Annotated in this window: 88 protein-coding genes, 1 tRNA gene, 1 pseudogene, 1 riboswitch and 1 other annotated feature (1 of these 92 only partly in view); of the genes and pseudogenes, 73 read left to right on the top strand and 17 right to left on the bottom strand. The window is 42.6% G+C overall.

Translation table 11 applies throughout. The features are described 5' to 3' along the window. The 24 genes from HMPREF0556_RS05660 to rlmD (HMPREF0556_RS05545) form a co-directional block, all read left to right on the top strand. On the top strand, window positions 1–240 hold the 3' portion of the coding sequence (locus HMPREF0556_RS05660; protein ID WP_003756360.1) for a DUF2179 domain-containing protein. The gene continues 291 nt to the left of window position 1, outside the view; the window shows 240 of its 531 coding nt (coding positions 292–531); its start codon lies off the left edge, out of view; the stop codon is at window positions 238–240. 167 nt (window positions 241–407) lie between these two features. After that, window positions 408–896 (top strand): 5-(carboxyamino)imidazole ribonucleotide mutase, encoded by a 489-nt coding sequence (gene purE / locus HMPREF0556_RS05655; protein ID WP_003756359.1) that lies wholly within the window; start codon window positions 408–410, stop codon window positions 894–896. Then, complete coding sequence (gene purK / locus HMPREF0556_RS05650) at window positions 889–2,013, top strand: 5-(carboxyamino)imidazole ribonucleotide synthase (protein WP_040486506.1); 1,125 nt, start codon at window positions 889–891, stop codon at window positions 2,011–2,013. The genes purE and purK overlap by 8 nt, the downstream gene beginning before the upstream one ends. Before the next feature lie 18 nt (window positions 2,014–2,031). Next, window positions 2,032–3,324 (top strand): adenylosuccinate lyase, encoded by a 1,293-nt coding sequence (gene purB / locus HMPREF0556_RS05645; protein ID WP_036107452.1) that lies wholly within the window; start codon window positions 2,032–2,034, stop codon window positions 3,322–3,324. 75 nt (window positions 3,325–3,399) lie between these two features. Next, entirely contained in the window at window positions 3,400–4,113 is a 714-nt protein-coding gene (gene purC, locus HMPREF0556_RS05640; protein WP_003756351.1) for a phosphoribosylaminoimidazolesuccinocarboxamide synthase, read from the top strand. A 20-nt stretch (window positions 4,114–4,133) separates the two neighbouring features. Continuing rightward, window positions 4,134–4,382, top strand: a complete 249-nt coding sequence (purS, locus tag HMPREF0556_RS05635; protein ID WP_003756350.1) for a phosphoribosylformylglycinamidine synthase subunit PurS — start codon at window positions 4,134–4,136, stop codon at window positions 4,380–4,382. After that, window positions 4,382–5,065 carry a phosphoribosylformylglycinamidine synthase subunit PurQ gene (purQ, locus tag HMPREF0556_RS05630; protein WP_003756348.1) on the top strand — a complete coding sequence of 228 codons (684 nt, stop codon included), beginning with the start codon at window positions 4,382–4,384 and terminating at the stop codon, window positions 5,063–5,065. The genes purS and purQ overlap by 1 nt, the downstream gene beginning before the upstream one ends. Then, the gene (gene purL, locus HMPREF0556_RS05625) at window positions 5,058–7,277 is read left to right on the top strand and encodes a phosphoribosylformylglycinamidine synthase subunit PurL (protein WP_003756347.1); all 2,220 of its coding nucleotides are present in this window, start codon (window positions 5,058–5,060) and stop codon (window positions 7,275–7,277) included. The genes purQ and purL overlap by 8 nt, the downstream gene beginning before the upstream one ends. Continuing rightward, on the top strand, window positions 7,262–8,698 hold the full coding sequence (purF, locus tag HMPREF0556_RS05620) for an amidophosphoribosyltransferase (protein ID WP_003756344.1): 1,437 nt from the start codon (window positions 7,262–7,264) through the stop codon (window positions 8,696–8,698). The genes purL and purF overlap by 16 nt, the downstream gene beginning before the upstream one ends. Before the next feature lie 14 nt (window positions 8,699–8,712). Next, a complete protein-coding gene (gene purM, locus HMPREF0556_RS05615; protein WP_003756341.1) occupies window positions 8,713–9,762 on the top strand; it encodes a phosphoribosylformylglycinamidine cyclo-ligase in 1,050 nt (349 codons plus the stop codon). After that, the gene (gene purN / locus HMPREF0556_RS05610) at window positions 9,759–10,334 is read left to right on the top strand and encodes a phosphoribosylglycinamide formyltransferase (RefSeq protein ID WP_003756339.1); all 576 of its coding nucleotides are present in this window, start codon (window positions 9,759–9,761) and stop codon (window positions 10,332–10,334) included. Before purM ends, purN begins: the two co-directional genes overlap by 4 nt. After that, window positions 10,331–11,860: a bifunctional phosphoribosylaminoimidazolecarboxamide formyltransferase/IMP cyclohydrolase gene (gene purH, locus HMPREF0556_RS05605; protein ID WP_003756338.1), complete on the top strand. Its 1,530-nt coding sequence runs from the start codon at window positions 10,331–10,333 to the stop codon at window positions 11,858–11,860. Before purN ends, purH begins: the two co-directional genes overlap by 4 nt. A gap of 23 nt (window positions 11,861–11,883) precedes the next feature. Then, window positions 11,884–13,149: a phosphoribosylamine--glycine ligase gene (purD, locus tag HMPREF0556_RS05600; RefSeq protein WP_003756337.1), complete on the top strand. Its 1,266-nt coding sequence runs from the start codon at window positions 11,884–11,886 to the stop codon at window positions 13,147–13,149. Window positions 13,150–13,294: 145 nt separating this feature from the next. After that, window positions 13,295–13,597 (top strand): YerC/YecD family TrpR-related protein, encoded by a 303-nt coding sequence (locus tag HMPREF0556_RS05595; RefSeq protein ID WP_036107437.1) that lies wholly within the window; start codon window positions 13,295–13,297, stop codon window positions 13,595–13,597. Beyond that, window positions 13,587–13,832, top strand: a complete 246-nt coding sequence (locus HMPREF0556_RS05590; RefSeq protein WP_003756332.1) for a hypothetical protein — start codon at window positions 13,587–13,589, stop codon at window positions 13,830–13,832. Before HMPREF0556_RS05595 ends, HMPREF0556_RS05590 begins: the two co-directional genes overlap by 11 nt. A gap of 188 nt (window positions 13,833–14,020) precedes the next feature. Further along, window positions 14,021–14,716: a geranylgeranylglyceryl/heptaprenylglyceryl phosphate synthase gene (locus tag HMPREF0556_RS05585; protein ID WP_003756330.1), complete on the top strand. Its 696-nt coding sequence runs from the start codon at window positions 14,021–14,023 to the stop codon at window positions 14,714–14,716. A gap of 38 nt (window positions 14,717–14,754) precedes the next feature. Further along, the gene (gene pcrA, locus HMPREF0556_RS05580) at window positions 14,755–16,947 is read left to right on the top strand and encodes a DNA helicase PcrA (protein ID WP_003756329.1); all 2,193 of its coding nucleotides are present in this window, start codon (window positions 14,755–14,757) and stop codon (window positions 16,945–16,947) included. An 18-nt stretch (window positions 16,948–16,965) separates the two neighbouring features. After that, entirely contained in the window at window positions 16,966–18,987 is a 2,022-nt protein-coding gene (gene ligA, locus HMPREF0556_RS05575) for an NAD-dependent DNA ligase LigA (RefSeq protein ID WP_040486505.1), read from the top strand. After that, window positions 18,984–20,102, top strand: a complete 1,119-nt coding sequence (locus tag HMPREF0556_RS05570; RefSeq protein ID WP_003756326.1) for a CamS family sex pheromone protein — start codon at window positions 18,984–18,986, stop codon at window positions 20,100–20,102. Before ligA ends, HMPREF0556_RS05570 begins: the two co-directional genes overlap by 4 nt. 12 nt (window positions 20,103–20,114) lie before the next feature. After that, the gene (gene gatC, locus HMPREF0556_RS05565) at window positions 20,115–20,408 is read left to right on the top strand and encodes an Asp-tRNA(Asn)/Glu-tRNA(Gln) amidotransferase subunit GatC (RefSeq protein WP_003756324.1); all 294 of its coding nucleotides are present in this window, start codon (window positions 20,115–20,117) and stop codon (window positions 20,406–20,408) included. A 26-nt stretch (window positions 20,409–20,434) separates the two neighbouring features. Next, window positions 20,435–21,886 carry an Asp-tRNA(Asn)/Glu-tRNA(Gln) amidotransferase subunit GatA gene (gene gatA, locus HMPREF0556_RS05560; RefSeq protein WP_003756320.1) on the top strand — a complete coding sequence of 484 codons (1,452 nt, stop codon included), beginning with the start codon at window positions 20,435–20,437 and terminating at the stop codon, window positions 21,884–21,886. Window positions 21,887–21,900: 14 nt separating this feature from the next. Next, window positions 21,901–23,331, top strand: coding sequence for an Asp-tRNA(Asn)/Glu-tRNA(Gln) amidotransferase subunit GatB (gene gatB / locus HMPREF0556_RS05555; RefSeq protein ID WP_003756318.1), 1,431 nt, complete (start codon window positions 21,901–21,903; stop codon window positions 23,329–23,331). Between the two features lie 160 nt (window positions 23,332–23,491). Continuing rightward, a complete protein-coding gene (locus HMPREF0556_RS05550; protein ID WP_040486504.1) occupies window positions 23,492–24,418 on the top strand; it encodes a diacylglycerol kinase in 927 nt (308 codons plus the stop codon). Between the two features lie 124 nt (window positions 24,419–24,542). Further along, window positions 24,543–25,907 carry a 23S rRNA (uracil(1939)-C(5))-methyltransferase RlmD gene (gene rlmD, locus HMPREF0556_RS05545; RefSeq protein WP_040486503.1) on the top strand — a complete coding sequence of 455 codons (1,365 nt, stop codon included), beginning with the start codon at window positions 24,543–24,545 and terminating at the stop codon, window positions 25,905–25,907. Between the two features lie 32 nt (window positions 25,908–25,939). Here rlmD (HMPREF0556_RS05545) and HMPREF0556_RS05540 read toward each other — a convergent pair whose 3' ends face one another. Then, window positions 25,940–26,440 carry a shikimate kinase gene (locus HMPREF0556_RS05540; RefSeq protein ID WP_003756312.1) on the bottom strand — a complete coding sequence of 167 codons (501 nt, stop codon included), beginning with the start codon at window positions 26,438–26,440 and terminating at the stop codon, window positions 25,940–25,942. 144 nt (window positions 26,441–26,584) lie between these two features. On the opposite strand from HMPREF0556_RS05540, the gene HMPREF0556_RS05535 reads away from it, so the two are divergent. From HMPREF0556_RS05535 to thiE, 15 genes are all read left to right on the top strand, one after another. Further along, on the top strand, window positions 26,585–27,040 hold the full coding sequence (locus HMPREF0556_RS05535) for a hypothetical protein (RefSeq protein ID WP_003756309.1): 456 nt from the start codon (window positions 26,585–26,587) through the stop codon (window positions 27,038–27,040). Window positions 27,041–27,100: 60 nt separating this feature from the next. Beyond that, on the top strand, window positions 27,101–27,979 hold the full coding sequence (locus HMPREF0556_RS05530) for an NAD-dependent epimerase/dehydratase family protein (RefSeq protein WP_003756308.1): 879 nt from the start codon (window positions 27,101–27,103) through the stop codon (window positions 27,977–27,979). Between the two features lie 15 nt (window positions 27,980–27,994). Further along, a complete protein-coding gene (locus HMPREF0556_RS05525) occupies window positions 27,995–28,447 on the top strand; it encodes an ATP12 family chaperone protein (RefSeq protein WP_003756305.1) in 453 nt (150 codons plus the stop codon). Between the two features lie 23 nt (window positions 28,448–28,470). Then, window positions 28,471–30,207 carry an adenine deaminase gene (gene ade / locus HMPREF0556_RS05520; RefSeq protein WP_003756302.1) on the top strand — a complete coding sequence of 579 codons (1,737 nt, stop codon included), beginning with the start codon at window positions 28,471–28,473 and terminating at the stop codon, window positions 30,205–30,207. Between the two features lie 167 nt (window positions 30,208–30,374). Continuing rightward, the gene (locus tag HMPREF0556_RS13420) at window positions 30,375–30,545 is read left to right on the top strand and encodes a hypothetical protein (protein ID WP_169308994.1); all 171 of its coding nucleotides are present in this window, start codon (window positions 30,375–30,377) and stop codon (window positions 30,543–30,545) included. A gap of 12 nt (window positions 30,546–30,557) precedes the next feature. After that, the gene (locus HMPREF0556_RS13415) at window positions 30,558–30,719 is read left to right on the top strand and encodes a hypothetical protein (RefSeq protein ID WP_003756300.1); all 162 of its coding nucleotides are present in this window, start codon (window positions 30,558–30,560) and stop codon (window positions 30,717–30,719) included. A 12-nt stretch (window positions 30,720–30,731) separates the two neighbouring features. After that, window positions 30,732–31,127, top strand: coding sequence for a DUF805 domain-containing protein (locus tag HMPREF0556_RS13005; RefSeq protein ID WP_003756298.1), 396 nt, complete (start codon window positions 30,732–30,734; stop codon window positions 31,125–31,127). Between the two features lie 27 nt (window positions 31,128–31,154). Next, window positions 31,155–31,712, top strand: a complete 558-nt coding sequence (locus HMPREF0556_RS05510) for a hypothetical protein (RefSeq protein WP_003756296.1) — start codon at window positions 31,155–31,157, stop codon at window positions 31,710–31,712. A gap of 93 nt (window positions 31,713–31,805) precedes the next feature. Beyond that, window positions 31,806–32,050, top strand: a binding site (T-box leader). Between the two features lie 59 nt (window positions 32,051–32,109). Further along, complete coding sequence (locus HMPREF0556_RS05505; protein ID WP_003756294.1) at window positions 32,110–32,751, top strand: amino acid ABC transporter permease; 642 nt, start codon at window positions 32,110–32,112, stop codon at window positions 32,749–32,751. A 12-nt stretch (window positions 32,752–32,763) separates the two neighbouring features. Beyond that, window positions 32,764–33,399 carry an amino acid ABC transporter ATP-binding protein gene (locus tag HMPREF0556_RS05500; protein ID WP_003756292.1) on the top strand — a complete coding sequence of 212 codons (636 nt, stop codon included), beginning with the start codon at window positions 32,764–32,766 and terminating at the stop codon, window positions 33,397–33,399. 16 nt (window positions 33,400–33,415) lie between these two features. Then, on the top strand, window positions 33,416–34,237 hold the full coding sequence (locus HMPREF0556_RS05495; RefSeq protein WP_003756290.1) for an amino acid ABC transporter substrate-binding protein: 822 nt from the start codon (window positions 33,416–33,418) through the stop codon (window positions 34,235–34,237). 66 nt (window positions 34,238–34,303) lie between these two features. Then, complete coding sequence (locus tag HMPREF0556_RS05490; protein ID WP_003756287.1) at window positions 34,304–35,407, top strand: iron-containing alcohol dehydrogenase family protein; 1,104 nt, start codon at window positions 34,304–34,306, stop codon at window positions 35,405–35,407. A gap of 108 nt (window positions 35,408–35,515) precedes the next feature. Further along, window positions 35,516–35,616, top strand: a riboswitch (TPP riboswitch). 69 nt (window positions 35,617–35,685) lie between these two features. Next, complete coding sequence (gene thiM, locus HMPREF0556_RS05485; protein WP_003756285.1) at window positions 35,686–36,486, top strand: hydroxyethylthiazole kinase; 801 nt, start codon at window positions 35,686–35,688, stop codon at window positions 36,484–36,486. Beyond that, window positions 36,479–37,288, top strand: a complete 810-nt coding sequence (gene thiD, locus HMPREF0556_RS05480) for a bifunctional hydroxymethylpyrimidine kinase/phosphomethylpyrimidine kinase (protein WP_003756283.1) — start codon at window positions 36,479–36,481, stop codon at window positions 37,286–37,288. The genes thiM and thiD overlap by 8 nt, the downstream gene beginning before the upstream one ends. 2 nt (window positions 37,289–37,290) lie before the next feature. After that, window positions 37,291–37,956 carry a thiamine phosphate synthase gene (thiE, locus tag HMPREF0556_RS05475; RefSeq protein WP_003756280.1) on the top strand — a complete coding sequence of 222 codons (666 nt, stop codon included), beginning with the start codon at window positions 37,291–37,293 and terminating at the stop codon, window positions 37,954–37,956. On the opposite strand, the gene HMPREF0556_RS05470 is transcribed toward thiE, so the two are convergent. Continuing rightward, entirely contained in the window at window positions 37,928–38,821 is an 894-nt protein-coding gene (locus HMPREF0556_RS05470; protein WP_003756278.1) for a LysR family transcriptional regulator, read from the bottom strand. The genes thiE and HMPREF0556_RS05470 overlap by 29 nt on opposite strands. Window positions 38,822–39,001: 180 nt before the next feature. Between HMPREF0556_RS05470 and gltB the strand changes: the two genes are divergently transcribed. Then, entirely contained in the window at window positions 39,002–43,597 is a 4,596-nt protein-coding gene (gene gltB, locus HMPREF0556_RS05465) for a glutamate synthase large subunit (protein WP_040486502.1), read from the top strand. Window positions 43,598–43,612: 15 nt separating this feature from the next. Next, window positions 43,613–45,088 (top strand): glutamate synthase subunit beta, encoded by a 1,476-nt coding sequence (locus tag HMPREF0556_RS05460; protein WP_003756272.1) that lies wholly within the window; start codon window positions 43,613–43,615, stop codon window positions 45,086–45,088. A 590-nt stretch (window positions 45,089–45,678) separates the two neighbouring features. Here the strand turns inward: HMPREF0556_RS05460 and HMPREF0556_RS05450 are convergent. Next, entirely contained in the window at window positions 45,679–46,509 is an 831-nt protein-coding gene (locus HMPREF0556_RS05450) for a carbohydrate ABC transporter permease (RefSeq protein ID WP_003756268.1), read from the bottom strand. 18 nt (window positions 46,510–46,527) lie between these two features. Next, window positions 46,528–47,418 (bottom strand): carbohydrate ABC transporter permease, encoded by an 891-nt coding sequence (locus HMPREF0556_RS05445; RefSeq protein WP_040486501.1) that lies wholly within the window; start codon window positions 47,416–47,418, stop codon window positions 46,528–46,530. Between the two features lie 319 nt (window positions 47,419–47,737). Between HMPREF0556_RS05445 and HMPREF0556_RS05440 the strand changes: the two genes are divergently transcribed. The 3 genes from HMPREF0556_RS05440 to HMPREF0556_RS05430 all read left to right on the top strand — a co-directional run bounded on the left by HMPREF0556_RS05440 (window position 47,738) and on the right by HMPREF0556_RS05430 (window position 54,190). After that, window positions 47,738–49,918, top strand: a complete 2,181-nt coding sequence (locus tag HMPREF0556_RS05440) for a glycoside hydrolase family 3 N-terminal domain-containing protein (protein WP_040486500.1) — start codon at window positions 47,738–47,740, stop codon at window positions 49,916–49,918. Continuing rightward, window positions 49,911–53,162 (top strand): GH36-type glycosyl hydrolase domain-containing protein, encoded by a 3,252-nt coding sequence (locus HMPREF0556_RS05435; RefSeq protein ID WP_003756261.1) that lies wholly within the window; start codon window positions 49,911–49,913, stop codon window positions 53,160–53,162. The genes HMPREF0556_RS05440 and HMPREF0556_RS05435 overlap by 8 nt, the downstream gene beginning before the upstream one ends. 65 nt (window positions 53,163–53,227) lie before the next feature. Beyond that, complete coding sequence (locus HMPREF0556_RS05430; protein ID WP_036107380.1) at window positions 53,228–54,190, top strand: LacI family DNA-binding transcriptional regulator; 963 nt, start codon at window positions 53,228–53,230, stop codon at window positions 54,188–54,190. Between the two features lie 137 nt (window positions 54,191–54,327). On the opposite strand, the gene HMPREF0556_RS05425 is transcribed toward HMPREF0556_RS05430, so the two are convergent. After that, window positions 54,328–55,479, bottom strand: coding sequence for a hydroxymethylglutaryl-CoA synthase (locus tag HMPREF0556_RS05425; protein ID WP_040486499.1), 1,152 nt, complete (start codon window positions 55,477–55,479; stop codon window positions 54,328–54,330). A gap of 159 nt (window positions 55,480–55,638) precedes the next feature. Between HMPREF0556_RS05425 and HMPREF0556_RS13565 the strand changes: the two are divergent. From HMPREF0556_RS13565 to HMPREF0556_RS05395, 7 genes and pseudogenes are all read left to right on the top strand, one after another. Continuing rightward, window positions 55,639–56,790: pseudogene (locus HMPREF0556_RS13565) on the top strand (thiolase family protein); the annotation flags it as partial. Further along, window positions 56,767–58,074: a hydroxymethylglutaryl-CoA reductase, degradative gene (locus HMPREF0556_RS13560; RefSeq protein ID WP_241762097.1), complete on the top strand. Its 1,308-nt coding sequence runs from the start codon at window positions 56,767–56,769 to the stop codon at window positions 58,072–58,074. The pseudogene HMPREF0556_RS13565 and the gene HMPREF0556_RS13560, both read left to right, overlap by 24 nt. A gap of 127 nt (window positions 58,075–58,201) precedes the next feature. Further along, window positions 58,202–59,368 (top strand): DEAD/DEAH box helicase, encoded by a 1,167-nt coding sequence (locus HMPREF0556_RS05415; RefSeq protein WP_003756253.1) that lies wholly within the window; start codon window positions 58,202–58,204, stop codon window positions 59,366–59,368. A gap of 95 nt (window positions 59,369–59,463) precedes the next feature. Beyond that, a complete protein-coding gene (locus HMPREF0556_RS05410) occupies window positions 59,464–62,139 on the top strand; it encodes a sigma-54-dependent transcriptional regulator (protein ID WP_003756252.1) in 2,676 nt (891 codons plus the stop codon). A 132-nt stretch (window positions 62,140–62,271) separates the two neighbouring features. After that, window positions 62,272–62,586, top strand: a complete 315-nt coding sequence (locus tag HMPREF0556_RS05405; RefSeq protein WP_040486498.1) for a PTS sugar transporter subunit IIB — start codon at window positions 62,272–62,274, stop codon at window positions 62,584–62,586. A 15-nt stretch (window positions 62,587–62,601) separates the two neighbouring features. Continuing rightward, window positions 62,602–62,907, top strand: a complete 306-nt coding sequence (locus HMPREF0556_RS05400) for a PTS sugar transporter subunit IIA (protein WP_126320406.1) — start codon at window positions 62,602–62,604, stop codon at window positions 62,905–62,907. Between the two features lie 17 nt (window positions 62,908–62,924). Beyond that, window positions 62,925–64,007, top strand: a complete 1,083-nt coding sequence (locus HMPREF0556_RS05395) for a DUF871 domain-containing protein (RefSeq protein ID WP_003756247.1) — start codon at window positions 62,925–62,927, stop codon at window positions 64,005–64,007. Window positions 64,008–64,047: 40 nt separating this feature from the next. On the opposite strand, the gene HMPREF0556_RS13410 is transcribed toward HMPREF0556_RS05395, so the two are convergent. Beyond that, window positions 64,048–64,209, bottom strand: a complete 162-nt coding sequence (locus HMPREF0556_RS13410) for a hypothetical protein (protein WP_159099862.1) — start codon at window positions 64,207–64,209, stop codon at window positions 64,048–64,050. 134 nt (window positions 64,210–64,343) lie between these two features. Between HMPREF0556_RS13410 and HMPREF0556_RS05390 the strand changes: the two genes are divergently transcribed. Together HMPREF0556_RS05390 and HMPREF0556_RS05385 are read left to right on the top strand one after the other, a co-directional pair. Continuing rightward, window positions 64,344–64,796, top strand: coding sequence for a hypothetical protein (locus HMPREF0556_RS05390; RefSeq protein WP_036107362.1), 453 nt, complete (start codon window positions 64,344–64,346; stop codon window positions 64,794–64,796). A gap of 49 nt (window positions 64,797–64,845) precedes the next feature. Then, window positions 64,846–64,917: transfer RNA gene (locus tag HMPREF0556_RS05385), tRNA-Arg, on the top strand. Window positions 64,918–65,169: 252 nt separating this feature from the next. On the opposite strand, the gene mreBH is transcribed toward HMPREF0556_RS05385, so the two are convergent. From mreBH to HMPREF0556_RS05365, 4 genes are all read right to left on the bottom strand, one after another. After that, window positions 65,170–66,177 carry a rod-share determining protein MreBH gene (gene mreBH / locus HMPREF0556_RS05380; protein ID WP_036107337.1) on the bottom strand — a complete coding sequence of 336 codons (1,008 nt, stop codon included), beginning with the start codon at window positions 66,175–66,177 and terminating at the stop codon, window positions 65,170–65,172. 251 nt (window positions 66,178–66,428) lie between these two features. Further along, window positions 66,429–67,670, bottom strand: a complete 1,242-nt coding sequence (locus HMPREF0556_RS05375; protein ID WP_040486497.1) for an MDR family MFS transporter — start codon at window positions 67,668–67,670, stop codon at window positions 66,429–66,431. A gap of 94 nt (window positions 67,671–67,764) precedes the next feature. Beyond that, window positions 67,765–68,997, bottom strand: coding sequence for an aminopeptidase (locus HMPREF0556_RS05370; RefSeq protein WP_003756236.1), 1,233 nt, complete (start codon window positions 68,995–68,997; stop codon window positions 67,765–67,767). 147 nt (window positions 68,998–69,144) lie between these two features. Then, entirely contained in the window at window positions 69,145–69,597 is a 453-nt protein-coding gene (locus tag HMPREF0556_RS05365; protein WP_040486621.1) for a flavodoxin, read from the bottom strand. Window positions 69,598–69,843: 246 nt separating this feature from the next. On the opposite strand from HMPREF0556_RS05365, the gene map reads away from it, so the two are divergent. Together map and HMPREF0556_RS05355 are read left to right on the top strand one after the other, a co-directional pair. Further along, the gene (map, locus tag HMPREF0556_RS05360; protein WP_003756233.1) at window positions 69,844–70,602 is read left to right on the top strand and encodes a type I methionyl aminopeptidase; all 759 of its coding nucleotides are present in this window, start codon (window positions 69,844–69,846) and stop codon (window positions 70,600–70,602) included. A gap of 30 nt (window positions 70,603–70,632) precedes the next feature. Continuing rightward, on the top strand, window positions 70,633–71,454 hold the full coding sequence (locus HMPREF0556_RS05355) for an AAC(3) family N-acetyltransferase (protein ID WP_003756231.1): 822 nt from the start codon (window positions 70,633–70,635) through the stop codon (window positions 71,452–71,454). A 12-nt stretch (window positions 71,455–71,466) separates the two neighbouring features. On the opposite strand, the gene HMPREF0556_RS05350 is transcribed toward HMPREF0556_RS05355, so the two are convergent. Beyond that, window positions 71,467–71,688 (bottom strand): DUF1128 domain-containing protein, encoded by a 222-nt coding sequence (locus tag HMPREF0556_RS05350; RefSeq protein WP_003756230.1) that lies wholly within the window; start codon window positions 71,686–71,688, stop codon window positions 71,467–71,469. Between the two features lie 120 nt (window positions 71,689–71,808). On the opposite strand from HMPREF0556_RS05350, the gene HMPREF0556_RS05345 reads away from it, so the two are divergent. After that, window positions 71,809–72,666 (top strand): YihY/virulence factor BrkB family protein, encoded by an 858-nt coding sequence (locus HMPREF0556_RS05345; protein ID WP_003756229.1) that lies wholly within the window; start codon window positions 71,809–71,811, stop codon window positions 72,664–72,666. Between the two features lie 49 nt (window positions 72,667–72,715). On the opposite strand, the gene HMPREF0556_RS05340 is transcribed toward HMPREF0556_RS05345, so the two are convergent. Beyond that, entirely contained in the window at window positions 72,716–73,339 is a 624-nt protein-coding gene (locus HMPREF0556_RS05340; protein WP_003756228.1) for a deoxynucleoside kinase, read from the bottom strand. 409 nt (window positions 73,340–73,748) lie between these two features. On the opposite strand from HMPREF0556_RS05340, the gene HMPREF0556_RS05335 reads away from it, so the two are divergent. The 7 genes from HMPREF0556_RS05335 to HMPREF0556_RS05305 all read left to right on the top strand — a co-directional run bounded on the left by HMPREF0556_RS05335 (window position 73,749) and on the right by HMPREF0556_RS05305 (window position 79,295). After that, window positions 73,749–74,330: a hypothetical protein gene (locus tag HMPREF0556_RS05335; RefSeq protein ID WP_003756227.1), complete on the top strand. Its 582-nt coding sequence runs from the start codon at window positions 73,749–73,751 to the stop codon at window positions 74,328–74,330. 20 nt (window positions 74,331–74,350) lie between these two features. Then, a complete protein-coding gene (locus HMPREF0556_RS05330) occupies window positions 74,351–74,599 on the top strand; it encodes a hypothetical protein (RefSeq protein WP_036107313.1) in 249 nt (82 codons plus the stop codon). Between the two features lie 292 nt (window positions 74,600–74,891). After that, on the top strand, window positions 74,892–75,287 hold the full coding sequence (locus HMPREF0556_RS05325; protein ID WP_003756225.1) for an OsmC family protein: 396 nt from the start codon (window positions 74,892–74,894) through the stop codon (window positions 75,285–75,287). 15 nt (window positions 75,288–75,302) lie between these two features. Beyond that, the gene (gene rlmD, locus HMPREF0556_RS05320) at window positions 75,303–76,676 is read left to right on the top strand and encodes a 23S rRNA (uracil(1939)-C(5))-methyltransferase RlmD (protein WP_003756224.1); all 1,374 of its coding nucleotides are present in this window, start codon (window positions 75,303–75,305) and stop codon (window positions 76,674–76,676) included. 132 nt (window positions 76,677–76,808) lie between these two features. Beyond that, a complete protein-coding gene (locus HMPREF0556_RS05315) occupies window positions 76,809–77,516 on the top strand; it encodes a metal ABC transporter ATP-binding protein (protein WP_003756223.1) in 708 nt (235 codons plus the stop codon). A 1-nt stretch (window position 77,517) separates the two neighbouring features. Further along, window positions 77,518–78,366: a metal ABC transporter permease gene (locus HMPREF0556_RS05310; protein ID WP_003756222.1), complete on the top strand. Its 849-nt coding sequence runs from the start codon at window positions 77,518–77,520 to the stop codon at window positions 78,364–78,366. Then, on the top strand, window positions 78,363–79,295 hold the full coding sequence (locus HMPREF0556_RS05305) for a metal ABC transporter substrate-binding protein (protein ID WP_040486495.1): 933 nt from the start codon (window positions 78,363–78,365) through the stop codon (window positions 79,293–79,295). The genes HMPREF0556_RS05310 and HMPREF0556_RS05305 overlap by 4 nt, the downstream gene beginning before the upstream one ends. A gap of 28 nt (window positions 79,296–79,323) precedes the next feature. On the opposite strand, the gene HMPREF0556_RS05300 is transcribed toward HMPREF0556_RS05305, so the two are convergent. Then, window positions 79,324–80,289, bottom strand: a complete 966-nt coding sequence (locus tag HMPREF0556_RS05300) for a cation diffusion facilitator family transporter (protein ID WP_003756220.1) — start codon at window positions 80,287–80,289, stop codon at window positions 79,324–79,326. Between the two features lie 168 nt (window positions 80,290–80,457). Between HMPREF0556_RS05300 and HMPREF0556_RS05295 the strand changes: the two genes are divergently transcribed. Continuing rightward, window positions 80,458–81,129: a VanZ family protein gene (locus tag HMPREF0556_RS05295; protein WP_040486620.1), complete on the top strand. Its 672-nt coding sequence runs from the start codon at window positions 80,458–80,460 to the stop codon at window positions 81,127–81,129. Window positions 81,130–81,165: 36 nt separating this feature from the next. Further along, window positions 81,166–83,760: a bifunctional lysylphosphatidylglycerol flippase/synthetase MprF gene (mprF, locus tag HMPREF0556_RS05290; RefSeq protein WP_040486494.1), complete on the top strand. Its 2,595-nt coding sequence runs from the start codon at window positions 81,166–81,168 to the stop codon at window positions 83,758–83,760. 28 nt (window positions 83,761–83,788) lie between these two features. Here mprF and HMPREF0556_RS05285 read toward each other — a convergent pair whose 3' ends face one another. After that, window positions 83,789–84,700 carry a TIGR01777 family oxidoreductase gene (locus HMPREF0556_RS05285; protein WP_003756217.1) on the bottom strand — a complete coding sequence of 304 codons (912 nt, stop codon included), beginning with the start codon at window positions 84,698–84,700 and terminating at the stop codon, window positions 83,789–83,791. Between the two features lie 111 nt (window positions 84,701–84,811). On the opposite strand from HMPREF0556_RS05285, the gene recX reads away from it, so the two are divergent. Genes recX through HMPREF0556_RS05270 form a run of 3 tightly spaced genes read left to right on the top strand, consistent with a single transcriptional unit; the run spans window position 84,812 to window position 86,310 of the window. Beyond that, window positions 84,812–85,615 (top strand): recombination regulator RecX, encoded by an 804-nt coding sequence (recX, locus tag HMPREF0556_RS05280; RefSeq protein WP_003756216.1) that lies wholly within the window; start codon window positions 84,812–84,814, stop codon window positions 85,613–85,615. 3 nt (window positions 85,616–85,618) lie between these two features. Continuing rightward, window positions 85,619–85,849, top strand: a complete 231-nt coding sequence (locus tag HMPREF0556_RS05275; protein ID WP_003756215.1) for a YfhJ family protein — start codon at window positions 85,619–85,621, stop codon at window positions 85,847–85,849. Then, window positions 85,849–86,310 (top strand): dCTP deaminase/dUTPase family protein, encoded by a 462-nt coding sequence (locus tag HMPREF0556_RS05270; RefSeq protein ID WP_003756214.1) that lies wholly within the window; start codon window positions 85,849–85,851, stop codon window positions 86,308–86,310. Before HMPREF0556_RS05275 ends, HMPREF0556_RS05270 begins: the two co-directional genes overlap by 1 nt. A 43-nt stretch (window positions 86,311–86,353) precedes the next feature. Here HMPREF0556_RS05270 and HMPREF0556_RS05265 read toward each other — a convergent pair whose 3' ends face one another. After that, on the bottom strand, window positions 86,354–87,328 hold the full coding sequence (locus HMPREF0556_RS05265) for a metal-dependent hydrolase (RefSeq protein ID WP_003756213.1): 975 nt from the start codon (window positions 87,326–87,328) through the stop codon (window positions 86,354–86,356). Window positions 87,329–87,555: 227 nt separating this feature from the next. On the opposite strand from HMPREF0556_RS05265, the gene mutY reads away from it, so the two are divergent. The 3 genes from mutY to ntdP all read left to right on the top strand — a co-directional run bounded on the left by mutY (window position 87,556) and on the right by ntdP (window position 90,053). Next, window positions 87,556–88,650, top strand: coding sequence for an A/G-specific adenine glycosylase (gene mutY, locus HMPREF0556_RS05260; protein ID WP_003756212.1), 1,095 nt, complete (start codon window positions 87,556–87,558; stop codon window positions 88,648–88,650). Next, entirely contained in the window at window positions 88,643–89,389 is a 747-nt protein-coding gene (gene fabL / locus HMPREF0556_RS05255; RefSeq protein WP_003756211.1) for an enoyl-[acyl-carrier-protein] reductase FabL, read from the top strand. The genes mutY and fabL overlap by 8 nt, the downstream gene beginning before the upstream one ends. Before the next feature lie 136 nt (window positions 89,390–89,525). Continuing rightward, window positions 89,526–90,053 (top strand): nucleoside tri-diphosphate phosphatase, encoded by a 528-nt coding sequence (gene ntdP / locus HMPREF0556_RS05250; RefSeq protein WP_003756210.1) that lies wholly within the window; start codon window positions 89,526–89,528, stop codon window positions 90,051–90,053. 35 nt (window positions 90,054–90,088) lie between these two features. Here the strand turns inward: ntdP and HMPREF0556_RS05245 are convergent, their stop codons facing one another. Continuing rightward, on the bottom strand, window positions 90,089–91,177 hold the full coding sequence (locus HMPREF0556_RS05245; RefSeq protein WP_003756209.1) for an aromatic acid exporter family protein: 1,089 nt from the start codon (window positions 91,175–91,177) through the stop codon (window positions 90,089–90,091). An 82-nt stretch (window positions 91,178–91,259) separates the two neighbouring features. Further along, window positions 91,260–92,555 carry a glutamate-1-semialdehyde 2,1-aminomutase gene (locus tag HMPREF0556_RS05240; protein ID WP_040486493.1) on the bottom strand — a complete coding sequence of 432 codons (1,296 nt, stop codon included), beginning with the start codon at window positions 92,553–92,555 and terminating at the stop codon, window positions 91,260–91,262. A gap of 141 nt (window positions 92,556–92,696) precedes the next feature. Here HMPREF0556_RS05240 and HMPREF0556_RS05235 point away from each other — a divergent pair, with 141 nt between their 5' ends. Beyond that, window positions 92,697–93,641, top strand: coding sequence for an NAD(P)-dependent oxidoreductase (locus HMPREF0556_RS05235; RefSeq protein WP_003756204.1), 945 nt, complete (start codon window positions 92,697–92,699; stop codon window positions 93,639–93,641). A 79-nt stretch (window positions 93,642–93,720) separates the two neighbouring features. Next, entirely contained in the window at window positions 93,721–94,161 is a 441-nt protein-coding gene (gene perR, locus HMPREF0556_RS05230; protein WP_036107274.1) for a peroxide-responsive transcriptional repressor PerR, read from the top strand. The last annotated feature ends 839 nt before the right edge of the window (window positions 94,162–95,000 follow it).

Raw genomic sequence — 95,000 nt, 5'->3', positions numbered from 1 at the left:
GATGGGTATAATCTTGATCTTCCGAATCATATTCGTGATTTAGGCTATGGCGTGACGAGTTGGTTTGCCAGTGGGCGTGATGGTGAGCGGATGGTGTTGGAAATCCTGACGCAGCGAAAAAACGAACGAAAGCTGTATAAAGAGATCATTTCCTTGGATGAAAAAGCGTTTATTGTTTCTACAGAGCCGAAGCAGATATATGGTGGGTTCTGGGTCAAACAAATGCGTAAACATAAATAAGAGAGAATATATCAGGGAATTTCCTGATATATTTTTTTGCGAAGGTAAAACACGAACATTAATTATATAAGTATAAAAATAGTTCGATTTTTAATTGACAAGCGTAACACTGATTGTTAGAATGAAATAGTCAAGGAAATAACTATTTAAAAGGAGCTGAATCAGCGATGTCTGCAGTAGTAGGGGTCATAATGGGTAGTGCTTCTGATTGGGAAACGATGAAAAAAACATGTGAAGTACTAGATGAATTTGGCGTTTCGTATGAGAAAAAAGTAGTTTCCGCTCATCGAACACCAGATTTAATGTTTCGTTATGCAGAAAGTGCGAGAGATCGTGGGATTCAAATCATTATTGCCGGGGCAGGAGGAGCAGCACATCTGCCGGGCATGGTCGCAGCAAAAACAACGTTGCCGGTAATTGGAGTGCCAGTTCAGTCGAAAGCTTTGAATGGCATTGACTCCTTATTATCTATTGCGCAGATGCCTGCCGGGGTTCCTGTAGCCACTGTGGCGATCGGAAGCAGTGGAGCAACCAATGCTGGTTTACTTGCGGTACAAATATTGTCGATCCATGAAGAGGCTATTGCTAACAGTTTACAAAAAAGACGTGATAAACTAGAAGAAAATGTACTAGAAAGTAGTGATTTTCTTGAGTAGTAATTATTTGCGTCCTAATCAGACGATTGGTATCGTCGGAGGTGGACAACTAGGCAGAATGATGGCACTTGCAGCCAAAGCAATGGGATATCGGATCGCTGTGCTAGATCCGGCAGAAGATTGCCCTGCTGGACAAGTGAGCGATCAGCACTTGATCGCGCGTTATGATGATAAAGCAGCTCTTCAGAAGCTTGCAGAGCTTTCTGATGTTGTCACATATGAATTTGAAAATGTTGATTATGAAGCATTGAAAGAAATAGAAGGAAGCGTACGGCTTCCGCAAGGGACAGATCTATTATCGATCACCCAAGATCGAATCTTAGAAAAAGCCTATTTGGAATCAGCAAACATTAACATTGCACCATATGCTGTAATTGTCAGCAGAGATGAGATCGAAGCGGAAATCAATAGTATCGGTTATCCGGCAGTTTTAAAAACAGCTCAAGGCGGATATGATGGTAAAGGACAAGTCTTGCTCTCTGATGCAAATGATATCGAAGAAGCAGAAAAGCTTTTGAAATACGGTTCTTGCGTTTTAGAAGCGTGGATACCATTTGAAAAAGAGATTTCTGTCGTGGTTGCGCGAAATGCACGTGGTCAAATTGAAACTTTCCCTGCAAGCGAGAATGTACATAAACGAAATATTTTGCATACCTCTCGGGTGCCTGCGTTTATCAATCAGGAGACGCACGGAGAGGCAGAGGGGATCGCGCATAAATTGGCCGAAGTTCTAAATTTGCAAGGAGTATTGGCTGTCGAAATGTTTGTAACGAAATCTGGTGCGATCTATGTCAATGAATTAGCACCGAGACCTCATAATTCTGGGCACTATACGATTGAAGCTTGTACGATCTCACAGTTTACGCAACATATCCGTGCGATTGTCGGTTTACCGCTATTGAAACCCGAGCTATTAAAACCAGCAGTTATGGTCAATATCCTCGGTCAACATGTCGCTCCGCTAGAAGAAGAAATCCCTAATTACCCTCGCTGGTATGTACATTATTATGGGAAAAAAGAAGCGCGCGAGAATCGTAAAATGGGACATATCACGATTTTGACAGATAAACCGGATGAGACACTTCAGGATCTGGAAGAATTGCAAATTTGGAAATAATTGGAGGAACGAAAAAGAATGATTGATCGTTATACAAGAGAAGAAATGGGCAAGATCTGGACAGAAGAAAATCGCTTTAATGCTTGGCTGGAAGTAGAGATCTTAGCATGCGAGGCGTGGGCAGAACTTGGGGACATCCCGAAAGAAGATGTACGCAAGATTCGTGAAAATGCGAAATTCGATGTCGATCGCATCAAAGAGATCGAAGCAGAAACGAGACATGATGTCGTTGCTTTCACGCGTGCTGTGTCAGAATCACTTGGTGAAGAACGTAAGTGGGTGCATTATGGGTTAACGTCTACCGATGTTGTCGATACTGCCAATTCTTACCTATTAAAACAAGCAAACGTGATTTTGCGTGAGGATCTAAAACGATTTGTAACGATCCTAGGTGAGAAAGCAAAAGAACATAAGTATACCGTTACAATGGGACGGACGCACGGTGTCCATGCGGAACCGACCACATTTGGTTTGAAGTTAGCATTGTGGTATGAGGAGATGAAACGGAACCTCGCGCGTTTTGAAGAAGCAGCTGCAGGAGTCGAATTTGGTAAGATATCCGGCGCTGTAGGTACGTATGCGAATATTGATCCGTTTGTGGAAGCTTATGTATGTGAAAAATTAGGAACTACGCCGGCACCGATCTCTACACAAACATTGCAAAGAGATCGTCATGCAGCTTATGTAGCTACGCTCGCTTTGATCGCGACATCGGTAGAAAAATTTGCCGTAGAAGTTCGTGCCTTGCAAAAAAGTGAAGTACGCGAGGTAGAAGAATTTTTTGCAAAAGGACAAAAAGGCTCATCCGCAATGCCGCATAAACGCAATCCGATCGGTTCGGAAAACGTAACCGGATTGGCACGGGTGATCCGCGGTCATATGATGACCGCTTATGAGAATGTACCGCTTTGGCATGAACGCGATATTTCACATAGTTCTGCAGAACGTATTATTTTACCAGATTCAACGATTTTATTAGATTATATTTTAAATCGGTTTGGTAATATCGTTAAAAATCTAACGGTCTTTCCTGATAATATGAAAAACAACATGGATCGGACATTAGGTCTTATCTATTCGCAGCGTGTATTATTAGCGCTGATCGACAAGGGAATGGCAAGAGAAGCAGCATATGATGTGGTGCAACCAAAAGCGATGGAGGCATGGGAAACAAAGCAGCCTTTCCGGCAGTTAGTAGAAGGCGAACCGAAGATCACGGCTCTTTTATCCCCAGAAGAAATAGCAGACTGCTTCGATTATAATTATCATCTTAAGAATGTGGACCTTATATTTGAACGTTTAGGACTATAAATATAAATTCCAGCCTAGTTGCATATGCTGGGCTGGAATTTTGCATTTTAATCATAAGTCAAAGGAGTTTTTCAAGTGAAAGAAACTTTGTTGTATGAAGGAAAGGCAAAACGATTGTTCCAAACAGATGACCCCACTATCCTGCGCGTTGTTTATAAAGATGACGCTACAGCACTCAATGGCAAGCGCAAAGAAGTTTTTTCAGGAAAAGGGCGGCTCAATAATCAGATCACGAGCTTGTTGTTTGATTATCTCCGCGAAGAAGGAATCCCGAGTCATTTCATAAAAGCAATCTCGGAGATCGAACAATTAGTGAAGGCAGTAACGGTCATTCCATTGGAAGTCGTGGTTCGCAATAAAACGGCGGGTAGCCTTTCTAAACGTTTAGGAAGAGCAGACGGAGAGACGATCGATCCGGCAATCATTGAATTTTACTATAAAGATGATGAATTAGATGATCCATTTATCAATCAAGATCACATCCGATATTTGAAAATTGCGACAACAGCACAAGTCGAGACGATCAAGGAGCAAGCACTTACTGTCAACCAAGCATTAAAAAAGTTGTTTTTAAGAATGGGAATCGAATTGATCGATTTCAAGTTAGAATTTGGCATAGATACCGCAGGCAATGTTTTGCTGGCGGATGAGATTTCCCCCGATACCTGTCGTTTATGGGATCTGGAAACGAATCAAAAGCTGGATAAGGATGTTTTTCGCCAGAATATTGGGAATTTAACAACTGTTTATGAAGAAGTGTTGACGCGATTACAAAACGTGAATCATTAATTTTGGGAGGGACTTGTTCCGTGTATAAAGTAAAAGTTTACGTAACATTGAAAAAAAGTGTGTTAGATCCTCAAGGTGTGGCAGTTAAAGATGCAGCAGTAGGAATGGGGTATCCCGAGATCGACAGCGTTCGTATTGGGAAATTCATGGAGCTGATGGTGGAAAAATCAGAACGTGACATTCATGATGTATTGAATGAAATGTGTGATAAATTACTTACTAATCCTGTGATGGAAGATTATCGTTATGAGATTGAGGAGGAAGCGTAATGAGATTCGCTGTTATCCAGTTTCCCGGTTCCAATTGCGACCTTGATATGCTTCATGCGATTCAAGATGCGTTAGGTGAAGAAGCAGAATATGTCTGGCATGGAGAAGACTCACTGGAAGGATTTGACGCTTGTCTGCTTCCTGGGGGCTTTTCTTATGGAGACTATCTCCGTACAGGTGCGATTGCTAAGTTTGCGGCGATCATGCCGGAAGTAATGCGCTTTGCTGCTGAGGGAAAACCTGTACTTGGTGTTTGCAATGGTTTTCAGATTTTAACAGAAACAGGGCTTCTTCCCGGCGCATTGATCCGTAATCGCAATTTACACTTTGTTTGCAAAACGATCGATCTTGAAGTAACAAACAAGCAAACGATGTTTACAAATCAATACATGGAAAAAGCGCTCATTAAAATTCCCATCGCACATGGCGAGGGAAATTATTACTGCGATGATGAAACGCTAGAAAAATTAGTGAAGCAGAATCAAATTGTATTTCGCTATGCCAACGAAAATCCGAATGGCAGCAAGCATAATATTGCAGGGATCATAAACGAACGTGGCAATGTTCTTGGAATGATGCCGCATCCAGAGCGTGCGGTCGAAAGTATCGTTGGCGGCGAAGATGGACTCAAATTATTCCAATCGATCGTGAAAGCTTGGAAGGAGGATATGATTCATGCTTAATGTAGAGCCCACTGCGGAACAAATCGAAGCGAAACAATTATATCAGGAAATGGGATTGACAACGGAAGAATATCAGTTGATCTGCTCCATTATCAAACGGAAACCCAACTACACGGAAACGGGACTTTTTTCCGTCATGTGGTCAGAACACTGCAGCTATAAAAATTCCAAACCAGTATTGCGCAAATTCCCGACCACGGGCAAGCAAGTTTTACAAGGGCCTGGTGAAGGTGCAGGGATCGTGGATATCGGTGATGGTTTGGGAGTTGCTTTTAAAGTAGAAAGTCATAACCATCCTTCTTATGTAGAACCATATCAAGGCGCTGCAACAGGCGTTGGCGGGATCATCCGCGATGTTTTCTCCATGGGTGCGAGACCAATCGCGATGCTCAACTCGCTGCGGTTTGGCGAAGTAGACAATGCCTATACGAAATACTTGTTGAATGAAGTCGTTGCCGGGATCGCTGGTTACGGAAACTCGATCGGGATCCCCACTGTTGGCGGCGAAGTCCAGTTCGATCCTTGCTATGCAAAAAATCCATTGGTCAATGCCATGTGTGTGGGGCTAATCGAAAAGAAAGATATCCAAAAAGGGCAAGCAGTCGGCGTCGGGAATCCAATCATTTACGTTGGCGCAAAAACTGGACGCGATGGTATCCATGGCGCAACTTTCGCCTCTGCAGAATTTAGCGAGGAAGGTGAACAGCAGCGCTCGGCAGTGCAAGTTGGCGACCCTTTCATGGAGAAGCTGTTATTAGAAGCTTGTCTAGATGTGATCCATAATCATGCGGATATTTTAGTGGGCATTCAAGATATGGGAGCAGCGGGATTGGTGAGTTCGAGTTCGGAAATGGCATCCAAAGCTGGTTCTGGTTTGGAACTTGTCATGGATGATGTGCCAGTTCGAGAATCCGGAATGAGCGCTTATGAAATGCTTCTTTCCGAGTCGCAAGAACGAATGCTACTATGTGTAAAAAAAGGACATGAACAAGAAATCTATGATTTGTTCCAACATTATGGTCTCGAAGCAGTTGTGATCGGTCACGTTACTGCAGATAAATTATACACGATCAAGCAACATGGCAAAGTAGTAGCAAGCGTTCCTGTCGATAGTTTGGCAGAAGATGCGCCTGTTTACCATAAACCTTCTACAGAACCCGCACGTTTTCAAGCCTTTCAGAGAGAAACAGCCTACCTACCGGAGATCACTTCACTTACCGAAACATGGAAACAATTATTGACACAACCAACGATTGCCAGCAAAAAGGCGATCTATGAACAATATGATTATCAAGTGCGTACGGATACAGTAGTAACACCCGGCTCTGATGCAGCGGTTATTCGTGTACGCGGTACAAACAAAGGTATCGCGATGACGACCGATTGTAATTCGCGCTATCTTTATTTAGATCCGAAAACTGGCGGTGCGATCGCAGTTGCAGAAGCAGCTCGTAATATCGTTGCTTCCGGCGGGAAACCACTTGCGATCACAGATGGATTGAATTTCGGTAATCCGGAAAAACCAGAGATTTTTTGGGAGCTCGAGCAAGCAGCAGATGGTATCAGCGCCGCATGCTTGAAGCTAGATACACCTGTTATTTCTGGAAATGTCTCGCTCTATAATGAAACGGACGGTACGGGGATCTACCCGACACCGGTCATTGGAATGGTCGGATTGGTCGAAGATTTAAAACATGTGACGACACAAGCTTTCAAAACAGCAGGAGATTCGATTTATCTAATTGGTGATACGAAAGCAGAGTTTAGCGGCTCCGAATTACAAAAACTATTTACCGGTAAAATCAGCGGTAAAGCACCGGCATTGGATCTAGATACGGAAGCAAAACATCAAACTGCTGTGTTAGAAGCGATTCAAGCAGGCCTCATAAAATCAGCGCATGACTTGGCAGAAGGCGGTTTAGCTGTGGCACTTACAGAAGCAGCATTTGTTAATGGATTGGGTGCTGATGTTCATGTAGATTTTGATCTAGCATGGCTTTTCAGTGAATCACAATCACGCTTTTTAGTAACAGTCGCACCAGAAAAAGAAGCAGCATTTGAACAATTGATCAAAGCGGCAAAATTTAAAAAAATCGGAGTTGTCACAGAAGCAGCGATAATCAAAGTGGCTAATCCGCAAAATAAGATCGAATTGGCAGTAGAAGAATTACAAGCACTCTGGGAAGGGGCTATTCCATGCTTACTGAAGTAAAAAGTTTGAATGAAGAATGCGGAATTTTTGGCATTTGGGATCATCAAGCAGCTGCAGAAATCACTTACTTTGGCTTACACAGCCTTCAACACCGCGGTCAAGAAGGGGCGGGCATCGTTTCCACTGATGGCAATGTATTGCAAGGACACCGAAACCTAGGACTTCTTGCAGATGTTTTCAAACACGGGGAATTAGATCGTTTGAAAGGAAAAGGCGCGATCGGTCATGTTCGTTATGCGACTGCTGGTGGGAAAAGCCTCAGCAATGTACAGCCATTTCTCTATCATTTTCAGGAAAACTCATTTGCACTGGCACACAATGGTAACTTGGTAAATGCGAAATCGCTTCGCAAACAGTTAGAACAAGAGGGGGCGATCTTTCAAACCAGTTCTGATACCGAAGTGCTTGCCCATTTGATCAAACGAAGTCGCACAGGCGATTTTATTGAAGATCTGAAAGTAGCACTTAATCAAGTGAAGGGCGGCTTCGCTTATATGCTATTGACGGAAAATACATTGATCGCAGCGCTTGATCCAAATGGTTTTCGTCCACTTTCGATCGGCCGGATCGGGGATTCCTATGTCGTTGCTTCCGAAACCTGTGCTTTTGAGACGGTCGGCGCAGCATTTGTCAGAGATGTCGAACCAGGCGAATTAGTTATTATTAATGAAGATGGCCTACAGATTGAGCGTTACACAGAGGATGTCAAACACTCGATCTGCAGTATGGAATATATTTATTTTGCTAGGCCAGATTCCAATATTGCCGGGATCAATGTTCATTCAGCTCGGAAACGTTCTGGCAAAAGATTGGCGGAAGAAGCATTTATTGATGCAGATGTCGTGACCGGTGTACCGGATTCCAGTATTTCCGCGGCGATCGGCTATGCAGAAGCTGCGGGACTGCCTTATGAACTAGGATTGATAAAAAACCGGTATGTCGCCCGGACCTTTATCCAACCTTCACAAGAATTACGGGAACAAGGCGTACGGATGAAATTATCAGCTGTTCGCGGTGTCGTAGAAGGTAAACGGGTCGTGATGATCGATGATTCGATCGTCCGCGGCACGACTAGCAAACGCATCGTGCAGCTGCTTAGAGAAGCAGGAGCAGCAGAAGTACATGTACGGATCGCTTCACCGCCACTTGCTTTTCCATGCTTTTATGGGATCGATATTCAAACGCGGCACGAGTTGATCGCAGCAAATCATACTAAAGCAGAGATTTGCGAGCTTATCGGGGCAGATTCCCTAGAATATTTAAGCGAAGACGGTCTGGTGGAATCTATTGGCAAACCTTATCCAAACGAACCTTATGGCGGTCTTTGTATGGCGTATTTCAATGGTGATTATCCAACTGCGCTGTATGACTATGAACAAGAATATCTTGCAAGTATCGAATCGGAAAAGAATAACGGGTAAAAGGAGCGGGACAAATGGCAGAGAATGCGTATAGTAAAGCTGGCGTGGATGTGGAGGCTGGCTATGAAGTGGTGAGCCGTATCCAAAAACATGTCGCAAGTACGGAACGCCTTGGTACAATGGGCACACTTGGAGCTTTTGGTGGAATGTTTGATTTGAGCACGTTACAACTGGAAAAACCGATCCTTGTTTCCGGTACGGACGGGGTCGGAACGAAGCTACGGATCGCGATTGAAGCAGATAAGCATGATACCATTGGGATCGACTGCGTTGCAATGTGTGTGAATGATATTTTAGCGCAAGGTGCCGAACCTCTGTATTTCCTTGATTATATCGCTACTGGCAAAACGATTCCCGAAAAAATGGAGAGGATCGTTGCTGGCGTTGCAAAAGGTTGTAAAGAAGCTGGCGCAGCTCTGATCGGTGGAGAAACAGCCGAAATGCCGGATATGTACGCGGAAGATGATTACGACCTTGCTGGCTTTACGGTTGGTGCCGTAGAAAAGGATAAACTGATCGAAAGCGGGAAAGTGAAAGAAAACGATGTGCTGATCGGCTTAGCTTCAAGCGGTATCCACAGCAATGGTTATTCCTTGGTCCGCAAGATCTTCTTTAAAGAAAAGCAGTATCCCCTAACACAAACCTTTTCGGAATTAGCCAAACCATTAGGCGAAACGTTGCTCGAGCCGACTCGCATTTATGTTAAACCAGTATTAGAAGTATTGAAGCAAATCGATATTCACGGTATTTCCCATATCACTGGTGGCGGCTTTGTCGAAAATATCCCGCGGATCTTGTCCGATGAGCTAGCTGCTGTAATTAAACTTGGCAGCTGGCCGGTACTACCGATCTTTGATGTCTTGAGAGCAGAAGGACAGCTGGAAGAAGCGGAGATGTACGAGATTTTCAATATGGGGATCGGAATGGTACTTGCCGTTTCAGAAAACGATGTTGCGGAAGTGTTACGCATATTGGAAGAACAAAATGAAACAGGTTATATCATCGGTCAGACTACGAAGCGGACAGATGCAGCGGTCGTTTTCGATCAAGGCGGTGCCAAATGAAGCTTGCAGTTTTCGCTTCTGGAAATGGCAGTAACTTTCAAGCGCTGATCGATGAAGCAACGATCCGACCACATATTGAGTTGGTAGTTTGCGATCGTCCAGAAGCCTATGTGGTCAAGCGTGCGGAGCAACATGCAATTCCAGTATTCACTTTTTCAGCAAAAGCATTTGCGAACAAAGCGGCCTATGAAAACGCGATTTTACATGAGCTGGAAAAATATGCTGTTGATTTTGTTGTATTGGCGGGCTATATGCGATTGATCGGGCCAACGCTACTTACAAAATTTTTAAACCGGATCATTAATCTGCATCCCTCGCTCTTGCCGAAATTTCCAGGCAAAGATGCGATTCAGCAAGCACTTGATGCTGGGGAGAGGGAAACTGGAGTGACAGCGCATTTTGTCGATGAAGGAATGGATACTGGACCAGTCATTGACCAGGCGCGGGTCCTTATCAAGAAAGAAGACGGTTTAGAAGAACTTACGGCAAAGATCCATCAAATCGAACATCATTTTTATCCGAACGTTGTGAAACAATTGATCTTAAAACAAGGAGAGGGTTTTGAAAAATGAAAAGAGCATTGATAAGTGTTTCAGATAAAACAGGCGTGACCGAGTTTGCGAAGGAATTAGTTGCGCTGGATTATGAGATCATTTCCACTGGCGGAACTAAGACCGCATTGGAAGAAGCCGGCGTCCCGGTTATCGGTGTAGAAGAAGTGACCGATTTTCCAGAGATGTTGGACGGACGAGTGAAGACGCTTCATCCAGCAATCCACGGCGCACTCCTTGCCAGACGCGATCACGAATCTCACATGGAAGCACTTCATGCCCATCATATCGAAACGATCGATGTTGTTTGTGTTAATCTATATCCATTTCAGGAGACGATTACCAGAAAAGATGTTACGCTAGAAGAAGCAATTGAAAACATCGATATCGGAGGCCCCTCGATGTTGCGCTCGGCTTCTAAAAATTATGCAGCGGTGACAGTAGTTGTCGACAAAAATGACTATGCAGCCGTTTTAGAGGAACTTCGGACGCATGGGGCGACAACCTTTGCGACAAGAGAGCGGTTAGCGGCGAAAGTATTTCGCCATACAGCCGCTTACGATGCTCTTATTGCTGAATACTTGACCGAGCAAGCGGGAGAAACATTCCCAGAGAAAATAACATTGACGTATGATTTGAAACAACCGCTTCGCTATGGCGAAAATCCGCATCAAAAGGCGGCATTTTATGCAGAACCGATTGCTAAATATGATGCGATCAGCACAGCAGAACAACTGCACGGAAAAGAACTTTCCTATAATAATATCAAAGATGCCGATGCAGCACTCAAGATCGCAGCAGAATTTGAAGAGCCAGTCGCAGTAGCAGTCAAACATATGAATCCTTGCGGTGTAGGCGTTGGTGATACGATCGAAACAGCCTTCTTGCGTGCTTATGAGGCGGATCGCACGTCTATCTTTGGCGGGATCATTGCGTTAAACCGCGAAGTAGATCAGCAAACAGCCGAACATTTGAGCGAGATTTTCCTCGAAATCGTCTTAGCACCTAGTTTTAGCGCCGAAGCACTCGATATATTGACGAAAAAGAAAAATATCCGCTTATTAGTACTTCCGTTTACAAAGACCAAACCGAATTTAGAAAAGACTTCCGTCATCGGTGGATTGTTGGTACAAGACGGCGACACGCAGGTGGAGGACATTGCTACGTATGAAGTGGTAACAAAAGCACAACCAACGGAAGAAGAATGGAAAGCACTTCTCACGCAGTGGAAGATCGTGAAACATGTCAAATCCAATGCGATCGTAGTTGGAAATGACAAGCAGACGCTTGGGATCGGTGCCGGCCAGATGAATCGGATTGGCTCTGCGGTGATCGCCTTAGAACAAGCTGGTGAAAAAAGTCATGGAGCGGTACTTGCTTCGGACGCCTTTTTCCCAATGAATGACACAGTAGAAGCAGCTGCCAAAGCAGGGATCAAAGCCATCATTCAGCCCGGTGGTTCCATTAAAGATAAAGAATCGATTGAAATGGCCGACCAATACGGAGTGGCAATGGTCGTAACGCATGTACGTCATTTTAAACATTAAGAAGCTAAAAGGACGTGGAAAAAATGAAGTTTTTAGTAGTTGGAAGTGGTGGGAGAGAACACGCTATCGCCCTTCAGCTTGCCAAATCAGAACGCGTAGAAGAAGTTATCGTTGCTCCTGGTAACGGTGGGATAACGGGAACAAAAATCACAACGATCGCTATTAGCGAACAAGAACATCAAAACTTAGCAGACCTTGCACGAGAAAAGCATGTCGATTATGCGATCGTTGGCCCAGAAGTACCACTTCTAGCAGGACTTGCAGATGTGTTAGAAGAAGCCGGAGTCCCTACACTTGGTCCCTCACAGAAGGCAGCTTTGATCGAGGGGAGCAAAGATTTCGCTAAACAATTTATGAAAAAATATGCGATCCCAACAGCAGAATTCCAAACCTTTACCGACTATGAGACCGCAAAGGCTTATCTAGATAAGCAAGGCGCGCCGATCGTTATCAAGGCGGACGGTCTAGCAGCCGGCAAAGGCGTCGTGGTGGCAGAAACGATGGAAATCGCTACAATCGCACTCAAAGATATGCTGCTTGAAGATAAGTTCAGCAAGGCTGGGGAACATAAAGTAGTCATCGAAGAATTTTTGAGCGGCGAAGAATTTTCATTGATGGCATTTGTAAATGGGGAAGCAGTTTATCCTATGGAGATCGCACAAGATCATAAACGCGCTTACGAAGGCGACAAAGGTCCGAATACGGGCGGAATGGGCGCATATTCCCCAGTCAGACATATCGATAGCAGTTTGGTGGATACGGCAGTGCGAACAGTTTTAGAAAAAACAGCACTTGGCTTAGTACAGGAAGGACGTCCTTTCAAGGGTATCTTGTATGCAGGATTGATCGCTACAGAAGAAGGTCCGAAAGTGATTGAGTTCAACGCTCGCTTTGGTGATCCGGAAACACAAGTCGTACTGCCACGATTGGAAAGCGACTTTGCCAGCTTGGTAGCGGATCTACTGGATGGAAAAGTACCAGATGTTCGTTTTAAAACAGAGGGCACCACGCTTGGAGTGGTTTTGGCCAGCAGCGGATACCCAGGTGATTATGAGACCGGAAAACCGCTGAAGCGATTGGCGGACTTAACGGACGAAGTGCATGTTTTTCACGCTGGAACGAAAGCAGAAAAAGATGGTGCCTTTGTATCAAACGGCGGCCGCGTGCTATTGCTTCAAACGGAAGCGGAGTCGATGAATGCAGCCAGAGCGAAGTTATATAAAGAAATGGAAAAACTAGATGATCCGAATTTCTTTTATCGAATGGATATCGGAACAAGAGAAGAATAAAAGGAGGAGGCATTTTGAGTGTATCAAAATGTCTTTTTTGTGTGTTAAACTAGATAGGGACAGTCACCGAAGTGAAAACGCTTGTGTTCCATGCGTTGATACATTAAAATATAAAAGTATAAGAGTAAATCGCGGAGGTATCACTATGCAAATAGAAAAGTTACGTGGACAAGGGTTAGACCACTTTTTTGAAGGTATCTTGTCTTTAAATAATTTAGAAGAATGTTATGCATTTTTTGATGATGTTTGTACGGTAAATGAGATCCAATCTATGGCACAGCGTTTTCAAGTTGCGAAAATGCTGCATGAAGGCAAGACCTATAGTGTGATCGAAACGGAGACAGGTGCCAGCACGGCAACGATCTCAAGAGTCAAACGGTCGCTCAATTACGGAAATGATATGTATGAAGTCGTGTTTGCAAGGATGGAGCAGGATAATGAAAAGTAAAATTATTTGGCGAATAGCTGCTGTTATCATTGTGATCATTGCTATAATCGTCGCTGTCAACATGATGATAACGAAAACACCACTCGAATACTCGTTGCCATGGCATTGGGTTTTCATCGGCTGTTTTGTCGTTACATTGTTAGTCAACATTCGCGGACGTCATTTAGTCGGCCTTTCGATCGGGCTTGGAGGATTGTTCTTACTTGTGACAAGCCTAGTGATCCGCGCGCTATAAATTAATTTTTTCGTTCGCAGTATTTTAAGCAGGCGTTAGCAAACCAGTGGTTTTTGTTTCTTGCAGAAATCACTGGTTTTATTTTAGTGAAAAAACGGTAAATAGACAGATGCGACTGAGAAAAACTAATGGTATAATAGTAAGGTTAATAAAACAAATGCGATGCCTGATTGGGATAGGAGAAGAAAATGAGACATTTATTCAAATTGGACCCGGCAAAAGCAAATACAGAAGCACTTATCCAGCGATTGGCGGAGGCAGGAACAGATGGTTTTATTATTGGTGGAACAGATGATATCGAGGCAGAGCAAGTACATACGCTCTATCAATGGGCGGATAAAACAGCGCTGCCGATTTTTATGGAAATAAGTGAAGAAGCTTTTATTATTGGAGCGGCAGATCATTTTCTCGTTCCGCTTGTCTTAAATACGACGAATATCGCTTGGTTTGGCGGGAAGCATCAAGAAGTCATCAAAACCTATCATCCCTACATGCCGTGGTCGAAAATTTGGACAGAGGGTTATGTGATTTTGAATCCGGAGGCAAAAGCGGCGAAACATGCCGATGCGAATACGGATCTGACATATGATGATGTTGCAGCTTATGCACTGATGGCAGAAAAGCTTTTCGCATTGAACATTTTGTATATCGAATATAGCGGGACATATGGTGATGCGGCTTTAGTCCAACATGCCAAGCATTTTTTGAAGCAAACTAAGTTATGGTATGGCGGTGGGATCAGGAATAGAGAACAGGCGCTCGAAATGGCGGCTGTCGCTGATACGATCATTGTCGGCAATGTGATTTACGAAGATGTGGATGAAGCGATTCAGACGGCAAAACTTTTCGCGGATAAATCCGTGACGAATCCAGAGACAATATGATAAAATAAGAACAAATGTTTGTATGGTGGTGTAGATAAATGCAAGGAAATGCAGAACAATTAGTCCACGGATTAAATCCGGAACAACGCAAGGCAGTAGAAACGACAGAAGGACCATTACTTATCATGGCGGGAGCCGGTAGTGGAAAGACAAGGGTGCTGACACATCGCATCGCTTATTTAGTACGTGAAAAAGGAGTAAGCCCGTATAATATCTTGGCAATTACTTTTACGAACAAAGCAGCTCGCGAAATGAAAGCGCGGGTCGGCAGTCTTATGGGAGGAGAAGGCGAATCCATTTGGATCTCGACATTTCACTCGATGTGTGTTCGGATCTTGCGCCGTGATATTGATCGGATCGGTTATGAACGAAACTTTACAATTCTCGACAGTGGTGACCAGTTATCTGTTATCAAAGGTATCTTGAAAGATAAGAATGTCGATAGCAAAAAATTTGAACCGCGCGGGATTTTAGCATCGATCAGCAACGCAAAAAATGAACTGATCACAGCCGGGGAATATAAAAAAGAAGCAGTCGGTTTTTATGACAAAATGGTTGGCGATGTATATGAAGCTTATGAAAAGAAATTAAAACGCAACCAAGCACTTGATTTTGACGACTTGATCATGGTAACGATCCAGCTTTTTGAACGTGTGCCGGAAGTGCTGGAATACTACCAGCGCAAGTTTCAATATATCCATGTGGATGAGTATCAAGATACGAACCACGCGCAGTATCTATTGGTCAAACTGCTTGCTGCTAGATTTAAAAATCTATGCGTCGTAGGGGACTCTGATCAATCGATTTATGGTTGGCGCGGAGCTGATATCAGTAATATCTTATCGTTTGAAAAAGATTATCCGAAAGCAGCGGTTATTTTGCTGGAAGAAAACTATCGTTCAACGAAGCGCATTTTAGAAGCGGCGAACAGCGTGATCGAAAACAATAGCAATCGTAAACCGAAAAAACTGTGGACTAGCAACAGTGAAGGGAAAAAGATTTTTTATCATAAAGCACTGACAGAAAAAGAAGAAGCGGCTTACGTCGTTTCCAAGATCCAAGAGTTGAAGCGCCCTTACAGCGACATCGCGATTTTATATCGTACCAATGCACAGTCGCGGGTACTGGAAGAATATTTCATGAAATCGAATATCGCTTATACGATGGTCGGCGGTACAAAGTTCTATGACCGCAAAGAGATCAAAGATATTTTGGCTTATTTACGCTTAGTAAGCAATAATGACGATGATATCAGTCTGACACGAATCGTAAATGTACCGAAGCGTGGAGTTGGTGCGGGTACGCTTGATAAATTGAATAACGTCGCAACAAGCTACGATCTACCATTGTTTGAAGTGCTTAATCGTATTGAAATGGCAGGGATCTCTGCTAAAGTAAGCAAACAGCTGGTCGAATTTTACGAACTTGTCCATGGCTTTACCCAAATGCAGGACTATTTATCTGTAACAGAACTGGTGGAAGAGATCCTCAAGAAAACCGGTTATCGTGAAATGCTAGAAAACGAGCGGACGATCGAAGCACAGACACGGTTGGAAAATATCGACGAGTTCCTTTCTGTTACTCAAAACTTTGAAAAGGAAAGCGAAGACAAATCATTGCTTGCTTTCTTAACAGATCTGGCACTTGTTGCCGATGTCGATCGTTTGGAAGATGAAACAGAAAATAATGGGTCCGTCACCTTGATGACGCTCCACTCTGCCAAAGGATTGGAATTCCCAGTCGTTTTCCTTGTCGGCATGGAAGAAGGGATTTTCCCGCATTCCCGTGCGATCTATGAAGAATCGGAAATGGAAGAGGAACGCCGGCTTGCTTATGTGGGGATCACACGTGCGGAAGAAGAATTATTTATCACCAGTGCTTATTCCCGGATGCTTTATGGCCGTCCGTCTTCCAATTTGGAATCTCGCTTTATTGGTGAGATCCCCGCTGATCTTGTCGAAACAGGCAATGAAAGCAAAGTCAATAAAGAAATGCCGTTTGCGAAACGGAAAAAAATCGCCGCTCAGAAAAATGTACCCGCTTATCAGGCTTCAGGCGCTGCTAAACTCGGCTGGGCAGTCGGGGATAAGGCCAATCATAAAAAATGGGGCGTAGGAACGGTTGTCAGCGTCAAAGGTGAAGGAACAGGTATGGAACTAGATATCGCTTTTCCTGACCCGGTTGGCATCAAGCGTTTACTGGCAGAATTTGCGCCTGTAGAAAAAATATGAGTGAAGTAGGTGTAGATGATGGGGGACAAAAAACGTTACGAAGCATTGATCGAAGAACTTAATCAATACAGCTACGATTACTATGTGCAAGATAATCCGAGCGTGGAGGACGTCGTTTACGATAAAGCCATGCAGGAACTTTTGAAAATCGAAGAAGCACATCCGGATTGGATCACAGTAGATTCACCTTCCCAGCGTGTTGGCGGAGAAATTTTGGAAGGTTTCCAAAAAGTAACGCATAAAACACCGATGCTTAGTTTAGGAAATGCCTTTGGAGAAGACGATTTGCGCGACTTTGACCGCCGCATCCAGGACCGCATCGGCGATGGAACAGAATACGAATATATGTGTGAACTTAAAATCGATGGATTGGCAGTATCGTTGATCTATGAAAACGGTGAGTATCGCCAGGGAGCGACCCGCGGCGATGGAACAACCGGAGAAGATATCACGGCCAATTTACGGACAGTGCGTTCGATCCCAATCAAATTAAAAGAAACTTTGTCGATCGAAGTACGTGGCGAGACCTATATGCCCAAAAAATCATTCCAAAAGTTGAATGGAGCGCGGGAAGAAGAGGGACTACCATTGTTCGCAAATCCACGCAATGCAGCAGCGGGATCGTTACGTCAATTAGACACGAAGATCGCTGCAAAACGGAATCTGGATATCTTTCTTTATTCCGTTGCCGATTTCGGCGATATGGGTGTGACAAAGCATAGCGAAGGCCTTGATTATTTAGAAAAATTGGGATTAAAAGTCAATAAGGAGCGCCGCGTCTGCAAAAATATCGAGGAAGTACTTGCTTACGTCGAAGAATGGACCGCCAAACGTTCCGATCTAGCCTACGAGATCGATGGGATCGTTGTTAAACTGAACGACCTTAGGCAGCAGGAAGAAGTTGGCTACACCGTCAAATCGCCGCGCTGGGCGATCGCGTACAAGTTTCCAGCAGAAGAAGTGCCGACGGTCTTGCGCGATATCGAACTCCGCGTTGGCAGGACGGGTGTCATTACCCCAACGGCGATCCTTGATCCCGTTCATGTGGCGGGAACGACTGTCAGCCGAGCATCCCTTCACAATGAAGACCTGATCAAACAAAAAGATATTCGTATCAAGGACACTGTCATGATCAAAAAGGCAGGCGACATCATTCCTGAAGTGATCCGCAGTCTCCCTGAGAAACGTACAGGCAGTGAGGAAGAATTTCATATGCCAGTGCATTGTCCGGAATGCGGCAGTGAATTAGTACGGCTGGAAGGCGAAGTTGCCTTGCGTTGTATTAATCCGAAGTGTCCGGCACAGCTTAAAGAAGGCCTTATCCACTTTGTTTCCCGGTCCGCGATGAACATTGACGGCTTGGGAGAGAAAGTAGTTCGGCAACTGTTTACACATGAATTGATCCACGACGTCGCAGATCTCTATTTCCTTTCTAAAGAGGAATTGTTACAATTAGAAAGAATGGGTGAAAAGTCAGTCACCAATTTGCTGGCAGCCATTGAAAAAAGTAAGCAAAACTCATTAGAACGGCTGCTGTTCGGGCTTGGCATCAGACATGTCGGAGCGAAGGCAGCACGATCACTTGCGATTCATTTTGAAACCATGGATAATGTGAAAGAAGCATCTTTAGAAGACCTCATAGCTATCAATGATATAGGGGAAATCATGGCGGATTCGATCGTGACTTATTTTGAAAATGAAGAAGTCCACAGTCTGCTTCAGGAATTAGAACGTGCAGGTGTCAATATGACGTATACTGGTCCGCGTTTAGAAGAAGTTCCGGAAGAAGACCTCGTGTTTGCTGGTAAAAAAGTTGTTTTGACTGGGAAATTGGAACAACTGAAAAGAGACGAAGCAAAGGCGCTGATTGAATCGCTGGGCGGCAGTGTTTCTGGGAGTGTAAGTAAAAATACAGATATTGTTGTAGCTGGCAGTGATGCAGGTTCCAAACTGGAGAAAGCAGAAGAACTGAGCATCCCTATCTGGTCCGAAAACGACCTTTTAGAATATTTACCAGACGAAGGCGGATTGATAAAATGAAGAAAATACTGATCGCAGCTTTGGGACTATTATTGATTCTCTCAGGTTGTGCACCGAAACTCGATGCAAATGACAAAGTCGTACAAAAGAATAAAACGAAAAAAGCAGAAACAGGTATCATGACAAAAAATCAGATCTCCTCTGATTTTTATAAGACTGTCTTGCCTTACAAAGCGAGTAAATCGCGAGGATTAGTCGTTTCCAACATTAATTCCAGATACGATATCAATGAGCTTGAAACGGGATTGATGCGGATCTCACAAAATGACTACTCTCCAGACAATTATCTTTTCCAAGAAGGGCAGTACTTAGACAAAGAGACGTTGACGAAATGGCTGGATCGTAAAAGCAAGAAAAACAGTGCTGGCTTGAATCCAACTGATAACGGCTTCGGGGAAAATCGGAATCCGATTTATCTTGCCCATATTTTGGAACAGGATTATTTGAAGAAAGTAGATAAAGACACAGTCGCACTCGGCGGGATCTCGATCGCGCTGGCAATGAACTCCGTCGATTACTACCAAAAAGAAGAGTACGGCGATACCTTTGAACAAGCGATTTCCGATAGCGAATTGTTAAGTAAAGGGAAAAGCATGGCAAACACGATATTGAATCGTATCCGCCAAACAAAAGGACTAGGCAATGTTCCTGTTACCATTGCGATCTACAAACAAGGACAGCGTAATGCCGTTGTTCCGGGGAATTTCTTGGCATATTCGACCACGGATAATGACAATGTCGGTAACTGGAAAAATCTCAATGAAAAATACTATGTGCTTGGATCAAGCGAAGCAGCCAAAAAATACAAAACAGATAACGATAGTTTTTTGAATTTCAAAGCTGATATTGAAGACTATTATCCGAATTATACCGGTGTAGTCGGTCGTGCAAGATATGAAAACAATCAGCTGTCAGAACTAGATATCGATATTCCGCTTCAGTTCTACGGGGAAGCAGAGATTATCGGATTTAGCCAATATATCACCGATTTAGTCGGGAAATATTTACCGAAAGATGCGGATATCCAAATCAATATTTCCACTTCGGAAGGTCCGGCAGCATTGATCACCCGTTCCAAAGAGGACGATAAAGCAGTGGCTCATATCTATAATTAGGAGGGATTTTGGTTGTCAAATATATCAAAAGAAACAGTAGAAAAAGTGGCTCATTTAGCAAAACTAGAAGTAAGTGAGCGCGAGGCAGAAGTATTCGCGGAGCAACTTGGGAATATCATTACAATGGTCGAAAAACTAAACACTTTGGATACGGCAAATGTCGAGCCGACTTCTCATGCGATCGATGTCTCCAATGTATTGCGTGAAGATGTCGCGCATCCTGGTTTAGACCGCAAATTGGTACTCAAAAATGCACCGGAAACACAAGACGGCATGTTCAAAGTGCCAACGATTTTAGAAGACTAAGCGAACATTCAAGGAGGGAAAGTACTTTGGGATTATTGGATTATTCAATAAAAGAATTACATGATAAGTTAGTAAATAAAGAGATCACGGCTTATGATTTAGTAAAAGCATCGTATGATCGAATTGAAGAAGTAGAGGACAAGGTAGGTGCTTTTCTGGAACTAAATAAAGAACAAGCCCTAAGCGTTGCAGAAGAACTAGATGATGCCGGTTTTGACGCCAAACATATCTTGAGCGGTTTGCCGATCGGGATCAAAGATAATATCGTAACCAAAAATCTGCGTACGACAGCAGCCAGTAAAATGCTGGAAAACTTTGATCCGATCTACGACGCAACTGTTGTAAGCAAATTAAAACAAGCGGAAACGATCAATATCGGTAAACTCAACATGGATGAATTTGCGATGGGTTCTTCTACGGAAACTTCTCATTTCCATAAAACACGTAATCCATGGAACTTGGATAAAGTTCCCGGCGGTTCCTCTGGTGGTAGCGCAGCAGCTGTTGCAGCAGGCGAAGTACTATTTTCACTAGGAAGCGATACTGGTGGCTCGATCCGTCAACCAGCAGCTTTCTGCGGAGTTGTCGGAATGAAGCCTACATATGGCCGTGTTTCCCGTTTTGGATTGATCGCGTTTGCTTCTTCACTTGACCAAATCGGTCCAATCACACGTACAGTAGAAGACAATGCTTATTTATTAGAAGCAATTGCTGGCGTGGATGAAAATGACTCGACTTCGATCAATGAACCGATCACTAAATATACGGATCATTTAACAGGCGACATCAAAGGTCTGAAAATCGGTGTACCGAAAGAATACTTCGGCGATGGTATCGAACCCGGTGTGAAAAAGGCCGTCATGGAAGCACTGAAAAAATTAGAAGAACTTGGAGCAGTATGGGAAGAAGTTTCCCTGCCGCATTCTGAATATGGCGTGGCAAGCTATTATATTTTAGCTTCCAGTGAAGCATCCTCCAACCTTGCACGTTTCGACGGTGTCCGCTATGGATACCGCACACCAAACGCTGCAAACTTAGAAGAATTATATACGAAAACACGTTCAGAAGGTTTTGGCGATGAAGTCAAACGCCGGATCATGCTTGGTACCTATGCTCTTAGCTCCGGTTATTACGATGCTTACTACAAAAAAGCCCAACAAGCACGTACACTTATCAAAAAAGATTTCACAGATGTGTTTGCGGATTACGATGTGATCATTGGACCAACTGCACCGACAACGGCTTTCGATATTGACGGTATGATCCATGATCCAATCACCATGTATTTAAATGACTTACTTACGATCCCGATCAATCTGTCCGGCGTACCGGCGATTTCTGTTCCATGTGGCTTTTCTGATGGATTGCCTGTCGGTTTGCAGATCATCGGTAATTATTTCGATGAAGCAACGATCTATAAAGTTGCCCACGCATTTGAACAATCAACTTCATTCCATAAAGAAAGACCAAATTTATAGGAGGCGCTGTAGAAATGAACTTTGAAACAGTAATCGGACTTGAAGTCCATGTAGAATTAAAAACAGAATCAAAAATCTTTTCCTCTGCGCCGGCCCATTTTGGTGCAGAACCGAATACCAATACGACGGTCGTAGATTTAGGGATGCCGGGTGTCCTTCCAGTCTTGAATAAACGCGCCGTAGAATACGGAATGAAAGCTGCCATGGCGATCAATTGCGAAATCGCTACGCACACAAAATTCGACCGTAAAAACTATTTTTATCCCGATAATCCCAAAGCCTACCAAATCTCGCAATTCGATAAACCAATCGGCGAGCATGGCTTTTTGGAAGTAGAAGTAGACGGCGTGAAGAAAAAAATCGGTATCACGCGTTTGCATTTAGAAGAAGATGCTGGTAAAAACACCCATACGTCTCATGGTTATTCGCTGGTCGACATCAATCGTCAGGGAACACCACTTATCGAGATCGTTTCTGAACCAGATATGCGTACAGCTGATGAAGCTTATGCCTATTTAGAAAAATTGAAATCGATCATTCAATACACGGGCGTTTCCGATGTGAAAATGGAAGAAGGATCGATGCGCTGTGATGCGAATATTTCTGTGCGTCCAGTAGGACAAGAAGCATTTGGTGTAAAAACGGAACTTAAAAACCTTAACTCGTTTAATAACGTACGCAAAGGAATCGAATATGAAGTAGAACGCCAAATCGCCGTACTTAAAGCCGGTGGTGAGATCTTGCAAGAAACACGCCGCTATGAAGAAGCAACTGGGAAAACGACATTGATGCGTGTCAAGGAAGGTTCCGATGATTATCGGTATTTCCCGGAACCAGATCTGGTGGATCTATTCATCGACGAAGCTTGGAAGGAAAAAATCAAGCGTACCATTCCAGAACTGCCGGACGAAAGAAAGGCACGCTACGTTTCCGAACTAGGATTACCAGCCTATGATGCTATGGTATTAACACTCACAAAAGAAATGTCTGATTTCTTTGAGGGTACGGTACAGGCAGGTGCAGACGTAAAACAAGCATCGAACTGGCTGATGGGCGAAGTGTCTGCTTATCTGAACGCGGAACAAAAAGAATTGCATGATACAGGTTTGACACCGGAAAACTTAGCAGCGATGATCAAACTTATCCAAGCAGGAACGATCTCTTCCAAAATCGCCAAAAAGGTTTTCCGTGAGCTTGCTGAAAATGGCGGCGATCCAGAAGTCATCGTGAAAGAAAAAGGTCTTGTACAAATTTCTGACGAAGGTGAATTGCGAAAAATCATTTCCGATATTTTAGACAACAACGAACAATCGATCGTTGATTTCAAAAATGGGAAAGATCGCGCAGTCGGCTTCTTAGTCGGTCAAGTAATGAAAGCAACGAAAGGCCAAGCAAACCCGCCAATGGTCAATAAATTATTAGTAGAAGAAATGAACAAGCGCTAAACATAAGAAAAGGAATAAAGCTCATGTCTTTATTCCTTTTTTGTTTGCAAAAAAAGTATCAGAATAGTTTTTGCCAGTTAAATTTGCTATAATAGAAATACTGAGGAAAAAATGAGATTGGCCGTTAGGCTTGTTTGTTTAGTAAGAGAGGATGACCATCATGCAAAAAAGTGCCCGAGTGATTTATAATCCGACATCTGGCCGTGAAATTATCAAAAAAAACTTAGCAGACGTGCTATCGATATTAGAGCAGGCAGGGTATGTTGCTTCCGCTCACGCAACAACGGCTGAACCAGGCGATGCCAAGCGAGCTGCCGAAGAAGCAGTCGAAGCACATTATGATCTTGTGATCGCTGCTGGAGGCGACGGGACGATCAATGAAGTGATCAACGGGATCGCTGAAAAACCTTATCGTCCGAAAGTCGGTATTATCCCAACTGGAACGACTAACGATTTTGCCAGAGCATTACATATTCCACGCGACGTTATCAAAGCGACGAAGATCATTGCGGAAGGTGACAGCATTGCGATGGATATCGGAAAAGCAAATGATACCTACTTTATCAATATCGGCGGAGGCGGACGTTTGACTGAGCTTACGTATGACGTTCCCAGCAAGTTGAAGACGATGCTTGGCCAATTGGCATACTATTTAAAAGGAATCGAAATGATCCCTTCTTTGAAACCAACAAAAGTACGAATTGAATATGATGACGGCGTTTTTGAAGGCAAAACCTTACTTTTTTTGCTCGCACTAACAAATTCGATCGGCGGTTTTGAGAAAATCGCTCCAGATGCGAAACTCGATGACGGAAAATTTTCCTTGATCATCGTGAAAAAGACGAATTTACCAGAACTTATTCGGCTGATTACATTGGCACTACGCGGCGATCACATCAAAGAACCGAATATCATCTATACAAAATCGAGCAAAGTTGTCGTAACCTCGAAAGACAAAATGTTGATTAACTTAGACGGCGAACTTGGCGGCGAGACACCAATGACATTTTTGAATTTAAAACAACACATTGAATTTTTCGCTGATAGCGTGGCACTACTTGATACAGATCTATTTATCGAAAAATAAAGGCGGAAAATGATCCGCAGCACGATGAAATGTTCAGATTCTAGGAAAAGGAAAGCAGAACCTTTGACCCGGAGTCGGGACATTTTTATCATGTGGTACTTTCCGAATGAAAGGGGCGAAGTCAATGAGCACAGAATTAGTAAAGAAAAATGACATCATTGATGTAGAAATAGAAGATTTAACACACGATGGAAACGGCGTTGCAAAAATCGACGGATATCCGCTTTTCATTCCCAATACATTGCCAGGTGAAAAGGCAAGTGTCCGAGTAGTGAAGGCGAATAAAAAGTACGGTTTTGGCCGTTTAGAAAACCTGACCCAAACAAGTCCAGAGCGTGTGGAACCCCCTTGCGAAGTTTATGCTAAATGCGGTGGCTGCAGCTTGCAGCATTTAAGTTATGACGGGCAGCTAGCGTTCAAACAGAACCAAGGCGCGCAAAACATGAAACGGATCGGAAAACTGGATGTGGAAGTGAAGCCAACACTGGGAATGGAGATGCCATTTCGCTATCGGAACAAATCACAAGTCCCTGTTGGTTACGTGAATGGCAAGATCCAAGCAGGTTTTTATCAAAAACGAAGCCATGACATTATTGATATGGATACCTGCCTGATCCATAATCGAACCGGAGACGATGCTGTTCAGATCGTACGCCGCTTACTCGAAAAATATGCGATTATGCCTTATCAAGAAGAAACAGGCCGCGGCGATATCCGCCATATCATGACACGTTATGGCAAAACAAGCGGCGAACTGATGATCGTGCTCGTAACAACGCGCAAAAAATTTCCAAACCTGACTGAATTAGTGGCTGATATCCAAAAAGAAGTACCAAACATTGCTTCCATCGTGCAAAACATCAATGCCGCAAAAACGAATGTGATCATGGGCGAGACGACCCGTACATTATGGGGAAAAGAAATGATCACCGATACGATCCACGGCATCCATTTTGCTATTTCGGCGAAGTCGTTTTACCAAGTCAACCCAGAGCAAACGGAAGTATTATATCAAGAAGCACTAGACGCAGCAGGACTGACAGGGGATGAAATCGTAATCGATGCTTACTGCGGAATCGGCTCGATCTCCCTTTGCCTAGCCAAAAATGCCAAACATGTTTATGGCGTGGAAATTGTACCACAAGCCATTATTGACGCAAAAGCAAATGCCCAGTTGAATCAGCTGGACAATGTCACCTTTGAAACCGGAAAAGCAGAAGAAGTGATCCCAAATTGGTATCGATCTGGCATCAAAGCAGATGTTTTAGTTGTCGATCCACCTCGCAAGGGCTGCGATGAAAAGCTTTTAGAAACGATTATTGATATGAAACCGAAAAAAGTGGTTTATGTGTCCTGTAATCCGGCTACACTTGCCCGAGATATGCAGATTTTGACTGCAGGTGGTTATACTGCGAAGACGGTTCAGCCGGTGGATATGTTTCCGATGACGAATCATATTGAGGCAGTGACGGTACTAGAACTACAATAAAAAAACGACTTGCAAGTAAGACACTCGTCTCGCTAGCAAGTCGTTTTTGCTATGATCTCCTCCACAATAACCTCCGGCGATTTTTCATCCGTCGTAATAATATGGCTCGCGACTCCTTCATACAACGGAACTCGTGGCTCAAAAATCGCTTCTACTTCTGCCATCGTTTTTTGCTGGATCAATGGCCGTGAGGTATCTTCTTTCAAACGTTCTAAAAATGTCGTAGGCGATGTTTGTAAGTAAAATACAGCTGGATGCGAGGTGAGTAATTCGCGGTTATCGGCATTCAGAACAATCCCACCACCAGTTGAGATGACACCATTTTTCCCTAGCAATTCCTGTAATTTCGCTGTTTCTAATTTCCGAAAAGCTTCTTCTCCGCTTTCCGCAAAAATCGCCGCAATCGTTTGCTTCTGATCCTGTACGATTTCTTCATCGATATCATAATAAGGCATGCCCTTACGTTTCGCCAGTAACTTTCCGATCGTCGTTTTGCCGGCACCCATGAACCCGACAAGGATGACTTGCTTCATGTTGCGTCCCTCCTTATTTTATACATAAAAGCGCTAAAGAAAGTATAGCACAAAACACGATTTTCCGAAAATAGGAATCAATGGTTTTAAATCATACGGTTTCATTGTACAATAGAGATAATAACTTTAGCTAAAGGAGCGTCTATGAGCGAAGAAAAAATATATACCAATAAGCGTCTCATTGTTTCGGAGATTTTGATTTGGCTAGCGGCTTGTCTCTTTATCTACATCGGCTTTGTCCATATCAAAGGTGTTACTGGTTTGGAAAAAACGATTTTATTCCTGTTTTTACTACTCGTGATGATTTGGCGGGGAAGTAAACTACTACAAGTTTTCCCTGTGATCATCCTCTCGGAAGCCGGGCTGACGTATCGCACGGATTTCAAAACATGGGAGGAGATCGAAAAGATAGAATTGATCCCGGGGAAACTCGGTTTGGCGTTTACCCAAAAACTGCATTTGACAACGTCGATCAAAGGACGTGAGGAAGTCATTTGGAATATCACCGCTGCGGATAGTCAGTTGGACTTAGAACAACTATTAGTGCGGATCAATACTTACCGGCAGTTCACAAGTACAGAAACGGTAGAATTCAATTAAAAGAAATAGCAGTGAATCTCGGAAAAGGAGGTTCCTGTTTTTGCTAAGGGGGCAATAAAAGTGAAGATTTTGGTTTTTGGTGGGACACGATTTTTTGGGAAACAGCTTGTAGAGGCATTGATAGATGCGGAACACGATGTAACGATCGCAACGCGTGGGAAACAGGAGCATCCATTCGGAGATAAAGTGAGGACCGTCGTGCTCAACCGTACTTTACGTGATGATGTGTTTCGAATCGCGAATGAAAAGTGGGATGTTGTTTATGACAATATCTGTTATTCACCACAAGAAGCCAGCTATGCAGTGAGTGCCTTTAAAGACAAAGTGAAACGCTATATCTTCACATCTTCTAAAGCTGTCTACCGCAACAAAGACCGCGAACTTACGGAAAGCGACTTTGAACCAAGCACCTATGAGATCATTCATGGCTCAAAAGATGATTTCGATTATGGTGAAGGCAAGCGTCTTGCCGAGGCAGTTTTTTTCCAAAAAGCAACATTCCCAGTAGTGGCTGTTCGCTTTCCGATCGTGCTTGGTGAGGCAGATTATACCGAGCGGTTGGAATTTCATATTGAACATATCCGTCGTGGAAAAGAAATCGCGATCACGCATGAACATGCGGCGACTGATTTCATCTTAGATCAGGAAGCAGCACGCTTTTTGAAATGGGTAGGAACAGAAACAGATGTAACAGGACCGATCAACGCTAGTTCGGACGGTAGCTATACCCTTCAAAAAATTATCGAGATCATTGAAAGCAAAGTAGCAAGAAAATGCAAATTAGAATTTATCGCCGACCAAGAGGACAATTCGCCATTTGACATTCCAGGAACGAACACGCTGAATACAGCTAAAGCAAAAGAAGCCGGATTTGAATTTGAGAATTTAGAAGATTGGTTTCCAAAATTAGTCGATACCTTGATTCAATCTGGTAAATAGAAAGGGAAGAAAAATATGCTCTCATTTGAAGAAAAACAAGCAATTATTGAAAAAATGGATGGCTTAGAAGCAAATCCGGTCTCGCTTGGACGCATCAATTACCATTATCCCGAAAGCAAGCGCGATAAGCAGATCGTAGTTAAATTTTTACACCCGAACGGCAATGGCTTTGTTTATTTGCCAGATTCTCCCGAAGCCGGCAAAGATGGCTTTGTAAACATCCGCGATTATAATGCCACGGAATTGGAAGCCGTTTTAAAAGGGGCGATGGGCTATCTACAGACCGATGGCGAACCCTATCAAAATGGGGATACGATTCTTTTCCGCAATGACCGCGGCGAAGAATTACGTACCAGTTATGAAAATGAAATGTGGATCATCTATACAGGTGATAATGTGGAAGCCGTTTTTCCTAGTTTGGAAGCTGCGCAAGGCTACTTGCTAGATGAAGGTTTTTACGAAGCTTGACCGATAGATAGGAGGAAGAGGATTTGGAAACAGTGAAACAGCTGCAGGAACGTATCGCGGTGAGCAATCATCGAGAAGCTGCAGATATCGTTATTAAGAATGGAAAAATTGTGAATGTGTTTTCCAAAGAGATCATGACAGGTGATATTGCGATCAAGAACGGCTATATCGCTGGAATCGGCGAGTTTCAAAAGGCAAAGACCGTTATCGATGCAAAAGGAAAATACTTGGTCCCAGGTTTTATCGATAGTCATGTGCATGTCGAAAGCGCAATGGTGACACCGGCAGAATTTGCTCGGGTCCTACTTCCAAATGGCGTGACAACGATCGTTACTGATCCACATGAGATCGCAAATGTTGCTGGAGAAGCAGGTATTACGTTTATGCTTGAGAATGCGGAGGGGATTCCGCTGGATATGTTTGTCATGCTGCCTTCCTCCGTACCAGCCACCCAAACAGAAAATAATGGTGCAGAATTAAAAGCAAAACAGCTAAAGCCACTTTATGCACATCCAAAGGTGATCGGTCTAGCGGAAGTGATGGATTTTCCTTCTGTAGCTAGCGGAAGCGAGGATATCTTGCAAAAGATTCTTGATGCCAAAGCGGAAGGCGGCCGAATCGATGGACATGGCGCCGGCCTGCACAGTCAAGATCTTAATAATTACTTAGCAGCAGGGATTCGCACCGACCACGAAAGCACATCCGCTGAAGAAGCGCTCGATCGGTTACGTGCAGGGATGTATGTGATGCTTCGTGAGGGAACAGTCGGCAGGGATCTGAAGCATACATTAGCTGCTGTAAATGAAACGAATAGTCATCGTTTTTGTTTCTGTACCGATGATAAATTGATTTCCGATATTATGACAGAAGGTTCGATCAATTACCATGTGAAGATGGCGATCGCCAGTGGAATGGATCCGATCACAGCAATCCAGCTTGCATCGATCAATGCGGCTACTTGCCATCAACTTCCCTATTTAGGTGCGATCGCAGCAGGTTATCAAGCAGACATCCTCTTCATGGATGACTTAACAGAAGTCTCTATCACAGATGTGATGAAAAAAGGAGAACTTGTCGTAGCCGACCATGTTCGTAAGGAAAGTTATTTCCATTCGACTGGAAAAACGGAGTTCCAATCGCCAACCGTTAGACATCAGTTGAAGCCAGAAGATCTGGAACTGCACCTTCATTCTTCATTATGTAATGTTATCGGCATTCGTCCGAACCAATTATTTACTGATCCACTTCAAGAGACCGTTTCCCTTGAAAGTGGTCAATTTATGCCTTCGATTCATGCCGATCAACAAAAAATGGTCGTGGTCGAACGACACAAAAATACCGGAAACGTAGGTCTTGGCATCGTCAAAGGATTTGGACTACAAAAAGGCGCGATCGCTACGACAGTGGCACATGATTCGCATAATATCGTGGCCGTTGGTGCCGATGACGATTCGATCATGCTTGCTATTGAAACGATCACGGAGAAAAATGGCGGTATCGTTGTGGTTGCAGACGGGAAAGTATTATCTTGCCTGCCGCTGCCAATTGCCGGTCTTCTAAGCGATGACACTTTTGAAAACGTCCAGAGCGGGCTACTGGAATTAGAAACAGCATTCCACAGCATTAGTACAGCTCGCGGGTTTGATCCATTTTTAACACTATCATTCTTAACATTGCCAGTTATCCCGACATTAAAATTAACGGATAACGGATTGTTTGATTTTGAAAAATTCCAGGTGATTCCGGTGGAAGTAGAATAGTAAGAAAATAAATGAAATAAAAATAGTTTTGCGTAAGTATTTGACCAAATGCTTACGCTTTTTTTGAGGAGAAAAGCAGTAGTTACCTCAAAGCGTTTGACAAAAAAATGAAACCAATGTAATGTTTATGTAATAAATACATAGTTTGCAAAAAGGGAGAAATGGTTGTGACGAAACAAAAATATCGGCGTTACTTAGAAGATGAATATGCGGAAATGATTGGCGATGAGGGAGAATTGGGCTGGTTTGGCTGGTCGATAATTGGGCTATTCCTTTTTATTATTGTTATTTGTGCAATTCCGTTTGTTGCTTCAGTTATCCATTTTTACGTTAACTAAAGGAGAGAAGAAATGTTTTTAGTGATCACTGCTTTTTTAATTGTGTCACTTATTATTAGTGCAGTAACAAGTCATCGAGAAACGAAAAAAAGAAAAATCACTTATTACATCAATATGCCGATTTTAATTTTTTGGGGGATTGAATGGATAGACAAATTAATCGAATTATTTTAAAAAGGAGAAATCATGACATTCAAAGAAGCATTCGTATCATTTTGGAAAAATTATTTTAATTTTACAACAAGAACAAGCAGAAGCGAATTTTGGTTTAATTTTTTATGGCTAGTAGTAGCAGAATTTATATTAGCGTTTTTCTCGCAAGATAATTCGCTTGGCGTAAGTTTTCTTTTTAACGTCATTACTTTTATTCCTTCTTTAGCGTTATTTTCTAGGCGCTGTTATGATATTGGGATGAATAGTAATCTTATCCCATGGTTAGTAGCATTCATCGTTATAGCCGACTTTTTTTCTTTGTTTGGCGGAGCATGGGAAGAAGTAGGTTTAGGTTGGTTGGCAGACATTATTACGTTAGGTAGTTTGATTGCGCTTTTGCTAGTCGGTCTGAAAAAATCAGCAAGATAAAAATATAGAAAAAGGGAGTTCGAAGAGATGAGTAAATTTATCGTAGACAAATTAATTGGCTTTCAAGAGAGGAAAGAGCTAGTAGCTATTTATGCCAATCCGGATGCTGATTTTCATTACGCGGGATATATTGAAGCAGTGACCAATTTGGAATGCTTGTTCCGAGTAATCAGCGAAAATGGCGAAGCGAATGGGTATCGGGCCATTCCAATCGAATCCATCTATCAATTAGAGACGAATACGTTAGCTATGCAGGATGTACTGGTATTGGCAAAACACAGAGGAACAGAGCATACAGCTCCGTTTCTAGAAGTCCAGTTGAAAAAGAAATATTCACTAATGGAATATATCACAGATTTGTCGAAAATAGAGCAGCTCGTGCTTGGTGTAGAGCTTTTTGATGACAGTGAAAGCTTTTATGGCTATGTGCTGGAAAATGTAGAAGATGCCATCGAATTTCAAAGTTTTGATGTGGACGGACGTGCGGATGGCGTAATTATTATTCGAAAAGAAATCATTTCTTCTTATACATTTAAAGGAGAAATTGAAGTGGGGATCGAAAATAAACGAAAAAAAACAATTTAGTTCGCATTGGAGACCGGAAAAGAGATTTTTTGGTCTCTTTTTTTGAATAGTTGACTTCTTTGCTTTATCATGGTACAGTATTAGCAAATAGAAGTAAATGTGAAGAACAGAATAGTAATTTAAGGTTTAGCCGTTTATAGAGAGCTCTTGATTGCTGGGAAAGAGTAACGGCACTTAGGTGAACACATCTGGGAGCAGGTTTATTGAAGGAAGAAGTAGGTAAATTCGGGACGGCCCGTTAAAGCCGGACAGTCAATTTTATGACTGGTTGAGGTTGATATTGTGAGATATCAATAAAACTGAGGTGGAACCACGTGAATGATATTCCCGTCCTCTGAGCAGCACTGCTGCCCGGAGAACGGGATTTTTTATTTTTACAAAAAAGGAGCGAAAACAAATGACTTATGTACTACAAATCATGCCAGCGTTACTTGAAGGTTTGAAGACGACGCTACAAGTATTTTTCTACACACTACTATTATCCATTCCGCTCGGAGCGATCATAGCCCTGGGGAATGTCAGCAAAATCAGACCGCTTCGCTGGATCATCGATACCTATGTGTGGATCATGCGAGGGACTCCGCTATTATTACAATTGATTTTTATTTATTATGGCGCACCTTATTTCCATTTGATCCTAGAACGATATGAAGCGGTATTATTCGCATTTGTTCTCAATTATGCAGCCTATTTTGCGGAAATCTTCCGCGGCGGCATTTTATCGATTGAAAAAGGGCAATATGAAAGTGCGAAAGTTTTAGGTCTGAGTTATGGACAAACGGTTAGAAAAATCGTGCTGCCACAAGTTATCAAACGTGTTTTACCGGCAATCGGGAATGAAGTCATCAACCTAGTGAAAGATTCCTCGCTAGTTTATGTCTTAGGATTAGGTGACCTGCTACGAGCTGGGAAAATTGCTTCCAACCGCGATGTGACGTTGATACCACTCGTATTAGTCGGTCTTATCTATTTGCTGCTCACAGCCGTTTTGACACTGCTTTTCAAACGGATCGAAAAACACTACAATTACTATAAATAAGGGGTGGATCATATGTTAAAAATCAAAAATGTAACGAAAAAATTTGATGATCGATTGATTTTAGATAACGTATCGCTGACACTGGCGGATAATGAGATACTATCGATCGTTGGTCCGTCAGGCGGCGGGAAAACGACATTACTGCGCTGTATCAGCGGTCTTGAAACGATGGATAGTGGAGAGATCTGGATCGATGAGGAAAAAATCGATTTTGAAAACAAGAAAAAGCCAGTTGAACCGATTGGTGTCGTTTTTCAAGAGTTCCACCTCTTCCCACATTTGACAGTGTTGGATAATATTATTTTAGCGCCGCAGCTGGTCGGCAAACAATCGAAGCAAGAAGCCAAACAAGAAGCAGAACGCATCTTGGCGTTGCTTGGGCTGGCAGATAAAAAAGAACATTTGCCATTCCAATTATCCGGGGGACAAAAGCAGCGGGCTGCGATTGCCAGAGCTTTGGCGATGAAACCGAAAGTGCTTTGCTACGATGAACCGACTTCTGCGCTTGACCCGGATCTGAAGGGGCACGTGGAAAAATTGATTTTAGATTTGAAAAAAGAAGGCATCACGCAGATCGTCGTTACCCATGACCATGACTTTGCGAAAAATATCGCGGATCAATTGATGGAAGTGGAACCAAAAGGATGATAAAGGAGCAAATCATATGAAACGCAAATATTACCTGCTGCTCATTCTGACACTACTTGCAGTCTTACTTTCTGCCTGCAGGATCGCCGGTAGTGATAGATGGACAGCGATAAAAAAAGAGAAAGAGATCGTTGTTGGCTTAGATGATACTTTTGTGCCAATGGGGTTTCGTGATAAAAAAGATAAGATCATCGGCTTTGACGTCGATCTCGCAAAGGCGGTTTTCAAAGAATATGGCATTAAAGTAAAATTCCAGCCGATCGACTGGACGCTCAAAGAAACCGAATTGAAAAACGAATCGATCGATTTGATCTGGAATGGCTATACAGTGAATAAAGAACGTGCGGAAAAAGTGGCTTTTTCGCAGCCGTATATGAAAAATGAACAAGTGCTAGTGACACTCAAAAAGAATAACATTCGCTCCTTTGCAGGAATGAAAGGCAAACTATTAGGTGCCCAAAATGGTGCCAGTGCCCTTGATGATATGGCGAAGCAGCCGGAAGTGCTGACAAATATCATCAAAAATAAGCAGCCAGAACTCTATGACAGTTTTAATGATGCCTTTATCGATCTGAATAACAATCGGATCGACGGACTGATCATTGACAATGTCTACGCGCGGTATATTATCGCCAAACAAAAGAACCGGGCGGATTACCGAATCACCACCGGCGGCTTTAAACCAGCAGATTTTGCAGTAGGTATGCGCAAAACAGATAAAACGCTGAAGAAAAAAGTCAACCAGGCGTTTGACAAGTTATATAAAGAAGGAAAAATGCAGCAGATCAGCAAAAAATGGTTTGGAAAAGATGAAATATCCAAACAGCCTGAAAATTGACAATTATCATTGTTTGTTTTACAATATTCCCTATTATCGATTGCGTCTAAGTTGGAGGAATGAAAAATGGAAAAAGAACTGATCGTACGCGGAGCACCGCAAGAATTTGTATGCGAAACGGGGGCATGGCAAACGTTGCCGCGTCACTTAGAACGTCGTGGATTGCAGCGCATCCTTGTCTTAAAGGGAACGAAATCATGGGAAGTTGCCGAACGCTTTTTCCCGGAACTGCCAAATTACACGGTAGCTTTTCACACATATCAAGGTGAAAGCACGTATGAAGAACGTGACTTTTTAGTAGAAAAAATAGTTGAGGAAAACTGGGAAGCAGTTGTTGCAGTTGGCGGTGGGAAGATAACTGATCTGGCAAAAGCGGCCGCTATCGTCTCGAATAAGCCTGTTATTATTTTTCCCACATTAGCCTCTACTTGTGCAGCTTATACCCCACTTAGTGTTATGTACTCGCCAGAGGGAAGTATGATTCGTTATGATGTTTTCCCCCGCAGCAATGGTCTTGTTCTACTTGATCCAGAAGTGATCCTCCATTCGCCGAAAGAACTACTGATCGCCGGTATTGGCGACACGCTTGCAAAATGGTACGAAGCCGATGTTATCATTCGTCAGCTGGAGCAAAAACCAGTCGAAGTCGAGATTGCTCACTTTACTGCGAAATTATGCCGCGATAATCTTTTGCAATATAGCGAAGCAGCTCTGACAGCAATGGAAGCAGGCGAATTGAATGAAGCATTTGTGAAAATCGTAGAGACAAACATTATGGTTGGTGGAATGGTCGGCGGATTTGGTGACGATTACGGTCGCTGTGCTGGTGCGCATTCGATCCATGACGCGTTGACGATCTTACCGGAAACGCATCATCTCCTCCATGGAAACAAAGTAGCCTATGGTATTTTTGTGCAATTAGTTTTAGAAGGCAATTGGCAAGAGATCGATACGCTACTGCCGTTCTATCAATCCTTGCAACTTCCAGCAAGCCTTGTAGATCTTGGCTTAGCAGAGCTTCCAGAAGAGAGATTAGCAGAAGTGGCAGATCGTGCAGCTTCGGAACACGAAACGATCCACTTGATGCCTGGTAAGATGACTGCGGATAAAGTGTTGCAAGCGATCGATCAATTAGAGATCTTTATGGAGAAAAAAAGGATCCAAGTGTGAAAAAAGCTTCCTTATGCGAAACGACATAGGGAAGCTTTTTTATTATTTACGAAGCATTGCATTTTCATCAAAAAAGCGTTATCCTAAAACAGAAGATAACTAAAAACAATAAATCGCTAGGGGCGCTATTTAGCTGAGATAATCGAGAGATTGGTCCCTTTGAACCTGATTTGGTTAGCACCAACGTAGGGAAGTGAGTGGATATAGTTGCTAAATAGCTGTCTAACCGCTTTCCTTTGTCTGGGAAGTGGTTTTTTGTTGCCTAAGGAGGAAGGAAAATGATTCAACCAGCACTTTTAACAGCATTACGAAAGCAGAATCCACTTGTGGTTTGTTTGACAAATACAGTCACGATCAATGACGTGGCAAATGGATTACTTGCCATTGGCGCTTCGCCAGTTATGGGAGATGAAGTAGAAGATGTCGTGCAAATGGTGGCGCATGCCAGTGGACTTTTGATCAATACGGGCACACTTTCCGGTGGTAATTTTGAGATGATGAAGGCAGCAGCTGAAAAAGCAAATGCTAGGCAAATCCCAGTGGTGGTTGACCCGGTCGGGATCGGAGCAACTGCTTATCGTAAAAATTTCAACTTACAATTACTGCAAGCGATCCGGGTAGATGCGATCCGCGGAAATGCCGGAGAAATCGCGGCGCTCGCGGAAATAGAGTGGCAAAGTAAAGGTGTAGATGCGGGAGAGGGAGATCATGAATCAGTAGTGGCAGCAGCGAAAAAAGTCGCGCAGCAGTATCAAACGCTTGTAGCGGTTAGCGGTGTGTCTGATTTTATAACGGATGGCAAACAAGTCGTTCGGATCGATAATGGGACGGCGCTATTTCCGAAGATGACCGGTTCGGGCTGTTTATTTGGCGGAATCGCAGCAGCTTTTTTAGCAATGGAAAATTCACTGACAGCGCTTGAAACCGCAGCAGCAACATATGCGATCGCTGGAGAGAAAGCAAGTGAGATCGCCGAAGGGCCAGGAAGTTTTCGCTTGCAGCTGATGGATGCACTTTATCAGCTTAATGAGGCAGATGTGAAGACCCAAGTGAAAATGGAGGTCGTTATAAATGGTTGAAACGTATCCACAAGCATTAACGATCGCCGGATCTGATAGTGGTGGCGGTGCTGGAATCCAAGCAGATTTGAAAACTTTTCAAGAACGATTGGTATTCGGTACCAGTGCGATCACTGCGGTCACTTCTCAAAACACACAGGGCGTGCAGGCTAGCTATACATTGCCAAAAGATGTCCTTATTAGTCAGCTGACCTCGATCTTTGTTGATTTCGATATTCGAGCAGTGAAAACGGGTATGCTGGCAGATACAGAAACGATGCGGGCAGTCGTGCAATTCGCCCAGCAGCAGTCACTTCCGCAACTTGTGATCGACCCAGTGATGATTGCTAAGGGAGGCGCTTCCCTATTAGCGGCAGATTCCATTCAAACTTTAAAAGAACAGCTAGTGCCGCTTGCTACTGTGCTAACGCCTAATCTTCCCGAAGCAGAAGTCTTGGTAGATGAAAAGCTTCCTACGCAGTCCGCCATCCAGAAAGCGGCCCAAAAGTTACAAGCGCTTGGAGCGAAAAACGTTGTTATCAAAGGTGGACATCGTTTAGATACCGAAGCAGCAGAAGATTTTGTTTTGCTGGAAAATGGCAAATCATTCTGGCTTTCGAGTGTTAAAACCGAAACCGTTCGGACGCATGGAACAGGCTGTACATTCTCTGCATGTATTGCAGCCGAATTAGCTAAACAGGCGGATGTCGAAGCCGCGATTCGAACAGCAAAAGCATTTATCACAGCAAGCATTGAGCAATCGATCGAAGTAGGACACGGCCATGGTCCAGTCAATCACTGGGCTTATCGAAAGGAGGAATAGCCATGCGAGTGACAGCCTCAGATCTTAGGTTGTATTGGATCGCTGGTACGCAAGATCTGGCAACAGGGCAATCCTTGCCAGACATGCTAGAAGAAGGGATCAGAGCAGGCATAACGGCATTTCAGTTCCGGGAAAAAGGTGCCGGAAGTTTGGAGTCAAACGAAGCAATCATCGAATTAGGAAAAACACTGCGGGAAATCTGCCGTTTGCATGCCATTCCATTTATCGTAAATGATGATGTCGACTTAGCGATCCAGCTGGAAGCAGATGGAATCCATTTGGGTCAATCGGATTACGCGGTGGAAAAAGCATTGCACGAACACTCGGATCGTTTTTCTATTGGTTTATCTTGTCACTCACTGGCTGAGGTGGAAAAAGCTAACCAACTGCGGCAACTTGCCTATTTAGGTATCGGACCAGTTTTTCAAACGATTTCAAAGGCAGATGCAGAAGCTGAATTAGGGCTAAATGGTCTACAGCAATTGGTAGCAGCAAGTGATTATCCTGTCGTTGCGATCGGAGGCATCTATCCAGAAAATGCGCGGGCGATCTTGGCGCAGGGAGTTGCCGGATTATCATTTATTTCGGCACTAGTTCGCTCGACAGATAAAAAACAAACCTTACATCAGTTAGCTGGAACTACTGATGATTCAGGAAAAATTTCTTGATAAACTGGTAAAATAATTTTTCAGTCGGCGATAATTGGCGTTTTTTCGTCACGACTAAGCCGACAGAACGACGCAGTTCTTTATTTCGGAGCGGAAGCGCTTTGGTGTCTTTGAAAATGGTACCATCCAAGATCATTTCTGGTAAAATACTGATGCCAAGCCCCGCTCCAACAAGCCCTTGAATCGTATAAAAATCTTGACTTTGGAAAGCAATATCAAGCGATATTGCTTTTTTTTCGGCTGCTGTGGTCACGATTTTGAATAAATCAAAATTGGGTGGATACAAAATGAATTTTTCAGCTGCTAACTCTTCCAGCGAGACATTATAGCGATCTGCCAACGGATGAGTTGCGGGGAAAATCACTTTCAACTTTTCATCGAAAAATTTCACTGCTTCTACGGAATCATCTGTTACCGGGACGGGAGATAAGAAAGTAATATCGATTTCACCATCCAATAATAACTGTTTCAATTCGGCATTAGATCCCTCGACAAAATGATAGGTCACATCTGGATACTCTGCTCGGAAAGCAGAAATAACAGCGGGCAATACTTTTGAAGCAAGTGAATTGGGCAGACCGATCCGGACGGAACCCTTCGTTGGATCAGAGTATTCGGTTACGATCGCTTCTGCTTTGAGCAGTTCATTGTATGCGACTTTGACTTGATTCAGAAAATCCTCACCAACGGTTGTCAGCTGCATATTTCGGCCAACTCGGTCAAAAAGCTTGATCCCAAGTTCTTCTTCTAATTTTGTTATCTGCCTGCTGACGGCAGATTGCGCAACGTGTAAATTCTCCGAAGCCTGAGTCATATGTTCAAAACTTGCGACCTCCATAAAATACTTCAATTGTCTAAGTTCCATACCTACACCTCGATTGTTCTCAATTTGATATTGTTTTATTCTATTATATATATTGTTTAGATAAATGAAAAGGACTAAAATGGAAACTACAAATAATGTCAGCTAATTAATGAGAGTCGAATAGTCAGTTTATTCAATCAATTATTTCGATAAATGGCTTTGAAAGAGGAGGAACCCCTAATGAAAGTAACGAATTTGCCTGAAAAACACGGTTTGTATGATCCGAGCAGAGAACATGATGCGTGCGGCATCGGTTTTGTTGCTAATATTAAACACCGTGATTCGCATAAAATCGTTGAGCAAGGCATCCACATGCTTTGTCAGTTAAAGCACCGTGGCGGTGAGCTTGGCGGCGATACTGGGGACGGAGCAGGCATCCTCCTAGAGATCTCGGATTCTTTCTTTCGTCATGTTTGCCTTGAAATGGGTATCGAATTACCTGCCAAATACACGTATGCAGTCGGTATGTTTAACTTCCCCCAAGATTCAGCACAGCGGGAATTATTGATGGCAGAGGCGGAGAAATTGATCCAGCAAGAACGGCAGCATTTCTTAGGGTGGCGTAAAGTACCAACGGATGCTAGCAAAGTTGGAGCAGGAGCGCGGGAAACGGAACCAGCGATCTACCAATTATTTGTGGAACAGGAACGCGGACTCACGGAGCGAGAATTTGAGAAACAGCTTTATCTCATCCGCCGTCAGATCGAAAATTTTGCGGCGAATAGCAAAGCAGTGACAGAAGTATTTTATATTCCTAGTCTTTCGACACGTACGGTTATTTTCAAAGGGATGCTTACACCAGAACAAATCGACCGCTATTACTTGGATCTTGCGGATCCAGCGTATACCTCTTCCTTTGCGTTTGTGCATTCCAGATTCTCTACAAATACGTTTCCAAGCTGGGAACGCGCACATCCTTACCGCTATCTTGTCCATAATGGCGAGATCAATACCCAACGTGGCAATGTCAACTGGATGAAAGCAAGAGAAAAACGTGCCGCATCCAGTCTGTTTGGCGATGACTTGGCAAAAGTTATTCCAGTTATCGATGAGAACGGAAGTGATTCCGCGGCCTTAGACAACGCCTTGGAATTTCTCGTGCAGACCGGCCGTTCATTGCCACACGCAGCAATGATGCTTATCCCGGAACCATGGGATAAAAATCCAAACATGCTAGATCCCAAACGAGCTTTTTACGAATATCACAGTATGCTGATGGAGCCGTGGGATGGACCAACTTCGATCTCATTTACAGATGGCCGGGTTATCGGTACGATTTTAGATAGAAACGGGCTTCGTCCAGCGCGTTATTACGAAACCAAAGATCACACGATCATCTATTCTTCCGAAACAGGCGTTGTACCTGTAGAGGCAGAAGAAGTGATCCGCAAAGAAACTGTCGGCGCTGGAGAAATGCTTTTCATCGATTTAGAGCAGGGGAAATTGATCACAGATAAAGAAGTAAAGATGCATTTGACGGCTGCTAAACCTTACCGAGAATGGCTAAAGGCGGAATTAACAGAGCTAGCAGATCTTGCGAAAGCAGAGCCAAGCGAACAAGCAGAGCTTTCCAAATCGGAACGTTTCAAAGAGCAGCGGGCGTTTGGTTATACGCAAGATGAGCTCAATAAGATCTTGATTCCAATGGTCACAGAGAAAAAAGATCCAATGGGAGCAATGGGCTATGACGCACCACTCGCTGTACTATCCCAGCGGCCTCAGCTATTGTTCAATTACTTCAAGCAGCTGTTTGCGCAAGTAACCAATCCACCAATTGATGGTATTCGGGAAGAAGTCGTGACTTCTTCGATGACGCTCTTGGGAGACGAAGGGAACATTTTAGAACCCTCTGCAAAAAATGCACATCGAATCAGATTGGCAACGCCTGTTTTAAAGCGCGCTGAATTTCAAGCACTGATGGAGCAGAATGTTTTTACCAAAAAAACTCGTAAAATCGCGATCCATTTTTCTGAAAAAGAACGTGATCAATTAGAAGCGAGGCTGCAGGAAGTATTTGAGGAAGCGGCGGAAGCAATCCGAGATGGCGCCGAGTTGCTCGTACTTTCCGACCGCGGCGTGAATGATGACCGGATCGGGATTCCTTCGCTGTTAGTAACCAGCGGTCTGCATCATTATCTCGTTCAGCAGGGATTACGTACCAAAGCAAGTCTTGTTTTGGAAACAGCAGAGGCCAGAGATGTTCATCATCTTTCCTTATTAGTTGGTTATGGTGCCGATGCGGTTTATCCATATTTGGCTATCGATACGATCGCAGGTTTGATCGACGAACAGCGGATCAAAGGTTTTACCCTTCAAGAAGCGGAACAACGCTATGCTGAAGCACTTACGGACGGCATGCTGAAAGTAATGTCAAAAATGGGTATTTCGACAGTACAAAGCTATCGTGGGGCGCAGATCTTTGAAGCGATCGGGATCAGTGATGCTGTGATCAATACCTATTTTCCAGGAACAGCTACACAAATCGGCGGAATCCCGCTCAAAATCATTGCCCAAGAGGCATGGCTCAGACATCGCGAAGCTTTCCATGATATCGGCTATCAGTCGTTCACACTGGATACTGGCGGTGAATATCAATGGCGGTCTAACGGCGAATATCATGTCTATAATCCATTAGCCATCCATTCTCTTCAACAAGCAACGCGGGAAAATAACCGCGAGACATATGATCTTTATGCGGACTTGATGCAAAATCAAAACAGTGCCTTTCTAAGAGGCTTATTGACGTTCAAAAGCGACCGCAAGCCGATCCCAATCGAGGAAGTCGAACCAGCTGAAGCCATCTTCAAACGCTTTAAAACTGGTGCGATGTCATATGGATCGATCAGTCAGGAAGCACATGAAGCATTAGCGATCGCAATGAACCGGATCGGCGGGAAAAGTAACAGCGGTGAGGGCGGCGAAAATCCAGAGCGTTTTGTCAAAGACGAAAATGGAGATTGGCGTAGAAGTGCTATCAAGCAGATTGCTTCAGGACGTTTTGGTGTTACCAGTCATTATTTGGTAAATGCCGAAGAATTGCAGATCAAAATGGCACAAGGAGCTAAACCAGGTGAAGGCGGACATCTCCCTGGACAGAAGGTCTATCCGTGGATCTCAAAAACACGTGGCTCTACGACAGGCGTGGGACTTATTTCGCCACCGCCGCATCACGATATTTATTCGATCGAAGACTTATCGCAACTTATTTTCGACTTGAAAAATGCTAACCACGAAGCTCGGATCAATGTCAAATTGGTATCGAAAACGGGGATCGGTACTATCGCAGCCGGGGTAGCAAAAGGCCTTGCTGATGTCATCTTAGTAAGTGGATATGAAGGTGGAACAGGAGCAGCGGCGCGGACAAGTATCCGTCACGCTGGTCTGCCGTGGGAGATCGGCCTTGCCGAAGCCCATCAGACATTGCTATTGAACGGTCTGCGTAATCAAGTCGTTGTGGAAACCGACGGCAAACTGATGACCGGGAAAGATGTTTTAGTTGCTGCCATGTTAGGAGCTGAAGAATTCGGTTTCGCAACCGCTCCGCTCGTAACACTTGGCTGCGTCATGATGCGTGTCTGCCACATGGATACCTGTCCAGTCGGCGTCGCGACCCAAAACCCGGAGCTACGGAAAAAATTCGGTGGTTCTCCAGATTATGTCGTGAATTTCTTCCAGTTTGTAGTACAGGAAATGCGGGAAATGATGGCAGAAATGGGAGTTCGCTCACTAGAAGAGTTGATTGGACATAAAGAATATTTGACCACACATGAACGGAAGGACAGTCATTGGAAAGCTAAATATATTGATTTCAGCAAGATGTTGTATCAAGACGATTTCTATAAAAATCAAATCCAGTATTGTACAAAACCACAAAATCATAAAATCGACCAAACATTGGATATGCGAGAACTTGTTCCATTGATCCAACCAGCTTTAGAAACACAAGCAAAAGTGACGGGGACATTTGCTGTTCGCAATATTGATCGAGCAATCGGCACCATTGCTGGTTCTTATGTAAGTAAAAAATTCGGAGCAGTCGGTTTACCGGAAGATACGATCGAACTTGATTTTATTGGTTCTGCTGGTCAAAGTTTCGGAGCTTATGCCCCGCGCGGTATGACACTGAGAGTTCATGGCGATGCCAATGACTACCTTGGAAAAGGACTCTCTGGGGGTAAACTGATCGTCAGTCCCCAAAAAGAAACACCGATCGATCCACATGAATCTGCAATTGCAGGAAATGTTACTTTTTATGGGGCGACTGGTGGAGAGGCTTACCTCCATGGCAAAGCGGGTGCTAGATTTGCTGTTCGTAACAGTGGTGCAAAAGTCGTGGTAGAAGGAATCGGCGATAATGGCTGTGAATATATGACAGGCGGCGTGGCAGTCATTCTTGGCGAGATCGGAAATAACTTTGCCGCTGGGATGTCCGGAGGGGAAGCATTCATCTATGCACCGGAACGTGAACGCTTTGTGATCAAAACGAATCATGAAATGGTCCGTATCCGCAGTGTAGAAAAAAATCGTGAGATCAGATTGCTGAAAGAATTGATCGAAAATCATTATCGCTATACGAAAAGCAACTTTGCAAAACAACTGCTCGCAAACTGGGAAGCAGAACTTAAAAACTTCGCTTACGTGATCCCGAATGAATTTGAACTGATGCGTGACCGAATCGAGACGTTAGAAGCAGAAGGAAATGAACACGACGCTGCGGAACTACAAGCATTTTATGAGCACAAAGACGGCAAACTACTAACAGGTGCAGGAAAATAGAAAGGAGTGATAACCATGGGAAAAGCGACAGGATTTATGGAATATGAGCGTATTCCATCGCCCACAAGGAAACCGCGGGAACGTGTGCGTGACTGGCTCGAATATAGTTTACCGATGCCAGAAGCAGACTTGACTGTCCAAGCAGCTCGCTGTATGGACTGCGGTGTTCCATTCTGTAGTGTCGGAATGGAAATCAAAAATGGCGTTTCTGGTTGTCCGCTCCATAACCTTATCCCTGAGTGGAATGACGCGGTTTATCGAGGCGACTGGTATGAAGCGCTACAAGCTCTTCTTAAAACGAATAATTTCCCGGAATTCACGGGACGGGTTTGTCCTGCCCCATGTGAAGGCGGTTGTACCGTAGCAATCTCCGAACCGGCTGTTGGCATCAAGTCAATTGAAAAAGCTATTATCGATAAAGGCTTTGAAATGGGTTGGATCAAACCAGAGATTCCGAAACATCGGACCGGAAAACGCATTGCTGTCATTGGCTCAGGCCCGGCAGGCTTAGCATGTGCTGACCAATTAAATAAAGCAGGTCATCTGGTAACCGTTTTTGAAAAAAGCGACCGGATCGGTGGGTTGCTGATGTACGGCATCCCAACAATGAAATTAGAAAAAGAGCAAGTGACAAGACGTGTGCAATTGATGGAAGCAGAAGGCGTACAATTCCAAACAAGTGTCAATGTCGGCGAAACGATCAGTTATGATGAATTAAAAGCTACCTATGATTCGATCGTTCTGGCAACTGGCGCAAGTAAGCCACGTGATATTTCTTTACCAGGCAGAGATGCGGACGGCATCCATATGGCGGTACCGTATCTTACGCAAAGTATTCGTGATAATTTAGAAAATGACGGTAAGCAGACTCTTTCTGCAGAAGGCAAACGCGTGATCGTTATCGGCGGCGGAGATACAGGTGCTGACTGCGTGGCTACAGCATTGCGGCAAGGGGCAAAAAGCATCCACCAATTTGGTCTAGCAGGAAGACTTCCAGAAGACCGAACAGGAAAAAATCCATGGCCGCAATATCCAAAAGTCTTCAAGATGGATTATGCCCACGAAGAGGCAGCTAATGTGTACGGTAAAGATCCGCGTGAGTATTTAGTCAGCACGACATCATTTGTGAAAGATGACAATGGCACACTGATCGGACTTTATACGGTGGACGTGACCATGAATGAAGAAGGAAGCAATAGACGTTATACGCCGGTAGAAGGAACAGAACGTTTCTGGGAAGCAGATATGGTACTGATCGCTATTGGTTTTGCAGGTGCGACTGACGATATTTTCAGCAACTTTGGCGTCGATAAGACAAAACGGCACACCATTGATGCAAGAAAAGGATTTTACCGAACAAGCGAAGAAGGCGTATTTGCTTGCGGCGATGCCCGTTATGGTCAAAGCCTTGTCGTAACCGCAATTGCAGAAGGCAGAGAAGCAGCTCGGGAAGTAGATTTTTATTTGATGGAAGAAACATTTTTACCATGAAGTAGCGCATAAAAAAAGTACTAAAAAAGATCAAAATCTAGGATTTTGATCTTTTTTGATTCTTTGTGCAAGCTAAGCTAATAATGGGAGATAATTATATCCTAAAATCCAGAATCATCGCTCAAATTAAAGAACGTGATAATCTTCGGAAAATGGTTAATATTCTTCAGCAGTAAAGTGAAAAAGATGGTGGCTAATCCTGAACAAAGGGGTGATGCCAATGGTTTTTGATGGTCTGACTCCTGGAAAGGGTTAATCATGTCTGTGTATGAAGCAATGACTTTTACAGTAGCTTTTGCTGCCTTAGTCGTTCTAATACTGGACTTCCATAAGCCAAAAAAATAATCATCTTTACGCTTTAGCAGAGTAGGAAAGATGATTATCATTTATTCTATTAAGCTACCGTCTTTTTAACGGTGCTGCTGAGAGGGGGCTATGTTAGCGCATAGCTCTCTCTTTTCATATTCATAGTAGCACTTCTACTCTCAAGAAGCAACAGCGAGAATCATTTTTCGATGAATTGTCTATAAAAAATGGATTTGAAGCTTCTATTTGAAAAGAAGCAACAAATCCATTGGTCGAAGGATAAATCATTTCATTCCTGAAACATTGAATCCTTTCAGAATATATTTTTGGAAAATCATAAAGATAATAATGATCGGAATGACCATAAACGTGGAACCAGCCATTTGTAGCGCGTAGTTGCTGCCGTATTGGCCCTTGAGAAGTTGCAATCCAACGGAAAGCGTGTAGAATTTTTCGTCGTTGGCAATAATAAGTGGCCAGATAAAGGAGTTCCATGCCCCAATAAATGTCAAGATACCTTGAACTGCCAGTACTGGACGTGAGATCGGCAAGATGATCCGCCAGAAAATATAAAATTCACTAGCGCCGTCAAGTCGGGCAGCTTCGATCAAGTCGTTGGAGATCGTGGACATGAACTGACGGAATAAGAAGATCCCAAACGCTCCAACAAGGCCGGGCAGTACGATACCTGTCATCGTATTGGTAAGACCTACTGCATTCAATAGCAGGTAAACAGGAATCATGGTCACTTGTCCGGGAATCATCATAGTTGCTAATACTAAATAAAACAACTTGTTTTTTCCTTTAAATTTAAATTTCGCAAAACCATAACCAGCCATCGCATTTAAGAAAAGTCCCAAGAAAGAGAACACGACGATGATCAAGGTGTTTTTAAGATAAACAGCAAAATTCATTTCCGTAAATAGTTTGACAAAGCTATCCCAAGTAAAACCTCGAGGCCAGATGGTCGGCGGGATCTGAAGAATCTCTGCATCTGTTTTGACAGAAGAGAGGATCATCCAGATAAAAGGCAAGATCATGAAGAAGCCGCCAAAAGTTAAAATAAGGATTATCAGCCATTTGGAAAGCCGAGATTTGTGTGTTGATTGGTCCATTAAAAAGACTCCTCTCCTTTAATATTCTTCATTATCTCTACGCTGGATCCGGAATTGGATCAAGGTAATGATAATGATGACAATAAACAGAATAAATGATCCAGCTGCCGCATAACCGAATTTACTCAACTGGAACCCGTTTTGGTAAATAAAGAGGGCAACAGAAGTAGTACTGTCGAGCGGCCCGCCCTGAGTCATGACAAATGGCTCTTCAAAGAATTGCAGCCAAGCGATCATAGTTGTAACCGTCACAAAGAAAATCGCAAAACGAAGTAGTGGCACTGTGATACGGAATAACTGTTGCCAGCTGTTTGCGCCGTCCAATTGTGCTGCTTCGTAATAAGCCTTTGGAATACCTTGCAAAGCGGCCAAAAAGATGATCATATTTACACCGATCGCCCGCCATACAGCAAGGATGATCAGCGATATCTTTGCCATCACAGGATCTTGCAACCACGGAATCGGACCGATATGCAAGAAGGAAAGCAGATAATTCAATAATCCAAAGCGCGGATTATATAAGTAGCTCCATACGACCGCAACAGCGACAACGTTTGTGATCGAGGGTGTGTAGAAAATCAATCGGAAAAATTGAAAGATCTTTGCTTGCGAGAAATTGATCATCAGCGCAATACCAAGCGAGCAAACGATAACAAGCGGAACACCGATAATAACATAAAAAAGTGTATTTCCTATTGCTTTTAAAAAAGTCGGATCTTTCATTACATTGATGTAATTTTCTAATCCGATAAAGTGGATCTGCGAATAATCCGCAAGTCCGACCAAATCAATATCTGTAAAACTGATGACAAAAGCAATAACAATCGGAAGTAATGAAAATAGAATTAAAAGTAAAAGCGCAGGTGAGATGAAAAAATAAGGGGTGTGACGGTTAAAAAACTGTTTCATAGACGCTCCTTCCATTTCCTTAAAAGAAACCAACGATTTCTTTTATTGATATGACAGCCTAAAACTGCCATTTATAAGCATATTTGATTTATAGAAACGTTTCGACAAAATTATTATAATACACATTGAAATCGGTTTCAAGTTTTAATCGAAGAAAATAAAAACTTGTACTGATGCGGATGCTAGCAGTAACAATAAGAAGAAACCCAAAAAATCGAACAAAATAATTATTTGATTTGACGTTATAAAAGAAAGCGCTTATAATGACTTTATATCTAAATAGAAACGTTTCGACAAAATCGTTTTTATGGAGGTTGCTATGGCATCTGAAACTATGAAAAATCTATTAGCACAAATGACGATCGAAGAAAAGGTCGCACAATGTATGCAGTTATCCCCGTTTTTCTTCCCGGGAACAAAAGTAGAAGGAGAAGTAACAGGACCGCTTGCAGAACTAGAACTGACAGAAAAGGATGTGCAATTAGTCGGATCTACGCTTGGCTCAAGCTCAGCAGAAGAAATGATCGCGATCCAAGAAAAACACTTAGAAACAAGTCGCCTGAATATCCCACTATTATTTATGGCAGACGTGATTCATGGTTACAAGACCGTATTCCCGATCCCGCTCGCATTAGGCGCAAGCTTTGATCGCGAAGCAGCAGAAGAAATGGCAGCAGTTTCTGCAAAAGAAGCCACTGCAGATGGGCTCCATGTCAACTTCTCACCAATGCTCGACCTGGTCAGAGATCCTCGCTGGGGTAGGGTGATGGAATCTACAGGAGAAGATCCATATTTGAACAGCGAACTAGGCGTAGCGATGGTACGCGGTTACCAAGGGAAAACAGCTGATTTAGAAAAGGACTATACAAAAATGGCAGCAACAGTAAAACATTTCGCTGCTTACGGACAGCCAGAAGGTGGCCGTGAATATAATACAGTAGATATGTCAAATCGTGAATTATATCAAAATTATTTACCAGCTTATCGTGCTGCATTAGACGCTGGCGCCAAATTGGTCATGACTTCTTTCAATGTTGTCGATGGTGTTCCAGCAACGATGAACCGTTGGCTAAATCGTGATATTCTCCGCGGAGAATTTGGCTTTGACGGTGTGCTGATCTCCGATTGGGGAGCTATCCAAGAAGTCATCAATCATGGTACCGCTGCTGACAAACGAGAGGCAGCAAAGCTTGCGATAACAGCAGGTGTCGATATTGAAATGATGACATCCTGTTATATGCAAAATCTGCAGGCATTGATCGAAGACGGTGAGCTAGAAGCGACTATTTTAGATGAGGCTGTTTTGCGGATTTTAACGTTGAAAGAAGAACTAGGCTTATTCCAAGATCCATATCGCGGCTTAAAAGCGAATGACCGTCAAAAGGAAATTTTTTCCGAGGAACATCGTAATATCGCACGAATCATAGCAGCCGAATCTGCCGTTTTATTAGAAAATAAAGCACATACACTTCCGTTTGCAGCAAATCAACAAGTAGCCTTAGTAGGACCACTTGCTGATTCCAATGATGTATTAGGCGGCTGGACAGTGTATGGAGAAAAAGAGCAGGCGGTAACGCTAGAAGCAGCTTTCCAAGAAACCTTTACAAACTCTGCAATTATTCCAACTCCTTATACCACTTTGACAGAAACCCACAAAGCAGCCATCAAACAAGCAGTCGAAGGAAGCGATATCGTTATCGCAGCGGTCGGAGAAAAAACGGAGTGGGAAGGCGAAGCGGGGAGTCTCGCAACAGTTCGGCTCCCCGAATCGCAATATCAATTAGTGGCCTACTTACACACCCTTGGAAAACCAGTGGTGACTGTATTATTCAGTGGCCGCCCGATCGAGATCAAAGAACTTGCCGAAAATAGCGAAGCAATGATCGAGATGTGGTTCCCGGGAACGGAAGCTGGCCACGCGGTCACAGATCTTTTGACTGGAAAAGCAAATCCTTCTGGGAAATTACCAATGTCCTTCCCGCAAACGACAGGACAGATCCCGATCTATTATAATCACTTGAATACCGGGAGACCGAAAACAAGACAAAACGCAGAAGAACGCTACGTTTCTAAATATCTCGATATCCCGAACCGACCTTTTTACCCATTCGGTTATGGGAAAAGCTATACAGAGTTTGAGATTTCAGACGTAAAGTTATCTAAAACAGAAATTGCTCTTGGCGAAGAAGTAACGATTCGATTGCGTATTAAAAATAGCGGTTCGCGTGCCGGAAAAGAAGTTGTTCAAATTTATCTTCAAGATGAAACCGCATCTGTTTCCCGGCCTGTAAGAGAATTGAAAGGATTTGAAAAAGTAAATTTAGCTGCCGGTGAAGAACGTCAAATGCAATTCACATTGACTGCCGATGATTTTTCTTTCTACCTTCCTAATCTGGAAAAAATCCAAGAACCTGGCAGACATCGGATTTTCGTGGGGACTAGCAGTTTAGCACCAGAAGTAGCACTAATTCAAATCAGAAAGGAAGAAAGTAATGCTTAAACCAGCAATTTCAGTCGAAACAGGACAATTAAAAGCAAAATTTCATGAAACCGGTCAGCTTGCAGTACTAACTGGCAATGATAAGATGATCAATCAAGTGATCCAAAATCCGCTGGAAAATCGTTTGACTCAGCTTTATGTACGGAAGCATCAAGGCGAAAAAATCTTGATCGCCCCATTGTTAACTGACACGGCGCGTTTTTCTTACAGCGCTAGTGGTGTTAAATATGAAGGGAAGGCATTTGATGCTACTTACACCGTGTTATTTACGCTGATGGAAAACTATTGGTTTTATGAAGTAGCGATAGAAGGAAGCGGGACATTTGATTTTGTGTATATCCAAGATCTGAGTTTGGCAGACAGCGGCGCAGTTCGTTCCAATGAAGCATACATTTCGCAATATATTGATATGAAAGTGACTGATACTACCGATAGTGGTTACGTTATCCAAGCGCGACAAAATCAGCCGCAAAACGGAGAATTTCCTGCCGTTCAGATCGGTTCTTTCCAAAAAACTATCGGCTTTGCTACGGATGGTTTTGATATTTACGGGACTACTTATAAAACGACCGAAGAGCCAACAGGTCTCTATCAAAAACAATTGCCCAATCGTGTGTATCAATATGAATTTACAGAAGCGGTCCTGCAGACAGAAAGTTTCCGAGATAAGGCGGAATTTGTTTTCTATGGGAAATTCAGCTCGAATCAGCCAGAGGCGTCGGGAGAACCAGTCGCATTGGCAACCATTCGCCAAGCATATGTGAAGCAACGGGAAATCGCTTGGCAAGCTGGTACAGAAGTTCAGTGGAAGCGTCCACTTGGCCCTACAATCAGTGGGAAAGCAGTCGAGATGCAAATCATCGACGAACGATACCCGGATCGTATCCAAGAAGAATGGCAGGGAGAAGAATTATTGTCCTTCTTTACGCCTGATTATAAGCATGTGGTTCTTCCCGTAAAAGAAACACAGTTGCTCCGGCCGCACGGGACGATTTTACTGGATCAAGTCGATCCGCTCCATCCTGAAAATACACTGTCTGCTTCTTCGTATATGTATGGATTGTTCCTATCGCAAGCCGTGCTGGGGAACACAAATATGAATAAGTGGAACAGCAATGCCCGCAACCCATTAAATCTGCTTAAAACAAGCGGTGTCCGTGTTTATTTAGAAACAGAAGCTGGTCTGCAAAATCTGGGGATGCCTTCGCTTTGGGAGATTACAACGAACGAAGCAGTTTGGCATTACTGGTTGGCAGATGATGTCATTACTGTTCGCGCTTTTATCACAGCAACTTCTAAAACGATCGAACTTGCCATTTCTTCTGCTCGACAACGTGCCTACTCTTTTGTGATCACCAATCAAGTGACAATGGGAGCAAATGAATATGAACAAACACCGCGTAAACACATCAGCGGTAAAACGGTGACTTATCAGCTGCCTGCTAATAGCTTAGGAGAACAGATCTATCCAGAACTGGCTTATCAAGTGACAGGCGATTACGACCAAATCACAGATGAACGCTATTTTGCGGACGTTTATCAAGGGACTGCGGAACTGGATGTATTTGTTTATCCCACTACATCGGAAGCGCATTTTTATGTACAAGCAAGTTTCGATGGAGAATTTTCTCAGCTAGAAATCGACCATGCAGAAGATCGCCGTAAGTTCCGATCGCATTATGATGAACTGACAGCGGAACTTTATTTAGAACATCCAAGTCGCTTTACCGAAAAAATAAACATCACTGTTTTCTGGTATACGCATCAAATGCTCGTTCATTATGCAGCGCCACATGGCTTGGAACAGTACAGCGGAGCCGCATGGGGAACGCGGGATGTCAGTCAGGGACCATTTGAATTTTTCTATGCAACGGGAAATCAACCAGTGATGAAAGCCATTATCGAAACGGTCTTTTCTCATCAATATGAACAGACGGGCGACTGGCCACAGTGGTTTATGTTTGATAAATATACAGCGATCCAGCAAGAAGAAAGTCATGGGGATGTGATTGTTTGGCCGCTGAAAATGCTGGGCGATTATTTAGAAGCAACCGGAGATACAGACATCCTGAGCGCAGAATTACCTTATGTCGATAGTGAAGCCAAAGCATTTACAGCGGAGAAAGCAACGTTATTGGAGCATGTCCAAAAAGCAGTCGCAACGATCGAAGCACGCTTTATGCCAGGAACGTATCTATCTAATTACGGCGATGGGGATTGGGATGATACCTTGCAGCCTGCTAATAGTCAGCTGAAAGCCTCAATGGTATCGAGCTGGACCGTTGCCTTGACCTATCAAGTTCTAGGGAAGCTAGCAGACTGGCTACCTGAGAGCGAACGTTATCAAACGATTGCAGAAGGTATCTATAAGGATTTCCACCAATATATGCTTGGAGAAACGGATATTATCCCTGGCTTTTTAAATTTAGAAGACCCACAAGAAGTTCGTTACATGATCCATCCAAATGACAAGGAAACAAACAGCCATTATCGTTTGATCCCGATGACGCAAAGTGTGATCTCCGAATTGGTCGATGCCAAACAAGCGGCAGCGAATTTCGATATTATTCGAGAGCATTTATTCTATCCAGATGGCGTTCGATTGATGGATCGACCGGCAAATTATACGGGCGGAGTGAGCAGACATTTCAAACGTGCCGAACAAGCAGCGAATTTCGGCAGAGAGATCGGTTTACAATATGTCCATGCACACATTCGTTATGTAGAAGCATTGGCAAAAGTGGGGAATACCGAAGCATGGGAAATGCTGGAAAAAATCAATCCGATCAATATCAGCGAAGCCGTTCCCAATGCGGCCGCACGCCAAGCAAATACCTATTTCAGCAGTTCAGATGCCGCCTTTATAAACCGTTATGAAGCACAAGAAAAATATGATTTGGTGAAAAAAGGCGGGATACCGGTACAAGGAGGCTGGCGAATTTATTCCAGTGGACCAGGCATTTATTTGAATCAATTGATCAGCTCCGTTCTTGGGATACGGCAAACACAAACGCAATTGTTATTCGACCCAGTACTGCCGAATGAACTAGATGGTTTGGAAGCCCATATCCAGTTGGCTGGCAAACGCTTCGATATCCAATTTATAGCAGCAGAAAAGCGGTCGATCGAAATAAATGGTGAAACAGCCGTCTTTGAACAAGAAGCAAATCCTTACCGTGAGGGAGCGCTTTCAATCGATAAAAATCAACTGCCGAACAATGCACAGCTGACGATTTATTTTTAAGGAAACAAGTCGTTAAATAGCCGTAATTCATGTATAATGAAATAAAACACAAAGGAGCGATTAATGTGGTAGGGATCAAAGATATTGCAAAGAAGGCTGGCGTTTCTATTTCTACGGTCTCCTATGCACTTAACAATAGTTCGAAAGTTACGGAAAAGACCAGAGCGAAAATCATGGCGATCGCAAACGATTTAAATTATATCCCGAATATGGCGGCAAGAACGCTGAAAACGAGAGAAACGAAAATCATCGGCGTTTACCTGACTTCGTATGGCGGCGTCTTTTACAGTGAATTATTAGATGGACTTACAAATTCGCTTTATAAGCATGGTTATGAACTGATTGCCTGTAGCGGTAAAAAGAGTCATCGCTTTCTACCCGAAAAGATGATCGATGGTGCGATTATCCTAGATGCCACTTTCCCGACCGAAGAAATCTTGAATTATGCCGATCGCGGACATAAATTAGTAGTCTTGGACCGTGAGATCACTCATGAGAATATCGGTCAGGTATTATTGGATAACCGAGCTGGATCAACACTGGCGATCGATTATCTATCAACCAATTTTTCCGGCGATTTTTATATCGTGACAGGTCCAGATGATTCGTACGATGCAATGATCCGATTGCAGACGGCAAAAGATGAGTTAGCCCGTTTCGGTGATAAAGAAGTGCATATCATTGAAGGGGATTTCAGCGAGGCAAGTGGTGAGCTTGCTGCTAAAAAAATCGAAAAAGAATGGGAAAAACCCGTTTCCGTATTTGCACTCAACGACAATATGGCGATCGGCATGTACCGCCACTTCCAACAAACCAATCTAAAAATCGGTGAAGATATCCGCATCGTGGGATTCGATAATACGCCAATCAGCGAATACTTAAACCCTCGACTTTCGACGATCGAATATTCGAAGTATAAGTGGGGAGCCTTGGCAGCAGAACAGCTGGTAAAATTGCTGGAAGGAAAAGAAGCAACGAATGAGATTATTTATACGACACTGATCACAAGTCCTTCGGTATCGAAGTGACCTAAAGCAAAGACCAACCAGTCATGTTAGCTGGTTGGTCTTTGCTTTAACGCTGATAGTTTTCGATTATATCCTGCATTTGGCGACTAATGCAAAAAAAATAGAGACGGAGCTCCGTCTCTATTTTAAATCAATTCCTAGCTTCGATACTCCCGAACCGTATTTCGAACTGACGAAATACTATAAGCGAGCGTATCCTCGTATTCCGCGTCTTTATCTACATCCAGACGGTCAGAAAACATGGTTTCGTATTCTTCGATCGTCAATTGTTTGCGATGCGCAAGCTGCTCGGCATGCTTTGTTTTTAACAGTTGCTCCTGATAATCTTCTACCAAGCGACCGCTGAAAAACTCTGCCACTGCTCCGGAGCCATAGCTAAACAGACCAATCAAATCGCCAGCTTTAAGATCTTCTGCATTCTCAAGTAACGAAATCAAGCCAAGATACAGAGAGCCAGTATAAAGATTACCGGCTTTGCGGCTATAAGCAATACTTTTTTCGTATTTGGCTAAAATCCGGTTTTGTGCTTCTTCACTTTCACCTTCTAAAATAGCAAGTAAGGCTTTCTTGCCCATTTTTGTATAAGGAATATGAAAGCTGAGTGCCGCGAAATCAGCAAGCGCATGCTGAGAACGCTTGGTATATTCTTGCCAAACAGTTTGGAAAGACTGGATATAAGTTTCTGTAGATAACGGACCGTCGACCATTGGATAGTCATGTCCGACTGGACGCCAAAAATCATAAATATCTTGCGTCAGTGCCAGGCTGTCATCATTAAAAGCAATGATTTTAGGATCAGTAGAGACCAACATCGCGACGGCACCAGCCCCTTGCGTCGGTTCTCCTCCAGAGGCAAGTCCATATTTTGCGATATCGGAAGCAACCACTAGAACTTTGCTTTCTGGATGATTACGAATATGGTTGACCGCAAATTGCAGGGCAGCAGTACCACCATAACATGCTTCCTTGATCTCAAAGGAGCGGGCGAATTTTTGAATGCCTAATAAGCGGTGTAGCACAACAGCGGAGGCCTTGGATTCGTCGATGCCTGACTCAGTTCCGACAATGACCATATCGATCTTGTCTAGGTCTTCCGCTGACAAAATGTTCTTGGCAGCATTCGTGGCAAATGTCACGATATCTTGTGTTTTCGGATTCACTGCCATTTGATCTTGGCCGATCCCGATAAGGAATTTATTTGGGTCAACATCTCTTGCTACTGCTAAGTCAGTCATATCCACAAAGTAAGGTGGGACAAAAAAGCTCATTTTATCTATACCAACGTTCATTGTCATTCTCCTTTATATATAGTATACTTTTATAACTTTACCATAGAATACAAGATTTTAAAAAAGTAAGCTCGCAAAGTTCCACAAAATAACTTTTATTGGGCTTCGCGAGGTGTTTTTATAGAAGAGATGTGATATATTTTAAATGGAGGTGGCGTGGTGAAAGATATCGTGATTATCGATGCCTTGAGAACACCGATAGGTAAGTACCGAGGCCAATTAAGCAAAATGACAGCGGTTGAATTAGGAACTGCCGTTACAAAAGCATTATTCGAAAAAAATGACCAAGTGAAAGACCATGTAGAGCAAGTGATCTTTGGAAATGTCTTGCAAGCAGGTAATGGTCAAAATCCCGCAAGGCAAATCGCCTTGAATAGCGGATTAAGTGCGGAAATACCAGCATCAACTATCAATCAAGTATGTGGATCGGGGCTCAAAGCAATCAGTATGGCTCGCCAGCAGATATTGCTAGGAGAAGCAGAGGTTATTGTTGCAGGTGGCATTGAAAGTATGACAAATGCGCCTTCGATCACTTATTATAATAAAGAAGAAGATACGCTTAGCAAACCGGTGCCAACGATGACGTTCGACGGCTTGACGGATGCTTTTAGCGGGAAAATAATGGGGCTGACTGCTGAAAATGTAGCTGAGCAATATGGCGTCAGTCGCGAAGCTCAAGATGCGTTTGCATATGGCTCACAAATGAAAGCAGCCAAGGCGCAGGAACAAGGTATATTTGCAGCAGAGATCCTGCCCCTTGAAATCGGCGACGAGGTCATTACACAAGATGAAGGTGTCCGCCAAGAAACGACGCTGGAAAAATTAAGCCTATTGCGTACGATCTTTAAAGAAGACGGAACTGTAACAGCCGGCAATGCTTCAACAATCAATGACGGTGCTTCTGCCGTGATTATCGCTTCTAAGGAATTTGCTGAAACAAATCAAATCCCATATTTAGCTATCGTGCATGATATTACCGAGATCGGAATCGATCCAAGTATCATGGGTATCGCACCAGTTTCTGCAATCAACAAACTGATCGATCGTAACCAAATTTCGATGGAAGAGATCGATTTATTTGAGATCAATGAAGCTTTTGCAGCTTCTTCAGTCGTAGTTCAAAAAGAATTAAGTATTCCTGATGAAAAAATCAATATCGGCGGCAGCGGCATTGCACTCGGTCATCCACTTGGAGCCACAGGTGCAAGGATCGTAACGACATTGGCACATCAGCTGAAACGAACACACGGTAGATATGGGATCGCCTCCCTTTGTATTGGTGGCGGATTGGGCTTAGCGATATTAATAGAAGTCCCACAGGAGGACCAACCTGTAAAAAAGTTCTACCAATTAGCTAGAGAAGACCGTCTAGCTAGGCTGCAGGAACAAGCAGTCATTTCTCCGGCAACGAAACACGTATTAGCAGAAATGACATTGCCGGAGGATATTGCCGACAATTTGATCGAAAATCAAATCAGTGAGATGGAAATCCCGCTTGGGGTCGCGTTGAATCTGCGTGTCAACGATAAAAGTTATACTATTCCGCTAGCAACAGAGGAGCCATCCGTCATTGCCGCATGTAATAACGGAGCAAAAATGGCAAACCATTTAGGCGGTTTTCAAAGCGAACTGAAAGACGGATTCTTACGCGGTCAAATCGTGTTGATGAATGTAAAAGAGCCTGCCACAATCGAGCATACGATCACTGCCGAAAAAGCAGCAATCTTTCGTGCTGCAGCGCAAAGTCATCCGTCGATCGTCAAGCGCGGCGGTGGTTTAAAAGAAATAGTAGTCCGTACTTTTGATGATGATCCAACCTTTCTATCCATCGATTTGATTGTGGATACGAAAGATGCCATGGGTGCGAATATCATCAATACGATTTTAGAAGGCGTAGCAGGCTTTCTGCGGGAAATACTCACAGAAGAGATCCTTTTCAGTATCCTCAGCAATTATGCGACAGAATCGATCGTTACTGCAAGCTGCCGCATCCCTTATGAAGCGTTAAGCAAAAAGGGGGATGGAAAACGTATTGCTGAAAAAGTGGCAGCAGCCTCTAAATTTGCTCAGCTAGATCCTTACCGAGCGGCGACCCATAATAAAGGAATCATGAACGGCATCGAAGCAGTGGTGTTAGCAAGCGGTAATGATACCAGAGCGGTCGCAGCTGCGGCACACGCCTATGCCTCGAGAGACCAGCACTACCGAGGCCTAAGCCAGTGGCAAGTGGCGGAAGGTGCGTTACATGGCGAAATCAGTCTGCCACTGGCGCTTGGAAGTGTCGGCGGCGCGATCGAGGTCTTACCGAAAGCAAAAGCTGCTTTTGAGATCATGGGCATCACGGAAGCGAAGGAACTTGCAGAAGTGACAGCCGCAGTTGGTCTGGCGCAGAATCTAGCCGCTTTGAGGGCGCTTGTTTCAGAAGGTATCCAGCAAGGTCATATGTCCCTTCAAGCTCGCTCTTTAGCGCTTTCTGTTGGAGCTACGGGGAAAGAAGTGGAGATCCTGGCGGAAAAACTTCAAGGTAGTCGAATGAATCAAGCAAACGCACAAACCATTTTGGCTGAGATCCGCTCACAAAAAGTAGAACTTTGATCGGAAAGCATGTTTCCTATTTTCTTAGGAAACATGCTTATTTTAATAAACTCCGCCTTTCATGGCGATGCTTTTTTTTAGTAGACATGATATGATGAAATAAGAATGAAATAAAGGAGATAAAAGCATGCTGAATCAAAGATGGAATAAACAGTGGGAAGCGCATGGTTACGAAGCACCTACCGATGTCCAAAAAGCGTTATATCAACCGATAAAAAATGGAGAAGCCATTATTGCTGCTTCCGCTACAGGAACAGGTAAAACTGTCGCTTATCTACTCCCAATGTTAGAAAAAATAACACCAGAGCCGAAGACACAATGGCTGGTTCTGGCACCTGCCCATGAATTAGTCATGCAAATCAGTGATGTGATCCGAAGCTGGATAGAACCAGAAGAAAAAATCGATGTGATGTCAATAATTGGAGGCGCCAACGTAAAACGCCAAATCGAGAAATTGAAAAAGAAACCACAGATCGTGGTCGCTACACCCGGAAGAGCGCTTGAACTGATCAAACAAAAGAAACTGAAAATGCACGAGATCGAAGCAATCACATTGGATGAATCCGATCAGCTGTTGCGTCAAGAAAACTTCGCTTCTACCTTGGAGATCGTAAACAGTGCTAAAAGAGATCGACAATTGATTTTAGTATCCGCGACAAAGTTGGAAGAACCCGAACGTTTCTTTGCACAGGTCGAGAATGAGATCACTTATATCGATATCCAGACTAGTAAACAAAGCACGGATAATATCGCACATCAATACATGGAAGTCGAGCGCCGCGAAAAAGGTAATTTGCTGAAACGATTGTCGTTTGTAAAAGGGATGCAAGCACTTGTATTTGTGAAAGACAAGCCACGAATGGATATTCTGCTTGAAAAATTACAATTTGATGGCGTCAAAGCAGCAGGTATCCATGGCGATATCAATCGTGAAATTCGGAAAAAAGTACTGAGACAATTTAAAAACAAGGAAATCACATTTCTTGTGGTTACAGATGTAGCGGCAAGAGGATTGGATATTCCAGATCTACCATATGTTATCCAATATGATATGCCGCTTGGTGCCCGCGAATATACCCATCGCAGCGGACGTACCGGTCGAATGGGAAAAGCAGGGAATGTGATCACATTTGCCTCTCCACGTGAAATCCGGATATTAAAACAGTATTACCGAGATATGGATGTCAAAGGTCAATTTGTGCAATTTTACCACGGCGAGATTCAAGCCAAGACGACCAAACCGGTTAGAACAAACGTAAATGTCAGAAAACCTCACAAGAAAAAGAAGAAATAAGCTGTTTTATTTAAAATAGTGAACAAAATCTATTGATTGTTTCTAGGCAACCGTTATAATGAAGGTACAGAGATTTGTCTAAAGGAGACGAGTAGATGTCGAGTAGAAAAGAAGAGATACTTGCACTTTTAAACGAATGGAATAAAAATGTTTCAGCAGCCGAAATTGCTGAATACCTCCACATGGACCGCGCAAACAGCAGTCGATATTTAAATGAATTATATAAAGAAAACAAGATCGAAAAAATAAACGGTAAGCCAGTTTTATATAAGTGTCTAGCGCAAGAATTAGAAACGAAAGCTGCAGAAGAATCCGCGGCTTTTGATCGATTGATCGGTTCTGAGGAGAGCCTTAAAGTGAGCATCCAGCAAGCAAAAGCTGCGATGCTTTATCCTCCCCGCGGTCTTCATTCGCTTGTACTCGGTAAAACCGGGACAGGGAAATCACTCTTTGCTGAATGTATGTATTATTTTTCAAAAGAAGTAGGGATGATCAAAACAGATGCTCCATTTATTGCCTTTAATTGCGCGGACTATGCACAAAATCCGCAGCTTTTGTTCGGACATATTTTTGGCGTGAAAAAAGGGGCTTACACCGGAGCAGAAGTTTCTCAAGATGGCTTGCTCAGCAGTGCAGACGGTGGGATCTTATTTCTAGATGAGATTCATCGACTGCCTCCAGAAGGGCAGGAAATGCTTTTCACTTTTATTGACAAAGGAGAGTATCGCCCGCTTGGCGAAAGCGCTGAAGTGCATCATGCAGATGTGCAGATCATCGGGGCCACAACGGAATCGCCAGACAACTTCTTGTTAGAAACATTTACACGGCGCATTCCCATGACGATCACGCTACCTTCCCTAGCAGAACGGAGTTTGAATGAACGCTATGAGCTGATCGAATTTTTCCTGAAACAAGAAGCTTCTCGTTTAAAACAAACGATTCACATTGATCGCAAGACGTTGCTCGCATTTTTACTTTATAAAGCAAGTGCAAATGTCGGCCAATTGCAACGCGATTTGAAACTCGCTTGTGCCAAAGCATTTTTACATTATAAAACCAAAGCGAGCACATATATCCTGATCGAACAAAATGATTTGCCGATCCATGTTCAAAAAGGACTGCTTCATGTCAAAGACGAACCGGATAAAATCAATCGTTTGATCGATATGAACCAAACGATTTTCAAGTTCACCGATACAAGCGCAAAATCTGATCCCGACGAAGATTTTGATGATGTTTACCAAGTCATCCAAGAAAAAGCAGAACGCCTGGAAAAAGAGGGTAAAGATCAGACAGAAATGGAAAAAATGCTTTACATCGATGTCGATAAATATTTTCATGAGTATATGATTCAGCTACCTTCCGAACAAACAGCCAAAGAAATCATTGCGCCGCCGATCTGGGAGTTGGCTGGAGCAATCTATCAGCAAGCAGGCGAAAGTTTGGGCAGGACCTATAACGAAAAAATGCGTTTTGCATTTGCGCTGCACTTGCAAAGTACGATCGAGCGTATCAAAGAACAGAAACATATCATTCATCCCGATCTTAACAACATTCGCAAACGCTATCCCAAAGAATTCCAAGTCGCGATCGATCTTTCCGCAACGATCGAGCAATCGCTGGATATTGAGATTCCATTTGATGAAATCGGTTTCCTGACAATGTTCTTAACAGAAGAAACAGTGGACACCGATAATTCCCCAGAATCACAAGTCGAAGTGATTGTCATGATGCATGGTCGCTCGACAGCAAGCAGCATGGTCGAAACGGTCCAAGAACTACTTAGCATTGAAACCGGTACGGCAATGGACATGCCACTTTCGATGGATGTGCAGACCATGTATGAAAAATTAAAAAATACCGTTAGACAGTTGAATCCACAAAAAGGCGTGCTACTACTCAGTGACATGGGTTCCTTGACATCTTTTGGAAATATGCTGACCGAAGAGCTAGGTATTCGAACCAAAAGCGTTTCTATGGTCAGTACTCCTGTCGTTTTGGAAGCGATTCGCAAAGCATCGATGGGGAGAGGACTGGAAGATATTTACCAAAGTTGCCAGCAGCTTTTCGAAAATAAATACAAAGCACGGGTCTTGCGTGCCAAACCGACAAAAAATGCGGTCGTATTGACTTGTTTTACTGGCGAGGGAGTGGCAGAACAGCTGCGAAGCGTCGTTGCCCCATTTATTGGCAATACCAATGTCGAACTGATCCTGCTGCAGTTCTTGCATAAAGAAGCATTTCGCGAGCGGATCGACCAGCTGATGGAAAACTATAATATCTTGGCCATTATGGGTTCTGTCGAATTTGAATATCGCGATATTCCTTTTTTCAGTGCTTTAGAAGTGCTGTCAGAAGGCGGCATCAATATTATCAAGCGGATCATTAATGATGAAGTCCCTTATGAAAAACTTATCGCTTCCTTAGAAGGCAATCTAAAGGTCGTGGATTCTCCAGAACAGCTTGTTTACTTCTTAAGAAAAGTCATTTCCGAATTGCAAGTCCAGCTTAATATCGTGCTAGACTCCGATGTCGATATCGGACTGATCCTTCATATGGCCTTCTTGATCGAGCGAATTCGACTAGGTGCTGTCGACCGAGAATTTCCTAACCTTAACGAGTTTGAAAAAACACATCTGGTCGAAATGCAAATCACCCAGCAAATGATGGAAAATATTGAAAAAGAATACAGCGTTACGATCCCGCAATCCGAGATCGCTTATTTGACTCAGATGATGATCGCTAATAAAATCAACAGTCCTAGTAGATAAAAAAAACAAGTGTGTAGGTTTACACACTTGCTTTTTGAGATGTGTAACGAAAAAGCACGCTATTGCAATGTAAAAGTTGGCACGCTTTTTGCATTTTTATTTAGTGACAGTTTGAATGGAGGAGGGCATATTATGATTAGAATCATGCTTATTTGTTCAGCTGGCATGTCTACTAGTTTGCTTGTCAAAAAATTAAATGAAGCCATCAAAAAAAAACAAGTCGCTGCGAATGTCATGGCAGTGGCGGAAGTCGATTATGATAAATATCGCGATCAGGTTGACGTCGTTTTTCTTGCCCCGCAAGTCCGTTTTTTAGAAAAAAATGTCAAGCGGAAAATGGGCGAATCTGTCCCAGTGGAAGTAATGGGTGGCATCGATTATGGAACGATGAATGGCGCGAAAGTACTGGAACGGGCAATCGAGCTGGTAGGTGAGAGAAAGAGATAGAAAGGAATGTTGGAAATGGAAGAATTAGAACAAACCATCATGCAATTGATTATTTATGGGGGAAATGCGAAAAGCGATGCCATGCTAGCTATTGAAGCAGCTAAAAAAGGCGATCTGAAAACTGCAGATGAACAAATTAAATTGGCAGATGATGCCTTGCTTGAAGCACATCATTCGCAAACAGCACTAATCCAAGGCGAGGCTCGTGGCGACCGGACAGAAGTTTCTTTACTTTTAGTTCATGCCCAAGACCATTTGATGAATGCGATTACATTCAAAGATCTAGCTAAAGAAATCGTGGAATTATACCGCGCTAAATAAGAAAAGAGGTAGCTAAGATGAGAAAATTAGGAATTTCCGTTTTTCCGCAGCATGTGGAATTACAAGCATCTTTAGATTATATTGAGCTTGCAGCTAAACACGGTTTCAGCAGAATTTTCACTTGCTTGATCTCGGCAAATGACAAAGAAGAATTCAGCAAATTAGAAGTGATCTGCAAACGTGCGAAAGAATTAGGCTTTGAAGTGATTGCCGATGTCGATCCTGGCGTATTTGAGTCCCTTGGTATTACGTATCGGGAATTAGAAAAATTTAAGGAGATCGGTCTAGCGGGGCTGCGTCTCGATATGGGATTCTCCGGTGCGGAAGAAGCGATGATGTCTTTCGATGATACGGATCTGAAAATCGAATTAAATATCAGTAATGGGACAAGATATGTAGAAAATATTCTCTCTTATCGTCCCAATTTAGCGAATATAGTTGGCTGTCATAATTTCTATCCACGTAAATATACAGCGCTTAGCCGAGAGCACTTCCTAAAAACGAGCAAGCAGTTCAAAGACTTGAATATCCGCACAGCGGCTTTCGTTTCATCAACTAGCGGAGAGTTTGGTCCTTGGTTTGTAGTAGACGGAGGACTGCCGACATTAGAAGAACATCGCGGCTTGCCGATCGCCGTACAGGCAAAAGATCTATGGAATACCGGTTTGATCGATGACGTGATCGTTGGCAATATGTTTGCATCCGAAGAAGAACTGCAATCTCTAGCGGCACTGAACCGCAATGAATTGGAATTGACAGTCGAATTTTTACCAGAAACTACGGCGACAGAAAAAGAATTGGTACTGACGCAAAAACATTTTAATCGTGGCGATGTTTCTGACTATGTTATTCGTTCCACAATGACACGTGTCAATTATAAACAGTTCGATTTCCCAACTCACGATACAGACACGATCGAACGCGGCGACATCACCGTTGATAATAATGGGTATGAACGCTATAAAGGCGAGATGCAAGTAGCACTTCGGCAAATGAATAATTCCGGCAACACAAATATTGTAGCCAGAGTCATCCCTGAAGAAAAATATCTGCTAGATAGCATCCTGCCGTGGCAGCATTTCCGCGTTATCGAAAAATAAAGCGAAAAGACCAAGCATTTGTAACGAATGCTTGGTCTTTTTAATCATCATAAAATTTGATTTGGCCTTTGATATCTTTTTCTGTGATATGGTATTTTTGAACAAACCGCTCACGCTTGCGATATTCGATATGATATCCGGCAGCGATACCAATAATAATAATGACCAGTACTCCTGCTGTGATAAGAGGACCCCACATCATCGGCATCATTCCTTTCGTCTTCGATACGTAATTTAGTATAACCTAAGAAGGTGCTCAGAACAACGGATGAGAACTGACAAAACAGCATATTTATGCTATATTACAGAAGTAAACTGTTTAAAGGAGGGCTGATAATGAAAAAAATAGTAGATGTCGTCATTGTAAGCTTTTTACTTATTATTCTTGTTGGCTTCACTCTCCTAATTCCGTTTGCACTTTATCTGCTTGCCTTTGGTGGCTTAAATTTCTTACCATTTATCGACATCACGATCGTCAACCCGCTAGACTTTGTAGGAAACGGCGTCATCCTAGGAATCTCAAGCGTTGTTTATTTATTCTGTCTTGATATCAGCTATGAATTCACCTTGCAACCATACATGCCCGAAACTGGATTTGCCAAACACGTGGTGAAAAACATTGTCGGTCTTTTTTCCATGATCGCCTTCGCTTTTATTTACTGCTACTTTGCACCAAGTATCCAGGCAACGGATGTTGGAGCACTCATTGTCGGCGTGTATTTCTTTGCTTTATTCACCATCTGCAATATTATTTTCGACTTATTTATTGAAAAACGAATACATCCGTAAGAAATTGCGCTGTAAACGGAATTTTGATACAATAGAATAGTTGTGTATTACCCCCTTAGTTAAGTGGATATAACAAATCCCTCCTAAGGATTAGTCGCTGGTTCGACTCCGGCAGGGGGTGTAATTTAGATTGCTGTGCTCTATATGATCACAGCTTTTTTGAGTAAGAAATGGAGAGGAGCCAACAGGTTGAATCTAATAATCGCTAGCGAATTCTCGAAATTTGATATGGTATATACAATAGGCTTTTTCGCCGTAAATGTTTTTGTTTTATGTCTTATTATCTACATTGGGATAGCTGTTTACAGACATAAAAAGAAACCGAAGTAGAGAGCTACTTCGGTTTGGACGCTGCTAAACTAGTAGCGTTTTTTTATTTCACCTTTTTCCCCAACGATTCGATCGTTTGAAGTGATCGTCCTGTTCCGATTGCAACGGATTCCAGCGGGCTTGGTGCCATGTGGACAGGTACGTCGATTTCTTGTTTAAGCCAATCTTGGAAGCCGTGTAAAAGGGAACCGCCGCCGCTAAGGATGATGCCACGATCAACGATGTCGCCGCTGAGTTCTGGTGGGCATTGTTCCAATGTATGACGAATCGCTTCCAAAATACGGTTCAATGTTTCGGTCAGTGCACGCTGGATCTCGGTAGATTCTACTTGGATCGTTTTTGGCAGACCAGTTAGAAGGTCGCGACCGCGAACATCAGAAGTGATAGTTTCGTGCGTGATTGGCGCATAGCCAAGTTCCATTTTGATGCGTTCAGCAGTTGCCTCCCCGATAAGCACATTGTAATTTTTACGAATGTATTGAATGATTTCTTCATCCATATGATCGCCGCCGGTACGGATGGATGTGCTAGAAACGACACCGCCATACGAAATAATCGCGATTTCAGAAGTTCCGCCGCCGATATCAACAATCACATTTGCGATCGGTTCGTCGACCGGCAGGTCTGCTCCGATTGCTGCTGCAACAGGTTCTTCGATCAATGTGACATTTTTTGCACCTGTAGAGCGTACTGCATCTTGGATCGCACGTTGCTCTACAGATGTAGCACCGGTAGGCGTACAAACAACGACATTAGGTTTACGGATGTTGTTGCCGGATTTACTGCCGATTCGGCGCATAATGGCATTAAGTAGACCACTTGTTAAATCAAAATCTGCAATGACACCATCTTGCATGGGACGGACAGCGATAATGTTGGCCGGTGTTTTTCCGATCATTTCCTTAGCTTCATGGCCGATTGCCAGTACTTCATTCGTTTCACGATTCAGTGCAACTACAGAGGGCTCATTCAAAATGATTCCTTTTGTTTTGCTGTAAACTAGAATATTTGCTGTTCCTAAATCGATTCCTATCGTTGTAGTTCCAAACATTTTTCCACCTAACTTTCTAATAATACGAGATTTTTCAAAAACTCCCTTTCCAGTATAAAGGAATTTGGGCAATATGTTGGGTATACAATAAAGTTGACATGAAATAGTAAAAAAGTTTAATACATATTGCCCAGAAATAATGCAAAGCGTCATTAACTTGTAAAAAAAGAAACGACAGCTTGCCATCTACCACGGATCTGAAACTGGTAAAAATCATTACTTTTTTCTCTCTCTAGTGTCATTCTAACAAATCAACGCTGTTTTTCAAACAAGAAGTACATATAGTAATAAACAAAACCGCTGAAGATCGCCAAAATACCAATGATAATAAAAGTGAGTGGATAGTCGATCACAGAAGCTAGTGTGATCGCAAAGGGTGCGACCACCTTTCCTACCGTATAACGCAGACTGGAGGCAGAGAAATACATACCACGTAATTTTTCAGGCGCGATAATAGAAATAAAATTCTGTTGGATCCCAACGGTCATCAATTCGGCAAAGCTGAACAGGATGATCGCGATAATAATACCCCAAGGCCCAGCGGAGAAACCAAAAATAAAGAGTGCGATCCCGTAAAGAAAGGAAGAATTCATAAAAACGAACTTCTCTTTGAACCGCGAGATCTGCCGGGAGATAATGACAGTAAACGTAGCAACGATAAAGCCGTTCAACGCTACACTAACGCCAAATAGCTGCTCGCTGCGCAATGAGAAGTGAAAAAGCGAGCTGGTTCCGATCACATCTTTAATGTAAAGCGGGAATAATAGATCCAGCTGCATAAAGGCTTGTGCGATGATGATTCCGGCTACGATAAATAGTAAAAACACTTTATCTTTGAAAATGATCTTATATTGACTGACTTGCTCCCGCAAAGCTTCCCACACCGTTTTTTTGATTTTTCCCTCTGGATGGAGTACGAGCGGCGCCGTTTCATGACCGAATTTTTGCAGCAATACAAGCAGCAGCAGGTCGGCAAGTGCGATTGCCACAAGGGTCACAACAGGATAATTATAGAAAACGACCGAGCCGATAATCGGACCGATGACGACGGCTACATTGATCATCATATAGAAAACAGCGTACACATGCGAGCGGTGTTCTGCAGCAACCACATCTGCAATCATTGCTTGGCTGGCAGGCTGATAAAAAGAAGTGAATACGCTAGCGATCGTAAAGCCGAGAAAACCGAGATAAGGTTGGTGGAAACTTTCTGTAGCGCTGAAGGCAAACAACAAGAAACCAAAACATTCGCCGATCACCGAAATGCTCATCATCTTTTTCCGGCCAATATTATCAGCAAAATACCCTCCCAATAGACCAGTGAACACAGTGAGTACCTGAGAACCGATCAGTAGAAAACTAGTGATCTGAATACCAAGTTCTTTTGAAAAATAAATCGTTAAAAAGGGGAAAACTGTCCAAAAAGAAATATCAAGTAACGCTTCCCCGAACAACCGTACTTTTAAATTAATATCCCAAGTATTGAATTTCATCATATACCTTCTTTCTCTCTATAAAATAAGACCCTTAAAAACATTAAGTTTCTAAGGGTCTGTATCGCTTAGGCATATGTTATAACGTAAAAGGTTAGAATGCCCAATCTCCATTTCGGAAAACGGGAACTGAGTCGCCAGATTGTGTGATACCGTCAATATCCATTTGAGCGGAACCAATCATGAAGTCGACGTGCGTACGACTATTATTGACACCCATTTTTTCTAACTCTTCGCGGGACATTTCCTCGCCGCCTTTTACATTAAAGGCATACGCGCTACCAATAGCCAAGTGGTTAGAAGCATTTTCATCAAACAGCGTATTGTAGAAAAGAATACCTGATTGCGAAATAGGGGAAGGATCTGGAACCAATGCAACTTCGCCAAGATAATGCGAACCTTCATCAGTTTCAATCAAGTTTTTCAAGATTTCTTCACCTTGTTCTGCTTTTACATCAACGATACGGCCTTCTTCAAATGTGATGGTGAAGTTATCGATGATATTGCCACCATAGCTAAGTGGTTTCGTGCTGGAAACGTGACCAGATACAGCATACTTATCCGCACAGCAGAAAACTTCTTCTGTCGGCATGTTTGCCATAAATTCATGTCCCTTTTGATTATAACTGCCAGCTCCGACCCATAAATGGTTTTCCGGCAGTCCGATGTATAAATCAGTGCCGGGAGCAGTATAGTGTAATGTTTTAAATTGTTTTTCGTTCAGTTCATCCGCCTTAGCAGCTAGATTTTTATCATGTGCTTTCCATGTTGCAACCGGATCATCTGTGTGGATACGTGTGTTTTGGAAAATAGCTTCCCACAATTTATCCACTTGTTCTGATTCTGCTGCATCTGGAAATACTTTTTTCGCCCATCCTTCTGAAGCAGCAGCGACAACAGTCCAGCTCACGGTGTTCGACATCATTAATTCGCGGTACTCGGCCAGTGCATCGCCATTAGCGCGTTGGTTAGCGGCAATTTTAGCACCGTCGACGCCTTTGAGTAGATCAGGATCTTCCGAAGTGATGGAAATAAAGCAAGCACCTTCTTTAGCTAATTCTGTCAATTTTGCAGCGCGGTGTTTATCCGGCGTTTCAAAGACAGCGAGGGGAGCATTGTTATAGCGAAGTGCCGTTACTTCTGAATCGGACCAGTTGATAATGACATCTTTTGCACCTGCTTCAAACGCAAATGCTGTAATAAGTCTAGCAAGCGGTGCGTTTTCAAGTGTTGCATTAACAACTACTTTTTGATCAGGTTGTACGTTCACGCCAACCTCCACGATCAGTTTTGCATATTTTTTTAGATTTTCTTCAAATGTTGCCAATATAATTACACCTCTTTTTTTTTCTCAATATTGAAATTGTAGCTTAAAGGGCATGAGAAAGCAACTCCATGAGATCGAAACTTCAAAAAAAACAGAAAAATCAAAGCAAAATAAAAAGCCGACCATTATTTAGGTCGGCTAAATCGATTATGCGTTTCCTAAAAGGGCATTCGCATAAGTTTTCGCATATTCTTCTGCTTTAGCAACATCGTCTTCATCTGGATCAAGATCGACTTTAAAACCTGCCACAGGAACGGTCGCTCCTTGTTCCTTCAATCTTGTTTCCACAAGATCTACTGTCAGGCAAAATTCATCGTAGAATGTATCACCTGAACCAAAGGAAGCACAGACCATGCCGCTGAAATCGACATCCGCCATATCTTCATAAAAATCAACAAATTCGTCCGGTAATTGGCCATCATCATAGGTATAGCCGCCAATCAATGCACCATCATATTCCAAAAGATCTTCTGGAGTAACAGAGATACATTCTTCGATCTCGACTTCGATATCGTATTTTTCCAATTCTTCGCCGAGAATATCAGCGATTTCCTCAGTATTACCAGTCATACTCGCATATACAATCATTACTTTTGCCAACATTATCACCATCTTTTTTAGTTTTATCATCTGCTAGACCAAGTGGATGATCTGTCCTTTACGCACTTTTTAATAAAGCTGCCAAAAGAAACGAGTCCGTAGCACTTGAATCCTACCCTATAATCCAGATAATTATAGCAAATATCCGGAAATGAAAGCAAGTCCTTCTTACATTTTTCATTCGTCAGATACAGATAATGATGCTATAATAAAAGGCAGTGAAATGTAGAGAGAGGGGAAAGAAAGATGATCACACTGAAATCGAGACGAGAAATCGATGAAATGAAAAAAGCGGGCGATATCTTGGTAGCGACGCACAAAGAGATCAAAAAATTGATCAAACCCGGGATCACAAGCTGGGATCTGGAAGTATTTGCCGATGAATTTATCCGTAAACACGATGCGATACCGGAACAAAAAGGATTTGAAGGTTACGAATATGCCATTTGTGCAAGTATCAATGATGAGATCTGCCACGGTTTCCCGCGGAAGAAGAAACTGAACGAAGGAGATCTGATCACGGTCGATATGGTCGTGAATCATCATGGCGCACTTGCAGACTCTGCTTGGAGCTATGGTGTGGGGGAAGTTTCGGAAGAAGTTGCCCGATTAATGGAAGTAACGCGTAAATCGCTTTACTTGGGAATTGAACAAGCACAAGTCGGTAACCGTATCGGCGATATTGGGCATGCGATCCAAAGCTACGTCGAAAGTCAAAATCTATCTGTTGTCCGGGAATTTATCGGACATGGAATCGGACCAACGATGCATGAAAAGCCAGAAGTCCCACATTACGGCAATCCTGGCAAGGGACCGCGCTTGAAAGAAGGAATGGTTATTACGATCGAACCGATGGTCAACACAGGCGGCTGGAAAGCTAAAATGGATGATAATGGCTGGGTAGCAAGAACCGTTGACGGTTCGCTATCCGCACAGTATGAGCATACTTTGGCGATTACCAAAGATGGTCCGGAAATATTGACGTATCAAGGCGAAAACGATTAAAAAATGAACCAACTATAGGAGAGAACGAGAATGGGCGAGAAAATGGCAGTTTGGCGGTCTAAAAAGCCGTATACCAAAGATTTACTGGTGCAAGGATTGCGGAAATTAGGTGTGAGGAATGGGGACACGCTCATTTTCCACTCCGCAATGGGTCAGGCAGGCTGGGTTTGCGGTGGCGCGGTCACTTTTATTGAAGCGCTACAGGAAAGCGTCGGGACAGAAGGCAATCTTGTCATGCCATCGCAAACAGAGAATCTTTCTGATCCCAGTACGTGGCAGAACCCGCCCGTTCCGGAAGAATGGTGGGAAACGATCCGCCAAGAAATGCCTCCCTTTCATAAAGCGAAGACGCCTTGCTATCGCATGGGTGTTATTCCCGAAACGTTCCGTTCTTTTCCAGATGTAGTTCGCAGCAGTCACCCTTTGCATTCTTTTGTGGCATGGGGCTCGAAAAAGGAATGGCTTGTAGCAGACCATTCTCTTGGTCACGGATTTGGAGAACAGTCGCCGCTTGCTAAATTATATCAGCTGCGGACGAAGATCCTGTTGCTCGGCGTAGACAACGATAATAATACTTCGCTCCATTTGGCAGAAGAACGTGCCGGTACAGCGAAAATAGTGGTCAGACGAGCGCCAGTCAGCCGGCAAAAAGTAACGCAGTGGGCAGAATTTGAAGAGCCTGATTATGACAGCGATCGATTTCTCGAGATCGGGACTGCATATGAAAGAGCAACGCAGTATCATAAGCAGCGATTTGCAGGAGCACCTTGCAAATTGTATGAAATGCGCGAACTGATCGATTTTGCAGTGGATTATTTGCAGAAAAAAGACTCAGATCCTTATGAAAAATAGGATCTGAGCCTTTTACTTGCGTATCGCTTTTAATTCTTCTGCAAATAGTTGCATATCGCGCGGACTAAAGTTCGCTTTGCGATCGATAAGCGTATAAAGATCAAGCAATGTGTCGTAGTGGATATTTTCCAGCTGTAGATTTTCAAAAACGCCAGCATTTACCATTTTCAGTTTGGTCGTAATTGTTTTAATCATATAATCCACATTTTCTTGCGTGGGATTCGTTAAGTCCATTGCGGCACCTCTTTCAGGTTCAATAGAAAGATTTTATCATAATTCTTTCGTCTAAGCTAGTAGCTGGGCGTTTGGAGCCTCAGAAATTGGGGAATTCACTAAAAAACGGGAGGGATCAATATGCTTACGAGGTTCATGCACTCAGATTTTTTTCGCTTTGTGCAATTATTATTAGCGCGAATGAAAAAAAATGACGTCACCGGGAATGCTGCGCAGTTAGCGTATTATATGCTATTTTCTATATTTCCACTGTTATTAGTTGCTGTAGCTTTACTTGGTTTTTTAAATTTAGACAAAGATTCGATATTTCAAATGGTAGAAGACTTTGCTCCGAAACAAATCATTGATTTTATCCAGACAAATTTGGATCAAGTGCTTTCTAACCGGAGTGGCGGATTATTGTCAGTTGGTATCTTGGCAACGTTATGGTCGGCATCAAACGGGATGGCGGCTGTGATGAAAGCTCTGAATAAAGCGTACGGGATCATTGATCGCCGCAACTTTATCATCCAAAAATTATTATCCGTTTTATTTACCGTTGCGATGTTGGTAACCGTTGCGATCACATTAGTATTGCTTGTTTTCGGACAGCAAATCGGGGACTTTTTACTACACTCTCTACATATGCCAAGTCAGGTGATCGATGTTTGGAATGGACTACGTGAACTGCTCTCGGTTCTTGTGATCTTGGTCGTATTTACATTCTTATACTGGTTTGCACCTAATCGCAAGGGGACGATCAAAACAGTGTTGCCCGGAGCTTTGTTCGCTTCGATTGGCTGGAGCCTTGCTTCGATTGGTTTCGCTTTTTATGTCAATAATTTTGGCAACTACACAGCAACCTACGGCAGTATCGGGATCGTGATCGTTCTCATGCTATGGTTTTTCCTAACAGGCATCATATTGATCGTTGGCGGCGAATTAAATGGGACACTTGCTTTTATCAAACAAAAGAAAGAAGTAGGCGATTTGAATTAAAAAACAGGTACTCCAATGAGTACCTGTTTTAAATATAGGCGGGGCAAGGTTATAAATGTTTTTTTACCAGCGCGATTACTTTTTCCGCATCAGCCGGATCAGATATATCGATCTCATCGATCGGGATAAGCAGCGTCGGACTTTTATCATATGAAGCAAACCAGTCATCATATCTACTGTGGAGCTGTTTGTAATATGCAAATAATTCCGGGTGCTCCTGAATCTGTTCATAGGAACGTCCACGTTTTTTGATCCGGGTAAGTACCGTGTCCAAACTACCACGCAGATAAATAAGCAGATCCGGCGCTTTTTTCGGCATGCCGTCAAGTTCTTCCATCATATTACTGAGCAGATCTAGGTATGTAGCCATCTCCGCTTTAGACATATTGCCATTCTCATAATTGATCTGTGTAAATAACGCATCCTCATAAATACTGCGATCCAACACATTATGTTTATCCGTTAGTGCAGCTTTGATACTGCGAAAACGAGTATTTAAAAAATAGATCTGCAAAGCAAAAGCCCATCGCTTTGGATCCTCATAAAATTTCTCCAGCAAGGCATTATCTTGGATCTCTTCATAAAAAGCCTTGCTTTCTAAGCTACTAGCCAATAATTCCGTATAGCTGCTTTTACCAGCACCTATCATTCCTGCAAGTACAATCACACTCATGTCGTCTCCTTTCAATTTGGACCCCTCCGTTACTACTATAGTACATTTTGGGCTAAAATAGTGCTATTTTTTAAAGAAATTGCTATTTATCAACGGTAGGGGACTTGTAAAACGCTATATTGCTGTTTTGCCCCTAGCCGTGCCCCTAAAAGATATTCAGAGTCCTTTTACACTTTTATACGCTGTATATTTGCTAAGTGTGTCTTTATTAAGTTTATCATCAGCATGGCTATAAACCCGTGTTGTTCTTGATCCTTTTAGTAGATAATAATGACTGGACGATCAAAGAAATTACATACTTACACAATAAAACGACACATTTCATTCCAAATTGTCACAAAATCTCCGCAGACATTCATCAGTAAATCAAGTAAAATAAATGTTTGAAAATAAATAGGAGTGTGAGAGAATGAAATTAAAGCATCTAATGTACATATTAGCAGCTAGTTTAATGTTATTTTCTGTAAGTGTACCAGCGACAGCAGCAATAGCAAAAGAACAAACTGCTACCCTAGCAGCAAATCAAACAGACAGTAGCCCACCTTCGCCGGGTGGTGGAGTAGGACGAGCACCTGCATCGGGTGGAGGTTATACAAAGCCAACTCCGAAACCTAAGCCTAAGCCAAAATCAAACAAAGGTAAAAAAGGCAAGAAGAAGAGCAAAAAGAAAAAGAAGAAGAAGAAAAAAACTAAAGCTCAAAAATACAAGTCAGCTAAGAAAAAAGGTAAAAAGGTTAAGGGGAATAATTCTAAGAAAGTAAGTAAAAAAGGCGATAGTAATTTGCCAAAAACTGGTAAAAAATATTCTTCAAAAGACTTAATTGTCGATGGTAAAGTAAAACAACGGAGATATTACGGGAAAAACGGAAAAGCAGAATTAGACATTGATTACTTTCATGCTCTGTCTAAAAGTTTGAAAAAAACAGTTAAGTTTCCACACAGACACAAAATAACATGGAAAAATGGAAAAATGAAAAGAGAAGGGCATTAAATAAAAGGAGAAGATTAATTATGAATATAAAAGACTATCAAGAACTATTGGATGCTATTGATTCGGGACGTGAAATCGAATTCAGTTATAATGATGATAAATATATCTTCCTGCATGCTAAAGAAGGATTTTATTTTTGCAAAGATGATGGCTGGGAAGTAGGGCCTGAAAAAAATTATTATAAACTAATTATGGAGAGCAAAATCGATGGTAAACCGTGGATAGAGCTGCTTGCAAATAATGATATAGAAGTTGAAACGATTTTATAGGATCACATTATATAAGCACCTCGCTTCGGCGGGGTTTTTATATTTAAAAGACCCCTACTTTGAAAATTGTAAAGGTCTTAATTTCATTCATGCCCCTAGTTTGCCCCTAATAATAGTATTTGATTAGATTTATATAGATTTTGAAGACTCTATTTATTAATGTATAAAACGTTGATATATAAGACTTTTTGTTTCTGCTAGGCTTACTTAAATAATATCAATATCTTCTGGGCTAAAATAGTGCCAAAAACGTAATTTTTTTGTACAATGGTAAAAGAAAGAAGGCGAAGACATGAGTGAACCATTAAAAATTAAGTTGACCGAACAAGGTTTTGAAACAGAACTTCCAGCAGAAACCATTATTATTGATAATAAGGGCAATGGACACAGCCCATCCGATCTAATGATCGCTTCTTTAGCAGGATGCAGTGCGCTCGTATTCCGGAATATTCTAAGCAAAAAAAGAATGGCGTATACGGATCTATGGCTAGAGGCAACGGCTGAAAAAGTACCGGAAGAAGCAAACCGGATATCTGCTGTCCATATCCATTTTAAAATAACAGGAACAGATCTTGATGCAACTAGTTTAGACAAGGCATTGAAATTAGTACCGAAACATTGTTCCATGGCACGTTCTGTAGAAGGTAGCATCGAAATTACGGAAAGTGTAGAAATCATTTCTGAATAAAAAAGGAGAAAAAGGATGAAGACAAACCCTGTCCAAGAAGGACAACGCTTCCCGCTCACGATTAGAAGAATGGGGATAAATGGAGAAGGAATCGGTTATTATAAACGGGCGATCGTATTTGTGCCCGGAGCGATCACAGGAGAAGAAGTGGTGGTGGAAGCGAAAAGAATAGCCCCACGCTATACAGAAGCAGAAATCAAGAAGATCCGCATCCCTTCTCCTAATCGGGTCAAACCGCCTTGTCCAGTATATGAAGCATGCGGGGGCTGTCAATTGCAGCATATCTCCTATCAGGCACAATTAGAACTGAAACGTGACATCTTGATTCAAGCACTCGAAAAGCATACGAAATTCAACATCGGCAAATTACCGATCAAAGACGTAATTGGCATGGATGAGCCTTTCCGCTATCGAAATAAGAGCCAGTTTCAAACTAGATATTCTGAGGATGGAAATGTGGTGGCGGGATTGTACAGCGCTAATTCTCATGACTTAGTCCCCATCGATGACTGTCTGGTACAAGACCCGGCTACTGTTGCGATCACGAATACCGTCAAGGAAGCTCTGCAAGAATTAAATATCCCCATTTATAATGAGAAGCAAAACAGTGGGATTGTAAGGACGATCGTGGTTCGAACTGGCTTCAAAACAGGTCAATCTCAACTGGTGCTGATCACTAATAGTAAAAAATTACCGAAAAAACGGGCACTTTTAGAAATCATCAAGCAAAAACACCCGGAAATCATATCCATCATGCAGAACGTAAATACGCAAAAGTCTTCGTTGATTTTCGGTGAAGAAACCATGCACTTAGATGGCGAGGAAACGATGCAGGAAGCATTAGGCGAAATGAAATACGATCTTTCCGCCCGCGCTTTTTTTCAACTCAATCCAGTGCAAACGGAAAAGCTATATAACGAAGTTCGGCGTGCGCTAAACCTGAGTGGTACCGAACGAATCATTGATGCGTATTGCGGGGCAGGAACGATCGGCTTGTCGCTAGCCGGACAAGTACGCGAAGTAAGAGGCATGGACGTTATTCCCGAAGCGATTGAAGATGCGAAACATAATGCCGCACTCAATCAAGTGACCAACAGTTATTATGAAGTAGGAAAAGCAGAAACGATCTTGCCGAAATGGCTAGAAGAGGGCTTCCAAGCAGATGCAGTGATCTTAGACCCGCCACGAGTTGGATGTGACCAATCCTTGATACGCGCACTGCTCGATTACGCGCCGAAACAGATCGTCTATGTATCTTGTAATCCATCGACATTGGCAAGAGATCTGGCGTTATTTTCGAAAGAATATCAGATAAATTCCATTCAGCCGGTGGATATGTTTCCGCAAACGGCACATGTGGAGACAGTCACTGTAATGCAAAAACGATAAGTATCAAAAAACGTTCCTTCAAAAAGGAACGTTTTTTTTGTTAACGATTGACATTCATTCTCATTATTGTTAGCATATCCTTATAAATTTTCCCTAAGGAAACTTATTTTCTCTAAGGAAAGAAGGGGTGCTATGTTAGCAGTGAAAAATCTAACTGTTTCTTACGATGCAGTGGAATATGCGATCAAAGACGTTACTTTCGCCATCGATAAACCAAGTATTGTCGGGATCATTGGTCCAAATGGGGCGGGAAAATCCACTTTATTCAAAGCGATGTTGAATATGATCCCGCATCAAGGGAAATCTTCACTGATCCAGCATTTAGCCAATGTGGCGTATGTGGAGCAGAAAAGCCAGATCGACTACACATTCCCCATTAAAGTTGCGGAATGCGTGGAGCTAGGCATCTATCCACGCCTAAAACGTTTTGGGCGAGTGAAGAAAGCCGATAAAAGAAAGGTTGCTCAAGTTTTGGCAGCTGTAGAAATGACGTACTATAAGGAGAGACAAATCGGCGAGTTATCCGATGGTCAGTTTCAACGCGTATTATTAGCACGAGCACTTGCTCAGGATGCGGATATTTTTTTGTTGGATGAACCATTTGTCGGCATCGACATGGCAAGCGAGAAAATCATTATGGCGATCTTGCGCCAACTAAAGCAGGAAGGCAAGCTGATCTTGATTGTGCATCACGATCTGAGTAAGGTAAATCATTATTTTGATCATCTGTTAATACTTAATAAAAAGCGAATTGCCTTTGGACCAACAATGGAAATTTTTACACCAGAAAACCTCCATGATGCTTATGGAAGCAGCGTGTTGACGAAAGGGGAGTTTTGACATGATCAATGAATTTATCTGGGGGATCCAAGAATATCATTTTTTACAAAATGCCTTGATCACTGCTGTAGTGGTCGGGATCGTTTCCGGAGTAGTCGGATGTTTTATCATTCTTAGAGGGATGTCACTCATGGGCGATGCGATCTCTCACGCGGTGTTGCCAGGCGTTGCGATTTCCTTTATTCTTGGCATCAATTTCTTTATCGGTGCAATTCTTTTCGGCTTACTTGCCTCCATTATCATTACTTATGTAAAAAACAACAGCATGATCAAAGGTGAGACCGCTATCGGGATCACATTCAGCTCTTTTTTGGCGCTCGGTGTCATATTGATTGGTGTAGCTAACAGCTCTACAGACTTATTCCACATTTTATTCGGAAATATCCTTGCTGTTCAAGATATCGATAAGTGGCTGACGATCGGCGTTGCAGTTATCGTCATCATAACCATCATTTTATTTTTCAAACCACTGTTGCTGACATCCTTTGATCCTGCGATGGCAAAGGCTGTCGGTATGAATGTTTCTTTTTATCACTACTTACTTATGGTCTTACTGACATTGGTAGCTGTCGCAGCAATGCAAAGTGTGGGGACGATCTTGATCGTGGCAATGCTGATCACGCCGGCTGCAACGGCTTACTTATATACCAATAGTTTGAAAAAGATGATGTTGCTTTCCGCAAGTTTAGGCGCATTATCTTCCGTTCTAGGGTTATTTATCGGTTATCGTTTCAATATTGCTGTCGGCTCTTGTATTGTATTAACTGCCGCTATCATCTTTACAATCAGTTTCTTTATTTCACCAAAGCAAAAATTCACTACATTATGGAAGAGAGGGGCAACAAAATGAAAAAATATCATGGACTCGCACTAATACTCATCGCTGCCGTTTTTATCATTACTGCATGTGGAAATAACGCCGCTCCCAAAAAGGAGAATGGCAAACTAAATGTCGTCGCAACCAACTCGATCATTGCTGACATCACCAAACAAATCGGCAAAGATAAAATCAATCTGCACAGCATCGTTCCCGTAGGAAAAGATCCGCATGAATATGAACCACTTCCAAATGATGTGCGTCAGTCCACCCATGCAGATATAATCTTTTACAACGGGATCAATTTAGAAACGGGTGGCAATGCTTGGTTTACTAAATTAATGAAAAATGCAGATAAAAAACCGGATCGTGATTATTTTGCAGTTAGCGACGGTGTTGCTGTCATTCATTTAGAAGGCAAAAAAAAACAAGGTAAAGAAGATCCACATGCTTGGCTGAATATCGAAAACGGCATTATTTTCGCAAAAAACATCGAAAAACAACTTTCCGCAAAAGATGAAAAAAATAAAGCCTTCTATCAAGAGAATCTACACAAATATGTAGCGAAATTGCAAAAATTGGATAAAGAAGCAAAACAGAAGTTCCATTCGATTCCTAAAGCGAAAAAAATGATTGTCACGAGTGAAGGCTGTTTTAAATATTTCTCGAAAGCATACGGTATCCCATCTGCTTATATTTGGGAGATAAATACAGAAGAAGAGGGAACTCCGGATCAAATCAAAGACCTTGTCGACAAGTTGAAAAAGACAGATGTACCAGCATTATTTGTGGAAAGCAGCGTCGATGAACGTCCGATGAAATCTGTTTCTCGAGATACGGATATTCCGATCTATGCAAAAATCTTTACAGATTCTATTGCTAAAAAAGGTGAAAATGGTGACAGTTATTATGCGATGATGAAGTGGAATCTAGACAAAATTTACGAAGGCTTGTCCCAATAAAAAAGCCAAGGCATTGCGCCTTGGTTTTTTATCTGCCATCTCCATAATCCCAATCTGGAATGGAATCATCTTCATCGAAAGAAACACTTACATCCTGAACACCTTGCTCATTCAAAATTGCTTCTTCCAAACGATCTTTGATATCATCTGCTTCGGCTATAGTCAGCGATGCATCCAACTCGATCTCGATCGCGACATGAAAATGGTCGCCTTCTTTGATGACCGTCAATTTCTCAATATCCCGCACATCTGGATCATTCATCGCTAATTGCCCGATTTTCAAGTACATGCTTTCATCCGATTCGCCGATAACACCGGCCGCATTATCAAGGAAAACGCGTCCAACTACCAAGAACATCAAGATCCCGATCAAAATCGAAGCGATTCCTTCTGCTTGATGAAACGGCGTATAGTGGGAAATGAAAATCGAAATGACTGCCAACAGTCCACCGCCTGTTGCGACAGAATCCTCTAGGAATACGAGTTTCGTCGGTCCGCTTGCGGTCTTGAAATGTTTCAGACTATCCGTAAACAGGCTAAGTCCCTTTGATTCGATCCCAGCATGTTCCGTGATCTCATGCATAGCTTTGATCAATACCGTAGATTCTAATAGCGTACATCCTAGTAGCACGATGACATTCAGCCAAAATCCAGTAGATTCATTCGGCTCAAAGATATGGGAAAATCCTTCTTTAATAGTTTCGTAAGCCATGATCCCAACTACGATGACTGCACCAAGCAGCACTAAGTTGACGAGGCGCCCAAAGCCATTCGGAAAACGACGGGTAGGCCGTTTTTTGCTCAATGCCGATCCAGTAAACACAAAGAGTTGGTTCGCCGCATCACCAAGGCTATGCAGCGTTTCCGCAAACATAGCAACGTTTCCAGTAAAAAAGAAAGTCACTCCTTTAACTAGCGAAACCACCGCATTAACAACTGCCGCTAATAATGCGGATTTATTCCCTTTTTTCAGTAATTGCATCAATTCTTTCATTTTCTTCGCTCCATTCTAAAAAAATAATAGCATTTTATGAGCTAAAAGCCAATTATAGAAGAGTACCGACTTACATATTGCAAAAGATTTACTTTCTTTTCAAAAATATTTTTGCTAAACTTGATAATAAACACAAAGCAGATTAACCAAGAAAGTATGGGAAAAACGATGAAACTTCAAACGTGGAAATACGGTGCATTGATACTGCCCGTTCTTTATTTTATTTACGATTATTATTTAGCAAAACAATTAGGTACTTCCGCTGATCAGATCAATGCATTGAGTAATAGCTTGATTCTTTTTATTATCATTTTACTGATCGCAAGAAAAGCCAATATCAAGCAATTTTTAGATATTATTTGGTTTTTTGTTTTCAGCTTATATTTGATGATCTTACATTATTTGGTCACTTATTTATACATCGGCAATTTTATCAAAGGGCAGCTGACGGGACATCCTCATCTGCAGTTCCAATCTATCAATCTTGTACCGTTTGCAACGATCGAAGCAACCTTCAACCAGATCGATCCGAATTTTTCGGTCACGATCCAAGTGATTGGCAATATCTTGATGCTCGCACCATTGGCATTTTTCCTGCTGTATTTTCAATTGACAAAAAAAGCGGGCAAAACTTTTCTTTGGATCGTAGCAGTAGCAATTGGGATCGAATGTATCCAATTCTTGCAAACGACATTTGCTTCGATGTATCAGCTAATGCCAGCTAATAGCCATCGTTCCGCAGATATTGATGACATTATTCTAAACAGCTGCAGCGGGCTGCTTGGCATTCTCGCTGCTTATCTTATCCCGAAAGTGCGTAAGCGGATGGGGCGCAAATAGATAAAAAGACAAACAGACGAAATGCGAGGTAGAAAAATGAAGAATCTCTTTAAAAAATTTTATGAATGGTTTCAAAAAAACGGGACGATCGTAAAGATTGTTTTTATACTATTCATTTTGGTCTTTGTTGTATTTGAAGTGGTAAAAATTTTCAGCGATATCGATTACGGTGAACTAAAACAAAATCTGACCTCTCAATCGACAGAGAGTGTTTTTTGGATGACATTGATCGGACTTATCTCAGTTACTCCGATGCTACTGTATGATTTTGTGATCGTTCAACTGCTACCAGGAAAATTTTCGAAAATGCATATTTTTTCTTCCGGTTGGATTACCAACACATTTACGAATATCGGTGGTTTTGGTGGCGTACTCGGCGCTTCGCTACGTGCTAGTTTTTATGGGAAAAATGCGACACACAAGCAGATTTTAGCTGCTATTTCGAAAATCGCCTTATTCTTATTAGCTGGCCTCTCCATCTACAGTTTAATCGGCTTTATTCTACTGTTGTTCCCGGACTTCGCTGTCCCGTTTCGAAAATATTGGATCATCCTTTTACTAGGTGGCCTTTATTTTCCAATCGTTTTTGCAGTCATGAAATGGAAGAGCAAATCATTATTTGTTGATTTACCTTGGCGTAGAGAAGTGACATTGATTGGTGCTTCTTTACTGGAATGGGGAATGGCATTTGTTTGTTTTGCTGTGATCGGCTACTTTTTGAACATACCGATCTATGATACGAAATTATTCTTACTATTTATTATTGCTTCTTTCTCAGGAATCATCTCCATGACGCCCGGTGGTATCGGTGCCTTTGATATCGTTATGATCAGTGGTCTGGAAGTTTTAGGCGTTTCCAGCGAGTTTGCAGTTGTTTGGCTGTTGTTTTACCGGATCTTCTATTATATTATTCCTTTTCTGGCCGGATTGTTGTTTTTTGTTCAAAAAGCAGGTACGCGATTCAACCAATTTTTAGAGGGACTGCCATTACTATTTCTGCAGAAAGTGGCGCACCAATTTTTAGTTATCTTTGTATACTTTGCCGGGTTGATGCTGATTTTGTCTGCCTCAGCGCCATATTTTATTTTCCATGTACCATTCTTATATCGCTTGTTGCCGTTCAGCTTTATCTTTATGTCACAAATCACCACCGTTGCATTCGGCTTTTTGTTACTCGGACTTGCACGCGGGATCGAACGGAAAACGAAAAAGGCTTATTTGGCAACGATCATCGTCCTCGGTTGTGCGATTTTCAATACGCTTTTCCGAGTTTTCTCTTTGAAACAAGCGATTTTCTTAGGAATCGTGCTCTTATGTGTATTCTTAGCAAGAAATGAATTTTACCGTGAAAAACTTGTTTATACATGGAGCAAGATCATCAAGGATTCGATTATTTTTCTAGCTTGTTTATTAGGCTATTTGTTGATCGGAATCTATAATTCACCCAAGATGCATCATGGCAGGCCAATTCCGGAATTTTTGGAGATCACCTCAGAACGACTTTGGATCGTTGGATTTATCGGCGTGATGATTGCTGTGATCAGTTTGGTGATCATTTATCTCTATTTGACGACCTCCAAAGAAAAAATCGGTTCTCCATTTGATGCCACACGGGTGCGAGAGCATTTAGAAAAATATGAAGGAAATGAAGTAACCCATACAGTCTTTCTGCGCGATAAATTATTGTTTTGGGCAGCAGAAGGAGAGGTATTATTCATCTTTAGATTGATCGCAGATAAGATGGTGATCATGGGGGAACCGGTTGGAGATAGATCCAAATTCGATGATGCGATCGAAGAGGTAATATTGGAAGCAGATCGATTTGGTTATCGTGCGGTCTTTTATGAGGTGAGCAATAATCTGATTCCTTACCTGCATGACCATGGATTTGACTTTATCAAGCTCGGAGAAGAAGGGTTTGTGGACATTCAGAATTTTTCGCTGACTGGTAAAAAACGTAAAGGTGAGCGGGCAACGATGAACCGTTTTGAACGTGAGGGCTACCAGTTTGAAGTGCTAGCACCACCTTTTGACGATGCATTGCTGCAAAAATTGGAGATCATCTCAGAAGAATGGCTGGATGGGCGAATGGAAAAAGGGTTCTCATTAGGATTTTTTGATCCTTATTATTTGCAGCAGGCAGAAATCGGAATCGTTCGTGATGCCGAACAAGAGATTATTGCTTTTGTGTCGATGATGCCTAATTACAATGATGAAGTGACATCGATCGACTTGATGCGTTATGGAAAAGCTGCCCCGTCTGGGATCATGGACTATATTTTCATTCATTTGTTTGAACGCGCTAAAGAGCAGGGCTATCAAAGCTTCAATACCGGCATGGCCCCACTTGCTAATGTTGGCGAATCCAAATTTGCTTTTCTTGGTGAACGCTTGGCTGGACTGGTATATCGATATAGCCAAGGCTTTTATGGTTTTAAAGGGATTCGTAAATTTAAAGCGAAATATGTTACCACATGGGATCAAAAATTTGTAGCCTTCCGTAAACGCAGCTCGATCGCCTTTACAATGCTACAGCTAATGATTTTAGTAGGTAAAAAGCGTCCACTCACTAAAAATCAAATGGTCCTAGACTTTCCATTGACGGAAAAGAGGGAGGAAGGGGACAAATAAAAAACAGTGCCGGAAAGGCACTGTTTCTTTATTTATCGTCGATTAGAGCATCCACAGCTTCTTCGATCGTTGGATATTGGAAATGGAACTGACTTTCGATCAGTTTCTGCGGCTGTGCACGCTGACTTTCCAGTAAAACAGTGGCGCGTTCCCCGGCACCGATGCGAAGAGCAAATTTGGGAATATTGACCTTACTAGGGCGATGCAAGGCATGTCCCAAGATATTTGCAAATTTTTTCTGAGTAACGGGATGGGGAGCTGTCAAATTGACGACGCCAGAAATCTCTGGATGGTCGATAATGTGTCCATAGCCGCGAACTAGGTCGTCGATGTGGATGAAGGAATACCAGTTCTTCCCATGAGCGAATCGTCCACCAAGAAAAGATGCAAATAGTTTTTGGAAAACTGGGAATGCCCCTCCATCATTTCCAAGTACTAACCCAAAGCGAGTGAAAACAACACGAATACCTAGTGCTTCGGCTTCTTTTGCTTTTGCCTCCCAACGCGCGACAGTATCCGCTAGGAAATCGTCTTTATGCGGATTTTTTACCGTATCTAAATAAATCGTTCGTTTAGAAGACGGATAAATGTTGATCGCACTGGCATTGATCCATGTAGTTGGTCTCTGCTCCAAGCGTTTGACGATCTCCAGCAATGCAGAAGTTGCTTCCAAACGGCTCTTTAAGATTTTTTCTTTATACTCATCGGTCCAACGCGAACCGTTGATACTGGCTCCTGCGAGATTGATGCACACATCGATCCTTGTTGTCCCAAGGTCCGGAACAACATTATCATCTGTCAGCCACTCGATATAATGGATATTATCTTGATCCTCTTTTGGATGCCTCGTTAATATATATAAGGTATGTCCTTCATTTTGAAAGTAGGAGACGAGATGGTTACCTATAAACCCCGTTGCTCCGCTCATTAAAATACGCATATCTATCACCTCGTTTTATTAACTAGTATATTCCCTTTTCGCACATAAAGAAACGTGAATATTTATTAAGAAGCAAAAATAGGTTACAATGAATAAAGGAGGCGAGACCAAATGAAAGTGACAGCGATCCAAGTGCAGCAAAAGAAAAAAGAACGCTATAATATTTTTATTGACGAAACCTATCGCTTTAGCGCCGACGAAGAAGTAGTAGCTAGGTTCCATCTGCTGAAAGGCAGAGAAATCACCGAAGCGGAGATAACGGAGATCGAACAAGCCGATATGCTTCGTACTGGATTAAATAAAGCCATTCACTTTTTATCACATCGTGTCCGTTCGGAAAAAGAAGTGCGGGAGTTTTTAAAAAAACAAGAGATCGAGAATGATCAGATCGAAGTGATACTGGAAATGTTGGTCGACCGCAAATATTTGGACGACGAAGAGTTTGCCTTATTATTTGTCCGCACACAAATCAAAACAACTTTAAAAGGTCCCAAAACAATTGAACGCGAATTGATAGAAAAAGGAATCAGTAAAGAAATCATTGAGCGTGTGATGGCAACTTATTCTGAAGAAGCGCAATTTGAAAATGGTCGAAAAGCAGCCGAGAAAATCATGCGGCGTTCTAAAAAAATGGCAAAGCGCAATATTATCCAAAAAATCGTGACCGATCTAATTCAAAAAGGGTATGGCACAGACGATGCGAAAGCAATTAGTGCGGAAGTTGTAAGTGAGCTTGATACCCAAGAAGAAGATGCTATCTTGGCCGAACAATTCGCCAAAGCCGTCCGCAAAAATAGCCGTCATGATCCAAAAAAAGCCAAACAAAAAATCATTCAGTCTTTGATGCAAAAAGGCTTCAGTTATCATAGTATCCAGGGTTATTTAATGGAACATCCATTGGAAGAGGAGGAATAAACGTTGTACGAACATTTAGATGAATTAGTAGCCAGCCTACTTGCGGAGAATCCGCAGCTTGATAAAGAAAAAGCAGTTTGGTGGGTCGAAATGCTATGGAATGATTTTGAAAGTTCTTATGCAAAAGCTGGTTATCCCTATAAAGGACCCGATTATACGGCTGATTATGTTGCTAAACAAATCCAACAGCATGGGAAACATTTACATGAAATCAATAAAGGAGAGAATAAGTAGTGAAAACAAGAGGATTTGAAGTAGTAAAAACAGAAAATCGTAAATTTGCAGCGGAAACGATCTCCCTGCCACTTCGAGGGGACAAAGGTTCAGCGGGCTATGATTTCTTTTCGAATGAAACCGTTGATATAGCGCCTCTTAAACAGCACATCTTCTGGACAGATGTGAAAAGCTATATGCTAGAAGACGAGGTATTAAAAGTCTACATACGTTCTTCAGTAGGTATCAAAAAAGGATTGGTCCTTTCTAACGGAACAGGCATTATCGATGCCTCCTATTACAATAATCCCGGCAATGACGGGAACATTGGAATCGCGATCCGCAATCAATCAGGCGAAAACGTTCGCGTTGAAAAAGGAGAACGAATCGCCCAAGGTATTTTTGAAAAATATTTGCTTGCTGATGAAGATAACGTCGCCAATGAAGCTAGGATCGGCGGGGTCGGGAGTACAGGTAGATAAGAAACATAGAAAAACCGGCTTAGATGTATAAGCCGGTTTTTAATTAAACAGTTGCTAATTTCATATGCAATTTTTCGTTGCTGAAGATCCAACCGGTGTAAGAAGAGAGAATCTCCAGATCATCGTTCAGCTTCACTACTGCAACGAAAGGATAGTGACCATTACTGCGATAACGTAAGTCGGTAAAAGTCACGTAAGTTCCATCAAGCTTTTCTTCGATTCGCCAGTTATACACTTTTGAGAAAGAGAGAAAAGCCGCTAAATTTTTGTCTTGTTTTGCCTTACGAATGATCTCATTATCTGGTACCGGTAATCGTTCAAATTTTTCATAGATCGAAATATTTCGTTTGAAAGAACGACCGACATAATAATGGTCTTTCGTAGTTACTGCGATACGCCATTGGAAAAAATGAATGGTAGAAGCAGTGATCACTTCCTCTGCATCCGGAATCAGTTTCAACACGCGACCGCGAATGACCTGCTGCGTGATGAAACGCAAGACATAGTATGCGGCAAGCACGACATACAAGGTAATAAACGTTGGCAATGGCGGAGCGCCAAGTAGCCAAAACAAAATCGCGATAATATGTGTGGAAAAGATAAACCAGTCAAATGTATTGATAAATCCAAAAGCGACCCAAGTATCTTTGAATGGCCTGATAGCCTGTGTACCATAGGCGTTGAATATATCGACGAAAATGTGCACGGCAACCGCAATGAAGGTCCAAAGCAGGAGATGTAGGAAAGTTGCCTGTGGAAATAATAAATATAGAATCGATGATAATAGTAATGGCCAAATAGCAAGCATTGGCAATGAATGTGTGACCCCGCGGTGATTTCGCAAGTAGTCTGCATTGTTTTTTAATTTCAAGACAGTATCGATATCGGGGATTTGTGAACCGATTATCGTCGCTGCCATAATGCCGATTGTAGCGGTCGGGTGGCTTCCAATCATCGGGTCAGCCGTAGCTAATGCACCTAATGCTACTCCCATTACGACGTGAGTACCTGTGTCCAAGAATATTCCTCCTTTATGGAATCGGGACGTTAGGATGTGCTAGGAATAAAAGCCGATTCACCTGTTAGATTTGACGAATTCTTCTAGAAGACTATTCAAGTAAGTAGATATTTTGTATAATAGAAAACGGTCAAACAGGTCATGTATACATTATTCCCTGTTTCCATTATACTACACATTGGGAACAACTACACATTAGAAATTTATTAGAATTTAGGGGATATTTAGTGAAAAACGATAGTTTAGATTGGGACCAATCAAAAATCAATGCTTTCCAAAAAGCCCTAGTTGGCTGGTATGAGAGCAATAAGCGAATATTGCCATGGCGTGAGAATAATGATCCTTATCGCATCTGGGTATCTGAAGTGATGCTGCAACAGACGAAAGTAGACACCGTTATTCCGTATTTTGAACGTTTTATGACAACTTTTCCAACGATGCGGGATTTTGCAGAAGCGGAAGAAGCTGCTATTTTGAAGATATGGGAAGGGCTGGGCTATTATTCACGTGTACGCAACCTTCAAAAAGCGATGCAGCAAGTCTTACTGGATCATGCTGGTAAAGTACCCAGCGATCTGCAGACGATATTGTCACTTAAAGGTGTAGGCCCTTACACAGCAGGCGCTATTTTAAGTATTGCTTATGAACAGGCAGAGCCGGCGATCGACGGTAACGTCATGCGGGTCATGTCGCGGGTGTTCAAAATCGATGCCGATATCATGAAACCGGCAACGCGCAAACTTTTTGATAGTAAATTAAGACCCTTACTGGCAGGAACAAAACCATCTTCCTTTAATCAAGGACTCATGGAGGTTGGTGCATTGATTTGCACACCAAAACAACCAATGTGCCTGTTGTGTCCGCTGAATGAGTTTTGCGAAGCGCATCAAGATGGAACGGAGCTCGATTATCCAGTTAAAATCAAAAAAACAAAAGTGACTAAGAAAAAACGGATCGCAGTGATCGCAATACGAGAAGATGGCAAATATCTCATTGAGCAGCGCCCTAACACAGGCTTATTAGCTGGACTTTGGCAGTTCCCAACGATCGATATCACCGAAGATCTTTCTCCTGCCGCAATCAAACTGCAGTTTTTGAAAGAATATCACTTAGATATCCATCTCAGCCAAACACCTGTCACTGCGGTCAAACACATTTTCTCTCATTTGGTGTGGAATGTAGATGTTTATACCGCAGTGATCGATGGTTATGAAAAGAAAGACAGTTGGGAATTTGTCCGGGAAGAAGAGCTAGAACAATTTGCTTTTCCCGTGCCTTATCAGAAAATGTGGCGTCAATATAAGGAGGAAAATAATGACTAAAGTAGCATTAATAACAGGAAGTAGTAGAGGCCTTGGCAGAGAGATCGCAATTTCTTTAGCGAGAGAAGGCTATGACATTGCAGTCAACTTTGCAAGAAATCGCAAAAAAGCAGAAGCTGTACAAGCAGAGATCCAAGCGCTAGGCAGAAAATGCGAGATTTTCCGGGCAAATGTCGGAGATGTCGCGAAAATAAAAACCTTATTTGAAGAAGTCGATGCAGCATTCGGACGGCTTGATCTATTTATCAACAACGCAGCGAGCGGAGTGCTTCGGCCTTTGATGGAACTCGAAGAATCTCACTGGGATTGGACGATGAATATCAATGCAAAAGCACTACTGTTCGCTGGACAAGAAGCAGCGAAACGAATGACTAAAAATGGGGGCGGCAAGATCATCAGTTTGAGTTCGATCGGAGCGATTCGTTATTTAGAAAACTATACGACAGTTGGCGTATCGAAAGCGGCGGTAGAATCACTGACTCGATATTTAGCAGTAGAATTGGCACCTCTTGGGATTGTCGTTAATGCGGTTTCTGGTGGATTGATCGAAACCGAAGCATTGGACCATTTTCCGAATAAAGCGGAACTGATCGCGGATGCAACAAGTAAAACACCAGCAGGTAGAATGGTAGCACTGGATGATTTGGTCCAAGCTGTTTTATTCTTGGCTAGTGGAAAAGCCGACATGATCCGTGGTCAAACGATCGTGGTCGACGGTGGACGGACTTTATTAGTATAAAGGAAGGTTTTTACAGCTAAAATCAGATTTTATAATGAATTTTGGGCAAGTTACAGAATATATAGTTTTTTAGAAAGCAATAGTTGTGTTATAATGGATTTGGATATGTTAGTACATGAAGAAAGTAGGATAAAGTATGTACCTACCTAGAGAAAAAGAAACAATTCAAATCAAAAGCTACAAACATAACGGTAAACTTCATCGTACTTGGAAGAAAACGGTTGTCCTAAAATCCACAGAAAATATCATTATCGGCGGCAATGATCATACACTTGTTGTAGAATCAGACGGGAGAAAATGGGTGACCCGCGAGCCAGCGATTTGTTATTTTCACAGTGAGTATTGGTTCAATGTGATTTCGATGATCAGAGAAGACGGGATTTATCACTACTGCAATCTGGGAACGCCATTTGCAATGGATGAGGAAGCACTCAAGTATATTGATTATGATCTTGACATTAAAGTCTTTCCGGACGGCAGATTTCATTTGCTGGATGAAGGAGAATATGAGCAACATCGTAAGCAAATGCATTACCCTGACGCTATTGATCGTGTACTTCGAAAGAATGTCGATATCTTGAGTCACTGGATTTTAGATAAAAAAGGACCGTTCTCTCCGGATTATATTGATATTTGGTATGATAAGTATAAAGAGTATCGTTAAAAAAAGAACGCTGGGATATCCCGGCGTTCTTTTTTTTAGTCATTTGTAATAGAAATGTTGATTTTGTTGGCTTCGCGGTGGCGAATTTTAAAGCTGTGGATCAGCTTTTCCAAGTAATCAAGTGTTTCCTGATAGCCGTAAATACTGGCGATAATGCGCATCAAATGATATTTATCTAACATTTCATCATCTTTTTCAAAACCATTTGGATCAATCTCTTTCATAAATAGCTGTAGCAACTCTTGAGAATCCTGTACGAGATTCTGTTCTGCATATTCTTCGTCGATCGATACTTTATCGATGTAGGTGAGAAGCAGCTGTTCATGTTTCTCGGTCAGATAATCGATCTGTTGCCTGATCAATTCTTGCTTTTCATCGGAAAGCTGAAGATAATCATTTTCATAGCGGTTTTGGATTTTAAGCAGTTCATAAGCTTTCTGTGAACAAAGAATCATCTGCCGATAGACCGCGATCTTCCGACCTTTCGATACTTCATTTTTCTTTAAAAACGTACGTTCTTCGCGATAAAGATCATAAATACTACGCGTTTGCCCCAATTGTTTCTCCATCCACTTCATGTCTTTCTTTAAAAGCGGAAAGTCGGCGGCATGCCGTAAATTAAGCTTTATCCAGCGAACGATCTCTGTATTGGTCTGATAGATCAATTGAAATAAAGAAATCTCATATTTGGGCGGGATAAACAGCATATTTACGATAAAGGCTGCTACCAGTCCCAGCATGATCGTTCCGAAACGAATCAAGGCGATTTGAAGAAATTCTGTTCCAGGAGAATCCATGATGACGATCAGCGTTACGACAGTCAATCCAATCGTATTTTCCAACTTGAGTTGAATCAGTAAGGCCACACAGATGATAGACGCGACACCGATCAAAATAAAATCATGGCCGATAAATAATCCAAATATAATAGCAATGATCGCTCCGATAATATTCCCTTGTGCACGCTCCAAAATGGTTAGGTAGGAGCGGTAGAGGGAAGGCTGAATGGCGAAGACTGCTGAAATACCAGCAAGTGACGGAGATGGTGAATGGCACAATTTTGCAATGAAGAGCGCCAGACAAATGGCGATTCCAGTTTTTAAAATTCTTGCTCCGAATTTCATTTGTCGTATTCCTCTCTCTTATATTTCCTTTTTAGTACATTTCTTGTTGCTATTATAACAAGTAATTGCGCGGATGTCTTGATTATTTACGTGCCATATCGGCAAAGACATGTTCCGCTGCTGTGATTGTATCCTCGATATCCTTATCGGTGTGCGCTGTCGTGATAAATAATGCTTCATACTTGGAAGCAGCTAGATTTACTCCTTCTTCGAGCATGCCCTTGAAGAAACGTCCGAATCGTTCGCTATCGGAGGCTTTAGCATCTTCATAATTTTTAACCGATCTTTCTGTAAAGTAAACTGTTAATGATCCACCGATCTGGTTGATCGTTACAGCAATTCCGTTCTTATCCGCAGCGTTTTGCAAGCCTGCTTTGAGTTTTTCACCAAGCCGATTCAACTCCTCATAGATACCGGGCTGTTCCAGTACTTCTAGACAAGCGATCCCGGTTTGGATAGAAGCAGGATTACCAGCATGCGTTCCAGCTTGATAAGCAGGTCCAAGTGGTGCTACTTTTTCCATAATATCGATTCGGCCACCGTAAGCTCCGATTGGCAATCCACCGCCGATCACTTTCCCAAGCGCGGTCAAGTCAGGTGTTACATGCAGTAAGTTCTGCGCACCGCCATACATAAAGCGGAAAGCGGTAATAACCTCATCATAGATTACGAGTGCTCCTGCTTGATGAGTAAGCTCATTGACACTTTCTAAAAAGCCAGGTTCCGGAGCTACCATCCCGAAATTCCCAACGATCGGCTCTACAAGAACCGCAGCGACTTGATCACCCCAAGCTGATAATGCTTCTTTAAAAGCAGGAATGTCATTGAATGGAACGGTGATCACTTCTTTTGCAGTCGCTTCTGTCACGCCTGCTGAGTCCGGCGAACCAAGCGTAGACGGACCAGATCCGGCTTCTACGAGCACTAGATCAAAGTGGCCATGATAGCTTCCTCCGAATTTAATGATCTTGTCGCGACCGGTATAAGCACGAGCTACGCGAATCGTGGTCATAACTGCTTCTGTTCCAGAATTGGTAAACCGAACTTTTTCCAAAGAAGGAATCGCTGCTTTTAATTTTTTCGCAAAATGGATCTCATGGACAGTAGGCGTGCCGAAGATCAATCCATTTTCCGCCACTTTACGTAAGGCAGCAGCAATGTGCGGATGCGCGTGACCGGTAACAATCGGACCGAATGCTTGCAGATAATCAATATATTTATTGCCGTCTACATCCCAAAAATACGCACCGACAGCTCGTTCCATTGTTACAGGCGTTCCGCCGCCTACACCTTTATAAGACCGAGAAGGGCTATTTACCCCACCAACAATATGTTCCAAGGCCTCTTTATGCAGTTCTTCTGATTTACTATGATTCACAATTGACATCTCCTTATTAATTTCATCTCTTCTATTTTATATAAAAACTTACGGAGTAGCAAACGCAAGTTGATTGCTTATTTCTATGAAAAGTCCTACACTTTTACTATAGAATAATAAATAAAGGTGCTGAGTAGAGAAATGAAAGTATTATTTACAATGGATATCCCAGAAGAATTAAAGAAAATACAAGCAGAGAAATGGCCAGATGATGAGTTTTATTACCAAGAACAAGCGAAAGACAGCGACGTCATCAGTAAAGTGGATGTCCTTATTGCTTATAGTAGTAAAAGCACCGCGAAGTACGTAGAAGAAGCCAAGAATTTAAAATTGATGATGGTATTTTCAGCAGGAGTTGATTCACTGCCAGTAGATATTTTAAAAGAAAAGCAAGTGAAGGTAGCGAATGTCCGCGGTATACACGCCATCCCCATGGGCGAGTTTGCAATCGGGTTCATGCTAGATCACGCAAAAAAACTATCCCGTTTCTTTAAATCACAAGGCTACCGCTTATGGGAAAAAGGAAGTAGTTTGACAGAGCTTGCAGGACACACACTTGTTGTTGCTGGAACTGGAGCGATCGGATCCAAGGTTGCTGAATTGGCAAAAGCTTTTGATATGGAAGTATATGGACTTAATACAACCGGACACGATGTACCTGCGTTTGACAAAACATTTCCTATTGAACAATTAGAAGAAGTGGCAGCTAAAGCAGAATATTTCGTATCTGTACTTCCAAACACCGAGGCAACTACAGGTCTATATAAGGATACTTTTTTTGAGAACATGCCGGAGCAAGGCGTTTTCATTAACATTGGTAGAGGGAGTGCAGTAGAAGAAAGTGTTTTAGTGAAGGCGGCTGAAACAAAACAAATCGCGGCCTTCTATTTAGATGTCTTGCCGGAAGAACCGCTTCCGAAAGAAAGCAAACTGTGGACACTTGACAATGTCTTTCTAACACCGCATGTATCAGGGACATCAGATAAATATGTATATCGGGGCTTCGATATTTGGCTTGAGGTCTTTGAACAATTTAAAAAAGAAGAACCGCTGACTAACGAAGTTGATCTTGAGAAGGGCTACTAGGGAAATTGGCTTATTGACATCGTTCGTCACTTTCCGTTAAAATAAGAATATAATTAAAATGAGAAAGGAGTGCGTGGCGATGTCTCATTCACATTCGCATTTAGCAGAAGCAATTGATGTTTTAAAACGGACTGGCGTCAGGATCACTCCACAACGGCATGCGATATTGGAATTTCTGATCAATTCGCATACCCATCCAACTGCCGATGATATTTATCGAGCTTTAGAAAGCACTTATCCCAATATGAGCGTTGCGACTGTCTACAATAATTTACGCGTTTTCCGTGATGCAGGGCTGATCAAAGAATTATCTTACGGCGACGCATCCAGCAGATTTGATTTCAGTACCTCTGATCACTATCATGCGATATGCAACAATTGTGGTAAAATAGTAGATTTTCATTATCCGGGGTTAGATGAAGTGGAAAACTTTGCGGCACATATGACTGGTTATGAAGTAGATAATCATCGTTTGGAAGTTTATGGATTATGCCCCGATTGCAAAAATAAAATTCAATAAATGATAAAACTGTTGGCATTGGCTTAAAGAATTAAGCAATAGCTAACAGTTTTTTTGTGGGTAGAGAATGCATAAAATGATGATTTTCATGCAATATACACAAAGAAAAGAGAGATAAATAGTTAAAAAAGCACTTTATTTAATTTTTATGCATAATTATATTGACATATTGTTGTAAAATTGATATATTAGTTTTCGGCGCTGATAATAAGCTGTTTACGAAAAAACATTTTAAAAATTAATTTAAAAAGTTGTTGACAGTAACCGCCATAAATGATATGATTTAAAAGTCGCAAAAAGCTGTTGAAACATTGCAGCTAAGCGAAAAAACGACCTTTGAAAACTGAACAAAAAGAAGACGAAATGGTAACGGAACAGTATGTTTCGGAACATCGCAAGCGGAAACAAAAAGTTGTTTCCAAATAGTAACAAACTAGTAAGTAATTGCTAGCGAAGTCAATTTATGACGCGAGGAATTTATTCGGTCAAACGAATAAATATTCAAACGCACTTTATTTTAAAGAGAGTTTGATCCTGGCTCAGGACGAACGCTGGCGGCGTGCCTAATACATGCAAGTCGAACGAATGACCTTAGGAGCTTGCTCCTTTGGTCGTTCGTGGCGGACGGGTGAGTAACACGTGGGCAACCTGCCTGTAAGATTGGGATAACTCCGGGAAACCGGAGCTAATACCGAATAATAATCAGCTCCGCATGGAGCAGGTTTGAAAGGCGGCTTCGGCTGTCACTTACAGATGGGCCCGCGGTGCATTAGCTAGTTGGTGGGGTAAAGGCCTACCAAGGCGACGATGCATAGCCGACCTGAGAGGGTGATCGGCCA

Source organism: Listeria grayi DSM 20601, from assembly GCF_000148995.1.
Classification (GTDB): Bacteria; Bacillota; Bacilli; order Lactobacillales; family Listeriaceae; genus Listeria; species Listeria grayi.
Note: the sequence above shows the minus strand (reverse complement) of the source record. Positions and strands in the feature narration are given on the sequence as shown.

Excerpts from the sequence above, each read along its gene's own strand:
- gatB (WP_003756318.1), top strand. The coding sequence starts at position 21,901 with ATGAACTTTGAAACAGTAATCGGACTTGAAGTCCATGTAGAATTAAAA.
- ligA (WP_040486505.1), top strand. The coding sequence starts at position 16,966 with ATGGGGGACAAAAAACGTTACGAAGCATTGATCGAAGAACTTAATCAA.
- HMPREF0556_RS05375 (WP_040486497.1), bottom strand. The coding sequence starts at position 67,670 with ATGAAATTCAATACTTGGGATATTAATTTAAAAGTACGGTTGTTCGGG.
- HMPREF0556_RS05390 (WP_036107362.1), top strand. The coding sequence starts at position 64,344 with ATGAAAAAAATAGTAGATGTCGTCATTGTAAGCTTTTTACTTATTATT.
- HMPREF0556_RS05425 (WP_040486499.1), bottom strand. The coding sequence starts at position 55,479 with ATGAACGTTGGTATAGATAAAATGAGCTTTTTTGTCCCACCTTACTTT.
- HMPREF0556_RS05285 (WP_003756217.1), bottom strand. The coding sequence starts at position 84,700 with ATGCGTATTTTAATGAGCGGAGCAACGGGGTTTATAGGTAACCATCTC.
- HMPREF0556_RS05350 (WP_003756230.1), bottom strand. The coding sequence starts at position 71,688 with ATGGACTTAACGAATCCCACGCAAGAAAATGTGGATTATATGATTAAA.
- rlmD (WP_040486503.1), top strand. The coding sequence starts at position 24,543 with ATGAGCACAGAATTAGTAAAGAAAAATGACATCATTGATGTAGAAATA.
- thiM (WP_003756285.1), top strand. The coding sequence starts at position 35,686 with ATGATTCAACCAGCACTTTTAACAGCATTACGAAAGCAGAATCCACTT.
- HMPREF0556_RS05415 (WP_003756253.1), top strand. The coding sequence starts at position 58,202 with ATGCTGAATCAAAGATGGAATAAACAGTGGGAAGCGCATGGTTACGAA.
- HMPREF0556_RS05550 (WP_040486504.1), top strand. The coding sequence starts at position 23,492 with ATGCAAAAAAGTGCCCGAGTGATTTATAATCCGACATCTGGCCGTGAA.
- mreBH (WP_036107337.1), bottom strand. The coding sequence starts at position 66,177 with ATGTTTGGAACTACAACGATAGGAATCGATTTAGGAACAGCAAATATT.
- HMPREF0556_RS05295 (WP_040486620.1), top strand. The coding sequence starts at position 80,458 with ATGAAACTTCAAACGTGGAAATACGGTGCATTGATACTGCCCGTTCTT.
- thiD (WP_003756283.1), top strand. The coding sequence starts at position 36,479 with ATGGTTGAAACGTATCCACAAGCATTAACGATCGCCGGATCTGATAGT.
- purF (WP_003756344.1), top strand. The coding sequence starts at position 7,262 with ATGCTTACTGAAGTAAAAAGTTTGAATGAAGAATGCGGAATTTTTGGC.
- HMPREF0556_RS05325 (WP_003756225.1), top strand. The coding sequence starts at position 74,892 with ATGAGTGAACCATTAAAAATTAAGTTGACCGAACAAGGTTTTGAAACA.
- HMPREF0556_RS05410 (WP_003756252.1), top strand. The coding sequence starts at position 59,464 with ATGTCGAGTAGAAAAGAAGAGATACTTGCACTTTTAAACGAATGGAAT.
- recX (WP_003756216.1), top strand. The coding sequence starts at position 84,812 with ATGAAAGTGACAGCGATCCAAGTGCAGCAAAAGAAAAAAGAACGCTAT.
- purL (WP_003756347.1), top strand. The coding sequence starts at position 5,058 with ATGCTTAATGTAGAGCCCACTGCGGAACAAATCGAAGCGAAACAATTA.
- HMPREF0556_RS05335 (WP_003756227.1), top strand. The coding sequence starts at position 73,749 with ATGAAATTAAAGCATCTAATGTACATATTAGCAGCTAGTTTAATGTTA.
- HMPREF0556_RS05585 (WP_003756330.1), top strand. The coding sequence starts at position 14,021 with ATGAGACATTTATTCAAATTGGACCCGGCAAAAGCAAATACAGAAGCA.
- mprF (WP_040486494.1), top strand. The coding sequence starts at position 81,166 with ATGAAGAATCTCTTTAAAAAATTTTATGAATGGTTTCAAAAAAACGGG.
- HMPREF0556_RS05310 (WP_003756222.1), top strand. The coding sequence starts at position 77,518 with ATGATCAATGAATTTATCTGGGGGATCCAAGAATATCATTTTTTACAA.
- gltB (WP_040486502.1), top strand. The coding sequence starts at position 39,002 with ATGAAAGTAACGAATTTGCCTGAAAAACACGGTTTGTATGATCCGAGC.
- map (WP_003756233.1), top strand. The coding sequence starts at position 69,844 with ATGATCACACTGAAATCGAGACGAGAAATCGATGAAATGAAAAAAGCG.
- HMPREF0556_RS05590 (WP_003756332.1), top strand. The coding sequence starts at position 13,587 with ATGAAAAGTAAAATTATTTGGCGAATAGCTGCTGTTATCATTGTGATC.
- HMPREF0556_RS05355 (WP_003756231.1), top strand. The coding sequence starts at position 70,633 with ATGGGCGAGAAAATGGCAGTTTGGCGGTCTAAAAAGCCGTATACCAAA.
- HMPREF0556_RS05400 (WP_126320406.1), top strand. The coding sequence starts at position 62,602 with ATGGAAGAATTAGAACAAACCATCATGCAATTGATTATTTATGGGGGA.
- HMPREF0556_RS05445 (WP_040486501.1), bottom strand. The coding sequence starts at position 47,418 with ATGAAACAGTTTTTTAACCGTCACACCCCTTATTTTTTCATCTCACCT.
- HMPREF0556_RS05405 (WP_040486498.1), top strand. The coding sequence starts at position 62,272 with ATGATTAGAATCATGCTTATTTGTTCAGCTGGCATGTCTACTAGTTTG.
- HMPREF0556_RS05540 (WP_003756312.1), bottom strand. The coding sequence starts at position 26,440 with ATGAAGCAAGTCATCCTTGTCGGGTTCATGGGTGCCGGCAAAACGACG.
- HMPREF0556_RS05450 (WP_003756268.1), bottom strand. The coding sequence starts at position 46,509 with ATGGACCAATCAACACACAAATCTCGGCTTTCCAAATGGCTGATAATC.
- HMPREF0556_RS05300 (WP_003756220.1), bottom strand. The coding sequence starts at position 80,289 with ATGAAAGAATTGATGCAATTACTGAAAAAAGGGAATAAATCCGCATTA.
- purM (WP_003756341.1), top strand. The coding sequence starts at position 8,713 with ATGGCAGAGAATGCGTATAGTAAAGCTGGCGTGGATGTGGAGGCTGGC.
- HMPREF0556_RS05440 (WP_040486500.1), top strand. The coding sequence starts at position 47,738 with ATGGCATCTGAAACTATGAAAAATCTATTAGCACAAATGACGATCGAA.
- HMPREF0556_RS05435 (WP_003756261.1), top strand. The coding sequence starts at position 49,911 with ATGCTTAAACCAGCAATTTCAGTCGAAACAGGACAATTAAAAGCAAAA.
- fabL (WP_003756211.1), top strand. The coding sequence starts at position 88,643 with ATGACTAAAGTAGCATTAATAACAGGAAGTAGTAGAGGCCTTGGCAGA.
- purN (WP_003756339.1), top strand. The coding sequence starts at position 9,759 with ATGAAGCTTGCAGTTTTCGCTTCTGGAAATGGCAGTAACTTTCAAGCG.
- HMPREF0556_RS05235 (WP_003756204.1), top strand. The coding sequence starts at position 92,697 with ATGAAAGTATTATTTACAATGGATATCCCAGAAGAATTAAAGAAAATA.
- HMPREF0556_RS05330 (WP_036107313.1), top strand. The coding sequence starts at position 74,351 with ATGAATATAAAAGACTATCAAGAACTATTGGATGCTATTGATTCGGGA.
- purB (WP_036107452.1), top strand. The coding sequence starts at position 2,032 with ATGATTGATCGTTATACAAGAGAAGAAATGGGCAAGATCTGGACAGAA.
- rlmD (WP_003756224.1), top strand. The coding sequence starts at position 75,303 with ATGAAGACAAACCCTGTCCAAGAAGGACAACGCTTCCCGCTCACGATT.
- HMPREF0556_RS05505 (WP_003756294.1), top strand. The coding sequence starts at position 32,110 with ATGACTTATGTACTACAAATCATGCCAGCGTTACTTGAAGGTTTGAAG.
- thiE (WP_003756280.1), top strand. The coding sequence starts at position 37,291 with ATGCGAGTGACAGCCTCAGATCTTAGGTTGTATTGGATCGCTGGTACG.
- purQ (WP_003756348.1), top strand. The coding sequence starts at position 4,382 with ATGAGATTCGCTGTTATCCAGTTTCCCGGTTCCAATTGCGACCTTGAT.
- HMPREF0556_RS13005 (WP_003756298.1), top strand. The coding sequence starts at position 30,732 with ATGACATTCAAAGAAGCATTCGTATCATTTTGGAAAAATTATTTTAAT.
- HMPREF0556_RS05535 (WP_003756309.1), top strand. The coding sequence starts at position 26,585 with ATGAGCGAAGAAAAAATATATACCAATAAGCGTCTCATTGTTTCGGAG.
- HMPREF0556_RS05315 (WP_003756223.1), top strand. The coding sequence starts at position 76,809 with ATGTTAGCAGTGAAAAATCTAACTGTTTCTTACGATGCAGTGGAATAT.
- ntdP (WP_003756210.1), top strand. The coding sequence starts at position 89,526 with ATGTACCTACCTAGAGAAAAAGAAACAATTCAAATCAAAAGCTACAAA.
- HMPREF0556_RS05500 (WP_003756292.1), top strand. The coding sequence starts at position 32,764 with ATGTTAAAAATCAAAAATGTAACGAAAAAATTTGATGATCGATTGATT.
- HMPREF0556_RS05245 (WP_003756209.1), bottom strand. The coding sequence starts at position 91,177 with ATGAAATTCGGAGCAAGAATTTTAAAAACTGGAATCGCCATTTGTCTG.
- HMPREF0556_RS05340 (WP_003756228.1), bottom strand. The coding sequence starts at position 73,339 with ATGAGTGTGATTGTACTTGCAGGAATGATAGGTGCTGGTAAAAGCAGC.
- purH (WP_003756338.1), top strand. The coding sequence starts at position 10,331 with ATGAAAAGAGCATTGATAAGTGTTTCAGATAAAACAGGCGTGACCGAG.
- purE (WP_003756359.1), top strand. The coding sequence starts at position 408 with ATGTCTGCAGTAGTAGGGGTCATAATGGGTAGTGCTTCTGATTGGGAA.
- HMPREF0556_RS05395 (WP_003756247.1), top strand. The coding sequence starts at position 62,925 with ATGAGAAAATTAGGAATTTCCGTTTTTCCGCAGCATGTGGAATTACAA.
- HMPREF0556_RS05570 (WP_003756326.1), top strand. The coding sequence starts at position 18,984 with ATGAAGAAAATACTGATCGCAGCTTTGGGACTATTATTGATTCTCTCA.
- HMPREF0556_RS05490 (WP_003756287.1), top strand. The coding sequence starts at position 34,304 with ATGGAAAAAGAACTGATCGTACGCGGAGCACCGCAAGAATTTGTATGC.
- HMPREF0556_RS05305 (WP_040486495.1), top strand. The coding sequence starts at position 78,363 with ATGAAAAAATATCATGGACTCGCACTAATACTCATCGCTGCCGTTTTT.
- HMPREF0556_RS05510 (WP_003756296.1), top strand. The coding sequence starts at position 31,155 with ATGAGTAAATTTATCGTAGACAAATTAATTGGCTTTCAAGAGAGGAAA.
- HMPREF0556_RS05495 (WP_003756290.1), top strand. The coding sequence starts at position 33,416 with ATGAAACGCAAATATTACCTGCTGCTCATTCTGACACTACTTGCAGTC.
- HMPREF0556_RS13415 (WP_003756300.1), top strand. The coding sequence starts at position 30,558 with ATGTTTTTAGTGATCACTGCTTTTTTAATTGTGTCACTTATTATTAGT.
- HMPREF0556_RS05345 (WP_003756229.1), top strand. The coding sequence starts at position 71,809 with ATGCTTACGAGGTTCATGCACTCAGATTTTTTTCGCTTTGTGCAATTA.
- HMPREF0556_RS05460 (WP_003756272.1), top strand. The coding sequence starts at position 43,613 with ATGGGAAAAGCGACAGGATTTATGGAATATGAGCGTATTCCATCGCCC.
- HMPREF0556_RS05525 (WP_003756305.1), top strand. The coding sequence starts at position 27,995 with ATGCTCTCATTTGAAGAAAAACAAGCAATTATTGAAAAAATGGATGGC.
- purD (WP_003756337.1), top strand. The coding sequence starts at position 11,884 with ATGAAGTTTTTAGTAGTTGGAAGTGGTGGGAGAGAACACGCTATCGCC.
- perR (WP_036107274.1), top strand. The coding sequence starts at position 93,721 with ATGTCTCATTCACATTCGCATTTAGCAGAAGCAATTGATGTTTTAAAA.
- HMPREF0556_RS05470 (WP_003756278.1), bottom strand. The coding sequence starts at position 38,821 with ATGGAACTTAGACAATTGAAGTATTTTATGGAGGTCGCAAGTTTTGAA.
- HMPREF0556_RS05595 (WP_036107437.1), top strand. The coding sequence starts at position 13,295 with ATGCAAATAGAAAAGTTACGTGGACAAGGGTTAGACCACTTTTTTGAA.
- HMPREF0556_RS13410 (WP_159099862.1), bottom strand. The coding sequence starts at position 64,209 with ATGATGTGGGGTCCTCTTATCACAGCAGGAGTACTGGTCATTATTATT.
- pcrA (WP_003756329.1), top strand. The coding sequence starts at position 14,755 with ATGCAAGGAAATGCAGAACAATTAGTCCACGGATTAAATCCGGAACAA.